This is a genomic window from Kordia sp. SMS9 (assembly GCF_003352465.1).
Taxonomy (GTDB): Bacteria; Bacteroidota; Bacteroidia; order Flavobacteriales; family Flavobacteriaceae; genus Kordia.
The window spans coordinates 1,172,743-1,288,085 of record NZ_CP031153.1; the positions used below are offsets into that span (position 1 = coordinate 1,172,743).

Consider the following 115,343-nt stretch of genomic DNA (forward strand, 5'->3'; position numbering starts at 1 on the left):
TTCCACGAGTCATCAACCGATTTCCATCACGAATGACGCGTTTTTAATCATGAAATCTGGGCATTGTTTGATGACGGAGAATTTGTCGGAACACCACCATTTTTACCGAAGTATCTTATTGTTTTTTTCGGATGAAGCTTTGTTTCAATTTCTTGAGAAGCATCAAATTACCAGCAAACGCATTGCCGCTACAACGGCCGCAAAATCGTGTGTGTATGATGATTTTATTTGTTCATTTGTAAAAAGCCTGGAAGACATTCATAAGCTTCCGCAACACGTACAACAACAACTTTTACAGGTAAAGCTAGAAGAAATATTGCTGTATTTAGTCGCAACTAAAGGCCCTGATTTTTTATTGTTTTTAATTGCTTCTAAAGACGATCAAACGAGTCATTTTATCAATGTGGTAGAAAGTAATAAACTCAACAAATTGACATTGAAAGAACTCGCATTCCTAGCAAACATGAGTGTTTCCACGTTTAAGCGTGAGTTTGAAAAGCACTTTCAACAATCGCCTATTAAATGGTTTCAACAACAACGTTTGGAACATGCTGCTTTTTTATTGAAGAACGAAGCCAAACGACCTTCCGATATTTTTGAAGCGATTGGTTACGAGAATTTGTCCAACTTCGTATACGCGTTTAAAACTAAATTTGGCGTAACTCCAAAACAGTATCAATTGCAAGATTGAACTTTTAGCACTACTTTTTGAACTGACTGATTTGTGATAATTTCTTCACCATCTATACTTTTGTATTCAAATCAAATTAGTTCAATTATGAAGAAAATACACACTTTTTTAGCATTCTTTGTGTTGATGGCTACCACAGCTTTCGCACAAAATACATTTACCTTAACCAGCAAAGATTTGGGCGGACAAGCTACGAAAGCACAAGAGTTTAGTGGTTTTGGTTGTACAGGAAACAACGAATCGCCCCAGTTATCATGGGCAAATGCGCCCAAAGGCACTAAAAGCTTTGCCATTACTATGTACGATCCAGACGCGCCAACAGGAAGTGGTTGGTGGCATTGGGTAGTTTTTGACATTCCATCAAATATCAACGAATTGGTAAGCAATGCAGGAAATATTACCATGAATCTTGCTCCTAAAGGAAGCATTCAAAGCATTACAGATTACGGTAGTGCAGGTTACGGTGGTCCATGTCCGCCAGAAGGTCACGGATGGCATCAATATATTATTACGGTGTATGCTTTAAAAACAGATTCGTTAGGATTGACAAAAGATACCAATGCGGCAGTTGTTGGGTATTATTTGTGGAACAACACAATTGCGAAAGCAAGTATGGTAGCGTACTATCAAAGAGAGAAGAAATAGGTTTATATCTAAATTACTTCAAAAGAATAAAGATTAAAAGTAGCATAAAAAAAAGACAGGATTTTATACAATCCTGTCTTCGATACCTAACTTTAATGTCTAACAATGTTCTGTGCACTCTAAAAAAGTAGCACAAATAGCTTGTGGAAGTGTTTGGTTACAAACAAGACAAAGTGTTTGTTCAGACGGACTACAAGGGTCACACTCGGTTCTATTAAATGACCTTGGTGTCTTTCCTCCAATAACTGGTTTAAGGTTTGAAACTTTACTTTTGTTTAAACTTAGGTTTTTTAACTTTCTTTTTTTCATAATGTATAGTTTTAATATTAATAAATGTTAATAAGATTTGTAACGAATAGAAATTCGCTTGTAATTGACTAGATACCTATTGCATCTTCTTCAACAATTGAACCTCAAATCATTAATTGAGGTTTTTCTATTTGGTAATTTTCAAATTGTTTTAATGTTTTCATAATGTGTATTTTTAAATTCAATCAAATCTTCAAAATAAAATCTCAAAAAGAAGAAAAACGGTTCTATTAAAAATTAAACGTGTTTGTTTTTCTATTTTCAGTGTAAGCTTGGTTATTTAGCTCATAAATACTTGTTTAGCTAATTATATTTGAGTTGCTTTGTAAGAAAGGATCTAGTTTTTAAGCTAGATTTTCAGCAAACCTCTATGTATACATCACAACAACTATTCATCTTATTTTTTGTAACTCTATTCGTGTCAAGTTTGTCAACGGCTCAGAATTTAGGGTTTAAATCATATCAGTTTGATACGGACGATGGTTTGCCGAGTTCGGAGATTTATGACTTATATGAAGATATTGAAGGAAATATTTGGCTTACTACTGATAGAGGGATTGTAAAGTACGATGGATATGATTTTAAAAGCTATGGCACCAAAGATGGCTTAGCTAATCTTGTAAATTTCAGTTTTCAACCCATGAATAATAATACTTTTTGGGTAAATGGACTCGATGGTTCATTGAGCTACTGGAATGGAAGTTTTTTTGAACCTTTTGCATTTAATGAAGAATTAAAAAGTTTAAGACCTGACCAAGAAGGTTGGTTAGACTTCATTGGGCTACACGAAAACACCTTATTTTTTCAACTTATTGCATCAGACTATTGGGAAATAACTTATCCTATATATTCAATTAATACCTGTGATGGTACAACAGCTACGCACGGTGAAGAAATTCTTGATTTTCTTAACAATACAGCACCAACAGATCAAATAATAAAGAGAAGAATTAATATTGCTAAAAACCTACAAGCAGTCAAAGATTCATTAAAAACACTTAATGTTGAATTAAGGAAAATATCTGAGGTGCATTTTCAATGGAATGCTCAAAGTAAAATCAAAAATGTAAAAAATATTACCAAAGAGATCATTGGCTTATATATTGATGAAAATAACAATGAATGGATTGCTACAAAAGCAGGTGTTTTTTATTTTAAAAATGGAGACCTATCTGCTGAACCTATTATTATTCTTGAAGGAATAGGAGTTACTGTCATCTCTAAGTCTAAAGACGGTTCTCTTTGGGTCACTTCTACAGATAATGGCCTTTTTCATATTCCAAATATTACTATCAAAAAATTTAAATCAAAAGATTGGCTAGATGGAGAAACTTTTTATAAGCTAAAAAAAGCAGACAATTACTTGGTAGTAATGAGTGAAAAAGGCAGGACTTTTTTATTAACGAAAAATCAATTAAATGCTCAGGTTGATGATAATATAATCGTTGATAATTTAACTAATGAAAAAAGAAAAATCATAAGCTCATCAGTACATAATTATAAAGGCATTTTTAACATGCTTCAAGTTGAAAATAAAACTTTTCTAGTATACAATTCTACTGGATTTAATATCAATACTGATAAAAACTATATTCCTACTCTAAAATACAAGTTTCGTACATTATCGGCAACGATAGATCGTAAAAAAAATATATGGATTGCAACTACGGAAGGTCTTTTTAAGTGGAAAAACGAATATAAAAAAACAGAACCCGCTTTAGTTCCCATTCAAGGAATTCGTGATTTTAGAGTAAATGATGTAAAAATGGATAACGATGGTATTTGGCTCGCAACACCTAAGTTTGGATTGGTATATAAGAGAGATTCTCTTGAGTATACTTTTAAGCATGAAAAATTAAGTAATAAAGTACTTCAAGCTATTTACAAGCAAAACGATTCTACCTTGTGGCTTGGCTCTAATAGAGGACTTTTAAAAGCTAAATATACGTTTAAAAATAACATTCCTATTATTGAGAAAATGGATGTATATACCATAAAAAACGGACTCATATCAAACTATATTAACGATGTTTCTTTTTGGAATGATGAAATTTGGTTAGCTACCGATAATGGTCTTTGTCATTTTAAACCGTCGCAATTGTCTGTAAGTCATACTATTCCTTCATTGCAAATTGATTTTATAGAAACAGATAAAAAGCAAGCTGTACACACAACCCAGGTTACGCTTCCTCATAATGAAAATGACGTCACTATTCATTACACAGGGATTTCACATAACAAACCCAAAAAAGGGTTTTACAGGTATAAAATAAATGATAAACCTTGGGTGGAAACCAACGAAAGAAAAGTTAGTTTTTTAGATTTAAATCATGGTGAATATGCGTTTAAAGTGCAATGTCGTAGTGATAACAGCCAGTGGAGCAACACAAAACAACTCGTTTTTACCATAGAACCACATTTTTTAGAACGTATTTGGTTTAAAATTGCTATGATATGTAGTGTCTGTATTATCATTTTCCTAGTAATAGTACGCTATAAGAAGAATTGGCAGAAAAAACTTGAAAATGAAAACAGACTTAGAAAATCTGAACTCACGACACTCAGAAATCAAATGAACCCGCATTTTATGTTCAATTCGCTTACAGCAATTCAAGGACTAATTTACAAAGGAGAAAAACTAGAAGCCAATACATACATTGGTGAATTTTCTAGACTGATGCGAAAGAGTTTAGAATACTCAAAACTTGAAAACATAGTACTTGAAGAAGAAATTCAGTTTATTGAAAATTATTTAGAACTCGAAAAAAAGCGATTTAAAGAGTTATTTGAGTATCATATTATCATTGATCCAGAATTATCTAAAAGTGCGCTACAAGTTCCACCATTGCTTATTCAGCCATTGTTAGAGAACTGTATTAAACATGGGTTTCGCGGAATGGATAAGAACAAGCTAATTGAAATATCGATTCAAAAACATGAACACATCAACGATATTTTTGAAGTAATTATAAAAGATAATGGAGTTGGGTTTGATTTGTCACAATTATCAAATTCTAGCAAATCTGTGGGATTGGGAATTGTAAAAGATCGTATTAGCCTGATTCGAGAAAATCTCAACAATAAAGAAGTTGCTTTTTACATTGACAGTGAACTCGGTAAAGGAACTACCATTCGCTTATTATTACCATTAAACACCTAACATGATAGATGTACTAGTTATAGAGGACGAAATTGAAATTCAAAATTTCATTGTAAGTTTGCTTTCTACATATTGCAAAGACTTACAAATTGTAGGAACAAGCAGTTCTGTGGCAGAAGCAACATCATTAATAAAAATCAAAAAACCAGAATTGATATTCCTAGATGTAGAACTAAAAGACGGAAAAGCTTTTGATCTTTTAAATTGTTTTGATGTCAATGATTTTGTTACCATTTTTTTAACAGGATATTCAAAATATGGAATTAATGCTGTCAAATATGGCGTCAGTGATTATCTTTTAAAACCAATTATTCTAAAAGAACTTATTGAATCTGTTGAAAAAGCAAAGGCAAAAGTGAAGGAAAAACACATGCTAAGAAAATTCTATACAGATGCTACTATTGAAGAAGTTTCTGGGAAGATTTTAGTCCAAAAAATTAATAAGTTAAAGGTTCTTTTAAATTATGCTGAAATTTTAAATTGGACAAGTGAGGAAGGTTTTACACGCGTATATCTCAATGACAATCAAAGTTTTTTGTTAAATGGAACCTTAAAATCATTTTATGACAAATTGCCTTCTTTTTTTATCAAAATACACAGATCACATGCCGTAAACCTACATTTTGTGCAATCGTATGGAATGAATAGAAATGGTTGGGTAAAACTAAATAATGGAACTATATTGCCTGTTTCCTCCAGGAATAAGCGTGCTTTTTTAGCAGCAATCAATGCTTTCTCTGATTAAGAACTCATACCAATTTACATTTAAAATGGTGTTTTGGATACGAAGTTGCTTTGGCTGTATAGGATGCTGTGTATGGTTTGCAAAGCCGTAGCTACGGAAAGTATTCGCAAAGAACTAAACTGCCAAATGAACGAGTTTATAAACATCATTTTATGTGTAAATTGGTTTGGTATCAGAACTAAAAAAGCTCCTTTTCGCAATTGAAAAGGAGCCTTTTATATATAGTTTTGAGTTGAAGTTTACTCTGCTTCTGGTTGCATTTCAAAGTCTTCCATAAATTTTGTCGTATAGTTTCCAGCTACATAATCTGGATGATCCATTAATTGTCTGTGGAATGGAATTGTTGTTTTAATGCCTTCAATCACAAACTCATCCAACGCACGTTTCATCTTATTGATAGCTTCTTCACGCGTTTGTGCTGTGGTGATCAATTTTGCAATCATAGAATCGTAGTTCGGAGGAATGGAATAGCCAGCGTATACATGCGTATCTAAACGAACTCCATGTCCGCCAGGCGCATGCAACGTAGTAATTCTTCCCGGAGAAGGTCTAAAATTATTATAAGGATCTTCTGCGTTAATTCTACATTCAATTGAGTGTAAGTTTGGCGTATAATTTTTACCTGAAATTGGCACGCCAGCCGCTACTAATATTTGTTCACGAATCAAATCGAAATCAATTACTTGTTCGGTAATTGGATGCTCTACTTGAATACGTGTATTCATTTCCATAAAGTAGAAATTTCTATGCTTATCTACTAAAAATTCTACTGTTCCAGCACCTTCATAGCTAATGAATTCAGCTGCTTTCACGGCAGCATCTCCCATACGTTGACGTAAATCGTCGGTCATAAATGGCGAAGGTACTTCTTCTGTTAATTTTTGGTGACGACGTTGCACAGAACAATCACGCTCAGACAAGTGACATGCTCTTCCTGAAGAATCGCCTACTACTTGAATTTCGATGTGTCGTGGCTCTTCAATAAGTTTTTCCATGTACATATCGTCATTTCCAAAGGCAGCTTTTGATTCTTGTCGAGCAGAATCCCAAGCATCTCTCAAGTCTTCTGGTTTCCATACAGCACGCATTCCTTTTCCACCACCACCAGCAGTTGCTTTCAGCATCACAGGATATCCTGTTTCTACCGCTAGTTTTTCACATTCTTCAAAACTTTCAATGATTCCGTCACTTCCTGGAACACATGGAACGCCTGCTGCTTTCATCGTAGCTTTTGCAGAAGCTTTGTCTCCCATTTTATCAATCATTTCGGGCGAAGCACCAATGAATTTGATATTGTGTTCTCCACAAATTTTTGAGAATTTGGCGTTTTCAGATAAGAAACCGTATCCTGGGTGAATGGCATCTGCGTTGGTAATTTCGGCAGCAGCAATAATATTTGACATTTTTAAATACGATTCGCTACTTGGCGCAGGTCCAATACAAACTGCTTCGTCGGCAAAACGTACGTGAAGGCTATCAACATCGGCTGTAGAATATATAGCAACGGTTTTGATACCCATTTCTTTACAGGTTCTAATAACTCTTAAAGCTATTTCACCTCTGTTGGCAACTAATATTTTTTTAAACATCTTTTGAAATTTTAAATTTTGAAATTAAAATCTGTAACTTTTCGAGGGGTACAAAGAGTAGTGTACGTCAAGTGTTATTTAAAATTTCTTAGGATGGATCTACTAAGAATAATGGTTGATCAAATTCTACTGGAGAAGCATCGTCTACTAAGACTTTCACTATTTTTCCTGAAACTTCTGATTCAATTTCGTTGAAAAGTTTCATCGCTTCAATCACACATAAAACACTTCCTTCAGAAATGCTGTCTCCAACCTCTACAAAGTTTGGTTTATCAGGAGAAGGTTTTCTATAGAAAGTACCAATAATTGGTGATTTTATAGTAATATATTTTGCGTCATCGCTTGCTGGTGCTGCGGGAGTTTCTGGTGCTGCAGGTGCTGCGGGTTGTGCTGGTGCAGGAGCTGCTGCGGGTTGAGGCATGCCTGCCATTGGTATTTGTTGCACTACAGTTGTCGTTTCGCCTTTTGAATCGCTACTTCCAGTTTTAATGGTGATTTTTACATCTTCCATTTCAAGTTTTACTTCACTTGCTCCAGATTTGGCTACGAATTTAATTAAGCTTTGAATTTCTTTTAAATCCATGAGATAGGTTTTAGTCGTTTCTAGTTAGAATTATATGCCCATTTAAGGTAAATTGCGCCCCACGTAAATCCACCACCAAAGGCAGCAAAGATGAGGTTATCTCCTTTTTTGAGTTGTTTTTCATAGTCATGTAAACATAATGGCAACGTTCCAGAAGTTGTATTTCCATAACGTTGAATGTTCATCATCACTTTACTTTCATCTACGCCCATACGCCTTGCAGTGGCATCAATGATACGTTTATTGGCTTGGTGAGGAACCAACCATTGTACGTCTTCATTCGTCAGATTGTTGTCTTCCATAATTTTGGCGCTCACATCTGCCATATTGGATACTGCGAATTTGAAAACAGTTTTTCCGTCTTGAAATACGGTATGTTGTTTGTTTTTTATAGTTTCTTCTGAAGCTGGCAATATGGAACCTCCAGCATCAATTTTTAAGAATTCACGACCAATACCATCACTACGAAGGTATTCGTCTTGCAATCCGAGTCCTTCTTCATTCGGTTCAAACAGTACAGCTCCGGCTCCATCACCAAAAATGATACAGGTAGCTCTGTCTGTATAATCAATAATAGAAGACATTTTATCGGCTCCTATCAATAATACTTTCTTATAACGCCCCGATTGGATATAACTTGCTGCAGTAGACATTCCGTACAAAAAGCTAGAGCATGCCGCTTGCAAATCGAACGCAAAGGCATTGGTAGCTCCAATTTTACTAGCGGTATATACTGCGGTGGAAGCTACAGGCATGTCTGGTGTTGCTGTAGCAACAATAACCATGTCTATTTCCTTTGGGTCTAAATTTTTCTTTGTAATAAGGTCTTGGGCAGCTTTGATCGCTAAATATGAAGATCCCGCTCCTTCTTCTTTCAGAATTCTGCGTTCTTTGATACCTGTTCGAGTTGTAATCCACTCATCGTTAGTATCAACCATTGTTTCAAGTATCTTGTTGGTTAATACATAATCAGGAACATACGCTCCTACAGCTGTTATTGCTGCTGTAATTTTGGTCATACCTTAACGTTGGTTTGGTTTATTTTTAACAAAAATTCATTAAAAATTAAACGAAATTACTAAAATTCTCCGATAATCACGGTAAAATATGTCGTTTTTACAATTTTAACAAAAAAAACGAGCAAACAAAAAACTCTCACGAAAGTGAGAGCTTTTATGACTAAACATGTGTGTGTTATGCTAAGTTTTCTTCTGTTGTATTATCAATCAATACTTTTCCTCTGTAATATAATTTTCCTTCGTGCCAGTGCGCTCTGTGATATAAGTGTGCTTCACCAGTAGTTGGGCACGTAGCAATTTGAGGAGCAGTAGCTTTATAGTGAGTTCTTCTCTTATCTCTTCTTGTTTTCGAGATTTTTCTCTTTGGATGTGCCATTTTCTATGTTATTTATTATCCGTTAATAGTTTTTTTAATGTATTCCAACGAGGATCAATGTCCTCTTCAGTTTCTTTTTTCTCTGTACCAGGTTGTAATTCTTCTAACTTTTCGAGTATTTCCGATTGCAATGTGCCATCTTCAATACCAGGATGAATTCGTTTTGAAGGAACCGCTAACACAATCATTTCATATATATATTGTGCAACATTGATTTCATATTCGCCATGCGGAACAATGAGAATTTCTTCGTTTTCATCGTTGTATTCATGTCCAAACTTGACAATTAAGTCTAAATTTCCATCAATTGGTTGCTCAAAAGGCTCATTGGTTACATCACAATTTACATTGACCGTACCAGAAGCCGTAAAGGTTAATTCGAGCAGGGTTGCTTTTTTGTGAAATTCCAATGTTGCGTTTACGGCAGTTTCATTGAATTCATCAAATTCAAAAAGTGCAAAGAACGTATTATCAATTTGATAATCAAACTGGTGTTTTCCTTCTTTTAATCCTATAAAAGGAATTGTAAAGTCCTTTAGTTCCATCATCTTAAACATCAGTTTCGAGCGTGCAAAGATATAAATTTTTTTGTATCAACGTAAAGTTGTCAACATTTTTTTGTTTATATCTTACTTGGCTGTTTTTTTAAAGGGTTTTCGGCAATCTCTTTGTATATATTTCTGTTTCTAAAAATCTGTATGCCAGTGAATACTGCTTCTTTGAACGAGTTGTAATCTGCTTTGTTTTTTCCTGCAATTTCGTACGCCGTTCCATGATCGGGTGAAGTGCGTATTTTATTGAGTCCTGCCGTAAAGTTTACACCTTGTCCAAAAGATAAGGTTTTAAACGGAATGAGTCCTTGATCGTGATATGCTGCTAAAACCGCATCAAAGTTTTTATAATTGCTCGACGCGAAAAAACTATCAGCTGCATACGGCCCAAACACAAGTTTGCCTTCGTTTTTTATCTTTTCTAAGGTAGGTTTTAATACTTCATCATCTTCTACTCCAATAACACCATTGTCACCAACATGCGGATTGATGCCCAATACGGCAATTTTTGGTTTCGAAATTCCAAAATCCTGTTTTAGCGTATTGTATATAATGTTTACTTTCTTTTCAATCAGTTCGGGTGTAATTGCTGCAGAAACATCTTTTACCGCCACATGATCCGTTAGCAAACCTACGCGAAGTGTATCACTCACCATCAACATCAAACTATCGCCTTCTAAGTTTTCGCCCAAATAATCGGTGTGTCCGGGAAAAGTAAATTCTTCCGATTGCACATTGTGTTTGTTAATCGGTGCAGTGACCAAAATATCAATCGTACCTTCTTTCAACGCATTGGTCGCTTCTACAAACGATTTTATAGCAAACTTCCCTACTTCTTCCGTTGATTTCCCGTATTCAATCGTAATCGGATCTTTGTAGATATTGACCACATTTATTTTTCCATGTTGTGCCTTTTCTGCATTGGGAACACCATGAAGGTTCGTATGTATGTTGAAATGCTTTTTTTGAAATGATAAAATTTTGGTAGACCCAAAGATCACTGGCGTACATAATTCCAACATCCTAATATCCTTGAAGGTTTTTAAAATTACCTCTGTTCCGATACCGTTTAAGTCACCAACTGAAATTCCAACTTTTATTTTTTCCTCTTTCTTCATTTACCTAATTCAGACTTTTATTTCTTAATTTTACATGCAAATTTAACGAAATAAATAGATGTTTACAGGGATTATTGAAGAATTAGGTGTGATTACACAGTTGGAGCGCGAAAAAGAAAACCTCCACGTGACGGTTCAGAGTAGCTTAACGAACGAATTAAAGATTGATCAAAGTGTAGCGCACAATGGTGTTTGCTTGACGGTTGTTGGTAGAAATCTCGATGAAAATACATACGTTGTCACAGCGATTCAAGAAACGTTAGAGAAAACAAATTTAGGAACTTGGAACATACATGATCGTGTGAATTTAGAGCGCGCTATGAAATTAGGCGATCGGTTAGATGGACATATTGTACAAGGTCATGTAGATCAAATTGCAACGTGTACTTCTGTTAGAGAAAGTGACGGAAGTTGGTATTACACCTTTGAATACGATCCTACACTAAACAATATTACCATTGAAAAAGGTTCTATTACAATAAATGGTACAAGTTTAACGGTTGTAAATTCAGAAAGAAATTCATTTTCGGTCGCTATAATTCCATACACATATAGCCACACTACGTTTCAATATTTGGTAGTAGGTTCTATTGTAAATTTGGAATTTGATGTTATAGGGAAATATGTTGCAAGACTTCAGGGGCTATCGAAGTAATTACTTTTTCACTTTTTTCCGTATACCATACAAAAGTCCAGCAGCAAGCACACCAATGAGTCCAGCATCAATCGGGAATCCCGGTGGTGGTGGTGGTAGTGGCGGCGGAGGTACGATTTGGGCGTGTGTTTGCGTTAAAAAAGTTAACACTAGTACAACAAAACACAACAGGGTCTTTTGGTTTAATTTTGCCATAACGGTGTAAAAGTATAAAAATATAAGGTTTGACAAAATATTTTAGGTTATATCATTGTAAAAATATCCATGAAATAACATAAAATAGCGTCGAATGCACAAATTCCTTTGATTTTATGTACGTAATTTTCTTAATCCTGGATTTTAAAAAGTACAAAAATATAAAAACCTGCCACATTTCTTCCACAGTTGCATCAAGAAATCGTGTGTTTTGCAAGCGTTTCTTCATTAATTAAGTTTTTTTTAAGAAAGTTAGCCACAAGTTATGGATAAATTTGCAGCTTAACCATCAAAATGATCCCGCCAAATGCGAAATATTATACTTTCGATTCTTGGAGTAGTACTAATTGCTGGTGCGTTGTATTTTGGAAATATGATAGCCAGTGGTAAAGAAAAAAGAAAACCTATCCCTAAAAAAGTTGTCAAAACAATCTACACAGATACGGTTCAAAACAAAGTAATTCCAATTATCATTCCTGCTAATGGAAATTTAGTGGCAAAAAGACGCGTGGAACTCTATGCCGAAGTGCAAGGAATTTTTAAAGGTGGTAGAAAATTATTTAAACCTGGGCAAAAATACCGCAGAGGCGAAACACTTATTCGTATTGATGCTGCCGAATATTTTGCCAATGTACAATCGTCCAAAAGTAATTTGTACAACTCTATTGCGGCAATTATGCCCGATTTACGATTAGATTTTCCAGAAATATATCCCAAATGGCAACAATACCTCAGTAGTTTTGATATGAATAAAACCACGCCGAAACTGCCTGAAATGACTTCTGAAAAAGAAAAATACTTTATTACTGGACGTAATATTGTAACCAATTATTACAACGTTAAAAACTTAGAACAACGTTTGACAAAATATACGATTAGCGCGCCCTTTTCAGGAATTTTAACAGAAGCCTTGGTCACAGAAGGTTCTTTGATTCGCAACGGACAAAAATTAGGCGCATATATTGATGATTCTGTTTATGAAATGGAAGTCGCGCTCAGCAAACAATATGCAACTTTGTTAAAAGTAGGTGAAAAAGTAGCGTTAAACAATTTAGATCGTACAGAAAGCTTCTCAGGAATCGTTTCCCGTGTCAACGGAAGTATTGATGCTACCACACAAACACTTACCGCATACATTGAAGTAAAAGACGACAAACTCAAAGAAGGCATGTATTTGGAAGCCAATTTGAATGCAAAAGATGAAAAAAATGCCATTGAAGTCGATCGGAATTTAGTGATGGACAACGATCAAATATTTATTGTACGCGACAGTGTGTTGGATGTTATAAAAGTAACTCCCGTGTATTTCTCAGATACTAAAGCCGTGCTAAAAGATATTCCTGACGGAACCATTATTTTGTCAAAATCTGTTCCTGGAGCCTATGCAGGAATGTTGGTGAAACCTTTGACGAAAGACAAGAAAACAGCATCTAAAAAAACAGAGTAAGTCATGAGAAAACTAATTGCTTACTTTATAAAACACAGCGTTGCCGTAAATATCGTGATTGCCTTATTTGTGGTTTTCGGAATTTATGGAGCTTTTACCTTAAATTCTTCATTTTTCCCTTTGGTAGACTCCAAAAATGTAACCATCAATGTTACGTATCCTGGTGCTTCTCCACAAGAAATTGAAGAAGGAATTGTACTCAAAATTGAAGACAATCTAAAAGGATTGAACGGTGTAGAACGTGTTACATCCACTTCTAACGAAAACAGCGGTGTCATCAATGTTGAAATTGAAAAAGGAAAAGACATTGATTTTATGCTGCTGGAAATAAAAAACGCTGTAGATCGCGTGCCTTCGTTTCCAACAGGGATGGAACCTTTGGTGGTTGCCAAGCGAGAAGCCGTGCGTGAAACAATCTCTTTTGCGGTAAGTGGCGACGGAATTCCTTTAGTAACCTTGAAACAAATAGGACGCCAAATAGAAAACGATTTGCGCGGCATTGACGGAATATCACAAATCAATATCACAGGATATCCCGATGAAGAAATAGAAATTGCCATCAACGAATCAAATTTACTAGCATACAATTTATCCTTTGCGGAAGTTTCAGACGCTATCAATCAAGCGAGTTTGATTACGACAGGAGGAACGATTAAAACAAGTGCTGAAGAATATTTAATTCGCGCCAACGCACGTTCGTATTATGCGGACGAATTGTCCAACTTGGTGGTAAAATCAGATGCTTCTGGTCGCATTATTCGCTTAAAAGATGTTGCCAGCGTCCGCGATCAGTTTTCGGAAACACCAAACGCGAACTACTTTAACGGCAATTTGTCCATCAATATCAGCATTACAAGTACCAATACCGAAGATTTAATTTCTTCAGCAGAAAAAACAAAAGAATATATTGAGGAGTTCAATCAAAAATATGAAAATGTTCAATTAGATGTTGTAGGTGACCGATCTAAAACCTTGGTGCAACGAACTGAATTGTTGACCGAAAACGCCATGATTGGAATGGCGCTTGTCCTCATCTTTTTGTCTCTATTCCTAAACACACGTTTGGCATTTTGGGTAGCGTTTGGCTTGCCTGTTGCCTTTTTGGGAATGTTCATGTTGGCAGGTTATTTTAATGTTACCATCAATGTATTGTCCCTTTTCGGGATGATTATCGTAATTGGAATTTTGGTGGATGACGGAATTGTCATTGCAGAAAACATCTATCAACAATATGAAAAAGGGAAATCGCCAGAAGAAGCCGCTATTGACGGTGTGATGGAAGTATTGCCTGCTATTATTTCGGCAATCGTCACTACCATTCTCGCCTTTAGTATCTTTCTCTTTTTAGATGGTAGAATTGGTGACTTTTTTGGAGAAGTTTCAGTCGTCGTAATGCTTACGCTCATTGTATCTTTGGTAGAAGCATTAATCATTTTACCTGCGCATTTGGCACATTCCAAAGCATTGCGCATTCAAAATAAAGAACCGAAAGGATTGTTGCCACGATTGTTTTCAAAATTGCGATACATCAACACACTTGGTGACGCTATTATGAAGTGGTTGCGTGACAAAATGTACAGTCCAACATTAAAATTTGCACTAAAACATAAATTTTTAACCTTTTCATTCTTCATTGTCTTTTTAATTCTAACACAAGCAAGTTTTCAAGGAGGAATTATCAGAGGTGCATTTTTCCCAAGAATTGCTAGTGATCGTGTCACGATTACACTGAACATGCCTAACGGAACCAATGAAAAAGTAACCGACAGCATCATTTCATTTATAGAAGAAAAAGCCAAAATGGTGACCAAAGAAATCAATGACGAATATCTCGGTGAAGATTCTGAAAAGTATTTAGTAGAAAACATCATTCGAAAAATTGGTCCTGGATCGGCGGCGGCATCTTTAGAGGTAAATTTATTACCTGGAGAAGAACGCCCAAATGAAATTACGTCTGGTTTGGTTTCCAATCGTATTGAAGAAGCTGTAGGTCCTGTAATTGGTATTGAAAGTTTGGTATATAATAATGGAGGAAACTTTGGCGGACTTCCTGTTTCTGTTTCCCTTTTAGGGAATAATATTTCGGAATTAAAAGCCGTAAAACAAGAACTCAAAGAAGTCCTTAAAAACAATATTTTATTAAAAGATGTTACCGATACGGATCCTGCGGGAATTAAAGAAATACGCCTACAACTCAATAAAAGTGCGTATGCCTTAGGTTTAAACCTACGTTCGGTGATGACACAAGTACGATCGGCATTTTTTGGCGCACAGGCACAACGTTTTCAGCGTGGACAGGATGAAATTCGAGTTTGGGTGCGTTATGACCGACCAAATCGTTCTTCCGTGAATGATTTGGACGATATGCGCATCATCACACCAACGGGACAACGTGTGCCATTAAAAGAAATTGCAAGTTACAGCATTGCCCGCGGAGAAGTTGCCATCAATCACTTGGAAGGTCGTCGTGAAATTCAAGTATCTGCCGATATTAAAGATCCCAAAAAGACCAGTTCTACAGACATTATGGCTGAACTTCAAAATGAAATCATGCCTGAAATTTTATCGCGATATCCAACAGTAACTCCATCATACGAAGGACAAAATAGAGAACGTAACAAACTATTTGATTCGTTAGGTCCTGTTGGAATTACCGTGCTGATTTTAATTTACATCGTCATTGCATTTACCTTTAGAAGCTACAGTCAGCCATTACTATTGTTACTATTAATTCCGTTGAGTTTGCCAGCCGTCGCTTGGGGACATTGGATTCATGATTTCCCTGTAAATATTTTATCCATGCTTGGGATTATTGCCTTGATCGGAATTATGGTGAACGATGGGCTCGTTCTGATTGGAAAATTCAACAACAATCTGCGGGAAGGTATGTTGTTTGATGAGGCTTTGTATGAAGCAGGGCGGGCGCGTTTTAGAGCCATCTTTTTAACTTCTCTTACAACCGTTGCAGGATTGGCGCCTTTAATTTTTGAAACGAGTAGACAGGCACAATTTTTAATTCCAATGGCAATTTCTATTGCGTATGGAATTGGGTTTGCCACTGTATTAACCTTGATTGTGTTGCCAATATTTTTATCGTTTGGAAATTATGTAAAACAACAAGGAAAATGGTTGTATTACAATAGAGACATTACCAAAGAGGAAGTAGAGCGTGTGGTGCGTGTAAAACGCCATGAAGAACAACAACTTTTAAAAAAGGAACACGCTGAAGAACTTTTAAAAGCGGAAATACCAACCACAGAAAACGAACTAAACGAAAACGAAGCAAATGTACACTAAAAGTTACCTCACTTATATTTTAGTTTTCTTCGGAATCTATATGATAAATGCACAAGAAGTACTTTCGCCAGACAAAGCGATTCAATTAACCTTGGAGCATAATTACGGTATTCAGATCGCAAATAATACGGTGAAAGTTGCCGAAAATAATACGAGTATTCTAAATTCTGGCTATTTGCCAACTGTCACTGGAAATGCAGGTGCCACGTATAATTTGGACAACACGGAAGCCGAATTTTCCAATGGAGAATCTACCGTGTTGAATGCAGCAGAAAGTTCGCGTTACAATGCTTCTGTCAACCTAAATTATACACTTTTTGATGGTTTGGGCCGATTGTACAATTACAGACGACTGAAAGAACAATATCAATTATCCGAATTGGAAGCGCGTGAAACGATTGAAAACACCTTACTTCAATTATTTTCGGTGTATTATTCGGTAGCACAACTTTCTGAAAATACAACTGCCATTCAAGAAACGTTTGAAATTTCGAAAGAACGTTTGACACGTTCGGAATATCAATTTGAATATGGTCAAAACACAAAACTAGATGTGTTGAATGCAGAAGTTGACATTAATAATGACAGCATCAACATTGTCAATACAGAACAACAACTCATCAACGCCAAGCGTGATTTGAACGTGATTTTAGGAAATAAATTGATGGAAAATTTTAATGTGGACACCAACATTATCTTTTTATTTCAGTTAGATAAAGAAGATTTATGGACAAAAACGAAAGCGAACAATGTGTCGTTGTTACAAGCAAATAAAAATATTGACATTAGCTCGTTGGATGTACAATCGAACCGATCGCAGTATTTGCCAACCGTTGGATTAACAGGAAGTTATGGTTGGAATCGAAATAACAACAATGCAGCGGCATTCGTGGCAGTTTCTACCAATACAGGACTTTCGGGCGGCATTAATTTAACCTGGAATTTGTTTGACGGTGGCGGAACAATTACACGTGTCAAAAACGCAAAGATTGCCTTGGAAAATCAGCAGTTGCAAAAAGAACAGATTATGATCGACTTGGAACGCAATTTCAACAACGCTTGGGACGATTATCAAAATAAAGTGTTGATTTTTCAATTGCAGGAAGAAAATATTAAAACGGCAGAAAATAACTTTAATCGTACCCAAGAAAAGTTCAAAATTGGACAAGTAAATTCTATTGAATTTCGACAAGCACAATTAAATTTACTCAACGCCGAACTGAGCAAAAACCAAGCAAAATACAATGCAAAATTGGCAGAATTGGTTGTACTACAATTAAGTGGAGATTTGTTGAATGTGAAGTTTTGATACTAGATTTTAGACTCGCTGTCGCTGTTAGATATTAGACCGGCTTTGCCTGTTAGACTCGTTTCTGCTTTCGCAGAAATCTCTTAGAACGCTGTCGCTTTTAGACTTTTCTTTGTTGTTTTTTGGGTTTGTCTATTTGTTTTTTGATGCGTCACTGCGAGGAGCTTGCGACGTGGCAGTCTGTTTCTAATATAAACGAAGCTTTCTTTGAAAAAATCTCACTACTCAATACTTATAGCTACTATCTCTTTCACCACGAATACATGAATTTTTTCTTTGTTGATTTAATCTGTCATTCCTAAGATGATACGTTTTGAATTGCTTTCTTCTCTAAAAAACATACACAACTAAACCAATAAACTCTCACTCACTGTTATGTGAAGTTGAATCAAGTTCAACTTGACGAAGACCTTTCATCTAAAAGGCAAAGCCGCGTCTAACTCCCAAGTTCCAACTTATACCCAACACCGTGCACATTGGTGATTTTGATGCGTTCGTCGTCTTTGAGTTTTTTACGGAGTTTGGAAATGTAGGTGTCTAAACTTCTTCCCACGATCACGCCATTGTCTTCCCATACTTTTTTGGTCAATTCGTCGCGGGTAACAACTTGATTTAAGTTAGCAGCAAAAATTTGTAATAGCTCACATTCTTTTTTGGAAAGATTGATTTCTACAGCTTGCATTACCAATTTGTTTTGTGTCGGATAAAAATAGAAGCTTCCGATTGTGGCATAATTCTCTGTCGTTTCATCGAACGCTTTTTGGTTGTCATTTTTGCTCGTTTTCTTTCGGAAGAAGAACAATTCCATCACAATGAAAATTAACAAAATGAGTCCATATAGTATAGCAGAAATCGTGAAAATGGATGCTTTTTTAGACGTGAATCGCACGTGAATCGTATAACAGTTGCTCGGTAAGTAGCGACTTGCACAGGGAATGATGGTATTTTCTTCTTGGAGACTCATTTCGTAACTGTACGCTACTTCTTCATCTGTACATTGCAATACTTCTACACGGTATTTTTCAGGCAATTTGGAGCGTTTGAAGCTTTCTGCAATGATAGAAACCATTGCATGAGGTTCAAAAGTTAACTGCTTTTGAAACGAAAGTTTGTAGGTATAGTTTTTTATTTCTCTGATCGGCAAAATTAACGACGTAGAATCTTGTTCAGACAGTAATAATTTATTGCCTACATCGCGCAACGCAATTTTTACCTTTTCTGAAAATTCTTTTTGTTGCTCATTTTGGGTTGAAAATATCCACACACTCAATGCCGCAATTACCAATATGCTATAAATATAGATTCTCTTTTTACTCATAACGACCGTAAATAACAGACAATTTCGCGACTTTTTACAACTGTTGACACTTCTTTTACACTTTTTTGACATTTTTTAATACGACTCCAAGCTAGTTTTACTTCGAAATCAAAAAATTATAGAACAGATGAAAAATTTAGTACACCTTATCGCATTGGTTTTTGTGACACAACTTTATGCGCAAGAAGTTTCAACCAGCGAAAAATTGCCAATCAACACTTCCAAAAGTGACATAAAATGGTCGTGCGATTATAGTTTTTATTTTAATGGTCATTATGGATTGGTGAATTTTGAAGAAGGTTATTTTACGAAAACTGACGGCAAAATTTCAGGCGGCAGTTTTGTAATTGACCTCAACACTATTCGCGCAACAGACATGGAAGCTGAAGGCAATGAAAGCTTGACGAAACATTTGAAAGATCCTGATTTTTTTGATGTGAAACGATTTCCAAAAGCGACTTTGGTGATTACCGATATTACCTATCATGACGCCACACATTTTGAAGCAAAAGCTGATATGACCATTAAAGGTGTTACGGAACCTGTAAAATTTCAGGCGGAACTTGATTTTGCGACTAAAACGATGACAACAAAGTTTAAAATTGATCGTACGCGTTGGGGAATTAATTATAATAGTGCAATAAAAGATAGCGCCATTTCCGACGCTGTTGGTTTTGAAGTGAAATTAAGTTTGTAATTTGTAGGTATGAAAAATAGGATATTCTTTATAGTATCGTTTTTGATCTCTTTTGTAAATTTTGCACAAGAGCTTAAACCACCTGATTTGTTAACGTCTGAAGCTTCTTGGGGAAAAGAAATTATTCAGATGCCAATACATTTTGCGCCACAAATTCCGTATAAAGGTGTAGAAGAAATCCGTTTTTCACCCGATTGGTCCAAACAAGACAAAGATGGGTATTGGTCGTATGTATTTGTGTGGGATATTGATTTAAAAACGCTATTAACTTCCCAACAACTCGAAATTGATGTGCAATACTATTTTGACGGATTGATGGCAGTTGTAAATAAAGATAAAGACAAAAAACTACCAAAAACCGTTGCGCTATTTCTAAAAAAAGAAGTCAAACCGAATTATGTTTCTTTTGTTGGAAAGCTTCAAATTTACAATTCATTTCACACCAAAGATATCATGGTACTTAACTGTACTGTAGCACAATTTTATTGTCCGAAAAAGCAAAAATCGATAGTGTTGTTTCGTTTTTCTCCGAAAGAATTGGAACACAACATTTGGAACGAATTGAATGCAGTTACACTTGCAAAGAAACCTTGTAAACACTAGTTGTTTAAACATCATCATTCACTTCAATCCAATAGCCGTTTGGATCTTGAAAGTACACTTGTTGAATGCCGTCTTTGCGAACATAGTCTTTGGTTGGCGTGCCACGCCAATCGGAATACGGAATTTCTAATGCTTTTAAAAACTTTACAAAGCCAATAAAGTCCACTGTTGCCAAGGCAAAATGAACGGCTTTATTGGTTTTTATGTCAGCATTCGGACGCGGAATTAAGTGCAACTGTTTGTTTTCTCCCATTGACAACCATCTCGTTTTAGAATCGGAAGCTGTGTTTGGAATTTCTTCAAATTGAAATACTTTTTGATAAAACGCAACAGACGCGTCCACATCTTTTACGGAAAGTGCAATATGATTGAATGAGAATGTGTGCATGTTTAGATTTTGCTGAATTTGGATGAAAATCAACGTAAATATAAAAGGAATACGTTCACTTTAAAACTTTACAGCAACCTAAATCATACAGACACTTCATGCGTTTCTAATAATTGTAAAAAACTTTGCGTGACTTCTTGACAAATTTTTACATCGTTGTGTGTGCAATTCTTCATTAAAATTGGATCAAACGTGTGAATGTGAAGTGATGTATTTTTAAATTCTTTCGCAAGTAAAACAGTTAACATTTCCAACGAAGCTTTCGCAGTTGCATACGCTGTCATTTGGTAATCTCCATAACAGAAATCACTTTTTTTCATGTTTTCAATCTGTCCCATCGCACTGGAAATATTCACAATATGCGCTTCTTCGCTTTGTAATAACAACGAATGCATGGTTTGAATGGTTTGCAATACAGAGAAATAATTTTCTTCGTACAATTCTTTGATCTCATCTATATTCAATTGCGCAACTTTCTGACCAAAACCATTCGCAATTTCAGCATTGTTGACCAATACATCCAATTTCCCGTATGCTTCTTCAATATATTTTACGAGATTTTGAATATCATTTTTATTTGTAAAATCAATGGCTACGACTTGTATATTTTCAAGTTGTTGCTGCATTAATTGTTCATACATTTTGCCTTTAGCGGCTAGAATTACGGTGTAGTCTTGTTTTTGTAAAATAGAAGCAAATTTATAGCCTAAATCGTTTCCTGCTTCTGTAACTAATGCTATTTTCTTTCGGTTCATACGGCATCTTTTTTTAATTAATTACATCACAAAGTTCCGAAGAAGTTGTATAAAGAAATAACCAATTTGTAATGCATACTGACACAAATAGCGACTATTGTGCTTGGCGGAATTTATTTGGTGTCAATCCACTAAATTTCTTGAAGAAACGCGTAAAATGTGTAGGTTCTTGAAAATTGAGTTGGTACGCAATTTCAGCAATGTCCATTGCCGTAAAAGACAACATCGTTTTGCTCTCTAAAAAAACACGTTCTTGGATGATGTCTTTGGCGGTTTTTCCCGTAATTTTTTTTACGATTGTCGTCAAATAGTTTGGAGTTACGTTGAGTTGTTCCGCATAATCACTCACGTTTTTAGAATCTACATAGAGTTTGTCTACCAATTGTTGAAACTGCTGCGTCAATATTTGACCGCGTGATAAATGACTTTCTGTAGTTTTGTAACGCTCGTAAATAGATTTACAATTATACAATACTGAAACGAGCATTCCTTCTAGCATTTTTTCTTGATACGGATGCGGGTTTTGAAACACTGAATGCATGCGCTTCATATCAAATTCTAACGAAGCTTGTTCTTCAGACGTCATTAAAAAAACGCTGTTTTCTGAAAGTTTTAAAAAAGGAAATTCTTCTGTTAGATTGGTAACCGTTGACGAAATAAATTCTTTTCTAAATTGAATGTGATATCCTTTTGTTTCTGAATCGCGAACCCAAGAAAATACTTGTCCTGGCACCACAAACCAAAGTGGTAATTGCTCTAGCGCCACTTCATTGGTGTTCAAATTTATTTTGCTGTTTCCAGTAGCACTCAGAATGCCAATTTGATAAAATCCCTGTCGGTATGGTGGCATACACTTTCTACAACTCGGATCTAGTGATTCTAACGTGAAGATATCAAACGCTGGAATATGGCTTTTATGGTCGTATCCTGTAGCTTCGTGCAAATCATTGCTAAAATTGAAAACAGGAATGTCTTTTTTTGTCATAAAGTAAAGTTAGACAATTATCACAAATGACCAAAATCTACGGAAAGATGATTTTTTAGTGCTTATTTGTTATAAAATATTCGTCGTAAGAATTGTCCAAATTAAAATACTTGCGCTTGCTAATAGTACGTTGATTAAGGTAACTTTGATTGCATTTTTCATGATATTGAGTTTTTAGTGAGTGTTAATTTGTATAGTATAAAAGTACTACCGATTACAGGTATTTGGTTAACCAAAAAAAGGGGTAAAATGACCAAAATCTAATCATAAAAAAACAGCGACACTCATTGCTGAGAAATCGCCGTTTCTGTCCAACACTAAATGATGTCGTTATGAATTTTATATTATTTTGAAGTCTCTTTTGTTTGTAAGTCTTGGTACTTTTGTTGTAATTCTTGATCAGAAATGATTTCCCATCCGCCACCTAAAGCTTTGTAAATAGCAATTAAAGACGTCATAGATTGCGTTTCGCTGATTGCCAATCGGTTTTCGGCTTGAAGCAAGGTGTTATCAGCGTTTAAATAATCAATAAAATTATCCAATCCTGCGTTGAAGCGTTGTTGCGCAAAGTTTTTTGCTGTAGCGCTCGCTTCTGAGGATTGACGCAATAGTTCTCTACGTTGCAACTCGTTGGTATAATTGCTCATCGCCGTTTTGATTTCTTCCAAGGCTTCCAAAACCGTTTTTTCATAGTTTTGTAGCGAAGCTAATGTTAAAGCATCTTCTTTGTTAATTTGTTGTTTGACGCGACCTAAATTAAATGCTGCCCAACTGATGCTTGGAAATATATTCCAGGTAAATGATTCATTGCTTCCAAAGTTGGAGAAATCTACCGCAGAAAATCCAATGCTTCCGCCAAATTGAATTTTTGGGTACAATTCCGCTACCGAAAGATTGTATTTCGCAATTTGAATCTGCAATGCTGCTTCCGCTTTGCGCACATCGGGACGACGACGTACTAACTCAGAAACATCACCTACAGAGACACTTGTTGGTAAACTTGGCAATGGTTTTTTATTGATAATTGTAGTGTCTAAATTTCCAGGAATTTCTCCGATTAATACGCTCAAACTATTTTTTAAAGCTTCAATTCGCGCGGTTAATGGCGGAATGGTCGCACGTGTATTTTCTAACTGTGCCAAGGCTCTAGAAACATCCAAATTATTGTTGATTCCTGACTTGGAAAGTCGCACGGTTAAATCATAGGTTTCTTGTTGCCCTTGTAAATTTCGTTGTGCAATGTCCAGTTGATATTGTGTGCCGCGCAGTTCCATATAATTACGTGCTACTTCTGCAAAAATCAATATATACGTAGCTTGCATGTCTGCGATGGCTACTTGTTGATTGGCATACGCGCCTTTGATTCGGTTAGAAACTCTTCCAAACAAATCGGTTTCCCAAAACGCATCAAAACTGCTATTATACGTCGTAAATGTAGGATTGCTTCCTGGCACAAAAATATTTTCCCCTAAACGTGTTCTGGTATAATTTCCATTGGCAGTTACCGTTGGGAATCGGTCAAATTTTGTACCTTTTAAGGTAGCGCGTGAAGCATACAAATTGGCAACTGCCGCGTTGATATCTAAGTTGTGTTTTCTTGATTTTTCGATTAAGCTATCCAACACAGGATCGTTGAATTTCGTCCACCATTCAATAGTGACAGCGGTGCTTTCAAAAGCTTCGTCTGCTAAGTTTTCGGTTAAATATTCTTTGTTAATGTCAACATTAGAATTGACTTCAAAATCTCGCTTTGTGATTCCACATGAAACCAAGATCAGCGAAACAATCGTAATTAGTGTTAGATTTTTCATTGTAGTATGTTTTTGTAAATTCTTTTATTTTTTTGATACTACAAATGTACTTTGCCAAACAGCTTCATGGATAACCAAAAACAAGCTAGGAATGACCAAAATGTAAGATTTGGGGAAGATTGGTTTGTTTTTTGGTATTTTATAGTGTAGGATGAAAAATGTAATTCGGTCTCGTATACCAAAATATAGGAATCTGAATTGAGTTCAGAATGACAAATTTGTTTTCCTTCCGAGGATCGAAAAGTAAACAGTTACGTTGACAAAAAATAAAAAAAGTAAACAGTTGCGTTTACTTTTTATAAAATTCACAAGACAATGTTCAAATAATTAGCAATGATTTCTTTGGACGTTTTATGATTGAGTTGGTGTTCTTCAAACATATCCAAAAATAGTTTTTTGATGTTTTCGGCTTCTGCATCGCTCATGTTTACCGGCAATGTTTTGTCTGCCAATAAAAACGGGTAGGCTTCTGTGATGCGTTTCCGCGAAAGCGTTCTTCTATAAAAATCTTCTGAAAAAATGATATAGAAACCTTCCCAATTGGGCGCAATGTCCCACTGTAATATTTGATAGGGCGAATTGAAAAAAACGGTTACTTTTAAATTTTCTGTAGAGAAATTGCCTGTTTTCGCAAAACCTTCTCCGTCCAATTTGATGGCAATGGCATAAAACTCATGTTTAAAAGGCTCCATACGTTGCTGCACCGTTTTCATATTGTCTTGAAAGTCACGAATGTCAAAATCGTTCCATTGTGGCGGTGAAATATTGATGCCTTTGCAATACGCTTCTAATGTGGAAAAATGATTCAAAGAATGTTGTTTCTATCTTATAAAAATACACAAAAAAATCCGCTTCGATTGTGAAGCGGATTTTATAGTTATGAGAAATCTGATTACGTCAACACTACATTTTCTGTATTTGTTGTTTCAACAGATATTGTTGGTTCTTGTGTTGATTTTCGCGTTGTTAATTTTCTACCTAAGTAATAGAAAACTGGCGTTAAGAAGATTCCGAAAATGGTAACTCCCAACATTCCACTAAAAACTGCAATTCCAAGAGAAACTCTCAATTCAGAACCTGCACCCGTTGCAATTGCGAGTGGCACAACTCCTAAGATAAACGCCATTGCCGTCATTAAGATTGGACGCAAACGCAGTTTTGAAGCTTCTATGACTGCCGTTTTTAAGTCTTTTCCTTGGTCTTCTAGTTGCTTGGCAAATTCTACAATTAAGATGGCATTTTTACTTGCCAAACCTACCAACACAACGAGTCCGATTTGTACCATGATGTTGTTGTCTAATCCTGCTAAGTCAATTCCGATCATCGCAGAAAGTAAGACCATCGGTACAATAAAGATGACAGCTAATGGAAGTACGAGACTTTCAAACTGTGCCGCTAAGAGTAAGAATACAAAGATAACTGCGAGTAAAAAGGCAATTGCTGCGGTGTTTCCTGTTTGTTTTTGTTGGTATGCCATTTCTGTCCATTCAAAGGAGATTCCTTGTGGCAACACTTCTGCCGCTAAGGCTTCCATTTTGTCCAACGCTTGACCTGTACTGAAACCTGGCGCAATGTCTCCCACTAAAGAAGCCGAAGGATATAAGTTGAAACGTGCAATACGATTGGGACCTGCAATGTCTTTTTGTGTACTAATGGTTCCGAGTGGCACCATTTCACCTTTGTTATTTCGTACTTTGATGCGAGAAATATCGTCTGCCGTCAATCGGTTTGGCGCATCGGCTTGTGCCGTTACTTGATAGGTTCTGCCTAAGTAATTGAATTCGTTTACAAACGCTGATCCCATGTACACTTCTAGTGATTGAAATACGTCACCAACATCAATCCCTAATTGTGCTGCTTTTACGCGATCAATGTCTAAATATACTTGTGGTGTTTGTGTGTTGAAGAACGTAAATACACTACTCAACGCTGGATCTGCATTTGCTGCGGCAGCCAAGCTATACGTTGCGTTTAGTAAAGCTTCTGAACCTAAATTTGCTTTGTCTTGTACCATCATTCTGAATCCTCCCGCATTTCCAATTCCTCGTACCGATGGTGGCGGAATTACCACGACAAACGCATCGTCTACTTGCGACATTTTTCCTCTTAATGTTCCTAACAATTCTTTGTAACCAATTCCTTTTTCGTTACGAATATCAAAATCTTCAAGTGTTACGAATATTGCTGCTGCGTTGGATGCGTTGGTAAAGGAAGCGCCGTCAAATCCTGTGAAAGATACGGCAGTTTCTACACCGTCAACTTCTAATAAAACATCTAAGGCTTCTTGTACTACTTTGTCCGTTCTGCTTAAAGAAGATCCTGGTGGTAATTGAATCGCCGTAATGAAATATTGTTGATCCATTGCTGGTACAAACCCTGAAGCGACACGGTTAAATTCAAATCCCGTAAAGGCAATTAATCCAAAATATACAAACATGACCATGGCACTTGCACGAACGAGTTTGCGAACGCTGTTTCCATAACTTTCCGAAAGCCAATCCATAAAACGATTGAAACGATCGCCAATAAATTTAAAAGGACGTAGTAAAAATGGTTTTTTCTTGTCTGGATTATGTTCCTCGTGACGCATCAATAAAGCTGCCATGGCTGGACTTAAAGTCAACGAAACAAATACGGAGATTGCCGTTGCAACCGCAATGGTTAATCCGAATTGCTTGTAAAATTGGCCTGAAATTCCGTCTAAAAATGTCGTTGGAATGAAAACGGCAATCAATACGAGTCCTATCGCGACTAACGCGCCACCAACTTCATCCATCGTTTTACGAGCGGCTTCTTTTGGTGAAAATCCTTCTTTTAAATAGCGTTCCATGTTTTCTACCACCACAATCGCATCATCCACTACAATTCCAATGGCTAATACCAATCCGAATAAAGTTAAGTTGTTGAGTGAAAACCCTAATAGTTGCATCACGGCAAACGTGCCAATTAAAGAAACTGGAATGGCTAAGATTGGAATAATTGCGGCTCTCCATGATTGTAAGAAGAGTAAAATGACAAAGATAACTAACAATACGGCTTCAAAGATCGTGTGGTATACTTCGTCTACTGATTTTTGTACAAATTCCGTTGGATTGTAGGCAATTTTATAGGCTAAATCTTCTGGGAAATTTTTTGATAATTCGACCATTTTTGCTTGAATTTCAGCAGCAGTTTCCAACGCGTTTCCGCCAGGTTGTTGAAATATTGGCATCGCAATCGCAGGATCTTTTCCTAAGTATCCTTTGGTTGCATAGTTTTGTGCGCCCAATTCGGCACGACCGACATCTTTTAATTGAACTATACGACCGTTTTCTCCCGATTTGATAATGATGTTTTCAAAATCTTCTGTGGTTACTAATTTTCCTTGTGTTTGAATGTTGATTTCAAATGCGGATTGACTTCCAGATGGTAAGGTGTTTAATGTACCACTCGCAATTTGTACGTTTTGAGAACGCAATGCGGCAACAACTTCACCAGCTGTCATGTTGAAACTGGCAACTTTATCAGGATCTAACCAAATGCGCATGGCATATTCTGCAGCACCAAATAATTGAATGTCTCCAATTCCCTTGATTCTGGCTAATTCATCTTTTAATTGGAGTGTTGCATAGTTTCCAATATAAGTTTGATCGTAGGTTTTGTTTGGTGAATACATATTGACCACTAGTAAGATGTCTGGCGCAATTTTTTTCGTGGTAATTCCCAAACGACGTACCGATTCTGGTAATCTTGGTTCGGCAATCGCTACACGGTTTTGTACTTGCACTTGCGCTCTGTCTAAATCGGTTCCGAGTTCAAAGGCAACTTGTAGTGTTACACGTCCGTCCGCAGATGATTGCGACGTCATGTAAATCATGTTTTCTACACCATTGATTTCTTTTTCTAAAGGAGAAGCAACCGTTTGTGAGAGTGTTTCCGCGTTGGCTCCTGGATAGGTAGCAACTACCTCAACAGTTGGTGGCGCTACGTCTGGAAATTGTGATACGGGAAGCGACACGTATGCTAATCCGCCGACGATGAGAATTAAAATGCTCAATACGGCTGCGAAAATGGGTCTTTTGATAAATATATGACTGAATTTCATGAGTTCTAAATGTGTTAATGTTGGACATGCGTATCCTTGTCGCCCTTTGATTTAGTGTGATAATTTACTGTAAAAGCGATCGTTAGATACCGATATATTTTTGGTTGTTATTCTGCGTTTGCGACAGTTAACAAGGATTTGTTTGTGTATTGAAGTATTGTTTCTATTGGACGTACCACAACGCCTGGACGAATTTTTTGAATGTTGTTTGTGATTAATTTGTCTTCGGCTGTTAAACCGTTTCTGATAATTCGTAATCCGTTGGTATGTAATGGACCCAACGTTACGTTTTTAGTCATTATTTTATTGTCTGCTCCTAAAACATATACATACCGTACCGATTGATTGGTTCCGATGATTTCGTCTGGAATCATGATAGCTTCGTGTTCCGCACTTCCTAGTAAACGTGCTTTTCCGAACATTCCTGGCTCTATGAAACCGTCTTTGTTGTCTAAAACAGCACGACCTTCAATGGTTCCTGTGCTTCTGTCAATTTCGTTATCTACGAAATCCATCGCACCTTCGTGTGCAAAATCATTTTCGTCTTGTAATTGTAAGAATACTGGATTTGCGGTTGATCGTGAAGATCCGCGTTCTCCGTTTCGCGCCAAGCGTGCATATTTAAGAAAATCTGCTTCGCTTCCGTTAAAGTAAAAGTGAATTGGACTCGTAGCAACTACCGTTGTGAGTAAGGTTGAGTTTGCCGATCCGCCATCAATGAGGTTTCCTTCGTTCACCATATCGCGACTTACACGTCCTGAAATTGGTGCTTTTACGTTGGTGAAGTTTAAGTTTAAACGAGCATTGTCCACAGTAGCTTGTGCTAATTGTACAGCAGCTTTTGCGCCCGCTACAGCTTGACTACGGCGATCGTATTCTTCCATAGAAACGGCACCAGAAGCTTTTAACGATTGTACTCTGTTAAAGTTGTCTTCGGCTGTTTTTAAGAGTGATTTTGATTGTGCCAACGTTGCTTTTGCTTGCGCTAAGGCAATTTTGTACGGACGTTGATCTATCGTAAATAAAACGTCTCCTTTGTTGACATGTTGTCCATCTTTGAAGCTTACTTTTTCTATGTATCCGCTGACTCTAGCGCGAACTTCTACGCGGTTACTGGCTTCAAATCGTCCTGTGTATTCGTCCCATTCGGTAATGTTATCAACTACAGGAGTTGATACTTCCACAGCTAATGCTGGTGGGATTACTTCTGTTGTTTCTGCTTTTGTGTCATCTGCTTTTGTAAAAGCGACCACTACTAATGCTAGTGAAATCAATCCTACAAATGCGAAGACTTGTAGTGTGATTTTTTTGGTGTTTAGATTGAGTGTTTTCATTGTATTATATTTTTAGTTTTTTGTGATTCTATTTTTTTGATGGTACAAATGTAGCTGGAGACGTATCGCATCTGTTAACCAAAATCACATCATAAATGACCAAAATGTAAGATTTGACCATTTTATCACTTTTTTACACTCTTTTTGATCGTTTTTAGAAATGTTTTTGATCAATTTTTAGGGAAGAAAGTTATTTTGATTGCTTGAATTTTATGTAAATCACTGAAAAACAGCCATGAATTGATTGGTTTTATTTGTGCTTGTAGCGAATTTTTTAAATGATCAAAAAGTTCGGTTTTTTCACGTTAATGATAACTAAAAAACCTTCCTGTTTCCAGAAAGGTTTTTGTCCTTTAACATTGATATCTTATCAAAAGAGGTTTGCTTGGTTTATATAATACCAATTTACCGTGAAAGGATTGAAAATACATTCCTATTTTACCGTTAGAGACACTATTCTTTCCACTTCGGTAAACCGTCTGTCAGGTATCCGGCGTTTCATACTAGTAAGTCTGTACACTTCATTTATTCTAAGCATCACTTTCGTTCCAGGACGCGATTGTCTAACTTGAGTTCCTAACGCCACATTTACCCTACTTTTACCCTTTACTGAGACTGAATTTACTTTGGTCGGTGGGCCAAGGCTTAATTGTGCTAAAACATCAATAGAGGTTATCGAATAGTTTGCTTCTTCTGGCATTAGGGCTGCAAAATTTGGATCTGGAATTATATTAACGATGATTCTAGAAGTTTTGGGAACAGGAATGCTACCGTCGGTTTTTTTACTATTAATAAATAATTCTACACTAGGTTTAGGAGGCATTATTACACTAACCGTTTCCGACCAGTTGTATGGAATGGTATCCAGTGTAGCGCTGTAGTTAATTGTATGATTTCCTGTAGTTTTTGGAATAATTTCCCAATAATTTGGCGTACTTCCGCTTTTAGGGATCACCAGAAAATTGGCATCAGTCATTATTTTAAAATCAGAAAACCCTTCTAGCGCATCAAACTGTAGTGTATTCCGGCAATTAGCATATAATACTCTTGATCCTAAGATACGAGGCGCTGTCATGATTTTTGGCGGACTTTGTATAAATATCGTATCCGCTGGCATGGTTATAGTTTTGGGTTCTTCGGTCGCTTTTTCTTTAGTAATATCAACTTTCTTTTCTTGGGTAGAATTGCACGAATAAGTCAATATGACAACTAGCAAAAACGGAAAAAGGGATTTATTTATCATTCAAGTAATTTTTTAGTACGTACGTATTTAAAATGTGTTAACAAGATACATGATAATTTTTAGTTCCTTTATCGCTTCTTCTTATTGCTTAAAAAAAGCCTCTCAATTTCTTGAAAGGCTTCTGTATATTTTGAGAATTTTACACTACGTTAAAAATCTATTACAATTCCCAAACTTGGAATTACTTGTCCAGAATCGGTTTCTATTTGTTGTAAACTTCTTGGTTGTGCAATGTTTCCACTCATATCTCTTGTCAAACCGTATTGTGGGTTTTGCGGAATGTCTTGTCCTAAAATATTTTGCGCTTCTATAAAGACGTTTAATGACAGCTTTTCAAAGTTCCACTTTTTATCAATTCGAAGGTCTAACTGACTGAATACATCTAAGTCTTCTTCGCCCAAACGATTATAATCCAACACTACTTCTGGATAGTTTGCCAACGTTGCCGCTTCATTTGTTGGCACAAACGGCGTATTTCCTGCAAAACGATAGCGTGCACTTACTTCCCAGTTTTTCTTTAATTTGTAACCTCCTGTAAAGGAAATTAAATGACGACTGTCCCAAACTGAAGGAATGAACTCATTGCGGTCAAATCCTGTAAATTCACTGTAAAAGAACGTATACGCAAAAATTCCGTAGAAATTATTAGTCAGCTTTTGCTGAAATTGCAATTCCAATCCGTAGCTTCTTCCTTGTCCAACTGTTTCCACGTCTTCACTTCCCAATACTTCAAAATCGGCTCCTTTATTTGCTAATGAAACGCCATCTAACACAGAAACTGGGTAATCGTCATATCGTTTGTAAAATCCTTCTAAAGAAATACTAGATGACGGACTGAAATAATGTTGCAATCCAATGACATAATGATCACTTACGGTGTATTCTGAATTTTGATTGATCAACATTCCCTGACTGTCTCTAAATCCTAAGATTGTATATGGTGGAAGTTTGAAATAACGCCCAACAGAACCATTTAAACGCCAGTTTTCTGCAAATTCGTACGAAGCAGACAATCGTGGTGAAAAGGTAGAAAGCAAGTTGTCTTCACTTGTAAATGAATCATCATCCATTCTAAAACCAAAAGAAACATCTAATTTATCATTAAAGAAACTCTTGGTCACATTCGCAAAGAAACCATATTTCATAAAGTCAATTTCCGTATTGAAAGCGATGTTATCGGTTAGGTTGATCGTGTTATTTTCGTAATCAGAATATTGCGCGTTGAAACCTGTCGTAAATTTCCAATCGTCGTAAAATTTGGTGAGTTGATAACGAAGTTTAGTTTCAGACTCGCGCGAATCGTTGTTGAAAAATACGCCCGTTTCATTTTCAGGATCGTCATAGCGTGTAAATTCGTTCACCAAGGTATTATTACTCAACGTCGTTTGCATGTATCCTGAACCATCTTTGAAACGTTTTTTCCATGTTACACCAAGTGCATTGGTTCGCTGATTTATAAACGGTGCTTGTTCTAGCTGTGCTTGTTGTTCCGCATCGAAATCGTCGGGTGCTTCCACCGAAAAATCATCAATAGAACCCAAACCGAGCAAACTAACCGTATTAAACGCATCAATTTCATGTGCTACTTTAAATTGATAATCCCAATAATTTGGTCGGAATGGCAAACCGATCGCTTCAAATAAAAATTGCAAATAACTACGACGTACCGAAGCCAAAATGGTGGTTTTGCTTTCTTCGTTATTTCCTTTAAAAAGTGGTCCTTCTAGCGTAAGCGCTGCTTCACTGGCACTTACACGAAAGTTTCCCGTAAAATTTCTGGCATTTCCGCTGCGCTGACTGAATTGTAAGGTTCCCGATAATGGATTGTCATATTGTGCGCCAAACGCCGAAGTAGACAATGTTACATTGTCAATAAATGATACATTAATCATTCCTACAGGTCCGCCCGCACTTCCTTGTGTACTAAAGTGATTGATGTTCGGAATTTCCATGCCATCCAAATAATACACTGTTTCGTTGGGCGCACCACCACGAATGATTAAATCGTTTCGAAATCCACCAATGGATGGTGAAACTCCTGGAAGCGTTTGCGCTACTTGTACCACATCGTTATTACTTCCTGGATACGTTGCAATTTCCACAGCAGAAAGCGATTGTGTGGAAAGCGGTGTTTCTTTTGGGCGACTAATTTTGTCGGCATTGGTAATAATTACTGCATCTAAAAATTCTTTGGATTCTTTTAGCGTGAAATTATATGCAGGTGTTCCTTTGGAGCGAACAATAATGTTATACTCTGTCTGGTTTTCAAAACCTTGATAACTTACGGTAAGATTGTATGAACCTGGCGGCACGTTGGTAATTCGGTAATTTCCGTCAAAATCGGTTTGCGCACCATAAGTGGTTCCATCAATAATAACGTTGGCTCCAGGAATTGGTGTTCCTTTTTCATCCGTGACTTTTCCTGCCACTTCTCCTACAACTTGTGCGTTGGTTGTGAAGAACGCACCGAGAGAAATTAATAAAATGATTAGCTTTTTCATAACATAAATAGTAAGTTGTTTCTGTTTTAAGCGTACTTTTGTTTAATATATTTTAATAAATGTTAAACAAAAATAAGGATAATTACTATTTTATCTTGATTTTACGTGATATAATGTGAAAAGTAAGCTGCTGAAACTTCTCAAAAAACTAGATGGCTTTCATGAAGATATTTACCATTCTGGCGAAAAAGATTTACAAAAAATTGCAAATTCACTCAACAGCGCAGAAGATCAAAATTCATAAAAAAGTCTCCCATATTTCCTATTGAGAATTTGTGAAATCGTATTTTAAAAAAGTTGCTTAGAATACTGTACTTGATAGAATACACTTTGATACTATCCCTAAAAACAGTATTTTTATTAAAAAAATTGTATAATTTCTAAAACTGTTTATTAAAAAACGTACACGCATATTATTTTACTTTGCTGATACTAATAACGTTAGCAAACTAAAATATAGCGTAATAGTCTGTAAATCTTATAGAAAAATAGGTATCTGATATTGTTATACGTTGTAAAAATTAACACGTCAGAAAGATTTTAATCTCTATGTGTGTGACAGATTATGTAGTGAATTTTTGATTTCATTCCCTCTAAAAAACAAAAATCATTCAAGGCTTTTCCCATTATAAGATATTAATTTCATGCTCGTTGCAATGATCACATACTTATGCCGAAAACATTTTTGAAATTATGTTAAACAGTCTCTATCTGTTTTTGAAGATACGCATTGTTCATCAAACACAATAAGAGCCAACCATGTATCGAATTAATATCAATATTCTATGAAAAAGTTACTACCAATTCTAATTCTTTTAAGTGCATCATTTGCATTTTCGCAAAACAATCCTACCGTAATTATTGAAGGTGAGTTTATGATGAAAACCATTCCTCTTAGGGACTTTGTAACAAGTCAGGATAAAACCTATAAGGTAAATGAAATACGAATCATAGCCAACAACTTACGGGCAAATGAAAAGTTAAATCCCGAAGGTCTTCCGTTGAACGGCGTTGACCCATTACGACAAACATCTAATGGGAATTATTCCGCTAGTTTTAATTTAGAAGAAAGTTTTGATGGAGTTTCCATTAATGAATCGGGAGGTTCTATCCCGCCAGATCCTACTGGTGCCGCTGGCCCTAATCACTATGTGAATGCGGTAAATACAGTAGTAAAGATTTTTGATAAGATGGGAAACACATTGGCAGGGCCAACACCGTTGGGTACGTTTTTAGGTTCTGGAAATAATTCAGGAGATCCTATTGTAATGTATGATCATCTTGCGGATCGCTATTTTGTAAGTCAATTTGGAGCTGCGTCAAACTCGTTGGTTATAGGAGTTTCTGATACGCCAGATCCGACAGGCGCTTATAATGTGTATGAATTTACTTTTGATTCTTTCCCTGATTACCCACACTATTCAATATGGCCAGATGGATATTACTTAACCGCTAACAAAGGAGGAACCGAAACTGTATTTGTATTGGAAAGAGATGTGATTATAAATGGTGGTCCAAATCCTCAAATTGTCGGTTTTGCATTGCCAGGAGTGGTGAATAACCCAAATACCGTTTTTAGTCCTGAGCCCGCAAACTTATTAGGAACTAATTTCCCTGCGAATGTGCCAGGATATATTGTATATCTACAAGATGACGGATGGAGTACTTCCATAGCCAATGATCATTTGAAAATATGGGAAATTGACATGGATTGGATCAATGCTGCCAACTCCACAATAACAAACCCAATAGAAGTTCCACTGAATGCTTTTGATGCTGTTTTTGCTCCTTTTGGAACAGGTGATGTTGAACAACCTGGAACGACGCAAAAAATTGATATGATTGGTGGAGTGATATCGTATGCCGCAAATTATAGAAGTTTTGGTACACATAATTCGTGGGTAATCACATTTAACGTAGATGTAGACGGAAATGACACGTCTGGTGTACGTTGGATTGAATTAAGAAATAATGCATCCGATAATTGGAGCGTTTACCAAGAAGGTACATACGCACCCGCAGACGGAAGCAGTCGCTTTATGGGATCTGCTGCCATTGATTTGCAAGGAAATATTGGATTAGGTTTCAACATTGCTAGTAGTACAATACCTGTTGGTATTTCCTATACTGGTCGTTTTAGTACAGATCCATTGGGGCAAATGACGATTGCAGAAACGAGTATTGTTAATGGTTTTGGAGTGCAAACTTTTACAAATAGATTTGGTGATTATTCACACCTTACCATGGATCCTGATGGATTTACATTTTGGCATACGGCTGAATATTTTTCGACTAATAATACTTGGCGATCGCGCGTAGCTTCTTTTAAAATATCTCCTGGTTTTGATAATGATGTAGGTATAACTGCAATTGTAAGTCCTCAAAATGGAATCTTAACAAATTCAGAAGCTGTAGAAGTCACTATTAGAAATTTTGGGAATTTAAGTCAATCCAATATTCCCGTAGAACTTAGAGTTGATGGAACATTGGTTGCTTCAGAAGTATTTACGGGTACATTGAATTCAGGCGATGCTACAAATTATATATTTTCGCAAACTATTGATTTGTCAAATGCGGGACAAACGTACACTATAGAAGCAAAAACGGCACTTTCTACGGATCAGTTTGTAACGAATGATCCGTATAGTGAAGATGTGACACATTTATTGAATACTGATGTGGGAGTTATTAGTATTAACGCACCACAAACTGGATCGAATCTTGGGAATGAGACTGTAACCGTAATTGTTAGAAACTTTGGTGCCAATCCTCAAAGTAATATCCCTGTGGAATATAATGTGAATGGAGGCGCTACTATTTCTGAAACAATCACAGCAACGATTAACCCAGAAGAGACATTGGAATATAGCTTTACACAAACTTCAGATTTTTCAAATGTGGGAGCTTACACCATTACAGCTACGACAGTTTTAAATGGTGATGAAATGCCAAGCAATGACAGTACGATTCAAGTCGTTGAAAACTTAATATGTATGTCTACAGCCGATTGTAGTTTTGGAGATGGTTTTCGACTGTTTTCTGTGGCTGAAATAAACAATACTTCTGGATGTGAAGGCTATGGTGATTTTACGAATCAAATTGCAAACTTAGAACCTGGCACTACATATCCATTGACGGTAACAACAAATTATGGCAATCAATATTTAACGGTTTGGATCGATTTTAATGATAATAATGTTTTTGAGATAAATGAAAAGGTAGTGACTGATTTTATAATTGGAGCAAATCAAAACAACGGTACATTTACTGAAACTGTTGATGTATCTATACCTGCCAATGCAAATACAGGTACACACACCATGCGAGCAAAAATAAATTGGAATAATGCAGTTCCTGATGATGCCTGTGAAAATACAGCTTATGGTGAAACGGAAGATTATACCGTAAGTGTTCAAACCTTGAGTGTTGAAGAGTTTGCATTTGGGAATAACTCTGATTTGAGCATTATAGAAAAAGGAGAAAATCAATTTGAAGCTGTATTAAATACACCTTACAATGGTGATGTGTATGCAGCCATATACAACATGAACGGACAGCAATTGAAGTTTAAGAATTTATCCAAATCAGCTCCGAATTCTTATGTGGTTGCATTGGACATGTCGCAAGCTGCTTCTGGTGTATACACGTTAAAAATTGGAGGAATTAAGACAAGCTCATATATTTCCGAGAAATTTATTGTAAAATAACGTTTAAATACAACAACGAATTGTTGGCTTGTAATGGTCTACAAATAAAAAAGCTTCTCGAGAAATTGGGGAGCTTTTGTGTTTTTCTATAGTGATTCTATATTTCGACATACAGAATAAAAACACTTAGGTTCACTTCTAATTACTGCGTAAGGTGCTTTCGTTGAAAATATATTTCCAACTCACCAATGCTCAGCATAAACTTCTCGCCACAAAATTCACTTCATAAAAAAAGCTTCTCAATTTCTCAAGAAGCTTTACGTTTTATAAAAGTGGTCCCACTTGGGCTCGAACCAAGGACCCTCTGATTATGAGTCAGATGCTCTAACCAGCTGAGCTATGGGACCGTAAAAACGGGATGCAATATTACTACTTTTTTTACTTTCGAAAAAATTTATATCGCATTAAATTCGTTCCTGACACAACTCTATCAGCGTGCCATTGGTTGATTTTGGATGTAAAAAGACCACCAATTTGTTGTCAGCACCTTTTTTGGGAGTTTCATTGAGTACAACGAAACCTTCTTCTTTTAAACGTGCCACCTCAGCATGAATGTCCGTTACATCAAAGGCAATATGATGCACACCTTCGCCTTTTTTAGCGATAAATTTTGCAATGGGACTGTCGTCTCGCGTGGCTTCTAACAACTCTATTTTGCTTTCGCCTAGCTGGAAAAAAGAAGTTTTCACACCTTCACTTTCCACTGCTTCCATTTTATAATGTTCTTTGTTGAATAATTTGGCAAATAACCGATTGGAAGCGTCAATATCTTTTACGGCGATTCCGATATGTTCTATTTTATTCACGATTTTTCTTAATTTAATCGTAAAGTTATTGCAATTCGAGAGTAATGTCAACGTTTTGTAGTGTTATTATTATATTTTTGCAGATTATGAGTGATATCGAAAGTAACAGACAGAAAAAAATAGCAAGTGTACTACAAAAAGATTTGGTAGACATTTTGCAAGGTGCAGCAAGAAGTGGCGGATTGACGAACGTTATTATTTCAGTAACAAAAGTGAACGTCACTGTGGATCTTTCCGTAGCCAAAGTATATTTGAGCATTTTTCCACATAATAAATCACAAGAATTACTAAAGGGAATTCAGTCAAACGCGTCTTTAATCAAACATGATTTAGCACAGCGTGTGCGACACCAATTGCGCAAAGTACCTAGTTTAACGTTTTATGTAGACGATTCTTTAGAATACATTGAAAACATTGAAAAATCGTTAAAAGGCGACGAAAACCCAATTGAGGATCGTGATTTATTAGATAAAAGAAAAAAGACGTAATTGAAATTCGCTTTGTACATAGCCAAGCGATATTTGCTTTCTAAAAGTTCGCAAAACGCTATCAATATTATCAACATTGTTACAAGTGTCGTAGTAGTGATTGGTGCCTTGGCTTTGTTCATTGTCCTTGCTGGATTTGCAGGATTAAAAACCTTTAGCTTGTCTTTTAGTAATGATTTTGATCCTGATATTAAGATTGAAGCTGCTATAGGAAAAACTTTTCGCGTCAACGCTTCACAACGTAATGCGCTAGAAGAAATTCCCGAAATTGTATCGTTTTCACAAGTGGTAGAAGAGCGTGTGGTATTGAGTTATAAAAACAAACATCACATCGCCAATATTAAAGGTGTTGATCGCTATTTTAAGGAAGTCAATGCGGTTGACAGTATTTTATATGTTGGAAAGTGGATCGATCCAATTCAGTATCAAGAAGCAGTAATTGGTATTGGTATTTCCAATCTTTTAGGTGTCATTGCGAATGATCCTAGTAATTTGCTCGAAATTATTGTTCCAAAGCCTGGTACAAAAAGTATTACCAGTAGCTCTAAAGCTCCGTATGAGCAAGTAAAAGTGTTCACTAGCGGAATTTATCGTATCAATGAAGATTTGGATGATAAATATGTCTTTACCAATTTAGAATTAGCACAGGAATTATTGGAATTGGAAATCAATCAAGTGACACATATTGAATTTAATATTCTTCCAGAAGCTGATGAAAGCGCAGTGAAAGCACAAATTTCCACTATTTTTAATGACGAAATTAGTACCAAAAGTCGTATCGAATTAAACGACGCATTGTACAAAATGCTAAACACTGAAAACTTAGCTATTTACCTAATTTTCACTTTAGTATTAATTCTTGCCTTATTCAACGTAGTTGGTGCCATTGTCATGATGATTTTAGACAAACGCGGCAACTTAAAAACGCTTTTCAGCATGGGAACCACCGTGAAACAAATAAAGCGTATTTTCTTTTTTCAAGGCATTATTATTACCACTTTGGGAGGATTGTTAGGCATCATTCTCGGAGTTATTGTCGTGTATTTACAATTAGAATACAAACTATTTTACATTACACCAACATTGCCTTATCCAGTAGAATTACAGTTTATGAACTGCATTACTGTATTCTTCACAATTACGATTTTAGGAATACTCGCTTCATATTTAGCAAGTAGACGAATTACCAAAGGGTTTATTGCAAATTCTTGATAGGTTTTTTAGACTTGGCTTCGCCTCTTAGTAGGTTAATATCGCTTCGCTCTTAGTATTTTAGTTATGATTTTCGATTGCCTATAGAACTTGACTAATACCTAATACCCAAAAGCTAATGCCTAGATTTTAGATGCGTTACATTTTGATTAACGAAGTGTTAGCCATTATACTTTTCAATGGTGTAGATTCCTGCCTTCGCAGGAATGAAAAAAAGAATTTTATACAAACTGATGATCCCCAAATTTCTCGTAGACTTCATCCAATACTGTAAAAACACCCGCAGAATCATCCGTAGTGACTAACCGTTGGCGATATTCTTTAAAATGTGGAATTCCTTTAAAGTAATTTGTATAATGGCGTCGGGTTTCAAACACACCTAAACGTTCGCCTTTCCAATCGATAGACATTTGCAAATGACGGCGTGCGGCTTCTACACGTTCATCCATGGTTGGTTTTGCCATGTGTGTTCCCGTTTCAAAATAATGCTTTACTTCTCTGAAAAACCAAGGATAACCAATACTTGCACGACCAATCATAGCACCATCTAAGCCAAATTCGTCACGCATTAACATCGCTTTTTCAGGAGAATTTACATCGCCATTTCCAAATACAGGAATATGCATCCGCGGATTGTTTTTTACTGCGGCAATCGGACGCCAATCCGCTTCACCCTTATACATTTGTGCACGTGTACGCCCGTGAATGGCAATAGAAGCACAACCTACATCTTGCAAGCGTTCGGCAACTTCTACAATTTTGATAGAATTTTCATCCCAACCCAAACGCGTTTTTACCGTTACGGGCAATTTGGTATGTTTTACCATGGCTTCTGTTAGTGAAACCATGAGATCAATATCTTTTAAAATTCCCGCACCAGCACCTTTACTGACAACTTTCTTTACTGGACAACCGAAGTTAATGTCAATAATATCTGGACCTGATTTTTCTACAATCTCTACAGATTTTAACATAGAATCCAGGTTGGCACCAAATATTTGAATTCCAACAGGACGTTCTTTCTCGTAAATGTCAAGTTTCATAGTGCTTTTCGCGGCATCGCGAATGAGTCCTTCCGAAGAAATAAATTCTGTATATACAACGTCAGCTCCTTGTTCTTTGCACAATGCACGAAAAGGCGGATCACTTACATCTTCCATCGGTGCTAAAAGCAATGGGAAGTCTGGCAATTCTATGTTTCCTATTTTAACCACAATTTAGTATTCTATAAAGATTTGGCAAAGATACATGAAAAATTAAAATTGTGTGGATACTAGTCCTTCAAACGTTCCTGCTCGGCAGAAGATTTGGTACGTTGATTGGTTTGCAATTTCGTGTTTCCGAAATTGTAACGGAGTCCTACACGAATGGTTTGCGTGTCGTAGTTAGAAAAGTAACGGCTATTTTGGTTTACAAATCGGGTCGTATTTGTAAATTCTTGTCCGTTTAAAATATCACTTAGTGTCAATGAAAGTGTTGCTTTTTTATTCCACAATGTCTTGCGAAGCGACAACGCTACTAGGTTGGTTCCTGAAACTTCTGAAAGTCCTTGAATGTTATCAGAAACATATAAGATGGAAAGATTTGCCGTTAAACTTTTATCTTTTAAAAATGTAAAATTATTGTCCAAAGTGGTATATAAAGACCATTTACTTTGCGTCGTTTGCACATTGTCACCTAGTGTAAAGGTATCGCTCATATTGAATACAGAGGAGACAAAAGAGACATCCCAAGTGTCTGAAACAGGAAAATAAGTGATAAAATCTAGCCCATAGTCTACATTTTTCTCAATGTTTGAAGCAAGATATTGTAAAATGTCGCTATCATTGTCTTGTAAAGTGAGTTCAAAAATTGCCGATTTGTTGTATGCATAATAGGCTTCAATAAAAAACGTATCGTTAATTTCTACACCTATTTTATACATATTTCTAATAGCAGGCTGCAATCGTGGGTTTCCTGCAGCAAAGGAAAAATCTGTAAAATTGAATCGGAACGGATTCAAATCGTCAAAGCTTGGACGTTGAATTCTTCGACTGAAATCTGCGTATACATTTACCTTTTCCGATACTTTATGACTGATATACGCCGTTGGAAACAATTCAAAATAATTTTGCGTATTCACTTGATTGGTACTTACAGAGTTTCCTCTGAGTTCTGTTTGTTCACCTCTAAAACCAACCTTTATACTCCAATCTTCCCAACTTTTCGCATAACTCACATACGCTGCATAAATAAATTCATCGTAATCAAATATGTCTGAGTTGTCCACATCAAGTGTGGAAATATCATTGATAATATTGAATTGCTGTAAATTACTTTTCGTGTCAATATTTGCTACTTTCGCTCCTGCTTCAAAGTTTGCTGTTTCACTGATGGGCAATTCATAATCTACTTGTCCACTCAAAATATTCGTGCGTTGATTGGCGTGTGTAGTAAATGCCGTAGAAAAATTAGGATTGGCAACAACCGTATAATCCGTTGCTACAGATTGATCGTTTGCCTTATCGTAATCTGTATAATGTACATTTGCCGAAAGTTGTTCGCCTTCTTTTTCAAATTTGTGTACGTAATCCAAATTCAATCCTAAGTTATGCTTGTCTTGATTGAATTTATTAATTGCCTGTAATGAAAAATCTTCGTTGGCTGCGGTTTGATCATCTATCACCGAATTGGTCTCTGTGTCTCGCTTCCAATACGGAAGATACAAGAAGCTTCCCGAAAAACGTACGGTGTTTTTTGCGTCAAATTCATAATCGACATTCAAGCTAAAATTATGTTGATTTGAGCGTTCATTTCTGTTAATGAGTGAGTTCCAAACGGACGTTGTTGTTGCATTATCCAAATAGTTAATCTCTTCATCATTATCACGATTGAGTTTGTTGTGCGTATAATTATAGTTTCCGAAAATATTGAACTTTCCACGCTTATAAAACTGATTGATTCCTCCGTTATAACGTGGAAAAACACCTTGTGTAAAGTTTCCATACACACTTCCATGATAGCCAACAATCAAGTTCTTTTCCATCACAATATTCAAAATCGTGCCACCTTGTGCATCATAGCGCGCTGGTGGATTGGTAATCACCTCAACAGATTTGATTGTTTCTGCAGGTGTTCCTTCCAACAATTGATAGATTTCACTTGACGAAAGATGTACTTTTCGATCGTTAATGTACACGGTTGGCGAGCCGTTTTTAACTGATAATGTATTGTTAATGACAATAACACCAGGTGTTCTACGCAACACTTCCCATGTGTTTTCTTCTGTAAGTGGTGTTCCTTGAATATTGAAAACCAAACGATCTATTTCTCGTTTTAATGAGGGTTTTTTATGGGTAATCGTTACGCCGTCCAACGCTTCCATATCTTTTTGAAGCACAATCGTACCTAAATTCAAGTTACTACGGACTTCCATAGTTTTGTTATAGGTTTTGTAGCCTAAAAAACTAATGTTTAATGTGTACTTGCCTGCCGTGATATTTTCGATTAAAAAAGTTCCTGTAGTTTCTGAAGAACTTCCTTTCACCACTTCGCCATCTTGAAGCAATACCGCATTGGCAAATGAGACTGCAGTTTCCGAATCGGAAGCAATCAGTTTACCTGTGACTTGATAGGTTTCTTGACCTACTGCGGTAAAAAATGTAAAAAGCACAATTAAACTTGTGATTTTTAGGTTCATGGCTATGGTTAGGTTAATTGGGCGCAAATATATTCATTTTTCTTGAACGTAGAAAAAAAGCTACATCATTAATTAAAAAAAGTTTGTATCTGTCTGTAAAACGCAGGTATTTACTTTGTAAAAAGCTATATTTGCACATTATTAGCGATGAATTAGATGAAGCACATTAGAAACTTTTGCATTATTGCACATATTGATCATGGAAAGAGTACGTTAGCGGACAGATTGTTAGATTTTACAGGATCTGTCACTGAACGAGAAAAGCAGGATCAATTATTAGATAGTATGGATTTAGAGCGTGAGCGTGGAATTACGATTAAATCGCATGCCATTCAAATGGAATATACGTATGAAGGACAAGAGTATATTTTAAATTTGATTGACACACCAGGACACGTAGATTTCTCCTATGAAGTATCACGATCTATTGCTGCGTGTGAAGGTGCTTTGCTTATTGTGGATGCTGCACAAAGCATTCAAGCACAAACTATCTCTAATTTATATTTGGCTTTAGAGAACGATCTGGAAATTATTCCGGTATTGAATAAAGTAGATTTACCAAGTGCCAATCCTGAAGAAGTAACCGATGATATTGTTGATTTATTAGGTTGCGATCCTGAAGAGGTCATTCACGCAAGTGGAAAAACAGGTTTTGGTGTCGATAATATTTTAGCAGCCGTTATTGACCGTATTCCTCCACCAAAAGGAAACCCTGACGAGCCATTACAAGCGTTGATTTTTGACTCTGTATACAATCCATTTCGCGGTGTAGAAACCTATTTTAGAGTCATGAATGGTTCTATAAAGAAAGGACAACTTATTAAGTTTGTAGCCACTGGAAACGAATACGGTGCTGATGAAGTTGGAACGTTAAAGTTGAGTCAGGTTGTAAAAAAAGAGATTAAAACTGGCGATGTTGGCTATTTAATTACTGGAATTAAAGATGCGCGCGAAGTAAAAGTCGGTGATACTATTACAGATGCTAAAACGCCAACTACCAATGCTATTGAAGGTTTTGAGGACGTAAAACCAATGGTTTTCGCAGGAATTTATCCTGTAGATACCGAAGATTATGAAGAATTGCGTAATTCGATGGAAAAACTGCAATTGAATGATGCTTCGTTGGTATTTACGCCAGAAAGTTCAGCCGCATTAGGATTTGGTTTCCGTTGTGGATTCTTAGGAATGTTGCACATGGAAATCATTCAAGAACGTTTGGAACGCGAATTCAACATGACGGTGATTACCACGGTTCCTAACGTATCGTATCATGCGTTTTCAAGAAAGAATCCTGAAGAAGTAATCATTGTCAATAATCCTTCCGATTTGCCCGATCCGTCAAGTTTAGATCGTGTGGAAGAACCGTATATTAAAGCGACGATTATCACAAAATCGGACTTTGTAGGGAATGTAATGTCCTTGTGTATTGAAAAACGCGGATTGATTACCAATCAAACGTATTTGACTACTGAGCGTGTGGAGTTGTCGTTTGACATGCCATTAGCTGAAATTGTATTTGATTTTTACGATCGATTGAAAACGGTTTCCAAAGGATATGCGTCGTTTGACTACTCGCCAATAGGAATGCGCAAGTCGAAATTGGTTCGTGTCGATATTTTATTGAATGCACAATCGGTTGATGCACTTTCTGCGTTGATTCATGCAGATAACGCGTATAACATCGGTAAAAAGATGTGTGAGAAGCTGAAAGAATTGATTCCAAGACAACAGTTTGATATTCCGGTTCAAGCTGCAATTGGTGCCAAAATTATTTCGCGTGAAACCATCAAAGCACTTCGTAAAGATGTAACGGCAAAATGTTACGGTGGTGATATCTCGCGTAAGCGTAAACTCCTTGAAAAGCAGAAAAAAGGGAAGAAGCGCATGCGCCAAGTTGGAAATGTAGAAATACCGCAACAAGCATTTATGGCAGTGTTGAAACTGAATGATTAAGTAGCATCTAAAGTTTAAAATTTTAGATCGTTTAATTTGAAACTCATACCAACACACAAGCTAAAACTATGATTCGTCATTACATTACGAGCGATAGCGAAATACTCTGTTTATAGTAGAACGTACTTCTTCTTTGAAGAAAAAGATTGACACATCATAAATTCCTCGCAAGGACGTTTCAAATTTGAAATTTTAGATAGCGCAAACTAAATCGTTTCCGTAGTTTCTACATCAAAAGGTTTTCCTAAATAGACAAGCTTCCAGGTTTTACCAACTTCTTCAAACTCTATTTCTTGAGAAGAAATAATGTCCAATTCACCGTTATCTTTTTTAATGAATAACGGCACAATGTCTTTATCGTTATGTGTCTGTTCAATAAGACTTTTATAGTGTGCAATATCTGTGATTTCAATTTCTTGTATGGAAGGATATTTGCGTGTTACTTCGGTGAGAGAGTTGTAATCATCAGTGCTTGAAAAAAGTCCTTCTGCCGGATTGTTATTTTCGTCTAACATTTCTTCTCTAGTAACCAATCGGAATGAACCATTTTCACCAAACTCAGCACCAAATTTGTCAATAGCATATTTGTTAATGCCTGAATTTCCTGTAAGTGCAATTAAATATCCAACATCATTCAATTCGATATTGTCGGTCAATGTGTTGGAATAAATATCTGTACTGATCGCTTCTAAACCAAGTTCTTTGGCTCTTTCAATATTGCTTAAATTGCTATCAATTAACACCACATGGCGTCCGTTCGTTTTAAGATAATGTCCTAACAAACGAGATACTTTGGAAGCACCCACAATCAGTATTCCTTCTGATTTTGTCAAAAACACACCTGACAATTTTGCAAATAAACGTGCTGTTGTTGCATTGAGTAACACGGTTCCGAGTACAATCATAAATACTAAAGGTGTAATATATTCTGCACCTTCTACACCTTGCTTAGCCAGCTTGCTACCAAATAACGAAGCAATACCAGCTGCTACAATTCCTCGTGGTCCAACCCAACTAATGAAGAGTTTTTCTTTCGTTTTTAATTTTGATTGTGCCGTACTCAAGAAAACGCCTATCGGTCGTATCACGAAAACCACCAACGCGAATAAGATGGCGGTTTTCCAATTGTACAGCAACAGTAAATCTTCTATATTGATATTCGCGGCAAGCAAGATAAAAAGGATGGAAATTAGCAAGACACTCAGCGATTCTTTAAAGTATAAAAGTTCTTTTATGTTTTCTAGTTTTCCATTTCCTAACACCATTCCCATCACAACAACTGCTAATAAACCAGATTCATGTGCAAAGATTTCCGATTCTACAAAAACTAATAAAACAACTGATAAAGAAACGACATTTAATAAGTAATGTGGAATCAATTTTTTATTGATCGCAAACGCCAACGCATGTGCAAACGTAAACCCGAATGTAGTTCCAAAAAGGATGATTTTTCCAAATTCAATTAGGGCAGTTTTGGTAAATCCACTATCGCCACCGACACTGATAAATTCAAACATTAAAACGGCAACCAATGCACCAATAGGATCAATTAAAATTCCTTCCCACTTTAATACCGCAGAAAGGTCTTTTTTTAGTGGAATGTTTCGAAGAATCGGCGTAATTACCGTTGGTCCAGTAACAATGATCAATCCAGAAAATAGAAACGATAAATCCCAGCTCAACTCAAATACAAAATGTGCGGCAATTCCAGCACCAAAAAAGGTGACTGCGGAACCTAGCGTGATCAATTTTGTAATGACAGGACCTACATTTTTTATTTCAGATCGTTTCAAAGTCAGTCCGCCTTCAAACAGAATGATACTAATGGCAAGCGACACAAAGTTAAAGAGACTTTCTCCGGGAAACAGTCCTTTTTGTTTGTCGTTATCCCAAATAGGTTCAATCCATTTGGTACCATCTTCCGATAAATATTCTGCAGCAATGGGGCCAACAAGCAGCCCAATTAATATTAATGGTAGAATCGCTGGAATTTTAAATTTCCACGCAAACCACTGTGCCAATATTCCTAAAATAATAATCCCAGCTAATTCGAGCATGTACGCAATTTTTTTGAAACGTAAATTTAACAATTATAATGGTAAAGTACACCCAATAAAACTCGTATCACAAAAATCTTTGCGATTATTTTATTTTTTTAAATTGATATTCTGTGTTTTGTGTACTAGTAAAACCTGTTCTTTGTTGTGTTTTATACCAATGCTACTATCATCTGCGATGTATGGAATTGGTATGAGTTCTTGTAGCTTGTAAATAAACTTGGTTTCCTAATTTCATAAACAGTACAATAGCAAATCTATAAATTATTGTTCCTTACTGTAATTGACCAAGATGCGAAGTTCATTATATGAAAAATCCGTGCCTGCAATTTCTTTGAGTTCGTTTAAGCTTTCAAACGTATTGTTTTTAATGATTTCTAATCCTTTGGTTATTTTTGCTTCGGGTAGAATTTCGGTAATGTCCAACACGCCTTCCACAACAAAATGCCCCAAATGTCCCAAAATAGTGGAAGCCGCCAACCCTCTTTTTTCGGCAATTTCTTCTACAGATAAACCTTCTTTAAAAAAGTCTAACGAAATTTCTTTGGTATTTTTCTTGGCAACTTCAATCACTACTTCTTCTTGTTTTGGTGACAAATTGTGTTTTGCCGAATATTCTTTGATGATTTCTAAGATTTCTTCACCATACTTTTCAACACGCACTTTGCCCATGCCATGTATTTTTCGGAGTTGTTTTGGTGTGGCTGGCAACATTTCGCACATTTCAAATAAGGAGTTTTGTGTAAATACTTGAAACGGCGGAATGTTTTCAGAATTGGAAACGCTCAATCTAAACAATCGTAAATCTTCAAACAATTCTTCATGCGTTGTAGAAGTGGCTATGGCGCGTTTTACGACTTTCACTTCTGAAACTTCTAAAATAGAGTTTGCGCGTACTTTTAAGTAGTTTTCTGTGGAAAAATGACCTGATAATGCCTCTAAAATTTTAGTTTTTACAGCTAATTTATCTTCTAAGTCCTTCAATTGTTTTTCAAAATCTTTGGATACGGCTTGGTTGTCTGTGGCAAATGTAAGCGTACTTAACACCGTTGTGATATTTTCCTTCGTTTTCTCTTTAAAATAGGCAATCGCTTTCTTAAAACGCGCTTGAATCGTAGCATCTTCTTCAGGGTTTTCTACAGTTGCTGACAAGGATTCCAATTGACTTTTGAAGGTGGTATTAATCTTGAGAAAAGGCACAATTCCTTTGTCTTTAATGGTTTCTAGTGGTTGCAAAATGTGTCCGCTGAGTGTATTTTTATTTTTATAATAAATATCTATCAATCGTTTTACAGGATATAAAAACGGATGATAATCAAATACTTCGCTCATTAAATTGAGTTGAAACGCTTTTTTAGACGCTTTCAAATCGGCTTCCGTAGGTTCGTTTTCTTCTAGTTGTGCTGTAAACGTATCTACCGTAGCATCACTAATAATACTCGCCGCTTTTATCGGAGTTTTTAATACAATTCCTTCCAAGGTTTTACACCGACTCAACGCTACATAGGTTTGTCCGTGCGCAAAAGAAGCTTCCGCATCAATAATCGCTTTATCAAAGGTTAATCCTTGACTTTTATGAATGGTAATTGCCCACGCCAATCGCAACGGAATTTGCGTATATGTTCCCTCAATAGTATTTGAAATTTCTTTGGTTTCCTTGTTGAGCGTATATTTTATGTTTTCCCAAGTTTCGTATGTTGCTTCAATAATATCATCTTCGGAACATTTTACAGTGACAGTATCTTCATCTAAATAAATTACGGTGCCAATTTTACCGTTGTAATAACGCTTTTCCAGAGAACTATCATTTTTAATAAACATGACTTGCGCACCTTCTTTCAACATTAAGTTTTCACTATTTGGATAGGTTTTTTCGCTAAAATTCCCTGAAATCTCTGCAATATAAGTGCGTTCTTGTGTTTCTAAATTGTCTAATTCTTTTTGATTGATAGCATCTGCACGATTGTTATGTGTGGTCAATGTAATGTAACTATCTTCTTTTGCAGGCGTAAAATCTGGCTGGTATTGTTTGTTTAGTATTTCTGCGGAAGCGGAAGACAATGTATTGGTCCGAATTTCGTTCAAAATCGCAATAAATGCTTGGTTTTGCTGTCGGTAAATATATTTTAATTCAATCGCTAAAATAGCTGCTTTTTGATACGCTATGCTGCTAAAAAAATAAGCTGTTTTGTAATAGTTTTTAAGCAATTCCCATTCGTTTGGCCGTACCACTGGCGAGAGTTGTTGCAAATCACCAATCAATAATAATTGTACGCCACCAAACGGTTTTGTGTTATTTTTATACCGACACAATACTTCATTAATTCCATCCAACACATCGGCGCGCACCATACTAATTTCATCAATAATCACAAGATCTAACGATCGTATAATATCAATTTTGGTTTTACTAAACTTGCGTTGAATTTTGGGGTTTCTTCCAGTATTTCCAGGAATGAAAGGTTCAAAAGGCAATTGAAAAAAGGAATGAATCGTGACACCTTTTGCATTGATGGCGGCAACACCTGTAGGTGCTACGACAACCAATCGTTTTAAAGAGGTCGCTTTTACTTTATGTAAAAAAGTAGTTTTACCAGTACCTGCTTTTCCTGTAAGAAATAAATTCCGATTTGTTTTTTCTATAAAATTAAATGCTAACTCTAGCTCCTTGTTCATTTCCATAAGATGTTTCTTGTCTTAAAGGTAAAAAAATAGATGATATACGGTTTTTGAGCTGTTTTCAGTTTAGTATTCATGATTCCTTATTTCGAAATCGCATTAAATATATAAGAATTTTATGGCATCAAACGTACGTTGATATATTTTTTCAAAAATTATCATTATTGTAGCTAAAGCCTTTTGATATTGTTAGAATTGGAGTTGTATTTTTCCAAATCTAAAAGCAAATATCCTAGAATCTGCCATACTTGCACTTCACTTTAATGCGACATTAATTTTTAATCTGTATTGATAAAAAAACGGTTTATTACTAAAGTGTTTCTACAGATGAATTGAATAATTTATATTGAACTGATGCTAAATCATCTTCAAAAGACACCCAGTTTTCTTAATAAAAACTTAACAATTACCTTTTTTTCCTGCGGTTTTGTTAATTTGCGAGATAAAACTTGAAACAGATATGAAGCTGTATCCCATTGAAGCTGGAAACTTTAAATTAGATGGTGGAGCCATGTTTGGCGTGGTACCAAAATCCTTATGGCAACGCACCAATCCTGCAGATGCTCATAATATGATTGATATAGCGGCGCGCTGTTTATTAATTGAAGATGGCAATCGACTCATTTTGGTGGATACTGGCATGGGCAACAAGCAAAGCGATAAATTTTACGGCTACTATTACCTTTGGGGCGATGACTCGATAGAAAAATCACTAAAAAAATACGGTTTTCATAAAGACGATATTACGGATGTATTTATGACACATCTGCACTTTGATCATTGTGGCGGAAGCATTCAATGGAATAAAGATCGTACTGGGTATGAACCTGCGTTTAAAAATGCACGTTTTTGGAGCAATGAAAATCATTGGAAATGGGCAACAGAACCCAATAGACGCGAAAAAGCATCGTTTTTAAAGGAAAATATCATTCCAATGGAAGAAAGCGGTCACCTCAACTTTATTGCACAACCAAAGGTGGATATTTTGGAAAATTCAGCATTAGGTTTTGATGTCTTTTTTGCGAATGGACACACCGACAAACAAATGATTCCCATGATTCAATACAACGGAAAAACCATTTGTTTTATGGCAGATTTGTTGGCAACCGCTGGACATTTACCAATTCCATTTGTCATGGGCTACGACACCAGACCTTTGCTTACCTTAGATGAAAAAGAAAAATTTCTTAATCTGGCGGCAGACAACAATTTTTACCTCTTTCTAGAACATGATGCACACAACGAAATCATCACCGTAAAACACACAGAAAAAGGTGTACGACTCCACGAAGTTTTTACATGTAACGAAATACTTTAAACCCACATTTATATTAAATAACTTAGAATAATGAAAATACTAAAAACCTCAATTTTTGCTGCGTCTTTGCTAATCTTAGCATCCTGTAGTACGACAGCGCCTATATTATCAACTCCTATTGCAAACATTGATGCAACGCCTTTAAAAGAGCGTACATTGACGAAAGAAGAACTCAAATCTTGGAGTCATAAAGACTTGGTAACGGATACCATTCCTGGAATGAGTATCGACAAAGCGTATGCAGAAATTCTTAAAGGAAGAAAAGGGAAAAAAGTACTTGTGGCTGTGTTGGACTCTGGAATTGATATTGATCATGAAGATTTAAATGACGTAATTTGGACCAATCCGAAAGAAAAGCCTAACAATGGAAAAGACGATGACAAAAACGGATATATAGATGATATTCACGGTTGGAACTTTTTAGGCGATTCATACAATGAAAATTTAGAAAAAACACGGATCGTAAAAAGAGGAAAAAGTCATCCCAATTTAGAAGAAGCAAAAACTGGAATTGAAGATGATTATAATGAATATTCGCAAGGAAAAATACAATTGGAACAAATTAATACGCGCGTCAAAGATGCAAATGCAGCTTTTAAAGCTTATTTTAAGAAAGATGCGTATACGATGGACGACATCAATAAGATTGAATCGCCAGATGAAACCATGTCACAACACATTTTCATCGCAAAACGTATTATGGGTAATGGACGTTTTGAAAGCTTAGATGAAGTAGAAAAAGAAATTGATGACAATATCGTTTCGTTTACCGAGCGTTTAAATTACAATTTGAATGTAGATTTTGACGGACGCTCCGTTGTCGGAGACGATCCGTATGACATTACGGATACTGATTATGGTAACGCAAACGTTAAGCATTCTGTAAAAACAGAATCGCACGGAACACATGTTGCAGGAATTATTGCTGCCGAACGTAATAACGGAATCGGAATGAATGGTGTCGCAAATAATGTTGAAATTATGGCAGTACGTATGGTACCAAATGGTGATGAGTATGACAAAGATGTTGCTTTAGGAATTCGATATGCGGTTGATAATGGCGCACAAATCATCAATTGTAGTTTTGGTAAATACTTTTCTCAAAACAACGAATGGGTTCGTGATGCCATCGCTTACGCGGGAAAAAACAATGTATTGATTGTAAAAGCTGCTGGAAACGAAAATGAAAATTTAGATATCAAATCGGTATTTCCAAACGATCAAACACCTACAGGAACTGAAATTTCAGATACGTTTTTAACCGTTGGATCACTTCAAAACAAATATGGTTCGCAAATGGTATCTGGTTTTTCTAATTACGGACAAAACAATGTAGATGTTTTTGCACCAGGATCAAGCATTTATTCAACATTTCCAGAGAATGAATACAAGTCTATCGGAGGAACTTCTATGGCAGCTCCAGGTGTTTCTGGAATTGCTGCATTGATCATGTCTCAATATCCGAAATTGACGGCTGCACAAGTAAAGAAAATCATCATGCAATCTGGATTACCTATCAATAGAGATGTGGTTGTAGATCAAAAGAAAAACGCAATGCCATTTTCTCAAGGATCTAAGTCAGGAAAAATAGCAAACGCATACAACGCACTTATTTTAGCAGATAAAGTAAGTAGAGGAAAAGTTCAGTTGTAATCGTTCACAAAAAAAATCTAAACCAAAATAGATGAAAATTTTCAATAAACTAAACATCCTTCTCGTCTTAGCGTTTATTGCTTGCAGGCCACAACAAGCAGCTATTGGCGGAAGCAAAAGTACCTCAGTATCCGCTACATATTGGCAACAAAAAGTCAACTACGAAATGGAAATTGACATGAATGTGGATACCTATCAATACACTGGAACACAAAAATTAGTCTACACGAATAACTCACCTGATGTGTTGGATAAAGTGTATTATCATTTATACTTTAATGCGTTTCAGCCAGGAAGTGAAATGGACGTACGTTCCAGAACTATTGCCGATCCTGATAGAAGAGTAGGCGATCGTATTAGCAAGCTTTCAGATTCAGAGATTGGCTTTTTACGTGTAAATTCATTAACACAAGATGGAAAAAGCCTTTCGTATACTACAGAAGGTACTATTTTAGAAGTCACCTTGGCAAAACCTATTCAACCAGGCGCTTCTACCACTTTTAATATGAATTTTAAAGGACAAGTTCCTGTACAAATTCGTCGTTCTGGTAGAAACAGTAGTGAAGGTGTAGCATTGTCTATGACGCAATGGTATCCAAAAATGGCAGAATATGACTTTGAAGGTTGGCATACACCTCCATATATTGGGAGAGAATTTCATGGTGTTTGGGGCGATTTTGATGTAAAAATTACCATAGATAAAACCTATATTTTAGGTGGAACTGGCTACTTGCAAAATCCAAATGAAATCGGCTACGGCTATGAAACAGGAACTGTAGAAAGACCTGCTGGAGACAAACTGACTTGGCATTTTAAAGCACCAAATGTGCACGATTTTACCTGGGCTGCTGATCCTGAGTATGTACATGACACGTATGAAGGTGCCAATGGCGTAAAACTTCACTTTTTGTACAAAAATGATCCTGCAATTAAAGACAACTGGAAAGAATTACAGGTAAAAACAGCAGAAATGTTGGTGTATTTTAATAGATATGTAGGACAATATCCGTACAAACAATATTCTGTAATTCAAGGAGGCGATGGTGGAATGGAATATGCAATGTGTACGCTAATTACAGGAAAAAGAAGTCTTAACAGTCTTATAGGTGTAACGGCGCACGAGTTGGCACACACATGGTTTCAATTCTTATTGGCAACCAACGAATCGAAGCACGAATGGATGGATGAAGGATTTACAACCTATATTTCTAACCGTTGCATGAATCATATTATGGACCGAAATCAAGAGAATCCGTACAAAGGTTCGTACAGTTCGTATTTTCGTTTGGTAAAATCAGGAAAGCAACAACCGTTGACGACACATGCTGATCGTTACGAATACAACGGAGCGTATGGCGCTTCTGCATATAGCAAAGGCGCTATTTTCTTAGCACAATTGGAATATGTAATTGGAAAGAAAAATGTTGAAAAAACGTTGAATAAATACTTTGATGATTTCAAATTCAAGCATCCTACACCAAACGATATTAAAAGAACGGCTGAAAAAGTTTCAGGAATTCATTTAGATTGGTATTTGACAGATTGGGCTAAAACCACCAATACGATTGATTATGGCGTAAAAGAAATCAGTGGAAACAAGGTTGTTTTAGAACGTATTGGATTGATGCCAATGCCGATAGATATTACGGTAACGTATGCGGATGGTTCTAGTGAAGAATTTTACATTCCATTGCGCATGATGCGCGGTGAAAAACCAACTTCAGCGACTCAAAAAGCAGATTGGGCTTGGGCATATCCAACCTATACTTTAGAAACTAGTAAAACAGTACAAAGTGTTGAAATTGATCCATCACAATTGATGGCAGATATCAACAGGGACAATAATGTTGCGCAACAGTAGAAAGTAGCCGCAACTTTTCATAAAAAAGAGGCTGACTTAAAGGTCACGATTTCGTCAAACCGAACTTGATTCGGTTTATCATAACAGCTAAAAATCAGCTCAATGAGATTCTGGATCACGTCCAGAATGACGGCTTTTAAAACTTTTAAGACAGCCTCTTTTTATTGGAGTATATTTTTTTAATTTTTCTGTCGGAGTGCGTTTTCGAGCAGTACAATTTTGCTTTCTAAATCGTGCAATCTGTCATATACATCTACGGGTTCTGGCATTTGTTTGGACGCAAACATCGTTACATACCAAACTTCCATGATTTCTTCTGCATTGATGGTGTATGTTGGATAATTTCCATCTTTATTGTCAGACTTTAAAATAAGCTTTCCGCGTTCTTCTATTCTGTTGATAACGCGTTTCAGCACAATTCCGTCATTACGACTTACTATCACATATACGCGACCATCTTTTATATCTTGCAAATCTTCTACGTATTTTCCAAATACCAAATCGCCATCAAAAAACGTTCGAACCATAGAGTTTCCTTGCACTTCAAAGCAGCGATACGTTCCATTAGTTAGGTGCGGCATGCTAAACGAAGGCAAGGTTTCAATATAATCGGCATCGCCGTAACCATCTAAATATCCTGCGCGTGCTTTTATGGGCACATACACAACATTTTCTTCTCCTTCTTGATTTACAGCTACTACTTGTGGAATTCCAGCATATGTTTGAAGTTCGGGTTTGCTCGATTTAAACATTTGTGAACTTTTACCAAATAAATAATCTGGATTGATATCAAACTCATTGATGATACTCGTTAGCAAATCGTAGCCTGGTTTGGTTCTTTTTCTTGATCCGTCGGATTGTGGCCTACCATTCGTAATACTGTCTATCGTTGTGCTAGTGACACCTATTCGCTTGGAAAAAGAATTATTATTCAGTCGAAAATGATCAATGATCTGCTTTATTTTTTCATGTATTCCTTCCATATAACGCTCCATAATTTAAACATTTTACAAAATATTTCTGCTTTATGTTTTAAATAATCTGTAATTTGTTTATATTTGTACTGTAATTTGTTGCTAATATACGAATTTTTATTGAAAATCAAACATTTGTGAGGATAATTGTCGGTTTTATTCTTCATAAATACATAAAAAGCGATACAATATAGACTGACGGTTACGTATTTGAATGTTAAAATTCGCATACGATTTAAAAAAAGTAGAATAGATAGAACACCATATAATAGAATACCATGAAAAGAAGTAAAGAACTATTAGACAGAAGAAAAAAATTCATTCACAACTACGTAGAAGACAATTCTGCAAAACAAATGAAAGTGATTATCAACGAATTGGTTGACAAACTGTTCATTTCAGAAAAGACGATATACAACATTTTAAAGCAATAATTCAGCTAGTCACTCAATATGCATTAAAAGATGTATGTCTGGAAAACTCCTTTCTTGCCAGAGGAGTTTTTCTTCTCAACAGCATAAACGCATCCTGCAGTGAATATTGTTATTGTACTATGAAAAAAAGTTCTTAGGGTTAATTATCATTCTTCATAGTTGCAATACGTATTCAAAAAATCCCTTCTTCGTGAAGGGATTTTTTATAGCATATTGTAAAAAGCACACATTCAAACAAAAAACAGAAAAATATATATTATTAGTGTAATATGTTTGTTTTATATTGTAATATGTTTTATATTTGTACTCGCTTTTCTAATGAATAGTACATCATTTTGTACGATTCGTATATTATAATACACTGTTGAGAAGAATCTTAATAGCATGCAAAACCTTATTCTGGTTAAGAACATATATAAAAAAGACGTTGCATCATATCTAAGTTTTTACTCTCAAATTAAATTCCAACATTTTCATGAATATATAAACCTGCACTGACAATTTCAGTCGCAAAAGGCAATTTTTTGCTCTTTTTTAAGCGATACAAGCAAGCTATTTGTCAGACAATAAAAAAAAGTTAAAACTATGAGCTTGATTCAAAAAGCGTTATCACAATATGGAGTCACCGAAGTTGATGGTAAAGCTGATAATCCCCAAATTATACAATATTTTGAAGTTTTAGGATTCGACACTAATAAGTTACACGATGAAACTGCTTGGTGCAGTGCATTTGTAAATTGGGTTTCTAAAACCGAAAAGTATTCATACAGTGGAAAATTAAATGCTAGGAGTTGGTTGAATGTAGGTGAATCTACAGCAGCACCCAAACAAGGAGACGTAGTCGTTTTGTGGCGCGAATCTCCTAGTAGTTGGAAAGGACATGTCGGTTTTTTTGTAAAACAAACCAAGCGATATGTATACATTTTAGGAGGCAACCAAAATAATAAAGTTTCTATTAAAGCCTATCCTAAAAACAGAGTTTTAGATTATAGAAAACTATCAAAATATGGAGAAGATTAAACCATATTTCTTTTGGTTATTTGCCTTATTGGCGCCTATTGTTTCTGTAATGTTAACCGTTGGTTTTTTAATCAGTGTCAATTTTATTATCGAAACATACGCAGCTATTAAGAAAAATATTCCTATTAAGAAGGAACGCATTGGAAATACAATTTCCAAGTTTTTTATCTATAATTTGGTTGTTATGTCTGCCTTTTTATTGGAAAAATATATTGTAAATGAAATTCCGTTTATGCGCATTATTGCTGGATTTATTGCAATTGCTGAAATTAAATCCATCCTAGAGAATTTTAATAGCATCTACGGAATCAATCCGTTTAAAGCTTTGGTCAGATTAATTAAAAAAAAGTCTATTGATACTTTAGAAGAAACTATTGATGCACTTGTAAATCATAAAGATCAAGATCAAGAAATTCAAAAAAAATAGAAACACTTCAAGAGCCTTTGTCTTCCATACAAAGGCTCTTATTAACTTGTATCCACATGAAAAAAATACAATTATCTACAGATCGAATATTACTGATTGTAACGTTGTTATTACTTTGGTATATTCATTTAGTAAACGCTTGTGAGAGTGAAACAGATATACAATTAAAACCCAACTTAACAATTGTAAACGAAGAATCATCTTCAATAAAAACATATCATTCCAACGTAAAAAGAAGAAGGTTTTATAAAAAGTAAAGCTGTATGTTTTATATGGAAACGATGAATAGAATAATTACAATGATTAACACCAACATTAAAAATTCAAAAATAAAGGGTTTTCTTTTTAACTTTTCAATGGCATTGAGTGTCTCTTCAGATTCTTTCTCTTTCAAACATTCATTCACGTGTTCTACAAAAGGCAAATCTTTTTCGTGAAAAAAATATTCTGTAAATTTTGAATCGGGAATTTCCCTTTTTACAAAATCTACCTGTTGCCTTTCCAACGCATTATCAAAAAAGATTTCGGCTTCTTTATTGGTAAATAGTTTAAAATATCGCTCTAATTTTACTTTACTCATTTGTGGTCTGTGTTGAATAAAGATAGTAAATACAATCTTATTTTCTATTTTTACCGCGATTCAATACGTTTTCATGAAGTATCGTTTTCCAAAAGAAGAAAAATTAAAAAGCAAAAAATGCATAGAACTTCTGTTTAGTGAAGGAAATTCCGTGTCTAAATTTCCTTTGAGACTGATTTATATTGCGGCCACTTTGCCAAAAGATGTCCCAATTCAAGCCGGCGTTTCTGTAACGAAAAGACGTTTTAAAAAAGCAGTAACGCGCAATCGCATTAAAAGATTGATGCGAGAAGCCTATCGTTTGCACAAAAATGAGGTTTTTAACAGAATATCAACATCCTATGCTTTTATGTTTTTGTATATTGGAAAACAAGAACCAACTTTTGAAGAAATAGAAAAATCAATGATTCGCTTATTGGAAAAATTTAGTGAAAAAATTGATGCTACAAACACACTTGAAAACGAGTGATACAAAAGCTATCTTGCTAATTATTAATGAAGTAAAAAGATGAAGAAATTATTTAAAAAAAGAGTACTAATTCCTGTATTGGCAATTACTTTTTTATTGGGAGCTGTAAGTTTTAAAAGTGATTTTTTTGAAATCGCAAAGCAAATTGAAATATTCACCACCATGTTTAAGCAATTAAATATGAACTATGTGGATGAAACAAATCCTGCAGAATTGATGGATGATGCCATCAAAGAAATGCTAAATGACTTAGATCCGTATACCAAATTTTACAACGAGCAAGATGTAGAAGCAGCTAAAATTAGAAATGCTGGCGAATATTCAGGTATTGGCGCTTCTGTCCGTAGACAAAAAAATAAAATCACTATTGTAGAGCCGTACAAAGACTATCCGGCAGATAAAGCGGGACTGAAAGCCGGTGATGAAATTGTACAAATTGGAGACATCGTGATTGCGAATTTTAAGGAAAACACAGGCGAATTGTTAAAAGGTGCTGCCAATAGTAAAGTAAAAATCGTCTACAAACGTCAAGGAAAAGAATATACTACAGAGTTAATACGAACTAAAATTGAAGTAGATGCGGTTCCGTTTTATAAGATGATTGATGACAAAACTGGATATATTGTATTGGCTAAATTCAACAAAAAAGCAAGCGCTCAAACGAAAGATGCACTCGAACGATTAAAAGAAGATGGTGCAGAACGTATTATCCTTGATTTGCGTGGAAATCCTGGTGGATTGTTGCGTGAGTCTATCGCAATTGTGAATTTATTTGTGCCTAAGGGCGAAGTGATCGTCACTACAAAATCGAAAGTAAAGAAATACAACAGAACCTATAAAACCAAAAAGAACCCTGTAGATATGGAAATTCCGTTGGTTGTATTGGTAAACGGAAAGAGTGCTTCTGCCAGCGAAATTGTTTCAGGAGCCTTACAAGATTTGGACAGAGCTGTCGTAATTGGCGCGCGTAGTTTTGGAAAAGGATTGGTACAACAACCTAAAAAATTGACGTACGGAACACAATTAAAAGTAACCATTTCAAGATATTTTACACCTTCTGGACGTTGTATTCAAGCATTGGATTACTGGAATAGAGACGAAAACGGAAATGCCGTACGAACAGGTGAAGAGGATTACAATGCGTTTAAAACAAAAAAAGGAAGAACTGTGTATGATGGCGGCGGAATCAATCCAGATATTGAAATTGCCTCTCAAAAAACTAGTGACTTTACACGATCTTTGATGAGAAATTATTCCATTTTTGATTATGCTACTAAATTTTACAATCAAAATTCGTTGGCTTCCATTAATGATTTTTCTACAGAAACTATTAATTACAAAGCATTCAAACAAAATGTCGCCGCTGACGGATTGGGTTTCTATGAAACAAATACGGAAAAAGAATTGAAAAAAATTATGAGTACCAAAGAAGCTTCAGAATTTGGTAACAATGTTTCTAAAGAATACAACGACTTATTAGCTTCTATCAAACAAAGCAAATTAGACGCGTTAGACACCTATAAATCACAAATACAAGTAGAACTTGAAAACGAAATTTTAAAGCGTTATTTCTACCGTGAAGGCTTATATCAGTATCAATTAACACATGATGAAGCCATTAAAAAAGCGACTGAGCTATTGGCAAATAAAAGTGAATACGATCGTATTTTAAACTAAGAACTATCGGATCATAGAAATATGAGGAATACCATCTTCTAAGTATTCCTCTCCTATTTGTGTAAAGCCATGTGAATTGTAAAACTTTCGCAGATACGTTTGTGCAGAAATTTTGATGGCTTCTGTATGATAGTGTTCTTTAATACCTTCAATAGAAGCTTTGATGATTTCGTGTCCATATCCAAATGCACGTGCTTTTTCAGAGACCACTACTCTACCGATACTTGCTTTTTCAAAATAATCGCCTGCATTGAACAAGCGCGTGTAAGCTACAATTTTTCCATCGGAATCTTTGCCAATTACGTGCAGCGCTTTTCTATCCTTTCCGTCAATATCTTGATATACACAATCTTGTTCCACTACAAAAACTTCGCTTCGGAGTTGTAGTACATCATACAATTCGTCAATAGTAAAGGCATCGAACGGTTTTACAGTTATGGTTAACATAAATTTTGGAGATCAATATATAAATTAACTACACGCAATTTTCTCCACTCTACGCAAATGTCTTCCACCTTCAAATTCAGTGTCTAAAAACGTATCAACCATGGCAATTGCTTGTTGTAATGAAGTAAAACGCGCAGGAATACTCAAAATATTGGCGTCGTTGTGTTGCCTGGCAAGTGCTACAATCTCTTTGGTCCAACAAAGTGCCGCACGTACCTTTTGGTGCTTGTTTGCCGTCATAGCAGCGCCGTTTCCGCTTCCACAGATGATAATTCCAAACGGAACTTTTTCGGTTTCCACATCCGTAGCAACTGGATGTATAAAATCAGGATAATCGACACTAGCATCAGCGTTGGTTCCGTAGTTTTGAATCGCGTAGCCTTTTGCTTCCAAATGCGCTACAATAGCGTTTTTATAATCGGTTCCAGCATGATCGTTTCCGATGGCAATAGTTTTCATGTTTTTTCGTGTTGTGTTTGTTGAAAACAAAGGTATGAATCGACTTTTGAACAACCGAAAAAAGTCAGTGTTAATTTAATTTTACAATTCGTTAATTTTGAGAGGATTATAAGTTAACATGAATTGTTGATATCTAGTGGTGAGAAACTGAGAAGAAAATTTTGTGGCTTCAAAATATTTTACAATACAAACAAATTTTAAAGCTTCACAACTTATTTAGCACTTCTTTTTAGAAAACTTTTCAAAAACCGTTCTCTTGATTGTTAACAATTTTTCAACGAACTTTTATCAAAAATACCCTGTGTATAACGGTTGTTAATAGCTGTTGATAACCTAGCTAATAATTCTTAAAATAAACAAGTTAGCCTTTTCATAAACTGTTGATCAAATTCAATAACAAACAATTGCAACAAAAAGCCTTAAAAGTTTTGCTACCTATTCACACGCTATAATAACCATCATTATTTTTTTTAAATTTATAAAAGAAAGAAATATTACTATTATATATGTTCATAACATTTAAATTGAATTTCTCTTTTTAAAACTTAAATTGTGTCTGTTATTTTAAAATTTTGTGTGTTTGGAAGTGATCGCTTTCGCGGGAAAAAAAGAAGAAAAATTATATGCTAGCTAAAACTTCATTGTTAAAACGATCAAAATTGCTACTTCGAGTGAAACTTCTCAGAAAGAAAAAATACGAGCGGAATAAAAAAGCTTTGTAATTATGAAGTAAAAAAGAAAGTCTAGAAAAAATCTAACATCTTGATTCTATATTCTTGAATCCAATCTACACAATCCTCAAATGCGATTGCTTGCCGTAAAAATCGTCTAAAATTTGTTTGGTAAGGGCAACATCGTTTTTATGGACTTTCAACGAAATACCACCAATTGCGTTCGAATAGAAAGGAAATACACTCAACATCATATCATTTTCAAATACATAGTTAATGCCTTTATGATCTAACACAATACGCAAAATAGCATATTCATAATGATATGTAAACGTAGCGACCGTTACAAAATGAGTCATAAATTAAAAAAATAAAATTGTAATCATTTAAAAATAAGAAAACTAGTTCAAATAATACGCATCAATCGCTGCATTTTTTATAGAATCTTGCGGAACTTCTACAGCTCTAATATCATCACGAAAGTCGTTTTTAGTTTTCAAAGAAGAATTAATATAACTACCAAACGAGAGCACTCCGGTAACGAAGATGGTAACAAATAGTAAGATGACTTTATATACTCTTTTCATGACTTTTTACATCAAAATCGGTTTGATACTTGTTCTATAGACGAAACAAAAACAAAAATGTTACAGTTTTTTTAAGATTTTTTTAACTTTTCAATACAAAAATCGACTTTTTGTTTAACTTTTAAATACTAATTTCAATATTTTTTTGAAGAAAAAAGTACCAATGTACGTTTAAAATGGCTAATAATAGTTTCAAAATTTCGTTAGTTTCGAAACAACAAACGGCAATACATTCGGTAAAACTTCCGCAGTAAATCCGCCCATTCCAAGCAATTCTCCATCTGCTTGAACGTATACATTTTCTTGAAAAGTATCAATACGAACGGAAGAAGTTTTAAACGTTTCTACTTCAGAATGATTCACAATAGCACCGTTAAACAAACCAAGCACATTTTTTAACAAATTCCACAATGTAAAATTTTTTGCTACAGACACATCAAACAGTCCATCTACAGGATCTACATCTTTTGTTAATTGCATGCCACCACCAGAATATTGACAAATTCCAACAATCGTCAACAAGGATGTACTGGTGATTTCTTTCTCTTTACTTCTAATTGAAAATTTAGAAGATTTATAACGAATCAATCCCAAAACGGTAGATACCAAAAAAGAAATGGCGCCTAAAAATTTCAACTTTTCATTGCGTTTCACCACATATCCATCAAAACCCAATCCAGCAACATTATTAAAATACACCGTTGTTGCTTCACTCAGCAATGACAGCTTTCCAATATCTTGAAAAATAGTATGTTCTTCTTTAATAATTTGGACTGCTTTGGCAATATTCTTCGAAATTTGATGTGTTTTTACCCAATCATTTCCAGTACCTAACGGAATCACGGCGAGTTTTATTTCTGTACGTGAAACCTTTTGTTGCTGCATCAAACCATTGACAATATGATGCAAGGTTCCATCGCCACCAACGCTGACAAACTTTCGATAGCCAGCTGCTAAGGCTTTTAGCACAAGCTCATATTCGTGCTGAGGTTTTGTAGTGAATTCAAATGTATACGGAAGATTGTTCGCTTCAAAAGCTGCGGTAATTTGTGTCCATTTTCGCTTCCGGGAGAAGCTTCCCGAAGTCGGATTCACAATCAAAAACCATATATTTTTACGCATACATAACATCAATTTAATGTGTTGCAAAATACGAATTGTAAAATATTTATATCTTTGCAACAGAATTATTACTGCTTCTCTCCTATTTTTATGTTTTATAATGAAACTGTTAATTTCCTAGAAACATAATTTTCCTGACATAATAAATTTGTACTTTTCATGAAAAAGTAACACAAAGTAAATTGCGTACAGCAACCTTTGAAAAAAGAAAATCTCGATGATCGAGTAAAAGAATAAAAAAGTAGTTTCGGTATGCTTTTTTAAAGAATCAAATAATAATAATAACACATACCGAAAACATACACGAAATCGTGTAAAACAGAATGATATAATGACAAGAAAGAAAAAAAAGAAATCGCATAAAATTCCAAATCTTACGGATGCGATCCTTCAAATATTTAAAAAATCTTCCAACAAAGTATATAATTACAAACAAATAGCTGCTATGCTGAATATAACAGATACCAGCGGAAGAAATCAAATCATAAAAACACTCAACAAACTCAAAGCAAAACAAAAAATTGAGGAAATTGATCGTGGAAAATACCGTGTTGTTGGTTCTACAGAATACTATACCGGAATCATAGACATGACTTCGCGCGGACAAGGTTATGTAATTTGCGATGAATTTGAAGAAGATATTTTTGTTCCAAATCACAAAATAAATCGAGCACTCGATGGTGATGAGGTAGAAGTTTATGTGTACAAACGCAGACGAAACAATCGTCCTGAAGGTGAAATTACCAACATTGTAAAACGTGCCAAAACCGAATTTGTTGGTGTGTTGCAAATGCAAAAAAACTTTGCGTTTGTGGTGGTTTCCAATCAAAAAATGTATACAGACATCTTTGTTCCAAAAAATAAAATAAACAATGCAGCAGATGGCGACAAAGTCATTGTTGAAATTGAAGACTGGCCAGCACGCGCCGATTCTCCTTTCGGGATTGTAAAACAAGTACTTGGAAAACCTGGCGAACACAATACAGAAATTCACTCGATTCTAGCTGAATACGGATTGCCGTACGAATTTCCAGAACATGTAGAACGCTCTGCAAACAAACTAGACACTTCTATACAAACCGATGAAATCAAAAAACGTCGCGACATGCGTAAAGTGTTGACATTTACGATTGACCCTAAAAATGCGAAAGATTTTGATGATGCGTTATCGTTTCAAATATTAGAAAATGGAAACTACGAAATCGGAATTCACATTGCTGATGTTTCACACTACGTACAACCAGGAACTGTGTTGGATGATGAAGCATACGAACGTGCAACTTCGGTGTATTTAGTAGATCGTGTAGTACCAATGTTACCAGAAATACTCTCCAATGGCGCATGTTCCTTACGACCAAATGAAGAAAAATATACCTTTTCTGCCGTCTTTGAACTCACTAACAAAGCGGAAGTAAAAAATCAATGGTTTGGACGTACAGTTACGTATTCTGACAAACGATTTGCGTACGAAGAAGCACAAGTCATCATTGAAACCAAAGGCAACGAAATTCCTGCGGATATTTCCCTTACGGGAGAAGCGTACAAAGTATCTCCTGAAATTGTAGAAGCAACTTTAAAACTAGACGAACTTGCCAAAATCATGCGTGGAAAACGCATGCGACAAGGTGCTATTTCGTTTGACAAAGTAGAAGTTCGTTTCAACTTAGATGAAGATAACAATCCAGAAGGTGTGTATTTCAAAACGCAAAAAGATGCCAACAAACTCATTGAAGAATTCATGTTGTTAGCCAACAGAAGTGTGGCGGCATTCATTGGAAAACAAGAACCGGAAAAAACATTCATCTATCGTATTCACGATGAACCTGATGTAGAAAAACTGGCAAATCTGCAAACGATCATTTCACGATTTGGCTATGCATTGAATCTAAAATCGAGAAAAACGACAACCAATTCCTTAAATCAACTCTTGGAAGATGTCAAAGGAAAAGGCGAACAAAATATGGTAGATACACTTGCAATTCGAAGCATGAGTAAAGCAAAATATACCACCAAAAACATTGGGCATTACGGGTTGGCGTTCGATTACTATTCGCACTTTACCTCGCCAATTCGTCGGTATCCTGATGTGATGGTGCATCGTTTATTGCAATACTATTTAGATGGCGGAAAATCGGCAAATGCAGAAGAATATGAAGAAAAATGTGAACATTCGTCCAACATGGAAGGTTTGGCTGCCAGTGCGGAACGTGATTCTGTGAAGTATATGCAAATCAAGTTTATGCAAGACCACAAAGACGAAGAATTCTTAGGCGTAATTTCAGGTGTGACGGAATGGGGAATTTACGTAGAAATCATTGCCAATAAATGTGAAGGTATGGTTCGCATTCGTGAAATCAAGGATGATTATTACACTTTTGATGAAAAGCAATATGCCTTGGTTGGTGAAATCACCAAAAATATGTATCAACTCGGTGATGAAGTTGTGGTAAAAGTCAAAAACACCGATTTAGTCAAGCGTCATTTAGATTTCGACCTTATCGGAAAACGTGTTGAGGTAGAAGCTTAAAATAATGTACTAATACCAAATCTACTGTAAAATAAGTATGAATTGCATTTTACAGTAGATTTGGTATAATTTTGTAATTTGAAAATATATTAGTTCATTGAGGCACTCGAAATGAACTTTTTTATACTGTAACATATTTCAAAAAGAAATACTAACGTATCAAACAATCATAAATCTAAAATCCATATGATCTTTACTACTACAGACAATTTTCAAAACCGAGAAATCATCGAATACTTAGGCTTAGTTTCTGGCATGACATATAGTGTAAACTACTCTTACAAAGGCATGTCGTTCAAAGACATGTTCAACATGAAAAAATACTATGCACAAGTAGAAGAAGCGATCGAAGAAGTGAAAGAAAAAACATTTCAAAAATTACAAGACAACGCTTCAAAACTCAATGCTGATGGCGTTGTTGGGATTCATGTAGATATGGAAATCAGTGCTGGAGGAGCAGTTATGGTTAGCATTACTGGAACTGCGGTGAAACTGAAATAAAAAAAGCTCGATTCCTAAAAACCGAGCTTCAACATATTCAAACTTTAGGAATACTAATACTCTTCATCCAAACATAAACAAGCAACTTCGCAAGCTAATGGACCAAAACTTGTAGTAGGTCCAGCACCGCAATAAAGGCCTGGAATAAAGGAATAAAAACTTCCTGTTCCACCTGTAACCTCATCGTGATTCAATTCAGAAACCTTTTGTTTGTTTAATTTTAGCGATTTTAAGTTCTTTTTTTTCATAATTATAGTTTTGAAGTTTTCATTGTAAAACTACTAAATGTAAACAGATAAAAATTACGGTAAAACCGTAAATAGCAGTCATTTAAACGAAGTTAAATCAAAGAAATTTCTTATAAAAAATACATCTTTTTAAAAAAATTAAATAAAAACTGTAACAATATGTTTTTTAAATACTCTTTACAAACAAACACTAAAACCAAAGGTTATGAAACATATATTCACATGTATTTTTTGTGTACTCGCATACGCAGTTACAGCGCAAACGCCCATTGAAAAACAAGTAGGCGATTTTGACGAAGTAAAAGTATTTGATTTGATAGAAATCAACTTAATCAAATCAGAAGAAAGTAAAGTAGTCATTACGGGTGCCGATACCGAAGATGTTGAAATTGTAAACAAACGCGGAAAACTAAAAATACGCATGAAATTTGATCGTATTTTTGACGGATCGCAAACGTTTGTAGAAGTATATTACAAAGATGTAGACATCATCGACGCCAATGAAGGTGCTATCATTGTAGCAAACGAAACCATGACACAACCCTATTTGAAATTAAAAGCGCAAGAAGGCGGCAGAATCATTGCCAATTTAGAAGTAGATAATTTAGATTCAAGAGCAGTTACAGGCGGTATCATAGAAACATCTGGAAAAGTAAAACACCAAGAAATTGTACTAAACACAGGTGGAATTTACGAAGGTAAAAAATTACTAACAGAACAAACCAAAGTCAAAGTGAGTGCTGGTGGCGAAGCGTATGTTTCTGCCTCTGTACTTGCAGATGCTAGAGTAAGAGCTGGTGGATACATTGAAATTCACGGTGATCCAGAAACCGTCAAAAAAAATAAAGTTTTCGGTGGAAAAATAAAAGTAAAATAACACACATATTATATATTCATCAATCAATTTTGAAAACGTCTAAACTGCCATTTAGACGTTTTTTTAGTGAAACCCATCATTGAAAAGCAACGCGCATTCAATGATGTTGGTTGAACTAATACCGCTGTAGAGCGGTATCTTATACAATGAATCTATTGGATTAATTTGATTTCTGCTTTAACTACGAAACGAATCAAAACGTGCACAATTATTTATTAAACCAATACTACAGAATACGTAGAAAAATAAAATGACCAGTCATTTTATTTTATACATGAATTGATATAAATTGTACACTAAATTAAAACTGATACTATGAAAAAATTACATACATTTTTTGCACTGCTGCTGTGTTTAGGATTTTCGTCAATACTCACGGCTCAAGAAGAAAAAATAACACCGCCAGCACAAGGAAAAGCGGTTATTTATCTCGTAAGAACTAGTTCGGCAGGATCGATCATCAATTTCAAATACTTTGATGGAGAAACATACCTTGGAAAATTCAATGGAAGAAAAGTATTCAGATACGAGTGCGATCCAGGAAAACATATCTTTTGGGCACGATCTGAAAATGTAGATTATGTAGAAGCTGAATTAAAAGCAGATGCCATATATCTATTGGAAGTAAAAGCTAGCTTTGGTTTTGTCAAAGCAGCCGTAAAATTTAATACGGTCGATTATTCCGATAAAAGACAAATGAAACGCATTTTCAGAATATTCAAAAAGAAAGAACTTATTGATTTGAATACACACGAACTTGTAGATGAATCTGAAAAAATATATGAGGATAAAACAAAAGAAGCAGACAAAAAAATCAAAAACGGTTTAGAAAAAATTGCCAAAAAGAAACAAAAGGGAAGAAAAGTCAAAAAAATAACACCAGAAATGGTATATAAAAAGCAGTAATTGCATCTCTTTTACTACTTTTGTTTTATGGTTGACGGATTACAATACGCAGTTTTATATGGATTATTCTTATCCTTTGTAGCTATTGGACCTATATTTTTTTTACTATTAGAAATAAGCATTACCAAAGGCTTTCGCAGTGCATTGGTATTCGATTTGGGCGCTATCTTTGCCGATATTGTCTTCATTTTTTTTGCATATTATAGTACCTCAGGTCTTATAGAAAAGATAAAAGACGATCCCAATCTAATCATTTTTGGCGGATTGATTCTCTGTGCATACGGAGTCATTTCCTATATAAAAACTTCCAAATCGTTTCGAAAAATAGTGCGAGAACACTACAGTGTAGACACGCGCAAAAATCTTTTTGGACTGTTCATCAAAGGATTCTTTCTAAACTTTATCAACTTTGGTGTACTAGCGGGCTGGATTGTTGCCATCGCAACCGCAAGCAAAATTACAGGCGATACCAAATACGGTTTGTTCATCTTTATTAGTACCATTTTGATCACGTTATTGGTGATGGACATTTCAAAAATTATGTTGGCAAAAAAACTAAAAAGTAAAATGACACCACGTTTTATCTTCAAAGCAAAAAAATGGGTGAGCATCATTATCATTGTTTTTGGAATCATTATGATTATGAAAGGCGGTTACGCCAGAATTACGTAAGAAACTAAAAAAGTAACAATATAAAAAAACCTCCTGATTATCAGAAGGTTTCTTTTTTTGGAGGCGTCGAGCGGATTCGAACCGCTGTACAAGGTTTTGCAGACCTCTGCCTAGCCACTCGGCCACGACGCCATATTTGAATGCAAATTTAACTAAATTTACATTCTATGCAACAAAAAACGAGGATTAAATAATAGTTTTATGAGCGTGTAGAAGTCATTTCAATCGTAACCATTTGAACATTACCACCAATTGGCGGATTTATTTTTGAAACCTCCACAGTTGCTTCATTTGCAATAGCAATTTCTTCAAAAATACGATTCAAAATACGTTTGGCAACATGTTCTAAAAGCTTAGAAGGAATCGTCATTTCTTCCTTTACAATTCTATTAATATGCACGTAATCAACGGTATCTTCCAATTGATCACTTTTTGCAGAAACTTGTAAATCTGCTTTTACAGCCACATCTACTCTATAATCACTTCCTATTTTGCTTTCTTCTTCCAAACATCCATGAAAGGCATACGCCTTAATGTTGGTAACACGAATAATTCCCATAAATAATGCTTCTTGATACCGCTAAAATACTGCATAAATGTCAAAATATCAACTTACAAACCTGCTAAAAAAAATTACGGTTTATCTTGTAAATTGTATCTAAAAAATACATGAACAAACTGATTTTGACGAAAACTTCAAAAAGCCAAATGCACGCATTATGTATTCATTATAATAGCTTCATAATGAATACAGTATTATTAAAATTTAAGCAAAAAAACAACCAAATTCATTTACTGATTGTTAAAGAATTAGCACATATTCCTTTACAAAGTTAAAAATGTTAATTTGTAAAGAAATCAAACACATTGCTAATAGCACTTGTTTTTGTTTTATAAAACTCAGTGTACGAACAACGATCACAGGTTACAGAAGTGTATTTCTGATTCTGTATATCAAATATTTTAGAAAAAGTTCCGCCAGTAGCTCGTAATTGTCCCACAGTATAGGTTCTGTTATTACATTTTGGACATTTGTAGTTAGGATGTTGCATAAATTTTTGTTGAGATGAATATTAAGTTTTATATCAAGTTAGTGTAAGATTGATTAGTATCGTTACAAGCAAACAAATTATTTCTCTTTTTGATCAGAATACTTTTCAGTAAAATATCCCAAAAGGTTTTTTCTTAGATATTCGCTTGAATTGCTTAATTTTGTCGCTCTATTTTAATACGTATTTGAACAAAAAAGAATGTCTGAAGAAGCAAAATCACTCAATTTTATTGAGCATATCATCGAAGAAGATTTGGCAAATGGAATGTCAAAAAATACCTTGCGTTTTCGATTTCCTCCAGAACCAAATGGGTACTTACACATTGGACATACCAAAGCGATTGGTATCAGTTTTGGTTTGGGCGAAAAATACAATGCACCAGTAAATCTTCGTTTCGACGATACCAATCCTGCCAAAGAAGAACAAGAATATGTAGACGCCATCAAGCGCGATATTGCTTGGTTGGGTTACCAATGGGCAAACGAATGTTACTCTTCAGATTACTTTCAACAATTATACGATTGGGCAATAGAACTCATTAAAGACGGAAAAGCCTATGTAGATTCGCAATCGTCGGAAGCTATGGCGGAACAAAAAGGAACGCCTACGGAAGTAGGAACCAACAGTCCGTACAGAGACCGAAGTGTAGCAGAAAACTTAGACTTGTTTCAACGCATGAAAAATGGCGAATTTGAAGCAGGAACACACGTATTACGTGCCAAAATTGACATGGAAGATCCAAACATGCTCATGCGTGATCCGTTGATGTACAGAATATTATATGCACATCATCACAGAACTGGCGACGATTGGTGTATATACCCAATGTACGATTGGACACACGGAGAAAGTGATTACATTGAGCAAATTTCACACTCGTTATGTTCCTTAGAGTTTAAACCACACAGAAAGCTCTACAACTGGTTCAAAGAGCATGTGTACGATTATAGCAAAGACGAATATCCATTGCAACCAAAACAACGCGAATTTGCACGTTTAAACCTAAGTTATACCATTATGAGTAAGCGTAAATTGCTCAAATTGGTAGAAGAAAACATTGTTTCTGGTTGGGACGATCCGCGCATGCCAACCATTTCTGGGTTGCGCAGAAGAGGTTACACGCCAGCAGCAATCAAAAAATTTGTAGAAACAGTTGGTGTTGCCAAACGTGAAAATGTCATTGATGTTTCACTATTGGAATTTTGCATTCGCGAAGATCTAAACAAAACTGCCAATCGTGTGATGGCGGTCTTAAATCCTGTCAAACTTGTCATTACAAACTATCCAGAAGGAAAAGTAGCATGGTTAGAAGCTGAAAACAATCCAGAAGACGCTGCTGCGGGAAGTCATAAAGTGCCTTTTTCAAGAGAATTATACATTGAACGCGAAGATTTTAAAGAAGAAGCAAGTAGCAAATTCTTTAGATTGACACTTGGAAAAGAAGTGCGACTCAAAAATGCGTACATCATCAAAGGAGAAAATGTAGTGAAAGATGCGGATGGAAACATCACAGAAATTCACTGTACGTATGACGTAGACAGTTTAAGCGGAAGCGGAACAGAAGCAAGTGTTCGCAAAGTAAAAGGAACGCTTCATTGGGTTTCTATTGCACATGCAATGCAAGCTGAGGTGCGTGTATACGATCGTTTATTCTCGGATGAAGCGCCTGATAGTCACAAAGACAAAGACTTTATGGAATTTGTCAATCCGAATTCATTACATATTGTGAATGCCTTTGTAGAACCCTATTTAAAAGAAGCAACCATAGGTGATCGTTTTCAATTTCAACGTTTGGGATATTTTTCTGTAGATGAAGATACGACGGCTGAAAAGCTCATTTTCAATAAAACGGTTGGTTTGCGTGATACGTGGGCGAAACAAAAAAAGGTTGCTGAGCAAGGTAGAAGCAAACCGCAACAAAATCAACCAAAAGCACAAAAAAATCAGCACCAACGCCCACCAATTGAAGAAATCAAACAATTAGGTAAAAAATATACCAATCTTCCAGAAGAAAAGCAGCAAATTGCCAAAGAGAAGATTCAAACCCTAGCACAAAATGTTGCCTATGAAGACTTAGAACCGTTATTTGCAACGGCAGCTAAAAAAGCAGGAACACGTATTGCTGCGATGCTAACGTTAGGTGTTTTACTGAAAAATGGTCAAGAACGCAACGCGACTATTGATGAATTCATTGAAAAAGCATTGCAAGACAAAAATGAATTGTTAGTAACGGAAGCACAGCAACTGTAACAAAACAAACGAGATATATTACCTATAAAAGACTGTACATAAAAAAGTACGGTCTTTTTTAGTAAAAATAACGACGAATAGCTACTAAAAATAGCACATCTCTCCTATTTCTCTTTTAAAAATAATCACAAAAAATCTTTGGAATGTGATATTCAAAAAGCGACACTTTTTAGCGTGCTTTTCTATTCCTTTTGGAATATATACTTCGCACACGAAAAATCAGTAAAATCAAGAGTTATTTTGAATTTGATGGAAAAAGAAAGCCATTGAAAAATCAAAAACAGCTAAATATTCAGAGAAAATAATAGCAAATCACTAGAAAATAACAGTGCTAAAAACCTAAAAAAGACCTACATAAAGCTACGATATCGTTATAAATCTTAACAATTTTTTGCTAACTAATCATTATATTAGCGAGCTAAATATATTTTTAATAAAAAAAGCCATCATTAAATCAACGTTAATGATTATGAAAATGCATTTAGACCCTAACAAAAACTTAATTAAAATTGTCATGAAAAAAATTACTCTAGCGAAGCGCTTTGCAGGCTCTTTCATTCCCTTGTTAGTGGCATTACTTTTATTAAACACTACCTTTTTAACTGCACAGAATACTGTGTATTTTCAAGATGAAGTGATTACAATGCCAAACAATATTTCAACATTTACCTGGAATTCAATGCCAGAATCTGCCAAACTTGATGGTGGATATTTTGCTTGGGTTCGTTTCAGTGAAACACCCGTACAAGCAATACAAAATGATTTTGCACAAAGAAATCTAAGACTTATTGAATACTATCCGGATAAAACATACTTAGTACACGTTCCTGAAAATACGGAAGTATCGTATCTGCAAGAAGCAGGAATCATTTCTGTTATTCCCGTAGATAACAATGTCAAAAAATCATCACAAATAAAATTAAACAACATTGACGATCATGCGATGGAAGGAAACAGCATGGTAGTTATGTTAGAATATCACGATTTTATTGACAAAAGCTATATAAAAAGAACGCTTTCCAACATCAACGCTGTAATTATTAAAGAAGATTACAGCAGTAGTAACTATCTTCAAGTAGCAATTCCTACAAGTCAAGTGGATGCGGTAGTATCAAAACCTTTTGTAAAGTGGATTGAATTAATTCCACCACCAGCAATCTTAGAAGACGTTAGAGGTAGAAGCATACACAGATCTTCAAACTTAGATTCGCAAACACCAACTGGTAGAAACTATACCGGAGAAGGCGTAGGTTTATTAGTGCGTGATGACGGAGTTGTTGGGCCACATATCGATTTTCAAGGAAGATTGAACACGGTAACCACAGCAAACACTGGAACACATGGTGACGGTGTGTCTGGAATTATGACAGGAGCCGGAAACTTAAACCCTAGTTTTAGAGGAATGGCAGCAGGAAGTGATGTATATGTGACGACAATTGCAGTTTCCTTTTTAGATGGTCCTACGGTGGATTTATTTAATGATGGAACAGTACAAATTTCAAACAACTCATACGGAACCACTTGTAATGGTGGCTATACATCTGCAGCAAGAACAGTAGACACGCAAATAAGTACCATTCCATCTGCATTGCATGTATTTTCAGCTGGAAATTCTGGAGGTTCTAACTGCGGTTATGGAGCAGGCGCAGGCTGGGGAAATATTACAGGAGGCGCGAAACAAGGAAAAAATGGAATTGCCGTAGCAAACACGTTCTTCAATGGAAGCTTAGCAAATTCAAGTAGTCGTGGACCAGCATATGACGGACGTATCAAACCAGATATTGCAGCACATGGACAAGAACAAGTTTCTACGACAGGAAACAACGGATACCAAACATTTGGAGGAACTTCTGGAGCAGCACCAGGAATTGCAGGTGTAGCAGCGCAACTATACGAAGCATATGCATTGTTAAACGGCGGAAATTTACCCGATTCTGGATTGATCAAAGCAGCGATGTTAAATACAGCGAACGATTACGGAAATACAGGACCTGACTACAGATTTGGTTGGGGAATGGTAAATGCATTAAGAGCAGCAATGTTAATTGAAGATGGACGTTACTTAGATGCAACGGTAACGCAAGGAAACAGTAACAATCACTCCATTACAGTACCAGCAAATACAAGAGAAGTTCGTTTTATGGTATACTGGGACGATGTTCCAGCAGCAGCAGGCGCAACATCAGCTTTGGTAAATGACCTAGATTTATTAGTGACAGATCCTAACAGTACTACATACCAACCTTGGATTTTAGATTCCTCACCAATTGCATCTTTCTTAAACTTTCCAGCGGCACCAGGAACGGATCGTTTGAATAATATGGAACAAGTAGCGATTACCAATCCAACAGCAGGAACGTATACTATTAACGTTAATGGATTAAATGTTCCTTTTGGACCACAAAAATATCACGTAGTATATGAAATCATTACAGACGGAATTACACTTACGTATCCAATAGGAGGAGAAAAGTTAACCTCAGGTGCTTCGACTGTAATTCACTGGGATTTTAATAATTTGGCAAACTCTACCACAGTACTTGAATTTTCTGGAGACAATGGAGCTAGTTGGTCAAGCATTGTGAGTTTAGCTTCTTCAGCCAGAAACTTTACATGGTCTATTCCGAGTAATTTAACTTCAGGAGAATGTATGATTCGTGTTACAAACGGTAGCTTTAGTAGTCAATCACCAGTAGCTTTCTCTGTGGCGCCACAAGCAACAGGAGTTGCTATTTCTCAAATATGTCCCGACGGTGTTACTCTATCTTGGAACGCAGTTTCAGGTGCAAGTTCATACGATATTTACCTCTTAGGAGAAAAGTATATGGAAGTAGCTGCCAATACTACAGCCACTAGCATGACAGTTCCTGTACCAAATCCTTTAGATCCAGTTTGGGTAGCAGTGAGCGCTAAAGGCGGAAACGGCTGGGAATCGTTACGAACGAATGCTATAAATGTGAATGGTGGAGGATTATTCAATTGTCCATTAGCGCAAGATTTAGCGGTGACGACTATCAATAACATAGAAGATGATTTTAACATACTTTGTAATACAGCGCCAATTATTATTTCGGCAGCTTTACAAAATGATGGAACGGATGCACAATCAAACTTTACAGTATCGTATCAAATAGGTTCGGGAACTGTAGTGCAAGAAACCTTTACAAATACGTTGGCTTCTGGAGCAAATACAGTGTATAACTTTACCACACCTGCTACAGTGACCGCAAATGGAGATACAACGCTTCGTGTGTGGACTTCCTTGACAGGAGATCAATTCCTCATTAATGACGAGCAAACGCTAGACTTCAGAGCACTTGTTTCTGGAACGACCATTGATTTCTTAGAAGACTTGAACGCTTCTACAGCATTGCCACAAGATTGGACAATTACAAATCCAGATTCGCAAACGACTTGGCAAATTAGTCAAAATATTGTTGGAGCAGACGGAAACCCTTCCAACGCCTTTTTCATTGATGGATATAATTATAACAATGCAGGAGGTGCGCTGGATACGTTTACAACAGAGTATTTCAATACAATAGTTAATCCAGACGCAACGTTACTATTCAATATTTCAAAAGCACAATACGGTCCTGGTTTTAGTGATGGTTTACGTGTGGAAGTTTCTACAGATTGTGGCGTATCTTTTACAGAAGTGTACTTTAAAGATGGCGGCAATTTAGCCACGGTTCCAAACACAACAAACCTTTGGGAACCAACAGATGCTTCACACTGGAGAGAAGAAATTGTAGACTTAACTCCGTATGTTGGAAACAATATTCTCTTACGATTTGTAAATATCAACGATTTTAGTAACAGTACTTTTATTGATGATATCAGAGTTGAAACTACCTTATCTTTAGGAGAAAACACATTGGAGAAAGCAATTACAATGTATCCAAACCCTGCAACAAACAATGTAGATATTGCCATCAATACTACGATTGGAAATACGTATGAAATTGAATTGCTCAACAGCATTGGACAAACAATCACCAAAATTAATGAAACACGTTTTAGTGCCAGCGCACAACAAAAATTAGATGTGTCTGGATTTGATACTGGATTGTACTTTGTAAAAATCAAAGTGGGCGATCAAGTAGTAACGAAAAAATTGATTGTAAACTAGAAACGCATCACCCATCCAACCATGTATACAAGAAGTCCTGAGAATTCATATTCTCGGGATTTTTTTTGTGATAACACAGAAGATAGATTTTCCTTATCTATTTTTAAATAACTATATAGAAATTTTATAAAAAACAACCTTTTCAGAAGCGTTTTTACAAGCTAAAAACACATTTAAAACCACTTTGTTTGTTTGGTGAAAAACCACGCTAAAAACCACTTTAAAATGATAAATAGGGAAGTTGAGACTGACTTTGCGTAAATCTTCTCTAAGCATCCAAAATTTGCTGTAAAACTTCCTTCTTCAGTCGAACGCTGATCGGAATGGTATGATCGCCGATTACAATTTGATTTCCTGTAATTTCTGAAACATGTGTTTTAGAAATCAAATACGATTTATGTGTTTGTACAAAAATAGAATCAGGCAAATGGTCTCGCAATTGTTTTAAGGTTGAATGTGTAACGATCGTTTCATCAGTAGTCACAATTTTGACATAATTCTGCATCGCTTCCACAAATAAAATTTCGTTGAGGTGAATTTTTTTGAGCGATTTGTCACTTTTTACAAAAAACACCTGTTCGTCTTCGGTTGTTTTGGTCAAACGATAGACTTTATTTACGGCTTGCAAAAAACGTTCAAACGAAATAGGTTTCACCAAATAATCAATTACTTCATACGAAAAACTCTCCAATGCATATTGCGGATACGCCGTTGTCATAATGACGGGTGGGGAAGAAGCTAAACTTTTCAGCCAATCCAATCCGGAAACTATCGGCATATTAATGTCCAAAAAAATTAAATCTACACTTTGTTGATGTAAAATTTCATTCGCTTGAAGCGCATTTTTACACACACCAACTACATTCAAAAAAGAAATAGCATCGCAATAGGCTTGCAAGCCTTTTCGTGCTAACGGTTCATCGTCAATTAATATGCAGTTTAGTATGTTCATGAAAGATCAATTATTAAATCAACGTTATAAAAATCCTTTTCGTCAGTAATTTTCAAGTCATGTTTTTCTGGATATAAAAGCGCCAATCGTCGGTGTACATTTTGCAAACCAACACCGCCAAAACTTTGTTGTTGTAGCGTTTGATCGGTAGAATTTTGTACGGACAACTGTACTTTTTGTTGCGCTTCTTCAATAGTAATCACAATCGTATTTTTTTTGGCTTCATCATGATGACTGATATGTTTGAAAGCATTTTCAATAAAAGGTGTGAGCAATAATGGCGCAATTTTCAATGAAGTATTTTCAAAATCAATCGTATATGTTACTGAAATATCATCACCTTTCCGGATGCTTTCCAAGCGAATGTATTGCGATACATAATCGAGTTCTTTTTCCAAATCAATCAACGCTTCACTACTTTCATACAATTGATAGCGCAACAAGCCTGAAAACTGTAACAAAGTATCTTTTGCCAACGCATTATTATTGCCAATCAAATGATACACACTGTTAATGCCGTTGAACAAAAAGTGTGGATTTAACTGTGCTTTTAAATATTTTAATTCCGTTTGATGTGTCTCTTTCAATAACTCTTGTTTGGCGCGTTCTGACTTGCGATATTCAAACAAAAAGCGATACAAAAACCCGAAAACGGAATACAAAACGTGAAAAAATGCATTTTGAACAAACACCGAAAAAATGACAAGAGGTAAAGAAACAGCAGAATCGAGCAAATTATAGTGAATGGCAACTCGCGTATCTAAGTAACTTTCCACGAAAGTGATGCCTACCAAAAATAGCAACGAATAAGTCCAAAATTTCACCTTTTTATGTTTGATAAAAAACGCAGGAACGAGCCAAAAAACTTGAATATAGCACAAAAACGCATTAAAAAACATGCCGTAATTATATACAATTGCTAATGAGCCAGAATCATTATCAAAGCCCATCCAAGTTAAATTTCCTGTGGTGATGTACACATAATTCAACACCCAAAAAAGAAGATGCGCTAAGACTAGTATGTACAGTTTTGTTTTGGACATGATTTTATATTGAAATACCATAAAACGTCATGCTGAACTTGATTCAGCGTCTGACTACAAAAGCGATATCAAAGTAAAACATAAATTATCAATATTTGGACCTTGCGGACTAAAGGCTGAAACATTGGACAGGAGCAAAGCGGCCTTTTTGTTTTTCTTATCAACAATCATACACGATAAATAGCCGCCAGTGCCACCATTGTGAAACAACACGGTTTTTCCTTCTTTGGTTACAATATGCCAGCCCAAACCCATTTGAACCATTTTATTAATATCAATCGTAGCTTGTTGCGGCACATTATAAATTGTATCATCTTCAAAGTTTTTACGGATAAATTTCTCCATATCAACTACATTCGATTTCATTCCACCAGCACCAACCAAGGCGTCTGTAAAATCCCAATTAGACGTTTCGGTGCCGTCAGGTTGCAACCCTTTTACCAACTGTGAAGCATCTATTTTTGATAAAAGCGTTGTAGTGTGACTCATTCCTAAAGGTTTTAAAATCGTTTCTTGCAGCAAATCTTCATAGGTTTTCTTAGTTTTTTCTGTGAGAACATATCCTAACAATCCAGCACCTAAATTGGAATAGGCACTCACTTTTCCAGGTTCATTGTCGAGTGTAAATTCACTTTTTAAATATTCGTGCAACATTTCAACGGTGTAGTCTTTATACGGATTCGCCATGTTTTTTTCCAACAGTGGAAAGATATTTTGTGGCAATCTTGGCAAACCTGAAGTATGATTGGAAAGCATTTGTAGCGTAATTTCTGTTGCCTTTTCAGGGGAATTTTCCATTGAAAACGGTAACACATTAACCAATTTGTCATTCAGTTGAAGGTTTCCTGCATGAATTTGATGCGAAAGTAGGAGCGAGGTAAACACTTTCGTATTAGAGCCAATTTCAAAAATAGCGTCTTTATTATCTATATGTTGAAGGGAATCGTTTTGGCGAATAATTCCGATATACTTGGTGGTTTCGCCATCAATCAGCGCAATAGAAAGCTGTGTATTATTCGGAAAAAGTGCTGCATTTTCGCCAATCACTTTGGCGATTTCGGCAGACATGTTGCTTGTATCAATCGCGTTGACGGCTTTTTCTTGCGAAAACACCGAAAGGAAAATAATGCAAAAATAAAGGAGTGTTCGTTTCATGATGATTGTTTTTTAATACTTCAAAATAAGCACATTAAACGAACACTATGCAATTCGTTTGACGAACGTATACAAGTTTTTGATGAACGTCAGTGAAACTCAACTTTGAAAAGCCCATCGGGCATATTTAAAGTTGTAAGTTGAACGGATCTTATTAAATGAATTTTCAATTGTTATGAGATGCTGAATCAAGCTCAGAATGACGCCTTCAAACAAACTTTTACTCCTTAATATCTTTCATTTCCATTGTATTCTCCGGAATTTTCATAGCAGTTTTAAAATCTGGAAAATATGCAATAATAGCGCCTGAATCTTTCATTTCTTTCGCTTCTACAAACGTCCATCTTTTAGCAGTTTCATTATAAAAGCCTAGCATATAACTCGTAGAAACAATGCGCTTGTCTTTCATTTTCATGACATTGTAGTTTTCTACATAACAACGATGTTCGCCTTGTTCTTTTACCACATCAGATACTGATTTTGTTTCGGCAATTTCATATACAAAACCTTCGTCATTCATTTGTTTAAAAGTAGATTCTAAATATTTTTCCATGACTTCCGCTCCACCAGCCGCATTCAAAATATTGGGATGTGTATACGTAAGTAAGGTTTTAAAATCTTGTTTCAAAGTTGCATTACAAGCCGCTTGTGCGTCTCTCATAGCCGTTGCTTTGAGTGCTTTCATATCCTGTGAAAAAACCTGTGTAGCACAAAATACAAATAGGAGGAACGTGATTTTTTTCATAATAATACGTTGTTTGTTAAGGTTAAAGATACACATAAAAAAAAACCCGAAACGTTCAATTTCGGGTTTTTGAAAAGTACTACGAATTATAGCTCATCTTTTTTGTTATTTTTTGTCTTTTTCATCGCTTCACCAATTTGATTACTTGCCGTAAAACTAGCCACCATATCGTTTAACATATTGCTTCCTGCTTGTGGTGAGTTTGGTAGTAAAATCAAATTACTGTTGGTTTCCTGTCCAATAGCTTGTAGCGTATCGTAATGCTGTGTTACTACGATTAAGGCAGAAGCTTCCTGCGAATTGATACCTACTTTGTTCAATACTTCAACAGATTCTTCCAAACCGCGCGCAATTTCACGACGCTGATCGGCAATACCTTGTCCTTGCAAACGCTTGCTTTCTGCTTCTGCTTTTGCTTTTTCAACGATTAAAATACGTTGTGCATCACCTTCGTACTGCGCTGCTGTTTTTTCTCTATCAGCCGCATTAATTCGGTTCATGGCAGCTTTTACTTGCGCATCCGGATCAATATCGGTAACTAAGGTTTTAATGATGTCATATCCGTATTCCATCATGGCATCGTTCAATTCTGCTTTTACGGCAATGGCAATGTCATCTTTCTTTACAAAGACATCATCCAATTTCATTTTTGGCACTTCGGCACGTACAACGTCAAAAACATACGAGGTAATTTGATCGTGCGGATAATCCAACTTATAAAAAGCGTCGTACACTTTGTCTCTAATCACTTTGTATTGAACAGAAACTTTTAAACGCACAAAAACGTCGTCTAAAGTTTTGGTTTCAATAATAACGTCTAATTGCTGAATTTTTAAACTTAATTTTCCTGCAATTCTATCCATCAGCGGAATTTTTAACTGTAATCCTGACTGACGAATGCTTTGAAAACGACCAAAACGCTCAATAATAGCAGCGGTTTGTTGTTTTACAATAAAAAAGGTTCCTAATAGGATAATAATGGCAAGTACTCCTGCAACAACATAGTATGGGCTTATTGGCATAATCTGTAATGTTTAAAATGTTAGTATATAAAAATAATCGTTTTTGCGTAAAAAAAGATACATTTGCGAACTTTAAAATTTTAAGTTTCCCCAAATGCAAAAACCTACGTACTTTACATTAGTAGCAATTACACTACTTTTTGTTACAAATTCGTTCGCTCAAGGTCGCTATGACAACTATAATCGCTTAGGAATATCCGCCGGAATTCATCAATTTGACATTCGTACCAACGATTTAGTCACTACAAAATCAACGGGTTTTCAAGCAGGTTTATCCACGCGCGGAACGGTTGCTCGACATTTTGACATGATCTATTTTTTACATCTTAATTTTCACGAATTCAATGTTATGGGAAGGCAAACGTTGCTCTCTGAAAATGTGGAAATTCCCTTTAACCTGTTGGCTGCCAAAGTAGGAGTGTTGGGAAGTTATAAAATCATCGAGAAACATTTGAGTGTAGAATTTGGTCCAGCCTTACAACTTTCAGATAAATTTGAAATTGATAGCGAGTTTGAAGACTTTATTTTACAAGGATACGACACATTTACCGCAAAAGAAGCACGCCAAACATCGCAATTCAATTTGATGGGCGTTATTGGAGTTTCGGCAGGATTTCAATCGTTTAAAATCTCTTTGCAATACGAATATGGATTTTCCAACGTTTTAAGTAAACTCACAGTTGACAATAACAAACTCAAAGGAAACATAGAACAGTTGAGTGTTTTAGCCACCTTCTATTTGTAAGTAACACGAAAAAAGAGCGCCGATAAACGCTCTTTTTTTAATTTTATATTTTCTCAAAACAGTATTTAAAAAACGTCATGCTGAACTTGATTCAGTATCACACATTATATATTAGTTTTCAATAACTATAATTTCAATTCTTCGATTCTGTTGTCTTCCATTTTTAGTTTTGTTTGATGCTAAAGGTCTAGTTTCTCCGTAACCTTTGGCAACCAATTTTGAAGCTTCACAACCTTGCTGAATTAAAAGTTTTTTAATTTTCTCCGCTCTTTTTTGTGATAATGCGAAGTTTAAATCTTTGTCTCCAACCGAATCCGTATGACCAGAAATTTCAACAGTATATTCATCAGAAATCTTTTTGATGATTTTACTAATGGCTAAAATTTCTGAGGTATAATTTTCAATCAGTTCATCGGTACCACTTTTGAAAATTAATTTTTCTGTATGTACTGTAAAAGGACCAAAATCATCCGAAATTATTTCTAGAGTATTTCCCGTTACGACTACATTTTGATTCGTTTTACACGAAATGAAAAAAATAAAAATGATGAATAGAACTTTTTTCATTCTACAACATCTCAATCACCTTCTCAATACGCTTAATGGTTTCTTGTTTTCCAATCATAAACATAATGGTAAACAAATCAGGTCCGCTCAATGCGCCTGCCAACGCAAAACGCAATGGTTGCATTACTTTTCCAAAACCAATTTCGTTGCTGGTAATCCAACCTTTGATGTTGGTTTGCAAACTTTCTACGGTATAATCGTCGGTAGATTCGATAATTGCTATCAATTTCTTTAAAATGTCTTCGGTGCCTTCTTTTAAAGATTTTTTACGTGCTTTTTCGTTGTATTCGGTTGGTGCTACAAAGAAAAAGTGACTTGCATCCCACAATTCTTTGACAAAAGAAACACGTTCTTTCATTTGTGCCACGACCATTTCTATGTAATTGATATCAATATCTTTCAATTCTTCACGTTCTTTTTGAAACGCAACTGCCAAACTTTCGTTAGATTTCAACTGCATGTATTGCTGGTTGAACCACTTCATTTTGTCAATATCAAAACGTGCACCTGCTTTGTTGATGCGTTCCAAATCAAACTCCTCAATAAGATCGTTCAAGCTAAAGATTTCCTGTTCCGTTCCTGGATTCCATCCTAAAAAAGCTAAGAAATTGATCAATGCATCTTCAAAGTATCCATCTTCACGAAAACCATCAAATGTTTCCTCCGTTTTTGGATCATTCCACTCTAGTGGAAACACAGGAAAGCCAAATTTGGCGCCATCGCGTTTTCCTAATTTTCCTTTTCCTGTAGGTTTTAAAATCAATGGTAAATGTGCAAAAACAGGTGCTTCCCATTCAAACGAACGATATAATAAATAGTGCAATGCTAACGAAGGCAACCATTCTTCTCCACGAATTACGTGTGTAATTTCCATTAAATGATCGTCTACAATATTTGCCAAGTGATAGGTTGGCATTCCGTCGCTTTTGTACAATATTTTATCATCTAAAATGTTGGTATCAATTTCTACATCACCACGAACAATGTCTTTTAAATGTAAGATTTCATCTTGTGGCGATTTGTAACGAATTACATACGGTTCGTCAGCAGCTAATTTTGCCTGTACTTCTTCCGCCGAAAGCGATAAAGAATTCGTCAATTTTAAACGATTGTGCCAGTTATAAATAAAGGTTTTTCCTTTGGTTTCATGCTCTTTTCTGTGTCCATCTAATGCTTCAGAAGTGTCAAACGCGTAATACGCATGTCCTTTTTCAATCAATTGATCCGCGTATTGTTTGTACAAATGCTTGCGCTCACTTTGTCGGTACGGACCAAATCCGCCATCTTTTCCAACACCTTCATCAAACGGAATTCCACACCATTCTAAAGCTTCTACGATATATGCTTCTGCACCTTCTACAAATCGGCTTTGATCAGTGTCTTCAATACGCAACACAAAATCTCCACCATGTTTTTTAGCGAATAAATAATTAAATAAGGCAGTTCTAACGCCTCCAATATGTAGCGGTCCTGTGGGACTTGGTGCAAAACGAACACGAACTTTTTTAGTCATAGATTTTAAGTAAAATGGTTATAAAGTACAAAGGTACTAGGAAAAGTGAAACCCTCAAAGTTTTCGTTTGGAGGGTTTTGATTTATTGATAGCTTGCACAAGGAAGTTTGCTTGTTTACTTTTATTTGGCAATAGCAACCATTTCAGCAGGAATACGCTTGTTCATTACTTTGAACCATAACGGTGGAATGAGTGCCATGACCAAAGACGTTGGATAGCCAAAAGGCATTTGCGGACTTTTCTCATGACAGTCTAAGAGTTGGTATTTTTTGGAAGCTTTGTAATGGTGATCGCTGTGTCGTGTGAGTTCATACAGTACAATACGCCCAATAACGTGATTGGAATTCCAAGAGTGGATTTCGCGCACACGTTCGTAACGCCCAGAAGCTAATTTTTTTCGGAGCAATCCGTAATGTTCTATGTAATTGATGGTTTCTAAGAGTAAAAAACTTACCACTGCGCTTGCCACTGCAAACATAAACGCCAAACTTCCTAAGAAAAAGAAAATACTCGCCAAGAAGCCTATCTGCAGCAGCGTAAACCACAACATGTTATTTTTAAATGAAAAGAATGAAAAATTTCCACGTTTGCGTAAGTTTTGTTGAATTTTCCAGGCGTTGATATATTGTCGCACTGTTGAGGTAATCCAAAACGAATATACCACTTGATTGTAGCGTGCCGTTGCCGGATCTTCTTTCGTAGCGGCGTGCAAATGATGTCCAAAATTGTGCTCTACAAAGAAGTGCATGTACATCGAAGGCAAGAGTAATATTTTTGCCATAATTTGTTCATACTGCGTTTTTCGGTGACCCAATTCATGCGCCACATTGATACCATTAGAACCTAAAACGATTCCTGTAGAAAAAATCAATCCGATGAATTCGTAGGTTGCATACATTCCTGTAGAAACATTGTAAAGTGTAATGATTAATAATCCAAAAACGACCGGAATATTCAAATACAGCAACCAATCAAAAACAGGATTTATAGACTTTTCTTCGACTTCTGCTTCCGATAAATTTTCTGTGTTTTGTGAAAAAATCAATTCCATCAACGGAATCACTCCAAAAGCATATATTGGCGTTAAAAATGTATAATATCCTTTTAAATACAGCGCAATTGCAGCAACTAATGGTGTAGAAAATGCTGCTAAATATTTTAAGTCCCTCATAAATCAAATGCTAAATTCAAAAGCATTTAAAAATAGTACTTTTTTTTGAAATGAAGTTTTGAATTAAAGTCGCTTATACAAACCAATACTTAATGCCGCTTGTTTTGGAACATTATTTCCAGAAAATGCGCCGCCAAAGGTTAAAATTCCACCGAAAGATTCGTTAATTTCTCCAATAGCTTTCAAGCCAAATGCACCATATTCTTGATTATTTACATACAAAGCAGTGCCTATATTACGGAACGGTAAATTTACATCACCATCGTTAAAAGAGCTGACAATATCTACAAAACCAATCAGCCAAATTTTTGAATGTACTTTGGTGCCAATTTCGCCACCAATTTTAAAATTATTGCTATAATCGTTGGTTCTCAAATCAATTCCTGTAAAAGCTTGCACATAAAACTTGTCAAAACTTCGACCAAAATTTACAGTAGGCGTGAAGGTCCAAGCGTCAAATCCTGTTCGAATTCCCGAAGACGCTTCAAACGATCCTGTATTGGCTTCTACATTTAACTGTCCAGAAATAATCCACTTTTTATTATAAAATTGATGTCTCAAACCCACCGAAACATTTCCAAAAGCAGTTTTTGAATCTTCAGTAATAAAAGAACTTCCATTGACGACATCGCCTGTGCTAATTAATTTGATAGGAAGATTTACAAGCAACGTTGTTTTGTTCGATATTCCATATTCTCCATACAATTGTAGTGTATTGTCGGTAATTTCGCGCTCAGTTTGATAATTAGGATCGCCAAAAACTTCGTCATAATTTGAAATCGTAGTAAACGAAAGTTGTGTATAAAATGTTCCTTTTTCTTGCGTCCAAGGACTCTGTGCGAACAAAATTTGGGCAGATAAAATGGTGATAATTGTATATAAATTTTTCATAATTGGCATGTTTATGAATGCTTAGTAGTAAGTTTTTTAAAAATCTTACAGAATGTTTAACAAGTTCTACATACTATTAATTGGCTAAATATGTTATTTTTATCAGTTATATGATGAATGCTTACGAACACATACAAAAGAAACTAAGTCAGTTTGTGACGAAATATTACACAAACGAACTTATCAAAGGAACGATTTTATTTTTTAGCATCGGACTTTTATATTTTATCATTACCTTATTGGTGGAACATTTTCTATGGCTTTCCACAGGCGCACGAACGGCGTTATTTTGGATTTTTATCGTGGTAGAGGTATCGCTTTTCGCGAAGTTTATTGTGCTACCATTGACAAAGTTGTTTAAGCTACAGAAAGGTATTAGTTTCAAAGATGCATCTACGATTATCGGGAATCATTTCCCAGAAGTGAACGACAAACTATTGAACGTCTTGCAATTGTCTGAAACGTCACAGGAATCTGAATTGCTATTGGCAAGCATCGAACAAAAATCAGAAGAACTACAACCGATTCCATTTCAAGTAGCGATTAATTTTAAGAAGAATATCAAATACGCAAAGTATGCTATTTTGCCTTTGGCAATTGTACTTTTTGTGTGGATTTCTGGGAACAGTTCGTTATTTAGCAAAAGCTACGAACGTGTTGTCAATTACCAAACGGCATACGAACCGCCAGCGCCTTTTCAGTTTTTAGTGGTGAATGATAGTTTACAAGCTATTGAAAATCAATCGTACAAATTGCAAGTACAAACCTTGGGTGATATCATTCCAGAAGAAGTACAAATACAATTGGGAGACGAAACCTATTTTCTGCAAAACAAAGGTATCGGAACATTCGAATATACGTTTTCGCAACCAAAAGAAGCAACAACCTTCACGCTAACGGCAAACGAAGTTACTTCCAAACCATATACATTAAACGTGGTAAAAGTTCCTTCATTAGTTAACTTTCAAATGGTGTTGGATTATCCTGCGTATACCAAACGAAAAGATGAAGTATTAAAAAGCACAGGAAATGCAACGATTCCTGAGGGGACAAAAGTAACTTGGGAAGCAAAGGCAAAACAAACCGAAAAATTGGAGTTAATTTCCAAAGACAGTACGTATGTATTTGGAAGAGCAGGAGATACCTTTGAATTGGAACGAAAAATATATCAAAATATTGATTATCAGATAAGTACAAGCAATTCAGCGCTTCAAAACTATGAAAATTTAGGTTTTGGTTTGAATGTCATTAAAGATGCGTATCCGAAACTCGATTTGCAATCAAAACGCGATTCTATTGACGGAAGAACAATGTACTTTTTAGGGCAAGTTTCAGATGATTACGGATTGAAGCGTTTGCGATTGGTGTACTATCCAGCAGAAAATGCTAAGGACAAAACGTCGGATAACATTCCAATCAGTTCGTCAAATATTGACCAATTTCAATACACATTTCCAGGAAATTTAGAATTGACAAAAGGCGTCAATTATGAATTCTATTTTGAGTTGACAGATAACGACGGAATTCGTGGAGGAAAGAATGTAAAAAGTGAAATCTTCAACTATCGAAAACTCACCGATACGGAGTTGCAAACAAAACAGTTGCAACAGCAAAACGAAACGATCAAAGATTTAGACAAATCTCTAGAAAAGCTTCAAAAGCAACAAGACGAGCTCAAAAAGATCACTCAAAATCAAAAAGAAAAAAGTGAGCTGAATTTCAACGATCGTAAAAAGCTGGAAAAATTCTTGCAGCGACAAGATCAAAGCGATCAAATGATGAAGAAATTCTCAGAACAATTAGAGCAAAACTTAGAAGATTTTCAAAAGGAAGAAACGCAAGATGACGAAGACAAAGAGTTGTTGAAAGAACGTTTGGAACGTCAGCAAAAAGAATTGGAGAAGAATGAAAAGTTGATGGAAGAGCTGAAAAAATTAGCCGATAAAATCAGCGAAGAAGAATTGCAAGAAAAACTCGAAGAACTCGGAAAACAACAACAAAATAATAAAAAGAATCTGGAGCAAATTCTGGAATTGACAAAGCGTTATTATGTAACCAAAAAAGCAGAAAAGATTCAAAAAGAACTCCAAGAATTAGCGAAAGAGCAAGAAGAATTGTCTAAAAAATCAGGTGACGAAAATACCAAAGAAAAGCAAGATGATCTGAATAAGAAATTTGACGATTTGCAAAAGCAGATGGACGAATTGGACAAAGAAAACAACAAGCTCAAAAAACCGCTAGACTTAGAACGAAGCAAAGACGATGAAGAAGACATCAAAGAAGAACAGGAAGGCGCTTCTGAAGATTTAGAAAAAAGTGAAGAGTCGGAAAGTGAACAACAAAAAGGAGACAAGCAAAAAAGTGCGAAATCAAAGCAGAAAAAAGCGGCTCAAAAAATGCAGCGCATGAGCAAAAGTATGCAAACGTCTATGCAAATGAGCGGGCAACAAAGTATCCAAGAAGATGCCGAAATGCTGCGTCAAATTCTAGATAATTTACTTTTATTCTCTTTCGATGAAGAAACGTTAATGAAAGGTTTTGAATTAATTGACAATTCAAATGCGGGATATGCTTCTAAATTGAAACGTCAAAAAGAACTGCGAAAAATGTTTGAACATGTGGACGATAGTTTATTTGCATTGTCGTTACGTCAGCCAACCATTTCTGAAAAAATTAATGGTGAAATCACAGAGATTTACTATAATATTGACAAATCTTTAGAACAATTAGCGGAGAATAATGTCTACAGAGGTGTTGCTTCTCAACAATACGCGTTGACGTCTACAAACAAGTTAGCTGACTTCCTTAGTGGCGCTTTAGACAACATGAATCAAAGCATGGGAAAAGGTCAAGGTCAAGGAAATCAAGGCATGGGACAGAGTGGACAAAACCAAGGTCAAGGAAAAGGATTTCAATTGCCTGATATCATTCAATCGCAAGAAGACATCAACAAACAGATGAAAGATGGCATGAAGCAAGAAGGTCAAGGAAAAGATGGCAAAGATGGCAAAGAAGGTGGCAAGGAAAAAGGTGACAAAGGCAAAGGAAACAAAGATGGAGAAGATGGTGAAAACGGTCAAAATGGTGGTGGATCGGGTAGTGGAAGTGAAGACCAATCAGGAAAACTATACGACATTTTTAAGCAACAACAACAGTTGCGCAATCAATTAGAACAGCAATTAAAAGATAAATACGGAGACAAAATTGAAGATCCACAAGCGCGCGAATTGCTCAAACAAATGGAGCAAGTAGAAACGGAATTGTTAGAAAGAGGCTTCAATGATGAAACCATGAAAAAGATGATTGAATTGAAATATCAGCTTCAAAAACTAGACAAAGCTGCCTTTGAACAAGAGAAAGAAACCAAGCGAGAATCTACTTCAAATCGCAAAGATTTCAACAATACTACCAATGAAAAAATGCCCGATGTGCGACAGTATTTCAATCAAATTGAGATATTAAACAGACAAGTATTACCTTTGCGGAATAATTACAAAAAGAAAGTACAAGAGTATTTCAAAAAGAAGGATGATTAGTTTTCATTACGAAACGGATTTTGAGCTTTCAACTGAAGCGAAAATAGAACAATGGATTAGCAATGTAATCGCGTCTGAAGACAAACGAGAAGGTGACATCAATTACATATTTTGTGATGATGCGTATCTGCATAAATTGAATGTAGAATTTCTAAATCACGATACGTTAACGGACATTATTAGCTTTGACAATTCTGTTGGAAGTGAGTTGCACGGTGACATATTTATATCTGTAGAACGTGTTGCTGACAATGCCAAAGATTTCAAGGTTTTGTTTGAAGAAGAATTGCGTCGCGTGATGGTTCATGGAGTATTGCACTATTGTGGATACAAAGACAAAACAGACGCCGATCAAGAAAAAATGACCGAAAAAGAAAACGAAAAACTTCAAATGTTCCACGTGGAACACTCATAAATAACTTGTACATAATTGCTAAAGTAAAACAGAATTTCAATCGTTAGGATATGTTTAATACGGAATATGATGTGATTGTTGTAGGCGCAGGACACGCAGGCTCAGAAGCTGCTGCTGCTGCTGCAAACATGGGAAGCAAAACCTTGTTGGTGACGATGAACTTGCAAAACATAGCGCAGATGTCTTGTAATCCCGCTATGGGCGGAATTGCCAAAGGACAAATTGTGCGCGAAATTGATGCGCTTGGAGGTTATAGCGGAATTGTTACGGACAATTCGGCTATTCAATTTAAAATGCTGAACAAGTCCAAAGGACCAGCAATGTGGTCGCCAAGAGCACAAAGCGATCGCATGCGTTTTGCCGAAGAATGGCGTTTGATGTTAGAGCAAACCAATAACCTAGATTTCTATCAAGAAATGGTGCGTGGTTTGATCATTGAAGGAGGAAAAATAAAAGGCGTAAAAACCTCTTTAGGACTAGAAATAAGATCCAAAACAGTTGTCTTAACCAATGGAACATTTCTCAACGGATTGATTCATATTGGTGATAAAAATTTTGGTGGCGGAAGAGCAGGAGAGAGAGCCGCAACTGGAATTACAGAAGAATTGGTAGCACTTGGTTTTGAATCAGGACGAATGAAAACTGGAACACCGCCACGAGTAGATGGAAGATCGTTAGATTATTCAAAAATGATCATTCAGCCAGGTGATGAAGTTCCAGATAAATTCTCGTATTTAAAAGCAACCAAACCATTAGAAACGCAACGTGACTGTCACATGACGTACACATCTCCAGAAGTACATGATTTACTGCGAGAAGGTTTTGATAGATCGCCCATGTTTAATGGAAGAATTAAGTCGATTGGACCACGTTATTGTCCTTCGATTGAAGATAAAATTAATCGTTTTGCTGATAAAGATCGTCATCAATTATTTGTAGAACCTGAAGGCTGGAATACAGTTGAAGTATATGTAAACGGTTTCTCAACGTCGCTTCCAGAAGATGTACAATACAACGCATTAAAATCAGTCGTAGGTTTTGAAAACGTAAAGTTTTTTAGACCTGGATATGCCATTGAATACGATTACTTTCCACCAACACAATTGAAGCATACACTAGAAACCAAACTTGTAGAAGGTTTGTTTTTTGCGGGACAAATTAATGGAACAACAGGTTATGAAGAAGCGGCTTCGCAAGGAATCATGGCAGGAATAAATGCAGCACTTCAAGTGCAGGAAAAGGAAGAATTTATTCTAAAAAGAAACGAAGCATACATCGGAGTTTTAATTGATGATTTGATCACAAAAGGAACGGAAGAGCCGTATAGAATGTTTACGTCTCGCGCTGAATATAGAACGTTGTTGCGTCAAGATAATGCAGATTTTCGTTTAACACCTGTCGGACACAAATTAGGTTTGGCAAGTGAAGAACGTTTGCGAGCGATGGAAACCAAGAAAACAAATTCGGATGCATTTATTCAATTCTTTAAAGACACCAGTGTAAAACCTGAGGAAATCAATCCTGTATTGGAAGCTAAGAATTCATCGAAAGTGAAACAACAGGATAAGATGTTTAAAATATTTGCGCGTCCAAATATTAGTATGGACGACATGCGAAATGTGGCTGCCGTGGAAGAGTTTATTCAAGAACATGCGCTTGGAAAAGATGTATTAGAACAGACGGAAGTTCAAGTCAAATATGCGGGTTATATCAACAAGGAAAAAAGCAACGCAGACAAGTTGAACAACTTAGAACGTGTAAAAATTCCATCAGATTTTGTGTATGATGGCTTGACGAATTTGTCGATGGAGGCACGACAAAAGCTATCTAAAATTCGTCCTGTAAACTTATCGCAGGCTTCACGAATTAGTGGAGTTTCTCCAAGTGATATCAGTGTGATGTTGGTGTATTTGAACAGATAAAAACTTAGATTGTTCCACGTGGAACATTTTCTTATGGAAGTAAAATCACTAGAACATACGCCAATACAAACCATTTTAGAAACGTTGAATTATGCATTTTCGGATTACTTAATTCCCATCAATTTTACCGAAGCGTATGTCAATGAACGTTGGACAGCTTCTGGCGTAGATTACCGTTTGTCGTTTGGTGTATTTGATCAAGGAAAGTTAGTCGGTTTCATTATTCATGCGATTAATAAGTATGATGGAATTAAAGTTGCGTACAATGCTTCTACAGGAATCATTCCGACACATCGAAGAAAAGGTTTGTTGACACAGTTGTATGCAAAGGCGATTTCTGCACTACAGGAAAACGGAATTCAAAAAAGCACGCTGGAATGTATTACTAAAAATGAACGTGCTATTTTGGCGTATCAAAAAGTAGGTTTCAAAATTGATCGACAGTATCATTTATATACCTTCGATTGGAAGAAAACTGAAATTAAATCTGAGTTTGAAATTAAAACGAACGATAACTTTTCTTTTGACGATTTCAAAGAATTACAAAACTATATTCCTTCTATTGAAAATCAAGATCATTTTTTAGAAAAGTATAAAAGTAGTTTGCATGCGATTTCTGTTTTTGACGAAAGTAAAATTGTTGCGTATTTACTCTTTCATAAAACGTCCAAAAGAATTCATCGTTTAGGAGCAAAGGGTAACAATTGGAAAACATACGGAAGTATTTTGTTTACAGGATTACCAACAGGAAATTATAATATCATAAATGTAGCTACAGAAAATAAAAACATACACAGTTTTTTTAAAACAATGAAGTTTGATAATTATATTGATCAATATGATATGAGTTATGATTTCGACTTCGTTCAATCATAAGATTCTGAAAACTGATAAAACAGGTATATTAAAAAATTAATAATGTTCCACGTGGAACAATTTAATAAAAATTTAGAAGCAACTAAAAATGGAGAACATTACAGTAAAAGATCATTCTGTTTCTGGTGAAGATTTTCAATTGGTTTTTGATGAAGTTTTAGAAATGTACAAAACCGAACCACAACCAAGCTTGGAAACCTTGTCTTCCTATTACGAAAGCGAAGATTATATTTCACATACGGATGCCAAGCGTAATTTGTTCGAAAAAATATATCATTGGGTTCGTTCATACATGCTTTCTAAAAAAATGATCATTGTAGAAAAGTACACCAAAAGTAATACTAAAAAAGTATTAGACATTGGTTGTGGCACAGGCGACTTTTTAGCAATGTCTCAAAAATACAAATGGGAAATTGCAGGCGTTGAACCTGACGCACAAGCTAGAAAAATTGCCGCACAAAAAACCGAAACAGAAATTCACACGAACGATTGGCTTTCACAAATTCCCGATCATAGTTTTGATGCAATTACAATGTGGCATGTGTTGGAACATGTTCCAAACTTGGACGAACAAATTGCAACACTAAAAAGAATCATTAAACCTAACGGAAGTCTTTTTATAGCAGTTCCAAATTTTAAAAGTCACGATGCACATCATTACAAAGAATTTTGGGCAGCGTTTGATGTGCCACGACACTTGTGGCATTTCTCACAAAAATCTATCAAATTACTTTTTGCAAAAGAAAACATGAAAGTAGTAAAAATCTTACCAATGAAATTTGATGCGTATTATGTGAGTTTACTTTCTGAAAAACACAAAACAGGTAACATGAATCCGATCAAAGGATTTTACAGAGGATTTGTGTCAAACTTCAAAGCCATATCATCTTCCGAGTATTCTTCGCTCATTTACGTCATAAAAAACAAGTAACAACACATTTTAAGCTGTTTTAAGACTATTATTTAGCAAAACACATACAAACTGCTGTCGATTTTTTAAAACGATCTTAAAAACGGGTATAAAAAGGTGAATTTTAATAAATGATACTTATAATATGATTTAAAACCATAAATTATTCTTATGTCATCGTTTTTCGTTAAAAATCATGCAACCATCACAATTTGTTATGTAAACTTTATTTCTATTTTTGCGGAACGAAAATGACATAAAACAAAAAAACTTGGTTTGCTCATTTTTCAAAAAACCTTGAAACTAATAAAAAACGATACAAATGAAAAAAGGAATTGTTTTAGTACTTGCCGTGTTGGCATTCTATGCTTGTGAAAAACCTGCAAAAATTGGATTTGTAGACAATTCAACGCTCATCAATGATTACGAAGAGAAAAAAGAGTTGGAAGCGCTGATGAAAGTAAAGATTGAAAATTTTGAAAAGCGAAACGACAGTATTGGACGTTCTTTTCAGATGGAAGTTCAAGATGCACAAATTAAAGCTGCAAAAATGTCTCAAAAGAAGCAAGAAGAATTGATGGGACAATTGCAAAACAAACAAACCATGTTGCAACGCCAATTTCAAATGGATGAAAACGCTATCAAACAGGAGAGTCAAACCAAAAATGATTCGATTATCAATAAAATAAAGCGTTTTATTGAGAAGTATGGTGAAAAAAACGGCTACGACTTTATCATGGGAAAAAATGAATTCACTGGGAATTTATACTATGGAAAGGAAACATACGATTTAACGAAGACGATGCTGGAAGAGTTGAATAAGCAATACGCAGCAGAAAAGAAATAATAAAAATAACGCACACAAGATGTACTAAAAAGGCTTTCGAAAGAAGGTCTTTTTTGGTTTTGAATAGAAGTTTAGACTGCGTTGCTTTTAGATCATTAGAATTGAGTATTGAGAGTTTTGAAACGTCATAGCGAACAAAGTGAAGCTGTCTGTTACTTTAGAAACAGATTGCCACGTTGTAAACTCCTTGTATGCTGAGTGAGTTGAAGTAAGCAAGGACGTTTCAAACAAATTGACAAATACACACTACACACTCCGATTCCTAAGTCAGCGTGAGTTCCAACTCGTGCTAAAATCAAACCTTCCGAATCATTTCCAAAAAATCCGCTCGCTTATTTCGTGAAACAGGCAACTTATGATTGTCTTGTAATACCACATATCCTTCGTTTAAATACTTTAAAATATAATTGATATTGATCAAGTGCGATTTGTGAATGAGGTAAAAATCTTGATGTTGTAGCAATTTAAAAAAGTGTCCAATACTGTACGAACTCACAATGGGTTTGCTGTGTAGAAAATAAATTTTAGTATACCCATCGGTTCCTTGACAGTGAATAATGTCTTCAATCTTTACAAACTCCAACCCTTCTTGAGAAGGAATCACAATTTTCTTTTGTTGAAAGGACTGAATGCCCAAATTTTCAATCAACTGTGTGTTTTTTTGCAACGCCGTTTTATCGGCAATATTCTGCGTGGCAACAGAAACGGCTTGTATTAAATCGTGGCTATCAATTGGTTTTACAATATAGCCAATAGCACAATGTTTAATAGCTTCAATGCCGTAATTATCAAAAGCGGTTACAAAAATAACTTCAAAACTAGGCTGTGCAATTGCTTGTAATACTTCAAAACCATTCATACCTGGCATGGCAATGTCTAGAAACACCAATTGTGGTTTCAAATTGGTAATCAATTCCACAGCTTCTTCAGAATCTTGGGTTTCGCCAATAATCTGTACGTTGGGACACAAGCGTTCGAGTTTATTCTTTAAAATCGCTAAGGATTTAAATTCGTCGTCAATCAAAATAGCAGTTACAGTCATAATTAATTTGGTAATTTAAAAATTAGGGTGACAATCGTTCCTTGTTGATCACTAATATCAGAACGATCTTTCATGGTATATTCCACGTGCCAATTATCAATTTGCTCTAGCAATTTTAGACGTTCGTCCAATACTTGAGAAGAATGTGATTGTTGGTTTTTAATCGTATTTTTAGCTAATTTTTTAGAATTTTTAATACCGATGCCATCATCTTTCACCACTACACAAAAACGATCTTCAGAAAGTTGTGAAAATGTAATTGTGACTTTTCCAGGAGATTTCTTATGAAAAACACCATGATTTACGGCATTTTCTACAATAGGTTGCAACACCATGGATGGAATAAACGCTTCTGTATCAACTGTTTCGTCACAGATAATTTCATAAGATAATTTCTCTTCAAAACGAAGTTTTTCTAAAGCTAAATAATTGGAAATCAATTCAATTTCTTCTTCAATGGTAATGAGTTGCTTGCGGGAATACTCAAAAAACTGACGCACTAACTTTGAAAAACGTGTCAAATAATTCTCTGAAAGTTCAATATTATTCAGTTGAATGTAATACTGAATCGCGTTCAATGAATTATGCACAAAATGTGGATTCATCTGTGATCGCAAGGCATTCAATTCAAGTTCAACCATTTTCTTCTCGTAACTATTGATAGACATTGTTTTTTCTGTGAGAATTTTATTTTTACGCGTATTAAACACATAAAACAGGAACACAACTCCTACGGCAATCAGCAAAAAAGCGCCAGATAGCAAAAAAAATATTTCTTCTGAAAACGCGTCCTTTATTTTTTCTTCTTCTCCAAACATAAAAAGCTTTTAAAAATGCAACCATATAAAACGGCATTCAATACTGTGATGACAATCGCATAAAAATTTCCACCATAATCTAGGTAACTGTGAAATATCAACAACGGAATCAATCCGATATAAAAAGAAAACAATCCTGTGACAATCCAGAATTTTTGTGAGGAAGCAAACGAAGTAATCGTATTGGTGTTGAGCAATTCTACAAAATAGCTAATGGTCAACGTTAAAATGCAAAAAGCACCTGCAATGATTGGATTTAGATATAAATAATAAAATAGATCTTTATCGAAAAGATCATACACAAAAAACACTAAAAAAATACTTAATAAAAGCGGAATTAAAAATTTGCGCTTACGTATGATTTTGTGAAACCAGAAGAAGTAAAACAAAAAAGATACTAAAGTGAAAATATTGTATACAATATCATTCAAACCATCTGCAAAATAACCATAACATAGTCCTACAATTTCATGTATCACTACATAAATTAAGAACCACAAAAAATAACGCTCTGTTGTTTTTTTATACGCTTGCCAATACCAAATAGCCGCTGTCAAAGCCGCTATTTGGAAGCATAAAAAGAAGCTGTTTACTAATAGATTCATCGTTGTCAATTAGTGTATTACATTATGTACAGGACATTCCAAAGGAGAGTCGTAATTTTTTGGCGGTCTGCGCGAGCCTCCATAATTTAAAGCAGGGATTTCGTATATATTTTCATAGTCATTTACATCATCGGTAGCACCTTTTCGAGTGGCTACAAAAAATACGGTGGTATAATAGATGCCTGGTTCATCATTGATAGATTTCATATCACCTTTAACCTTATCTTCTTTTTGGTTATAATCTTCTATGTATTTTGCACCTATGTATACGCGAAACCCTAATTCTTCTTCATTTACATTTTCTTCTCTAGCTTTTCCTCTTAGAAAAGCCAAGGCATCTACCATTTGTTTGTTTGTAAATGAAATCTCTCGATTGTCATATTCGGGATTCTGATCAAAACCTTTATTTATGACATAATTCTCCTCCATAGTTTGGGCGTCTATAGTGCATAGTGCTGTTTTTGGTAACACTGTAAGATTCACTTTATCATCATCGCAGCAACTGCTTATCATCAAAAGTAAGAATAAAATTGTTAAATATTTTGTATTTATTTTCATAATCGTAGTATTGTGTTCCGCCTGCGCAAACAAGCGGAACGTTTTTTAAACTGTTAATTAACTCTTTATTACGGTAATAGGAAAGCGTGTTTTTCCTGTATTATCCTGATTAATTTCTATCTGATCAATGCAATAGTCTACCAAAATCTCATAGTCTTGTGGTGTTGCATTTTCAGTTAGTAAGTGTAGTTCTTGGCTTGCACAAGTACATCCGCATAAATCTCCAAAATGTATCAAACGACTTGGAATCAACTGAATGGTATTATTTACTTGTGAAACAATCGTTGCGTTTTCTTTTCCTAGCGTACGGATAGGCGTATGTACGTTAGTACTTTGTGATACAACTGCATTGCCATTACCTACAACTGTTCCGCTTTGTCCTTTAGGAACAATGCTAATATTTGTAATTGTCAATCCTCTAAAGCGTAAATTTCCATACGGATTGCACGCTGTGATATACACGACTTCTTGATCGCGACTCTCCAGTTGATCTCTTTTTCCATCGCCCCAATGCAAGTAGAAGCAAGGCTCTAACGTTGGCAAATCGAGCATAGAACAGGTTTCTTCAGAATACGGCGTTTTACATCTACGCGAATTGTTTTCTTTTCCTTTAATCAAGAACGATTTACCAAGTGCTTGCTCTTTCAAAACTTTTTGTTCTTCACCAATAGCTGCTGCACAAACGGAGCAATGACAATCATCTACACATTCGCAATCGTGGGTACAGTCGTGACATTCTTTTGCAAACAATTCGCTAATTGGGAATCTGAAAATCAAAAACTCATCATGATTAAATCCTTGAAAGGGCGCGCCTGCCGATGAATCTTTTCCAGAGTCGTACCAAATAAAATGTGCCGATTTGTCAATTTTTGGATAGGCTCTAAAAGGTCTATTTCCGTTGGAAACTCCTTTTGTTACTGCTTTCCATTTTTTGCAATGTGCCTTTTTCAATTCGGTATTCACCAATTGTGCAGAAGGTCGTGTTTGTGGTGTGCTAAAATTAATTCCTGTTGGAAACACTTCCCATTTTGCATGTGTTCCAGAAAAAACGGTATTTGCTCCGTGCAATTCTGCTAGCAAACCATTTAATCCGCCATTATCACTCCAACACACAAAATATATAAATTGATCACAGCTTGCTTTGGCTTCAAACTGTACAGCGTCTAATGTACTGCTGTCTGCTATTTTGTTTGTCAATTCTTTACAATTACCAATATATACATCGGCATAATTATCACAGGAATAAATTCCTTTTATCAACCGTGTCTGCTGACAATTTTCTTTATTTTTCATAAATATATATTTTAAAATTTCCTACTCTATTTCTAAAAAAGGCTTTTCGGTTTCCGCCTTTTGAGGTGGTTTCATTACGTAATTGATGAGCACAAAGATGAACGTGTCATTGCCAATTGCATAGAGTAGTTTTATAAAACGTGGAGTTGATTCGATGATCGGTTGGCTTGATTTCATAATACTGTATTAAAAAACCTACAAAAATTAGCTATGCCGCTACGAGAACGTTAATTTTGTGTAAAAACAATAGTAGCGACGTAACTTTTCACCAACTGAATCGTTTCTTTGAATGACAAACCACCAAATTTAATTCTAACTACCTATGAAAAACAGCTTCGTCTGTCTCTGTTTCCTTATGTCTACATTTCTCTTTGCACAAGAAAAATTCAGCGTAAGCGGAACCATCAAAGACCAAAAAAACGGTGAAACACTCTTTGGAGCCACCGTCTATCTCAAAGGAACCACAAATGGAACCGTCACTAACGAATATGGTTTTTATTCCATAACAGCATCTGAAGGAACATATACCTTGGTGGTTTCGTTTTTAGGCTATGAAAATGTCACCAAAGAAATTACGCTCAATGCAGATCAAACGCTCAATTTTGAAATCGCAGAAGCATCCACTTCGTTAGATACGGTGGTCATAGAAGCGGAAGAATCAGAACGTGTCAGCATTCGAAAACCGCAAATGAGTGTCTCCAAACTCAACGCGGCAACCATCAAACAAATGCCCGTGGTTTTGGGAGAAGTAGACGTCATCAAATCCATTCAGTTGTTGCCAGGAGTGACCAATAGTGGAGAAGGAACTGCCGGATTCAACGTGCGTGGTGGTGCAGCCGATCAAAACTTAGTCTTGCTCGATGAAGCCATCATTTACAATACCTCACACTTTTTTGGGTTTTTCTCGGTGTTTAATGCAGATGCGATCAAAGATATCAAACTGTACAAAGGAGACATTCCCGCGAAATTTGGCGGACGAATTTCTTCGGTGTTAGACGTACGTCAGAAAGATGGAAACAGTAAAAATTTAGAAGTAAATGGCGGTGTCGGAATCATTTCGAGCCGTTTGGCGGTTGAAGGTCCGATGTTTAACAAAAAAGGATCTTTTTTAGTAGCGGGAAGAAGCTCGTATGCACATCTATTCATGCCATTAATTGAAGAAATTGCCGATGATAAAATTTCGTTCTACGATTTGAATTTGAAAACCAATTACGAAATCAACGAAAACAACCGAATCTATCTATCTGGATACTTTGGAAGAGACATTTTTGACATTTCACAATTCATCAAAAACCGCTATGGAAATTCGTCAGCAAACTTACGTTGGAATCATGTATTCAATGAAAAACTCTTCTCAAACCTATCACTAATCTATAGCAAATACGATTATGAAGTCATTCTCGATTTCATCAAACTCGATTGGGTTTCCGACATTACAAACTTCAACCTAAAATACGATTTACGTTACTACGCCAACAACAAATTAAAACTCGATTTTGGAGTTAGCGGAATTACCTATGATTTCAATCCTGGAGAAGTGCGTCCGTCAGAACCAGGTTCGTCCATCAACTTTCGAAAACTAGATCAAAAAAGAGCTTTTGAAGGCGCCGCATACATCAGCGCAGAACACGAATTGACAGACAAATTAACCGCACAATATGGAATGCGTTTTAGTGTATTCAGTCGTTTGGGCGGACAAGCCATTTCAAACTACGCCAACAATCAACCAGTCGTGTATAATGAAGAAATTGGTATTTACGAAGAAGGCGAGGAAATCAGTACTACGGAGTATTCAAAAAGTGAAAGTATTAAAACCTTTGCCAATGTTGAACCGCGTTTAGGACTGTCTTATCAATTAAATGACAATTCTTCTGTAAAGGCAAGTTACACACGCTCGGTGCAATACGTACACTTACTTTCCAACACGATTTCGGTAACGCCGTTAGATGTTTGGACACCAAGTGGCGAATACATTGATCCGCAAAAATCCAATCAATATGCCGTTGGATATTACCGAAATTTCAAAGACAAAAAATATTCGCTCGAAGTGGAAGCGTATTACAAAAACGTTGACAACCGCATTGATTATATCGACGGTTCCGATTTGATCGGAAATAACACTATTGAAACAGAAATCTTAAATGGAGAAGCACGCGCGTATGGTTTGGAGCTTTTATTCCGAAAAGACAAAGGAAAATTCAAAGGTTGGTTTGCCTATACACTTTCCAAGTCGGAGCAACGTGCGTTGGGCGGAAATGCGGGCGGACCAGGAATTAACCGCGGAGATTGGTACAATACACCTTTCGACAGAACGCATGATATTTCCATCACGGGAAGTTATGATTTCAATGAAAAATGGCGATTCAGCGCTAACTTTGCTTACCAAACTGGTCGTCCCGTAACCTTTCCAAACGGACAATACGAGTATGAAGGGTTGTCCATTGCCAGTTTCGATCAGCGAAATGCCAATCGTTTGCCAGATTACCATCGCTTAGACCTTTCTGCAACTTTTACACCAACTAAAAATAAAAACAGGCGTTGGCAAAGCGAATGGGTTTTTGGGTTGTATAACGCTTACGCGAGAAGAAACGCTGCTTCGGTATCATTCACGCAAGATTTTAACACAGGAATTAACGAAGCACGTAGACTTTCTATTTTCGGAAGTGTCATTCCATCTATTACGTACAATTTTAAATTTTAAGATCATGAAAAAATACATACAACTCACATTTTTATTTGTTCTCTTGATTGCTTTTAGTTCATGTGACGATCCTATTGATGTAGATTTGGAAGAAGCGCCACCGCGTTTGGTGATTGAAGCTTCTCTCGATTGGGAACAAGGAACAGCGGGAAACAACCAAACGGTAAAATTAAGCACGTCTACGCCGTTTTTTGATACTAATATTGACACGAGTGTAACTGGCGCAAGTATAAAGGTGACCAATGATGATACAGGTGCTGAATTCATTTTTACAGATCAAAATGATGGAAACTATACCACGAATAATTTTGTGCCAATTTTAAACAATTCATATACGTTGGAAGTGATTTATAATGGAGAAGTGTACAACGCTACGGAAACCATGACGCCAATTACAGGCATCAACGAAGTATTTCAGTCCTTAGAAGGCGGATTTGACGAAGAGTTGCTCGATGTAAATATCACCTACAATGATCCACAAGAAATGGGCGATTTTTATATGATTCGCTTGCAGGAAGTGGGCGATTTGTTTCCGATCATTGAAACGCGTTCGGACGAATTTACCAACGGAAATGTACAAGACGAATTCTTTGAAAAAGATGACGATGACGACAATCCCGACAATCAATTTGATCCAGGAGATGAAGTAAACATCAAACTTTTCGGAATTTCGGAACGCTACTACAATTACATAACTTTACTCGTAGAACAATATGATTCTTCAGGAAACCCATTTGCAACCACACCTGCGGAAATTCGTGGAAACTGTATCAATTTGACGAATGCTGATAACTATGCGTTTGGCTATTTCAGAGTCACACAATTTGATCAAGTAGATTATACGTTTCAGTAGAAAACTTTTTTACAGGCTTTGATTTTAGTTAAAAATCGCTTAGATTTATCAAACAAATCTTACAAATTTGTAGTTTCATCTTTGTAAAGATTTTGAAGTCCCAATCATCAACCTAACAATAAAAAAATGAAAAAAGTATTCCTACTAGCTCTAATCTGTTTGTGTACAGTACAAGTAATGAACGCCCAAAACTATGACGTTCCACCAAATCCGGAACAAGGAAAATGCTATGAAAGGTGTTTTGATTACAACAAAGAATTTGAATGGAAAGAAATAGACTGTTCAAAAATAAAAGAACAAAATACAAAACTTACGGAAGCGCAACTCTCCAAAATAGAAACGGAAAAGCAAAAAATGCAGCAGTATCAAAAAAAGCTAAAAGCATTAGGCTACAAAGTTGAGGTAACTGGAATTGCAGATAATCAAACAATTATTGCGCATCATAAGTATTTAAAATCACAAAAAAAATAGCGAAGGAATACGAGAAAATTCACTTCAAAAAAGACACAAAAAAACCTCGGTAATAAAGCATTACCGAGGGAAGAAAAACTAGTAAATAGGTTTTGAGATGTATTTTCTTTTTCCCGAATTTCGTGAGACAACTACCGAAATAGTTGCTTTTCTTTTTCATAACATTCGTTTCCCATCCTAAATTTTTTATATTCAGTTAAAAAAAAGGGCAACAAAGACTTTAGCCTCGATCTCAATAGCTTTGCTGCCACTTATTTTCAACTAATAAAAAACCGACTTAATTGAACTTAATATTTTTATGAACGTATAGAAATGTTAAATTTCTAAGTATTTGTTATCTTTAATGTGCTTAATTTGATGATAAAACAAGTAACTTTTAAAATACCCTACCAATATTTTAAAAAAAATTAAAAATAAATTTCCGTAGTTTTGAAAACTGAACGTACCTAACCCAGAATTCATGACTTCGGAAGACAAATCCGTTTGCGAATCAAAACACTACGAAAGCATCTTTAATACACATGCCGAAACACTTCGGAATTTTGTGTATTACAAATGTGGAAGTGAACAGCAAGCAGAAGATATTGTGCAAGAAGCCTTCATTAAACTATGGAAAAACTGTGCGAAAATAGTATTCACAAAAGCCAAATCGTATTTGTTTACGGTAGCAAATAATATGTTTTTAAACGAAGTTGCACATCAAAAAGTCGTTTTAAAATACAAACAGCAAACGAAAAGCAAGGTTTCTAACGAAACACCAGAATTTATACTAAGACAAAAAGAATTTCAAAAAAAATTACAACACACGCTCGCAAAATTGCCAGACGGACAACGCGAAGTCTTTTTATTGAACAGAATTGACAAAAAAACCTATGCCGAAATTGCCGAAATATTAGGACTTTCTGTAAAAGCTATAGAAAAGCGAATGCACAAAGCCTTGGTAACCTTGCGAAAAGAAATAGGAAATGTGTAAAAAAAAGTAGGGTATTTTATAAAGAAACTGTTTAATAAGCGAATCAAACACAAATGATGGAAGAAAAATATGATGATACGTTTCTAGCAAGATGGCTTGCCAACGATCTCACAGATGATGAAAAACTACGGTTTGAAAATTCTGCTGAGTATCAGGACTATCTTGATATCATAGAAAGTGTTGACCTACTAGAAGCACCTTCTTTTGATAAGAAAGCTACATGGAAATCGATTCAACAAACACAACAAACACCAGCACCCAAAGTGCGCAAACTTCAAAAGTCTTGGATGTATGCGGCTGCGGCAATTGTGCTCTTATTTGTTGGATTCTCTTATTTCAACGCTACTGCAAATGCAACTTTCGAAACCAGTTTTGGTGAACAACTAATGATCGTTTTGCCAGATGGATCTGAAGCAACTCTAAATGCAAAATCAATACTATCGTTCAACGAAAGTTCTTGGAGTAATGACAGAACAGTTTCATTACAAGGAGAAGCATATTTTAAAGTAAAAAAAGGAGAAAAATTCACAGTTGCCACAACTTCGGGAACGGTTGAGGTATTGGGAACAGAATTTAATGTGCATGTACATGATGGTATTTTTGAAGTAAAATGTCATGAAGGAAAAGTAAAAGTGACTTCCAAAACACAAGAAATAAAAACTTTAACACAAGGAAATGCATTTTCTTCCATCTATGGAAATCGTGCTTCTTGGGACTTCAATATTGACAATCCTACGTGGAGAGACGGTGAAAGCAATTTCAGAGAAATGCCGATAAAACACGTCATTCAAGCTCTTCAAAATCAATACAACATACAATTTGACTTCGAAAACGTAGACACTACACAACGTTTTACAGGAACTTTTTCACACAAAAATTTAAAACTTGCATTGCGAACTGTTTTTGATCCTATGGAAATTTCATATACTTTTAAGGACGAAAAATCAGTTATACTTACAGAAGCGAAATAATCCCTTTCTTTTCAAACGAAAATGAAATAAAAAAATCGCACAAAGAAGTTTTACCGTTACGTTTATGAGAAATACCTTTAGTGTTCTCTTATTGTTCCTTACGTGTTCATTGTTTGCCCAAAACAATGGAACGTTTTCTTTTGAAAAGGAACCACTGACCAATGTATTGACTGCGGTAGAAAAAGTATATGATGTAAAATTTTCATACAAAGCTACACTTGCCAAAAACAAAACCATCACTTTACAGGTAAAAGATGCGACACTCAACACAGTCATTCAACGTTTGCAAAAGCAAGTTCCCATTGTTTTTGAAAAAGTAAACGATCGCTATTACATCATACGAAGTCAAACTCAAGAAGGAAAAATTCGTATTTGCGGCGTTTTAGTAGATGCGCAAAGCGAAAAACCCATCGCAGAAGCTTCTGTGGTAAATATCTCCCAAAAAAAAGGAACAGTTACCAACGCCAATGGTAAGTTTGAATTGTTCTTGGCAATTCCATCAGATACGATTGAAATTCGTTTTTTAGGCTACAAAACACAACGAATTACAGCGCAAGACTTACAAAAAACACCATGTGAAACCATTCTGTTTGAAGCCGATCAGTACGATTTAGGCACAGTTTTACTTAGCAACTATCTCACATCAGGAATTAACAAAAACACCAATGGTGCCATATCGCTATCACCTTCAAAATTAGGCATACTTCCAGGACTTACAGAACCTGATGTATTGCAAAGCATTCAACTATTGCCAGGCATTCAAAGTCCGAACGAAACTGCCTCAGGATTATTTATCCGTGGTGGAACGCCCGATCAAAATCTCATTTTGTGGGATGGTATTAAAATGTATCATTCTGGTCACTTTTTTGGGTTGATATCTGCGTTTAACCCGTATGTTATCGAAGAAGTTTCAGTCTATAAAAGCGGAACAGAAACACGCTATGGCGATCGTATTTCAGGCGTAATTGACATTCAAACAGATACCAAAGTTCCCGAAAAACTATCGGGAGGTTTTGGGTTCAATATGACACATGGAGACGCGTATTTAAAAGTGCCCATTTCTAAAAATTTTGGCGTTACGGTTTCGGCGCGTAGAGCGTTTACAGACATCTTAGAAACGTTTACATATAACAACTTTTCCGATCGTGTTTTTCAGAACACTAAAATTACCGAAAGCACCGAAATCATAGAAAATGTATTCTCAGAAACGGAAAACAACTTTTTCTTTACCGATTACACGATCAAATTGATTGGAAAACTTTCGGACAAAGACGAAATTATGATTAGTAATTTGCGTACGAAAAACGAACTGGATTTTATGTCGCGAATTGAACTTTTTGAAGAAACATCACGCGATCAATTGAGCATTCAAAATTTAGGGTTTAGCGGATTTTGGAAACGACAATGGAACCAAAATTTTTCGCATACGTTTGATATATATTATTCCCGATTCGATTTTGACTATTTAGGAACTTTTACAGGAAATATTGTAGAAGTTACCGAAGAAGACCAAAAAAGCAATCGAATCAAAGACGTTGGCTTTTCATACAATACCGATTGGATATTGAATGAAAAAAGCAGTATTCAATCTGGTTATCAATTCTCTTCCAATCATGCTACGTTTGGCTTTTCGGGCTTTACAGAAACTACGGAAAGTATTTCAATTTATGATGTTGGAGAAGAAAGTATCAACAATTCACACGCAGTATTTGCATCGTACAAATACAACGATAAAAATGAATTTATTGTCAATGCAGGTTTGCGCATGAACTATTTTAGTACCACGGAAACCTCTTATTTTGAACCAAGATTGTACGTAGAAAAAAAGCTAAACAATGCGTTTAGTGTCAATTTTTCGGGTGAAGTAAAACACCAAGCGGTCAGTCAAATATTAGAATTCAATACCTTAAACTTCGGATTGGAAAATCAAGTATGGGCAATTGCCAATGGAGATGAATTTCCCGTATTAAAAAGCAGACAGATTTCTACAGGTGTTGTCTTTAACAAAAAGGGTTGGCGTGTCGATTTGGATGGTTATTACAAAAACATCACAGGATTAACTTCGTTCAACAGAAGCTTTGGGAATACGAGTGTTTTGGAAACCTTTACCGAAGGAAATAGCATCATTTACGGCGTTGATGTATTGATTGAAAAACAGTTCAACAATTACAAAACGTGGATGGGATATTCGTACACAGACAATGATTTTGAATTCTCGCGAATCAACAACGGCGTCACCTTTCCTGGCAATTATGACATTCGCCATTACTTTCGTTGGGCGCATTCGTATACGGTTAATAATTTTGAATTTTCTTTAGGTTGGAATTACCGCACAGGAACGCCATACACGCCCGTAACATCGGAAACGCAACCCAATGGAGACTTATTCGTGTTTATTGGAGATACGAACAGCACGCGCATTCCAGACTATCATCGTTTGGATTTTTCAGGAACGTACACATTCAACTTTGACAAAAAGAACAACTGGAAAGGTAAAATAGGCTTTTCACTGTTAAATATTTACGATCGTCAAAACTTGCTAGAACGCTATTATGAAATACGCCCGTTTCTAAATCAAAATAACGATGTGCAATTTCGCCTAGAAACCGTTGATAAATTCTCGTTAGGCATGACGCCTAATTTATTATTTAGAGTGGATTTTTAGAGAAGAACGATTTCTTGCTTTGAGAAAAAATCTTTTTTCAAAACAGTCTGCGTCAAGCTGAACTTGATTCAGCATCCCATAATCGTGCGTTTCCTTCGTAAGAATTTGCTAGTTTCAAACAAGATCAATCTCTTTTGATTTAATCATAATACATCAAAAATAAAACCGTCACTTTGAGTGTGCGGAATTCAATTCAGTATTTTATCGAGAAGTACTATGAAAACAATGTTTAGCTACAAAGGCACATCTTTTCGGTGAAGTAGTCGTGTCAACTTAATAGACAAATCGGTCAAAACGATTTTAGCATTTCCGTTGCGCTCTATGTGGTAAATGGCGTCTTGCAATTCCTTAGAAATATCTAAAATATTATTTCCATGCACAAAAGGAGCAAATTTTTCTAAGAAAAACCCTTTGGTGTGCGATTCAAAAAATACCAAATCGGTTGCGGTGTAATTGTGCAGTAAAGCTTGTCTAAAAAGATTCAAACAAAAGCCTAAAAACTTCTTCTGTGTTTCACGCCCAGTTTTGGCAACTTCTTCGCTCCAAGCTATCAAATCGCGAATCGCCGTTTTATTTCCTTTGGCTTTAAAAGCAGAACGAACCCACGTCACAAACCAAGTTTCAAACATCAAATCTTCCGAATCTTGATACACCAAATCGACAGCTTTGTTATAATTTCCATTGGCTTGATGCGCAATTTTAGTAGCTTCGGTTTCCGAAACATCTAACTTTTTAATGAGTGCTTCTTTAATAGCTTGTTCGCCCAAAGGCGGAAAATGTAAAATTTGACAGCGCGATAAAATGGTGTTGATAATTTGCTCTTCATCTTCAGCAATTAAGATAAAAAGTGTCTTGTTTGGAGGTTCTTCTATCAACTTTAGCAACTTATTCGCCGCCGCCGTATTCATGCGTTCCGCCATCCAAATAATCATCACTTTATAACCACCTTCATACGATTTTAGCGTCAGCGATTTTACAATATCGAGCGCTTCATCCACGCCAATCTGACCTTGCTTGTTATCAATGCCGAGCATTTTGTACCAATCAAACAAATTTCCGTATGCTTGCTCTCTAATAAACTGTCGCCATTCTTCCAAAAAATGCTTGGATACTGGATGACTTTTCACTTTGTGATTTCCCGCCACAGGAAACGCAAAATGCAAATCGGGATGCGAAAGATGCTCCAACTTTAAATTACACGCATCGTTTCCGCCTGAATTTTCACCGTCTACATTACTACACAACACATACTGCGCATAGGCAATTGCCATAGGAAGTGTGCCACAACCTTCGGGACCGACAAAAAGCTGCGCATGCGGAATGCGTCCACGATCGGCACTTAGCGTGAGATGTTTCTTGATATGTGTAAGTCCTAAAATATCTTGGAAAAGCATGTGGCAAATATAGGAGTAACCTTTGAATTTTTCAGTAAAATCTTAAAAACTCAAAAATACTCAAGAATGAAGGCTAAATATGTAGAAAATGAGGTTACTTTTTCAAGAGTTCTTTATGGCGAATTGCTTCCTCCACATCTACAGTTATGTATTTGTGACTATTAAAAAAGGCTTTTCCTGAAGTTAGCTTAATCGTTACAACAATGCTTCCGTCTTTCTTTTCATCAACAGAAGTTACGGTAACTTCTTCACCTTTAACACTTTCGTAATTAGCAATGCCTCCTTTTTTTGCAATGAAGTTCGCTTTTGGAAAATTGATATGCTTATAATTATTATTATGCGCTTTACCTATTACAAAAATATCGCCGACCTTAACATCAGCACTTTGCGCAAACATAACACTTGAGAAAAAACTAAAAATAACAGCAACTAAAAGATATTTTTTCATGATAATAAATTCAAAATTTAGAGATCCTTCAAAATAACAAAAAATTGCGGAATCATAAATAAAAACACCTTAATTTTTTTAATTTACCAATAAGAACGACGTTTTTTGAGAATACTGTTTTGGTTCGGCACTAAATCATGATAATGATCTGTCATATAAAAAGTTAAAAACGAGGCTAAATGGTGTTTGTCTATGTGACTTTTTGAATGATTTACATAATAATTACGACAAACTCAATATCTTTACAATAACTCAATCGAAAACAACCCACATGGCGGACAAAGCGCTTCTTTTTATTCCTGACATTTCCGGATTTACCGAATTTGTACAACATACGGCCATACAACACAGTCGTCATATTATTTCAGAAATATTAGAGTTATTGATTGATAACAATATTACAGGGTTACAATTGGCAGAAATAGAAGGCGATGCGCTATTTTTTTATCGAATTGGCGATGTGAATATTCAGCAAGTCCGAGAACAAGTCAAACGAATGTACGTGGCGTTTCATACGTACTTAAAACGCTATGAATACGAAAAAATTTGCCAATGCGGTGCCTGTTCATCGGTATACAACTTATCATTGAAATTTATTGTGCATTATGGCGATATCGAATTTATTTCTGTAAAAGCGACCAACAAACCGTATGGAAGTAATGTGATCAAAGTGCATCGCTTGCTCAAAAATGAAGTGCCAATTTCAGAATATGCGTTATTCACGGAAGCTGTAGATGCAAAAACGGTGCAAACATCAGAAAGTCAATTGCAAACCCACTACGATTTTGGCGATGTTACGTATGCGTACGAATCGCTGTCTGACTACAAAAAGGAACTTCCCGACATTTTGCCAATTCCAGACAATGTACCAAAACACCATCTGTACAGTGAAGAAGCTACCATCAATATGCCCATTTTAGAACTCTATGAAATCATCAGTAATTTTGACTATCGTTTGTTGTGGGCAAAAGGAATTAACAAAGTCGAATATGAAAAAAATCGTGTCAATCGAGTAGGAGACAAGCACAAATGTTTAATTGACAAAAAAGCAATCAATCCGAAAACTGTCACCAAAAAAAGCGAAAAAAATCAGTTGGTGTATGGCGAATCTACAACGGAAGTTCCATTCACCAAAAAATTGAATGTGTATTACGTTCTAACACCCGAAAATGATCAAAAAACACGACTTCGCATTGAAGTATTTGTCGATTTTAAGCCGTTTGGTGTCTTACTAAAACGTTTGATGAAAAAAAACTTCAAAAAAGTCATTCCCAAAAATATAAAAGAACTTATATTGCTTGCTAAATCAGGATTTAACACACAAGAATTTAACGCTTAAAAACCAAAACCGTGAAAACGCTAAACGATTTTAATTTTAAAGATAAAAAAGCATTAATCCGAGTAGATTTTAATGTACCACTCAACGATCAATTTGAAGTCACAGACGATACACGTATTCGTGCTGCAAAACCAACCATCATCAAAATATTGGAAGATGGTGGAAGCTGCGTACTCATGTCGCACTTAGGAAGACCAAAAGGATTTCAAGAAGAATTTTCATTGCGTCACATTGTAGAAGTCGTTTCTCAAATCATTGGCGTACAAGTAAAATTTGCAGGCAACTGTATTGGTGAAGAAGCTACAAAAGCGGTCGCAGGATTGGATAATGGCGAAGTATTACTCTTAGAAAATTTACGTTTTCACGAAGAAGAAAAAGCAGGCGATGAAGCGTTTGCGGCGCAATTGGCAAAGCATGGAGATATCTATGTAAATGATGCTTTTGGAACGGCACACAGAGCGCATGCATCTACCGCAGTAATCGCACAAAACTTTGCAGACAAAAAATGTTTTGGATTGTTATTAGCACAAGAAATTGAAAGCATTGCCAAAGTGATGGAAACAGGTGAAAAACCTGTAACAGCAGTTTTAGGAGGTGCGAAAGTATCGTCGAAAATTACGATAATAGACAATATTTTAGACAAAATAGATCACTTAATTATCGGTGGCGGAATGACCTTTACGTTTATCAAAGCGCAAGGCGGAAGCATTGGAAACTCGCTCGTGGAAGATGACAAACTAGAATTGGCAAAAGAAATTATGAAAGAAGCAGAAGCAAAAAATGTAACCATTCACTTACCAGTAGATTCTATAATTGCAGATGCGTTTGCGAATGATGCCACAACCAAAGTAGTGGACGTCACTAAAATTCCAGACGACTGGATGGGCTTAGATGCCGGACCTGCAACACGTGAAAAATTTGCGGAGGTCATTGCGCAATCCAAAACCATTCTTTGGAACGGACCGTTAGGTGTTTTTGAAATGCCAAACTTTGCCAAAGGAACCATAGCGTTGGGTGATGCCATTGCCGAAGCAACCAAAAACGGAGCGTTCTCTTTAGTTGGTGGTGGCGATTCGGTTGCTGCCGTAAAACAATTTGGTTTTGCAACCAAAGTAAGCTACGTAAGTACAGGTGGCGGCGCAATGTTAGAAAGCTTGGAAGGAAAAACATTGCCAGGTATTGCTGCAATTTTAGAGTAATATATTCTTTCGAAAAACACATAAAAAGACTGTGTAAAAAGTTTACAGAAACGTCATTCCGAGCTTGACTCGGAATCTCATCAAACTCATTTCAAAATATGATAAGAATTTGATGGAATTTGACAAAAGTTAAATTTTCTACACAGTCTTTTTTCTTTCTCATACAGTTCTTAAAATGCTGTGAATTCATTGTTAAAAACGTTAAAAAAAACTATTCTTTAGGTGTTGAATTCTATTTTCGACACAAATACACTTCATGAAAAAAACCATCCTATTTTTAGTTTGTTCGCTGTTCATCATTAATGCAAATGCGCAATCTGTTGATGAACAAACGAAAATCAAAGAATTTGGACTCATTTGGGGATTCTTAAAATACCATCATCCCATACATTCGGCAGGAAAAACAGATATTGATGCCGAATTTTTACATCACTTTCAACAATTAAAAAACATTCAAGAAAGAAGCGCATTAAATACTTTTTTTTTCGATTGGATTCGCAGTTACGGTGAGGTTTCTGATAAAATTAAAACACCAAGTGAAGATTACAATTTCACAAAAAATCTAAACCTCGATTGGATGCAAAATGAAGCGTTCAGTACAGAACTTCGACAGCTACTTTCTACAGTACGTTCAAACACAAAAAACTATAAAGGACATTATGCACAACTTGAAAAACTCACGCGTTTTGTCAGTTTCAATAAGGAAAAAAAACTGAAAAATTTTTCACCCGAAAACAAAGCACATCGAATGTTGACACTATTTCGATTTTGGAATGTGATCAATTATTACGATGTAAACAAATACTTAGCTAAGGAAAATTGGAACACTGTGTTAGAAAATGCGATAACTCCATTTATAAATGCGTATGATGCCAAAACGTATGACAAGGCAAAAACAGAACTCATATCGAAGCTCAACGACGCGCATGCGTTTTACATTGGAGAAGCGTATGGTTTGCCAAAATTCAAATACAAAACTCCTTTTCAAACAAAATATATAAATGATACCTTGGTTGTGACAAAATTATGGAACAAAGAACTCTGTCAAAAAAACGGTATAGAATTAGGCGGAATGATCACCAAAATAGAAGACAAAACGGTTAAAGAATATATCAAAGAAAATTTCAAAACCATCTATAATTACGCAAACGAAAACACCTTGATGTACAGAGCAGAAAGAGTTGCGTTATATCAAGAAAATAGGGAAGAAGTCAACATCAGTTACACAAAACCGAATGGTACAGAAAGCGCATCAAAAACCATTCAGTTGTTTGATAGAATGAACGTAGATGCTGAAAAAGAAAGCCTCAAAAAATCACCATATTACGGACAAAAATTCTATGAAATCACGCCTACAACGGCATATATCAATTTAGGATTTTTAGAAAAAAAAGATTTGAATAAAATCTTGAAAAAGGCAAGCAACTACAAAGCGGTTATTTTTGACTTGCGCATGTATCCGAAATATGTAGACTTGCCAAAATTGACCAAATGGTTATATCCAAACAGAAGCAAATTCATAAAAGTACTCTTTCCGACAAAAGTGCCTGGTTTGGGCGAATACGATGCAGAAGCTCCATTAAACTTTGTTTCAGACCCTTTTTCGGGCGGAAGAAAAAACAAAAATTACTACAAAGGAAAAGTCTTTCTGTTAGTAAATGCTTCTACCGTAAGTCAAGCGGAATACATTTCCATGGCCATTCAAAACAGTCCAAACTGTACTACGATTGGTGAAGAAACTATGGGTGCTGTGATGAACATTACGAGCATTCCAATGCCTGAAGGTCAAGAAGTGAACTTTACAAGCGTAGGCGCTTTCTATCCTGACGGAACAGGAGTTCAAAACAAAGGACTACAACTAGATTATAAAATTACACAAAGGGCTTCGCAACCTGAAAGAGATATGATGGTGGAAAAAGTGTTGGAGTTATTAGAGTGAAAATTCTATAAAGACAAACTGTATATAAAGTCTAATTCCTGTAGTGAGCCCTTTTTCACAAGCCGTAATTTCAAAATTTGAAGAAAAAACACGAATTTAGCAGCAATTTCGTTTCCATACATACAATTATGTTAAAAACGACAAAACGCATACACATACATGAAATACTTAGTTAGCATTCTATTTTTATTGTGCGCTTTTGCGGGAATGGCTCAAGAAGCTAAAGAAAAGCCAGTAATAAAAAAACCTGCATTCAAAATCATAAAAGACACCATCATTCTTGACGGGAAAAAAACCGTAATGACAGATACGATTTATCTGGATATACAAAACGAAATCAAACGTTCCGCAGATGAGATACTTCCACAATTAGACAGTGTACAAACAGCACTAAACGATAAAGATTCACTCAACAAAGTCAATGAAAGTTATAAGCTGCTAGACAACGAAATGGCAGCCAAAATAGACAGTCTATGGCTTCGCGAACTTGGCGGTTCGGAATTATTTGATACCATTCACAAAGAAATCTCTGAACTAAAATACGAACCTGTTGTCTATCAAGAATTGCCAACAGATACACTCAAAGCACGCTTGGCGCGATTGAACGCAAAAACGCCGTTCAATATTGAATACAATCCATCACTAGAAAGTGTCATTCGCCGATTTTTAAAACGACGCAAAAAATCTATGGAACGCTTGATGAAAATCAGTCAGTACTACTTTCCAATATTTGAGCAGGAATTGGACAACTACAACATTCCACTCGAAGTAAAATACTTAGCCATTGTTGAATCTGCTTTAAATCCAAGAGCACGTTCTCGCGTGGGCGCAACAGGTTTATGGCAATTTATGTATCAAACAGGAAAACAATACGATTTGAATGTAAGTTCGTATGTAGACGAACGCAGCGA

96 protein-coding genes, 2 tRNA genes and 1 pseudogene (2 of these 99 only partly in view) are annotated in these 115,343 nt (G+C 35.7%); 49 read left to right on the forward strand and 50 right to left on the reverse strand.

Going from position 1 to position 115,343, the window contains the following annotated elements; translation table 11 throughout:
• From KORDIASMS9_RS05125 to KORDIASMS9_RS05140, 5 genes and pseudogenes are all read left to right on the forward strand, one after another.
• On the forward strand, positions 1-691 hold the 3' portion of the coding sequence (locus tag KORDIASMS9_RS05125) for an AraC family transcriptional regulator (protein ID WP_114901811.1). The gene continues 152 nt to the left of window position 1, outside the view; 691 of the gene's 843 nt are visible here — the last part of the coding sequence; its start codon lies off the left edge, out of view; the stop codon is at positions 689-691.
• Positions 692-778: 87 nt separating this feature from the next.
• Positions 779-1,336: a YbhB/YbcL family Raf kinase inhibitor-like protein gene (locus KORDIASMS9_RS05130; RefSeq protein WP_114901812.1), complete on the forward strand. Its 558-nt coding sequence runs from the start codon at positions 779-781 to the stop codon at positions 1,334-1,336.
• A 679-nt stretch (positions 1,337-2,015) separates the two neighbouring features.
• Positions 2,016-2,189: pseudogene (locus KORDIASMS9_RS24000) on the forward strand (two-component regulator propeller domain-containing protein); the annotation flags it as partial.
• 96 nt (positions 2,190-2,285) lie between these two features.
• Positions 2,286-4,805, forward strand: a complete 2,520-nt coding sequence (locus KORDIASMS9_RS05135) for a histidine kinase (protein ID WP_240321134.1) — start codon at positions 2,286-2,288, stop codon at positions 4,803-4,805.
• Between the two features lies 1 nt (position 4,806).
• The gene (locus KORDIASMS9_RS05140) at positions 4,807-5,550 is read left to right on the forward strand and encodes a LytTR family DNA-binding domain-containing protein (RefSeq protein WP_114901814.1); all 744 of its coding nucleotides are present in this window, start codon (positions 4,807-4,809) and stop codon (positions 5,548-5,550) included.
• Between the two features lie 239 nt (positions 5,551-5,789).
• Here the strand turns inward: KORDIASMS9_RS05140 and accC are convergent, their stop codons facing one another.
• The 6 genes from accC to pdxA form a co-directional block, all read right to left on the reverse strand.
• Positions 5,790-7,139 carry an acetyl-CoA carboxylase biotin carboxylase subunit gene (gene accC, locus KORDIASMS9_RS05145; RefSeq protein ID WP_114901815.1) on the reverse strand — a complete coding sequence of 450 codons (1,350 nt, stop codon included), beginning with the start codon at positions 7,137-7,139 and terminating at the stop codon, positions 5,790-5,792.
• Positions 7,140-7,227: 88 nt separating this feature from the next.
• The gene (accB, locus tag KORDIASMS9_RS05150) at positions 7,228-7,722 is read right to left on the reverse strand and encodes an acetyl-CoA carboxylase biotin carboxyl carrier protein (RefSeq protein ID WP_114901816.1); all 495 of its coding nucleotides are present in this window, start codon (positions 7,720-7,722) and stop codon (positions 7,228-7,230) included.
• Positions 7,723-7,742: 20 nt separating this feature from the next.
• On the reverse strand, positions 7,743-8,741 hold the full coding sequence (locus tag KORDIASMS9_RS05155; protein ID WP_114901817.1) for a beta-ketoacyl-ACP synthase III: 999 nt from the start codon (positions 8,739-8,741) through the stop codon (positions 7,743-7,745).
• 175 nt (positions 8,742-8,916) lie between these two features.
• Entirely contained in the window at positions 8,917-9,117 is a 201-nt protein-coding gene (gene rpmF / locus KORDIASMS9_RS05160) for a 50S ribosomal protein L32 (protein WP_108115474.1), read from the reverse strand.
• Positions 9,118-9,125: 8 nt separating this feature from the next.
• Positions 9,126-9,665 carry a DUF177 domain-containing protein gene (locus tag KORDIASMS9_RS05165; RefSeq protein ID WP_205318033.1) on the reverse strand — a complete coding sequence of 180 codons (540 nt, stop codon included), beginning with the start codon at positions 9,663-9,665 and terminating at the stop codon, positions 9,126-9,128.
• A 74-nt stretch (positions 9,666-9,739) separates the two neighbouring features.
• Positions 9,740-10,786, reverse strand: coding sequence for a 4-hydroxythreonine-4-phosphate dehydrogenase PdxA (pdxA, locus tag KORDIASMS9_RS05170; RefSeq protein WP_114901819.1), 1,047 nt, complete (start codon positions 10,784-10,786; stop codon positions 9,740-9,742).
• A gap of 58 nt (positions 10,787-10,844) precedes the next feature.
• Between pdxA and KORDIASMS9_RS05175 the strand changes: the two genes are divergently transcribed.
• From KORDIASMS9_RS05175 to KORDIASMS9_RS05195, 4 genes are all read left to right on the forward strand, one after another.
• Positions 10,845-11,441, forward strand: a complete 597-nt coding sequence (locus tag KORDIASMS9_RS05175) for a riboflavin synthase (protein WP_114901820.1) — start codon at positions 10,845-10,847, stop codon at positions 11,439-11,441.
• A 502-nt stretch (positions 11,442-11,943) separates the two neighbouring features.
• On the forward strand, positions 11,944-13,083 hold the full coding sequence (locus KORDIASMS9_RS05185) for an efflux RND transporter periplasmic adaptor subunit (RefSeq protein ID WP_114901822.1): 1,140 nt from the start codon (positions 11,944-11,946) through the stop codon (positions 13,081-13,083).
• 3 nt (positions 13,084-13,086) lie between these two features.
• Positions 13,087-16,380 (forward strand): efflux RND transporter permease subunit, encoded by a 3,294-nt coding sequence (locus tag KORDIASMS9_RS05190; protein ID WP_114901823.1) that lies wholly within the window; start codon positions 13,087-13,089, stop codon positions 16,378-16,380.
• Positions 16,370-17,689: a TolC family protein gene (locus tag KORDIASMS9_RS05195; RefSeq protein WP_114901824.1), complete on the forward strand. Its 1,320-nt coding sequence runs from the start codon at positions 16,370-16,372 to the stop codon at positions 17,687-17,689. Before KORDIASMS9_RS05190 ends, KORDIASMS9_RS05195 begins: the two co-directional genes overlap by 11 nt.
• Before the next feature lie 436 nt (positions 17,690-18,125).
• Here the strand turns inward: KORDIASMS9_RS05195 and KORDIASMS9_RS05200 are convergent, their stop codons facing one another.
• Positions 18,126-19,007 (reverse strand): winged helix-turn-helix domain-containing protein, encoded by an 882-nt coding sequence (locus KORDIASMS9_RS05200; RefSeq protein WP_240321135.1) that lies wholly within the window; start codon positions 19,005-19,007, stop codon positions 18,126-18,128.
• A gap of 127 nt (positions 19,008-19,134) precedes the next feature.
• On the opposite strand from KORDIASMS9_RS05200, the gene KORDIASMS9_RS05205 reads away from it, so the two are divergent.
• Entirely contained in the window at positions 19,135-19,704 is a 570-nt protein-coding gene (locus KORDIASMS9_RS05205) for a YceI family protein (protein ID WP_114901825.1), read from the forward strand.
• A gap of 9 nt (positions 19,705-19,713) precedes the next feature.
• Entirely contained in the window at positions 19,714-20,307 is a 594-nt protein-coding gene (locus KORDIASMS9_RS05210) for a hypothetical protein (protein WP_114901826.1), read from the forward strand.
• Positions 20,308-20,311: 4 nt separating this feature from the next.
• Here the strand turns inward: KORDIASMS9_RS05210 and KORDIASMS9_RS05215 are convergent, their stop codons facing one another.
• The 9 genes from KORDIASMS9_RS05215 to KORDIASMS9_RS05255 all read right to left on the reverse strand — a co-directional run bounded on the left by KORDIASMS9_RS05215 (position 20,312) and on the right by KORDIASMS9_RS05255 (position 33,408).
• Positions 20,312-20,695, reverse strand: coding sequence for a VOC family protein (locus KORDIASMS9_RS05215; protein WP_114901827.1), 384 nt, complete (start codon positions 20,693-20,695; stop codon positions 20,312-20,314).
• 83 nt (positions 20,696-20,778) lie between these two features.
• On the reverse strand, positions 20,779-21,450 hold the full coding sequence (locus tag KORDIASMS9_RS05220; RefSeq protein WP_114901828.1) for an SDR family NAD(P)-dependent oxidoreductase: 672 nt from the start codon (positions 21,448-21,450) through the stop codon (positions 20,779-20,781).
• Between the two features lie 94 nt (positions 21,451-21,544).
• The gene (locus tag KORDIASMS9_RS05225; protein WP_114901829.1) at positions 21,545-22,435 is read right to left on the reverse strand and encodes an AraC family transcriptional regulator; all 891 of its coding nucleotides are present in this window, start codon (positions 22,433-22,435) and stop codon (positions 21,545-21,547) included.
• Between the two features lie 344 nt (positions 22,436-22,779).
• The gene (locus KORDIASMS9_RS05230) at positions 22,780-24,246 is read right to left on the reverse strand and encodes an efflux transporter outer membrane subunit (RefSeq protein ID WP_114901830.1); all 1,467 of its coding nucleotides are present in this window, start codon (positions 24,244-24,246) and stop codon (positions 22,780-22,782) included.
• Between the two features lie 305 nt (positions 24,247-24,551).
• Positions 24,552-25,055, reverse strand: a complete 504-nt coding sequence (locus KORDIASMS9_RS05235) for a hypothetical protein (protein ID WP_114901831.1) — start codon at positions 25,053-25,055, stop codon at positions 24,552-24,554.
• An 83-nt stretch (positions 25,056-25,138) separates the two neighbouring features.
• Positions 25,139-28,330 carry an efflux RND transporter permease subunit gene (locus KORDIASMS9_RS05240; protein WP_114901832.1) on the reverse strand — a complete coding sequence of 1,064 codons (3,192 nt, stop codon included), beginning with the start codon at positions 28,328-28,330 and terminating at the stop codon, positions 25,139-25,141.
• 107 nt (positions 28,331-28,437) lie between these two features.
• The gene (locus KORDIASMS9_RS05245; protein ID WP_114901833.1) at positions 28,438-29,664 is read right to left on the reverse strand and encodes an efflux RND transporter periplasmic adaptor subunit; all 1,227 of its coding nucleotides are present in this window, start codon (positions 29,662-29,664) and stop codon (positions 28,438-28,440) included.
• A gap of 433 nt (positions 29,665-30,097) precedes the next feature.
• A complete protein-coding gene (locus KORDIASMS9_RS05250) occupies positions 30,098-30,907 on the reverse strand; it encodes a hypothetical protein (RefSeq protein ID WP_114901834.1) in 810 nt (269 codons plus the stop codon).
• A 149-nt stretch (positions 30,908-31,056) separates the two neighbouring features.
• Positions 31,057-33,408, reverse strand: a complete 2,352-nt coding sequence (locus KORDIASMS9_RS05255; protein WP_114901835.1) for a TonB-dependent receptor — start codon at positions 33,406-33,408, stop codon at positions 31,057-31,059.
• A gap of 115 nt (positions 33,409-33,523) precedes the next feature.
• Here KORDIASMS9_RS05255 and KORDIASMS9_RS23920 point away from each other — a divergent pair, with 115 nt between their 5' ends.
• Both KORDIASMS9_RS23920 and KORDIASMS9_RS05260 read left to right on the forward strand, forming a co-directional pair.
• Positions 33,524-33,652, forward strand: a complete 129-nt coding sequence (locus KORDIASMS9_RS23920; protein WP_256387005.1) for a hypothetical protein — start codon at positions 33,524-33,526, stop codon at positions 33,650-33,652.
• 541 nt (positions 33,653-34,193) lie between these two features.
• On the forward strand, positions 34,194-37,115 hold the full coding sequence (locus KORDIASMS9_RS05260; RefSeq protein ID WP_114901836.1) for a GEVED domain-containing protein: 2,922 nt from the start codon (positions 34,194-34,196) through the stop codon (positions 37,113-37,115).
• Between the two features lie 273 nt (positions 37,116-37,388).
• On the opposite strand, the gene KORDIASMS9_RS05265 is transcribed toward KORDIASMS9_RS05260, so the two are convergent.
• Both KORDIASMS9_RS05265 and mce read right to left on the reverse strand, forming a co-directional pair.
• A tRNA-Ile gene (locus tag KORDIASMS9_RS05265) sits at positions 37,389-37,462 on the reverse strand.
• A gap of 57 nt (positions 37,463-37,519) precedes the next feature.
• Positions 37,520-37,921, reverse strand: a complete 402-nt coding sequence (gene mce, locus KORDIASMS9_RS05270) for a methylmalonyl-CoA epimerase (protein ID WP_114901837.1) — start codon at positions 37,919-37,921, stop codon at positions 37,520-37,522.
• A 95-nt stretch (positions 37,922-38,016) separates the two neighbouring features.
• Between mce and rbfA the strand changes: the two genes are divergently transcribed.
• Together rbfA and KORDIASMS9_RS05280 are read left to right on the forward strand one after the other, a co-directional pair.
• On the forward strand, positions 38,017-38,409 hold the full coding sequence (gene rbfA, locus KORDIASMS9_RS05275; protein WP_162820137.1) for a 30S ribosome-binding factor RbfA: 393 nt from the start codon (positions 38,017-38,019) through the stop codon (positions 38,407-38,409).
• A complete protein-coding gene (locus KORDIASMS9_RS05280) occupies positions 38,410-39,621 on the forward strand; it encodes an ABC transporter permease (RefSeq protein ID WP_114901839.1) in 1,212 nt (403 codons plus the stop codon). It abuts the gene before it with no gap.
• 221 nt (positions 39,622-39,842) lie between these two features.
• On the opposite strand, the gene dusB is transcribed toward KORDIASMS9_RS05280, so the two are convergent.
• The gene (dusB, locus tag KORDIASMS9_RS05285; protein WP_114901840.1) at positions 39,843-40,835 is read right to left on the reverse strand and encodes a tRNA dihydrouridine synthase DusB; all 993 of its coding nucleotides are present in this window, start codon (positions 40,833-40,835) and stop codon (positions 39,843-39,845) included.
• A gap of 59 nt (positions 40,836-40,894) precedes the next feature.
• Positions 40,895-43,300 (reverse strand): outer membrane beta-barrel family protein, encoded by a 2,406-nt coding sequence (locus tag KORDIASMS9_RS05290; RefSeq protein ID WP_114901841.1) that lies wholly within the window; start codon positions 43,298-43,300, stop codon positions 40,895-40,897.
• Positions 43,301-43,456: 156 nt separating this feature from the next.
• Here KORDIASMS9_RS05290 and lepA point away from each other — a divergent pair, with 156 nt between their 5' ends.
• Positions 43,457-45,253 (forward strand): translation elongation factor 4, encoded by a 1,797-nt coding sequence (gene lepA / locus KORDIASMS9_RS05295; protein ID WP_114901842.1) that lies wholly within the window; start codon positions 43,457-43,459, stop codon positions 45,251-45,253.
• Positions 45,254-45,459: 206 nt separating this feature from the next.
• Here the strand turns inward: lepA and KORDIASMS9_RS05300 are convergent, their stop codons facing one another.
• Together KORDIASMS9_RS05300 and KORDIASMS9_RS05305 are read right to left on the reverse strand one after the other, a co-directional pair.
• A complete protein-coding gene (locus KORDIASMS9_RS05300; RefSeq protein WP_114905154.1) occupies positions 45,460-47,310 on the reverse strand; it encodes a sodium:proton antiporter in 1,851 nt (616 codons plus the stop codon).
• A gap of 264 nt (positions 47,311-47,574) precedes the next feature.
• A complete protein-coding gene (locus KORDIASMS9_RS05305; RefSeq protein ID WP_371412754.1) occupies positions 47,575-49,986 on the reverse strand; it encodes an HRDC domain-containing protein in 2,412 nt (803 codons plus the stop codon).
• A 463-nt stretch (positions 49,987-50,449) separates the two neighbouring features.
• Between KORDIASMS9_RS05305 and KORDIASMS9_RS05310 the strand changes: the two genes are divergently transcribed.
• From KORDIASMS9_RS05310 to KORDIASMS9_RS05320, 3 genes are read left to right on the forward strand one after another with little or no spacing between them, the layout of a single operon-like run.
• Positions 50,450-51,307: an MBL fold metallo-hydrolase gene (locus KORDIASMS9_RS05310; protein ID WP_114901844.1), complete on the forward strand. Its 858-nt coding sequence runs from the start codon at positions 50,450-50,452 to the stop codon at positions 51,305-51,307.
• 30 nt (positions 51,308-51,337) lie between these two features.
• Positions 51,338-52,960, forward strand: coding sequence for a S8 family peptidase (locus KORDIASMS9_RS05315; RefSeq protein WP_114901845.1), 1,623 nt, complete (start codon positions 51,338-51,340; stop codon positions 52,958-52,960).
• Between the two features lie 31 nt (positions 52,961-52,991).
• Positions 52,992-54,821 (forward strand): M1 family metallopeptidase, encoded by a 1,830-nt coding sequence (locus tag KORDIASMS9_RS05320; RefSeq protein ID WP_114901846.1) that lies wholly within the window; start codon positions 52,992-52,994, stop codon positions 54,819-54,821.
• 179 nt (positions 54,822-55,000) lie between these two features.
• Here the strand turns inward: KORDIASMS9_RS05320 and KORDIASMS9_RS05325 are convergent, their stop codons facing one another.
• On the reverse strand, positions 55,001-55,816 hold the full coding sequence (locus tag KORDIASMS9_RS05325; protein ID WP_240321137.1) for a S24 family peptidase: 816 nt from the start codon (positions 55,814-55,816) through the stop codon (positions 55,001-55,003).
• A gap of 257 nt (positions 55,817-56,073) precedes the next feature.
• Here KORDIASMS9_RS05325 and KORDIASMS9_RS23095 point away from each other — a divergent pair, with 257 nt between their 5' ends.
• The 4 genes from KORDIASMS9_RS23095 (at position 56,074) to KORDIASMS9_RS23100 (ending at position 57,933) form a co-directional block, all read left to right on the forward strand.
• On the forward strand, positions 56,074-56,229 hold the full coding sequence (locus KORDIASMS9_RS23095) for a hypothetical protein (protein WP_162819768.1): 156 nt from the start codon (positions 56,074-56,076) through the stop codon (positions 56,227-56,229).
• 585 nt (positions 56,230-56,814) lie between these two features.
• Entirely contained in the window at positions 56,815-57,249 is a 435-nt protein-coding gene (locus KORDIASMS9_RS05335) for a TIGR02594 family protein (protein ID WP_114901849.1), read from the forward strand.
• Positions 57,236-57,676, forward strand: coding sequence for a phage holin family protein (locus tag KORDIASMS9_RS05340; RefSeq protein ID WP_114901850.1), 441 nt, complete (start codon positions 57,236-57,238; stop codon positions 57,674-57,676). Before KORDIASMS9_RS05335 ends, KORDIASMS9_RS05340 begins: the two co-directional genes overlap by 14 nt.
• A gap of 56 nt (positions 57,677-57,732) precedes the next feature.
• On the forward strand, positions 57,733-57,933 hold the full coding sequence (locus tag KORDIASMS9_RS23100) for a hypothetical protein (protein ID WP_162819769.1): 201 nt from the start codon (positions 57,733-57,735) through the stop codon (positions 57,931-57,933).
• 11 nt (positions 57,934-57,944) lie between these two features.
• On the opposite strand, the gene KORDIASMS9_RS05345 is transcribed toward KORDIASMS9_RS23100, so the two are convergent.
• Positions 57,945-58,256, reverse strand: coding sequence for a hypothetical protein (locus tag KORDIASMS9_RS05345; RefSeq protein ID WP_114901851.1), 312 nt, complete (start codon positions 58,254-58,256; stop codon positions 57,945-57,947).
• Between the two features lie 73 nt (positions 58,257-58,329).
• On the opposite strand from KORDIASMS9_RS05345, the gene rnpA reads away from it, so the two are divergent.
• Positions 58,330-58,725, forward strand: a complete 396-nt coding sequence (gene rnpA, locus KORDIASMS9_RS05350; protein WP_114901852.1) for a ribonuclease P protein component — start codon at positions 58,330-58,332, stop codon at positions 58,723-58,725.
• Between the two features lie 39 nt (positions 58,726-58,764).
• Positions 58,765-60,402 carry a S41 family peptidase gene (locus KORDIASMS9_RS05355; RefSeq protein WP_114901853.1) on the forward strand — a complete coding sequence of 546 codons (1,638 nt, stop codon included), beginning with the start codon at positions 58,765-58,767 and terminating at the stop codon, positions 60,400-60,402.
• A gap of 3 nt (positions 60,403-60,405) precedes the next feature.
• Here the strand turns inward: KORDIASMS9_RS05355 and KORDIASMS9_RS05360 are convergent, their stop codons facing one another.
• The 5 genes from KORDIASMS9_RS05360 to KORDIASMS9_RS05380 form a co-directional block, all read right to left on the reverse strand.
• On the reverse strand, positions 60,406-60,849 hold the full coding sequence (locus KORDIASMS9_RS05360) for a GNAT family N-acetyltransferase (protein ID WP_114901854.1): 444 nt from the start codon (positions 60,847-60,849) through the stop codon (positions 60,406-60,408).
• A 24-nt stretch (positions 60,850-60,873) separates the two neighbouring features.
• On the reverse strand, positions 60,874-61,308 hold the full coding sequence (rpiB, locus tag KORDIASMS9_RS05365; RefSeq protein ID WP_114905155.1) for a ribose 5-phosphate isomerase B: 435 nt from the start codon (positions 61,306-61,308) through the stop codon (positions 60,874-60,876).
• 787 nt (positions 61,309-62,095) lie between these two features.
• Positions 62,096-62,338: a DUF2007 domain-containing protein gene (locus tag KORDIASMS9_RS05370; protein ID WP_114901855.1), complete on the reverse strand. Its 243-nt coding sequence runs from the start codon at positions 62,336-62,338 to the stop codon at positions 62,096-62,098.
• 42 nt (positions 62,339-62,380) lie between these two features.
• A complete protein-coding gene (locus tag KORDIASMS9_RS05375) occupies positions 62,381-62,566 on the reverse strand; it encodes a hypothetical protein (RefSeq protein WP_114901856.1) in 186 nt (61 codons plus the stop codon).
• Between the two features lie 192 nt (positions 62,567-62,758).
• Positions 62,759-63,688, reverse strand: a complete 930-nt coding sequence (locus KORDIASMS9_RS05380; protein WP_162819770.1) for a diacylglycerol kinase family protein — start codon at positions 63,686-63,688, stop codon at positions 62,759-62,761.
• 331 nt (positions 63,689-64,019) lie between these two features.
• Between KORDIASMS9_RS05380 and rnr the strand changes: the two genes are divergently transcribed.
• Complete coding sequence (gene rnr, locus KORDIASMS9_RS05385) at positions 64,020-66,215, forward strand: ribonuclease R (RefSeq protein ID WP_114901858.1); 2,196 nt, start codon at positions 64,020-64,022, stop codon at positions 66,213-66,215.
• A gap of 186 nt (positions 66,216-66,401) precedes the next feature.
• Positions 66,402-66,716, forward strand: coding sequence for a YbjQ family protein (locus KORDIASMS9_RS05390; RefSeq protein WP_114901859.1), 315 nt, complete (start codon positions 66,402-66,404; stop codon positions 66,714-66,716).
• A 53-nt stretch (positions 66,717-66,769) separates the two neighbouring features.
• Here the strand turns inward: KORDIASMS9_RS05390 and KORDIASMS9_RS05395 are convergent, their stop codons facing one another.
• Positions 66,770-66,964 (reverse strand): hypothetical protein, encoded by a 195-nt coding sequence (locus KORDIASMS9_RS05395; protein ID WP_114901860.1) that lies wholly within the window; start codon positions 66,962-66,964, stop codon positions 66,770-66,772.
• A 205-nt stretch (positions 66,965-67,169) separates the two neighbouring features.
• Between KORDIASMS9_RS05395 and KORDIASMS9_RS05400 the strand changes: the two genes are divergently transcribed.
• The 3 genes from KORDIASMS9_RS05400 to KORDIASMS9_RS05410 all read left to right on the forward strand — a co-directional run bounded on the left by KORDIASMS9_RS05400 (position 67,170) and on the right by KORDIASMS9_RS05410 (position 69,419).
• Positions 67,170-67,841: a head GIN domain-containing protein gene (locus tag KORDIASMS9_RS05400; RefSeq protein WP_114901861.1), complete on the forward strand. Its 672-nt coding sequence runs from the start codon at positions 67,170-67,172 to the stop codon at positions 67,839-67,841.
• A gap of 315 nt (positions 67,842-68,156) precedes the next feature.
• Positions 68,157-68,747 carry a hypothetical protein gene (locus KORDIASMS9_RS05405; protein WP_114901862.1) on the forward strand — a complete coding sequence of 197 codons (591 nt, stop codon included), beginning with the start codon at positions 68,157-68,159 and terminating at the stop codon, positions 68,745-68,747.
• 27 nt (positions 68,748-68,774) lie between these two features.
• A complete protein-coding gene (locus KORDIASMS9_RS05410) occupies positions 68,775-69,419 on the forward strand; it encodes a LysE family translocator (protein ID WP_114901863.1) in 645 nt (214 codons plus the stop codon).
• A gap of 58 nt (positions 69,420-69,477) precedes the next feature.
• Here the strand turns inward: KORDIASMS9_RS05410 and KORDIASMS9_RS05415 are convergent.
• From KORDIASMS9_RS05415 to KORDIASMS9_RS05425, 3 genes are all read right to left on the reverse strand, one after another.
• Positions 69,478-69,551: transfer RNA gene (locus tag KORDIASMS9_RS05415), tRNA-Cys, on the reverse strand.
• Between the two features lie 67 nt (positions 69,552-69,618).
• Positions 69,619-69,978: a dihydroneopterin aldolase gene (gene folB, locus KORDIASMS9_RS05420; protein ID WP_114901864.1), complete on the reverse strand. Its 360-nt coding sequence runs from the start codon at positions 69,976-69,978 to the stop codon at positions 69,619-69,621.
• 283 nt (positions 69,979-70,261) lie between these two features.
• A complete protein-coding gene (locus tag KORDIASMS9_RS05425; protein WP_114901865.1) occupies positions 70,262-70,471 on the reverse strand; it encodes a zinc ribbon domain-containing protein in 210 nt (69 codons plus the stop codon).
• Positions 70,472-70,669: 198 nt separating this feature from the next.
• On the opposite strand from KORDIASMS9_RS05425, the gene KORDIASMS9_RS05430 reads away from it, so the two are divergent.
• On the forward strand, positions 70,670-72,721 hold the full coding sequence (locus KORDIASMS9_RS05430; RefSeq protein WP_114901866.1) for a glutamine--tRNA ligase/YqeY domain fusion protein: 2,052 nt from the start codon (positions 70,670-70,672) through the stop codon (positions 72,719-72,721).
• Between the two features lie 514 nt (positions 72,722-73,235).
• Complete coding sequence (locus KORDIASMS9_RS05435) at positions 73,236-76,853, forward strand: S8 family serine peptidase (RefSeq protein ID WP_114905156.1); 3,618 nt, start codon at positions 73,236-73,238, stop codon at positions 76,851-76,853.
• A gap of 268 nt (positions 76,854-77,121) precedes the next feature.
• Here the strand turns inward: KORDIASMS9_RS05435 and KORDIASMS9_RS05440 are convergent, their stop codons facing one another.
• The 5 genes from KORDIASMS9_RS05440 to KORDIASMS9_RS05460 form a co-directional block, all read right to left on the reverse strand.
• Positions 77,122-77,805: a LytTR family DNA-binding domain-containing protein gene (locus KORDIASMS9_RS05440; protein ID WP_114901867.1), complete on the reverse strand. Its 684-nt coding sequence runs from the start codon at positions 77,803-77,805 to the stop codon at positions 77,122-77,124.
• The gene (locus tag KORDIASMS9_RS05445) at positions 77,802-78,848 is read right to left on the reverse strand and encodes a sensor histidine kinase (protein WP_162819771.1); all 1,047 of its coding nucleotides are present in this window, start codon (positions 78,846-78,848) and stop codon (positions 77,802-77,804) included. Before KORDIASMS9_RS05445 ends, KORDIASMS9_RS05440 begins: the two co-directional genes overlap by 4 nt.
• A gap of 54 nt (positions 78,849-78,902) precedes the next feature.
• Complete coding sequence (locus KORDIASMS9_RS05450) at positions 78,903-80,003, reverse strand: serine hydrolase (RefSeq protein WP_114901869.1); 1,101 nt, start codon at positions 80,001-80,003, stop codon at positions 78,903-78,905.
• A 220-nt stretch (positions 80,004-80,223) separates the two neighbouring features.
• On the reverse strand, positions 80,224-80,748 hold the full coding sequence (locus tag KORDIASMS9_RS05455) for a hypothetical protein (protein ID WP_114901870.1): 525 nt from the start codon (positions 80,746-80,748) through the stop codon (positions 80,224-80,226).
• A gap of 86 nt (positions 80,749-80,834) precedes the next feature.
• Positions 80,835-81,770 (reverse strand): SPFH domain-containing protein, encoded by a 936-nt coding sequence (locus KORDIASMS9_RS05460; RefSeq protein WP_114901871.1) that lies wholly within the window; start codon positions 81,768-81,770, stop codon positions 80,835-80,837.
• Between the two features lie 94 nt (positions 81,771-81,864).
• On the opposite strand from KORDIASMS9_RS05460, the gene KORDIASMS9_RS05465 reads away from it, so the two are divergent.
• On the forward strand, positions 81,865-82,515 hold the full coding sequence (locus KORDIASMS9_RS05465; protein WP_114901872.1) for an outer membrane beta-barrel protein: 651 nt from the start codon (positions 81,865-81,867) through the stop codon (positions 82,513-82,515).
• Between the two features lie 111 nt (positions 82,516-82,626).
• Here the strand turns inward: KORDIASMS9_RS05465 and KORDIASMS9_RS05470 are convergent, their stop codons facing one another.
• From KORDIASMS9_RS05470 to KORDIASMS9_RS05485, 4 genes are all read right to left on the reverse strand, one after another.
• On the reverse strand, positions 82,627-83,082 hold the full coding sequence (locus KORDIASMS9_RS05470; protein WP_114901873.1) for an OmpA family protein: 456 nt from the start codon (positions 83,080-83,082) through the stop codon (positions 82,627-82,629).
• 1 nt (position 83,083) lies between these two features.
• Positions 83,084-84,595 (reverse strand): glutamate--tRNA ligase, encoded by a 1,512-nt coding sequence (gene gltX / locus KORDIASMS9_RS05475; protein ID WP_114901874.1) that lies wholly within the window; start codon positions 84,593-84,595, stop codon positions 83,084-83,086.
• 121 nt (positions 84,596-84,716) lie between these two features.
• Entirely contained in the window at positions 84,717-85,766 is a 1,050-nt protein-coding gene (locus KORDIASMS9_RS05480; RefSeq protein WP_114901875.1) for an alkane 1-monooxygenase, read from the reverse strand.
• 63 nt (positions 85,767-85,829) lie between these two features.
• Entirely contained in the window at positions 85,830-86,657 is an 828-nt protein-coding gene (locus tag KORDIASMS9_RS05485) for a transporter (RefSeq protein ID WP_114905157.1), read from the reverse strand.
• A gap of 80 nt (positions 86,658-86,737) precedes the next feature.
• Here KORDIASMS9_RS05485 and KORDIASMS9_RS05490 point away from each other — a divergent pair, with 80 nt between their 5' ends.
• The 6 genes from KORDIASMS9_RS05490 (at position 86,738) to KORDIASMS9_RS05515 (ending at position 95,163) form a co-directional block, all read left to right on the forward strand.
• Positions 86,738-90,193 carry a DUF4175 family protein gene (locus KORDIASMS9_RS05490; RefSeq protein WP_371412755.1) on the forward strand — a complete coding sequence of 1,152 codons (3,456 nt, stop codon included), beginning with the start codon at positions 86,738-86,740 and terminating at the stop codon, positions 90,191-90,193.
• Positions 90,186-90,608: an rRNA maturation RNase YbeY gene (ybeY, locus tag KORDIASMS9_RS05495; protein ID WP_114901877.1), complete on the forward strand. Its 423-nt coding sequence runs from the start codon at positions 90,186-90,188 to the stop codon at positions 90,606-90,608. The genes KORDIASMS9_RS05490 and ybeY overlap by 8 nt, the downstream gene beginning before the upstream one ends.
• 50 nt (positions 90,609-90,658) lie before the next feature.
• On the forward strand, positions 90,659-92,530 hold the full coding sequence (gene mnmG / locus KORDIASMS9_RS05500; RefSeq protein ID WP_114901878.1) for a tRNA uridine-5-carboxymethylaminomethyl(34) synthesis enzyme MnmG: 1,872 nt from the start codon (positions 90,659-90,661) through the stop codon (positions 92,528-92,530).
• A gap of 18 nt (positions 92,531-92,548) precedes the next feature.
• Positions 92,549-93,406 carry a GNAT family N-acetyltransferase gene (locus KORDIASMS9_RS05505; protein WP_162819772.1) on the forward strand — a complete coding sequence of 286 codons (858 nt, stop codon included), beginning with the start codon at positions 92,549-92,551 and terminating at the stop codon, positions 93,404-93,406.
• 88 nt (positions 93,407-93,494) lie between these two features.
• Positions 93,495-94,337: a bifunctional 2-polyprenyl-6-hydroxyphenol methylase/3-demethylubiquinol 3-O-methyltransferase UbiG gene (locus tag KORDIASMS9_RS05510; protein WP_114901880.1), complete on the forward strand. Its 843-nt coding sequence runs from the start codon at positions 93,495-93,497 to the stop codon at positions 94,335-94,337.
• Between the two features lie 301 nt (positions 94,338-94,638).
• Positions 94,639-95,163, forward strand: coding sequence for an OmpH family outer membrane protein (locus KORDIASMS9_RS05515; protein ID WP_114901881.1), 525 nt, complete (start codon positions 94,639-94,641; stop codon positions 95,161-95,163).
• A gap of 295 nt (positions 95,164-95,458) precedes the next feature.
• Here the strand turns inward: KORDIASMS9_RS05515 and KORDIASMS9_RS05520 are convergent, their stop codons facing one another.
• The 6 genes from KORDIASMS9_RS05520 to KORDIASMS9_RS23105 all read right to left on the reverse strand — a co-directional run bounded on the left by KORDIASMS9_RS05520 (position 95,459) and on the right by KORDIASMS9_RS23105 (position 99,656).
• The gene (locus KORDIASMS9_RS05520; protein ID WP_114901882.1) at positions 95,459-96,205 is read right to left on the reverse strand and encodes a LytTR family DNA-binding domain-containing protein; all 747 of its coding nucleotides are present in this window, start codon (positions 96,203-96,205) and stop codon (positions 95,459-95,461) included.
• A gap of 2 nt (positions 96,206-96,207) precedes the next feature.
• Complete coding sequence (locus KORDIASMS9_RS05525; protein ID WP_114901883.1) at positions 96,208-97,023, reverse strand: sensor histidine kinase; 816 nt, start codon at positions 97,021-97,023, stop codon at positions 96,208-96,210.
• Positions 96,999-97,628, reverse strand: a complete 630-nt coding sequence (locus KORDIASMS9_RS05530; protein ID WP_162819773.1) for a hypothetical protein — start codon at positions 97,626-97,628, stop codon at positions 96,999-97,001. Before KORDIASMS9_RS05530 ends, KORDIASMS9_RS05525 begins: the two co-directional genes overlap by 25 nt.
• 9 nt (positions 97,629-97,637) lie before the next feature.
• A complete protein-coding gene (locus KORDIASMS9_RS05535) occupies positions 97,638-98,057 on the reverse strand; it encodes a hypothetical protein (RefSeq protein ID WP_162819774.1) in 420 nt (139 codons plus the stop codon).
• Positions 98,058-98,243: 186 nt separating this feature from the next.
• Positions 98,244-99,479, reverse strand: coding sequence for a hypothetical protein (locus tag KORDIASMS9_RS05540; RefSeq protein WP_114901886.1), 1,236 nt, complete (start codon positions 99,477-99,479; stop codon positions 98,244-98,246).
• A gap of 21 nt (positions 99,480-99,500) precedes the next feature.
• Entirely contained in the window at positions 99,501-99,656 is a 156-nt protein-coding gene (locus KORDIASMS9_RS23105) for a hypothetical protein (protein WP_162819775.1), read from the reverse strand.
• Positions 99,657-99,834: 178 nt separating this feature from the next.
• On the opposite strand from KORDIASMS9_RS23105, the gene KORDIASMS9_RS05545 reads away from it, so the two are divergent.
• From KORDIASMS9_RS05545 to KORDIASMS9_RS05570, 6 genes are all read left to right on the forward strand, one after another.
• Complete coding sequence (locus KORDIASMS9_RS05545) at positions 99,835-102,180, forward strand: TonB-dependent receptor (protein ID WP_240321141.1); 2,346 nt, start codon at positions 99,835-99,837, stop codon at positions 102,178-102,180.
• A gap of 4 nt (positions 102,181-102,184) precedes the next feature.
• Positions 102,185-103,033, forward strand: coding sequence for a DUF4249 family protein (locus tag KORDIASMS9_RS05550; protein ID WP_114901888.1), 849 nt, complete (start codon positions 102,185-102,187; stop codon positions 103,031-103,033).
• Between the two features lie 126 nt (positions 103,034-103,159).
• The gene (locus KORDIASMS9_RS05555) at positions 103,160-103,504 is read left to right on the forward strand and encodes a hypothetical protein (RefSeq protein ID WP_162819776.1); all 345 of its coding nucleotides are present in this window, start codon (positions 103,160-103,162) and stop codon (positions 103,502-103,504) included.
• Between the two features lie 460 nt (positions 103,505-103,964).
• On the forward strand, positions 103,965-104,477 hold the full coding sequence (locus KORDIASMS9_RS05560; RefSeq protein WP_114901890.1) for an RNA polymerase sigma factor: 513 nt from the start codon (positions 103,965-103,967) through the stop codon (positions 104,475-104,477).
• A gap of 53 nt (positions 104,478-104,530) precedes the next feature.
• On the forward strand, positions 104,531-105,448 hold the full coding sequence (locus KORDIASMS9_RS05565) for a FecR family protein (protein ID WP_114901891.1): 918 nt from the start codon (positions 104,531-104,533) through the stop codon (positions 105,446-105,448).
• A 64-nt stretch (positions 105,449-105,512) separates the two neighbouring features.
• Complete coding sequence (locus tag KORDIASMS9_RS05570; RefSeq protein ID WP_114901892.1) at positions 105,513-108,113, forward strand: carboxypeptidase-like regulatory domain-containing protein; 2,601 nt, start codon at positions 105,513-105,515, stop codon at positions 108,111-108,113.
• Between the two features lie 233 nt (positions 108,114-108,346).
• On the opposite strand, the gene KORDIASMS9_RS05575 is transcribed toward KORDIASMS9_RS05570, so the two are convergent.
• Complete coding sequence (locus tag KORDIASMS9_RS05575; RefSeq protein WP_114901893.1) at positions 108,347-109,507, reverse strand: ATP-binding protein; 1,161 nt, start codon at positions 109,505-109,507, stop codon at positions 108,347-108,349.
• 94 nt (positions 109,508-109,601) lie between these two features.
• A complete protein-coding gene (locus tag KORDIASMS9_RS05580; protein ID WP_114901894.1) occupies positions 109,602-109,955 on the reverse strand; it encodes a dihydroorotase in 354 nt (117 codons plus the stop codon).
• Between the two features lie 271 nt (positions 109,956-110,226).
• Here KORDIASMS9_RS05580 and KORDIASMS9_RS05585 point away from each other — a divergent pair, with 271 nt between their 5' ends.
• From KORDIASMS9_RS05585 to KORDIASMS9_RS05600, 4 genes are all read left to right on the forward strand, one after another.
• A complete protein-coding gene (locus KORDIASMS9_RS05585) occupies positions 110,227-111,294 on the forward strand; it encodes a DUF2652 domain-containing protein (RefSeq protein ID WP_114901895.1) in 1,068 nt (355 codons plus the stop codon).
• An 11-nt stretch (positions 111,295-111,305) separates the two neighbouring features.
• Positions 111,306-112,493, forward strand: coding sequence for a phosphoglycerate kinase (gene pgk / locus KORDIASMS9_RS05590; RefSeq protein ID WP_114901896.1), 1,188 nt, complete (start codon positions 111,306-111,308; stop codon positions 112,491-112,493).
• Positions 112,494-112,749: 256 nt separating this feature from the next.
• Positions 112,750-114,432, forward strand: coding sequence for a S41 family peptidase (locus tag KORDIASMS9_RS05595; RefSeq protein WP_114901897.1), 1,683 nt, complete (start codon positions 112,750-112,752; stop codon positions 114,430-114,432).
• 159 nt (positions 114,433-114,591) lie between these two features.
• Positions 114,592-115,343, forward strand: the 5' portion of a protein-coding gene (locus KORDIASMS9_RS05600) for a LysM peptidoglycan-binding domain-containing protein (protein ID WP_114901898.1). It continues 892 nt past the right edge of the window; 752 of the gene's 1,644 nt are visible here — the first part of the coding sequence; it begins with the start codon at positions 114,592-114,594; its stop codon lies beyond the right edge, outside the window.

Coding starts and splice junctions, on each gene's coding strand:
- KORDIASMS9_RS05240 (WP_114901832.1), bottom strand. CDS start 28,330: ATGAAATTCAGTCATATATTTATCAAAAGACCCATTTTCGCAGCCGTA.
- rnr (WP_114901858.1), top strand. CDS start 64,020: ATGACAAGAAAGAAAAAAAAGAAATCGCATAAAATTCCAAATCTTACG.
- KORDIASMS9_RS05470 (WP_114901873.1), bottom strand. CDS start 83,082: ATGAAAAAAGTTCTATTCATCATTTTTATTTTTTTCATTTCGTGTAAA.
- KORDIASMS9_RS05290 (WP_114901841.1), bottom strand. CDS start 43,300: ATGAACCTAAAAATCACAAGTTTAATTGTGCTTTTTACATTTTTTACC.
- KORDIASMS9_RS05425 (WP_114901865.1), bottom strand. CDS start 70,471: ATGCAACATCCTAACTACAAATGTCCAAAATGTAATAACAGAACCTAT.
- KORDIASMS9_RS05570 (WP_114901892.1), top strand. CDS start 105,513: ATGAGAAATACCTTTAGTGTTCTCTTATTGTTCCTTACGTGTTCATTG.
- KORDIASMS9_RS05535 (WP_162819774.1), bottom strand. CDS start 98,057: ATGGAGGAGAATTATGTCATAAATAAAGGTTTTGATCAGAATCCCGAA.
- KORDIASMS9_RS05390 (WP_114901859.1), top strand. CDS start 66,402: ATGATCTTTACTACTACAGACAATTTTCAAAACCGAGAAATCATCGAA.
- KORDIASMS9_RS05520 (WP_114901882.1), bottom strand. CDS start 96,205: ATGACTGTAACTGCTATTTTGATTGACGACGAATTTAAATCCTTAGCG.
- KORDIASMS9_RS23100 (WP_162819769.1), top strand. CDS start 57,733: ATGAAAAAAATACAATTATCTACAGATCGAATATTACTGATTGTAACG.
- KORDIASMS9_RS05220 (WP_114901828.1), bottom strand. CDS start 21,450: ATGAACCGAAAGAAAATAGCATTAGTTACAGAAGCAGGAAACGATTTA.
- mnmG (WP_114901878.1), top strand. CDS start 90,659: ATGTTTAATACGGAATATGATGTGATTGTTGTAGGCGCAGGACACGCA.
- KORDIASMS9_RS05185 (WP_114901822.1), top strand. CDS start 11,944: ATGCGAAATATTATACTTTCGATTCTTGGAGTAGTACTAATTGCTGGT.
- rpmF (WP_108115474.1), bottom strand. CDS start 9,117: ATGGCACATCCAAAGAGAAAAATCTCGAAAACAAGAAGAGATAAGAGA.
- KORDIASMS9_RS05380 (WP_162819770.1), bottom strand. CDS start 63,688: ATGCGTAAAAATATATGGTTTTTGATTGTGAATCCGACTTCGGGAAGC.
- lepA (WP_114901842.1), top strand. CDS start 43,457: ATGAAGCACATTAGAAACTTTTGCATTATTGCACATATTGATCATGGA.
- KORDIASMS9_RS05200 (WP_240321135.1), bottom strand. CDS start 19,007: ATGAGTAAAAAGAGAATCTATATTTATAGCATATTGGTAATTGCGGCA.
- KORDIASMS9_RS05510 (WP_114901880.1), top strand. CDS start 93,495: ATGGAGAACATTACAGTAAAAGATCATTCTGTTTCTGGTGAAGATTTT.
- KORDIASMS9_RS05485 (WP_114905157.1), bottom strand. CDS start 86,657: ATGAAAAATTTATATACAATTATCACCATTTTATCTGCCCAAATTTTG.
- KORDIASMS9_RS23095 (WP_162819768.1), top strand. CDS start 56,074: ATGAAAAGAAGTAAAGAACTATTAGACAGAAGAAAAAAATTCATTCAC.
- accB (WP_114901816.1), bottom strand. CDS start 7,722: ATGGATTTAAAAGAAATTCAAAGCTTAATTAAATTCGTAGCCAAATCT.
- KORDIASMS9_RS05455 (WP_114901870.1), bottom strand. CDS start 80,748: ATGAAAAAAATCACGTTCCTCCTATTTGTATTTTGTGCTACACAGGTT.
- KORDIASMS9_RS05300 (WP_114905154.1), bottom strand. CDS start 47,310: ATGCTCGAATTAGCTGGGATTATTATTTTAGGAATATTGGCACAGTGG.
- KORDIASMS9_RS05355 (WP_114901853.1), top strand. CDS start 58,765: ATGAAGAAATTATTTAAAAAAAGAGTACTAATTCCTGTATTGGCAATT.
- KORDIASMS9_RS05460 (WP_114901871.1), bottom strand. CDS start 81,770: ATGCCAATAAGCCCATACTATGTTGTTGCAGGAGTACTTGCCATTATT.
- KORDIASMS9_RS05435 (WP_114905156.1), top strand. CDS start 73,236: ATGAAAAAAATTACTCTAGCGAAGCGCTTTGCAGGCTCTTTCATTCCC.
- KORDIASMS9_RS05370 (WP_114901855.1), bottom strand. CDS start 62,338: ATGACTCATTTTGTAACGGTCGCTACGTTTACATATCATTATGAATAT.
- rnpA (WP_114901852.1), top strand. CDS start 58,330: ATGAAGTATCGTTTTCCAAAAGAAGAAAAATTAAAAAGCAAAAAATGC.
- KORDIASMS9_RS05205 (WP_114901825.1), top strand. CDS start 19,135: ATGAAAAATTTAGTACACCTTATCGCATTGGTTTTTGTGACACAACTT.
- KORDIASMS9_RS05310 (WP_114901844.1), top strand. CDS start 50,450: ATGAAGCTGTATCCCATTGAAGCTGGAAACTTTAAATTAGATGGTGGA.
- KORDIASMS9_RS05165 (WP_205318033.1), bottom strand. CDS start 9,665: ATGATGGAACTAAAGGACTTTACAATTCCTTTTATAGGATTAAAAGAA.
- KORDIASMS9_RS05540 (WP_114901886.1), bottom strand. CDS start 99,479: ATGAAAAATAAAGAAAATTGTCAGCAGACACGGTTGATAAAAGGAATT.
- KORDIASMS9_RS05515 (WP_114901881.1), top strand. CDS start 94,639: ATGAAAAAAGGAATTGTTTTAGTACTTGCCGTGTTGGCATTCTATGCT.
- KORDIASMS9_RS05580 (WP_114901894.1), bottom strand. CDS start 109,955: ATGAAAAAATATCTTTTAGTTGCTGTTATTTTTAGTTTTTTCTCAAGT.
- KORDIASMS9_RS05450 (WP_114901869.1), bottom strand. CDS start 80,003: ATGAAACGAACACTCCTTTATTTTTGCATTATTTTCCTTTCGGTGTTT.
- KORDIASMS9_RS05530 (WP_162819773.1), bottom strand. CDS start 97,628: ATGAATCTATTAGTAAACAGCTTCTTTTTATGCTTCCAAATAGCGGCT.
- KORDIASMS9_RS05400 (WP_114901861.1), top strand. CDS start 67,170: ATGAAACATATATTCACATGTATTTTTTGTGTACTCGCATACGCAGTT.
- KORDIASMS9_RS05585 (WP_114901895.1), top strand. CDS start 110,227: ATGGCGGACAAAGCGCTTCTTTTTATTCCTGACATTTCCGGATTTACC.
- KORDIASMS9_RS05375 (WP_114901856.1), bottom strand. CDS start 62,566: ATGAAAAGAGTATATAAAGTCATCTTACTATTTGTTACCATCTTCGTT.
- KORDIASMS9_RS05360 (WP_114901854.1), bottom strand. CDS start 60,849: ATGTTAACCATAACTGTAAAACCGTTCGATGCCTTTACTATTGACGAA.
- folB (WP_114901864.1), bottom strand. CDS start 69,978: ATGGGAATTATTCGTGTTACCAACATTAAGGCGTATGCCTTTCATGGA.
- KORDIASMS9_RS05255 (WP_114901835.1), bottom strand. CDS start 33,408: ATGAAAAAGCTAATCATTTTATTAATTTCTCTCGGTGCGTTCTTCACA.
- KORDIASMS9_RS05405 (WP_114901862.1), top strand. CDS start 68,157: ATGAAAAAATTACATACATTTTTTGCACTGCTGCTGTGTTTAGGATTT.
- KORDIASMS9_RS05225 (WP_114901829.1), bottom strand. CDS start 22,435: ATGACAAAAAAAGACATTCCTGTTTTCAATTTTAGCAATGATTTGCAC.
- KORDIASMS9_RS05250 (WP_114901834.1), bottom strand. CDS start 30,907: ATGATAAATAAATCCCTTTTTCCGTTTTTGCTAGTTGTCATATTGACT.
- rpiB (WP_114905155.1), bottom strand. CDS start 61,308: ATGAAAACTATTGCCATCGGAAACGATCATGCTGGAACCGATTATAAA.
- KORDIASMS9_RS05430 (WP_114901866.1), top strand. CDS start 70,670: ATGTCTGAAGAAGCAAAATCACTCAATTTTATTGAGCATATCATCGAA.
- KORDIASMS9_RS05325 (WP_240321137.1), bottom strand. CDS start 55,816: ATGGAGCGTTATATGGAAGGAATACATGAAAAAATAAAGCAGATCATT.
- KORDIASMS9_RS05335 (WP_114901849.1), top strand. CDS start 56,815: ATGAGCTTGATTCAAAAAGCGTTATCACAATATGGAGTCACCGAAGTT.
- KORDIASMS9_RS05215 (WP_114901827.1), bottom strand. CDS start 20,695: ATGCACACATTCTCATTCAATCATATTGCACTTTCCGTAAAAGATGTG.
- KORDIASMS9_RS23105 (WP_162819775.1), bottom strand. CDS start 99,656: ATGAAATCAAGCCAACCGATCATCGAATCAACTCCACGTTTTATAAAA.
- KORDIASMS9_RS05565 (WP_114901891.1), top strand. CDS start 104,531: ATGATGGAAGAAAAATATGATGATACGTTTCTAGCAAGATGGCTTGCC.
- KORDIASMS9_RS05245 (WP_114901833.1), bottom strand. CDS start 29,664: ATGAAAACACTCAATCTAAACACCAAAAAAATCACACTACAAGTCTTC.
- KORDIASMS9_RS05480 (WP_114901875.1), bottom strand. CDS start 85,766: ATGAGGGACTTAAAATATTTAGCAGCATTTTCTACACCATTAGTTGCT.
- KORDIASMS9_RS05155 (WP_114901817.1), bottom strand. CDS start 8,741: ATGACCAAAATTACAGCAGCAATAACAGCTGTAGGAGCGTATGTTCCT.
- KORDIASMS9_RS05305 (WP_371412754.1), bottom strand. CDS start 49,986: ATGAACAAGGAGCTAGAGTTAGCATTTAATTTTATAGAAAAAACAAAT.
- KORDIASMS9_RS05130 (WP_114901812.1), top strand. CDS start 779: ATGAAGAAAATACACACTTTTTTAGCATTCTTTGTGTTGATGGCTACC.
- KORDIASMS9_RS05445 (WP_162819771.1), bottom strand. CDS start 78,848: ATGTCCAAAACAAAACTGTACATACTAGTCTTAGCGCATCTTCTTTTT.
- KORDIASMS9_RS05340 (WP_114901850.1), top strand. CDS start 57,236: ATGGAGAAGATTAAACCATATTTCTTTTGGTTATTTGCCTTATTGGCG.
- KORDIASMS9_RS05595 (WP_114901897.1), top strand. CDS start 112,750: ATGAAAAAAACCATCCTATTTTTAGTTTGTTCGCTGTTCATCATTAAT.
- KORDIASMS9_RS05190 (WP_114901823.1), top strand. CDS start 13,087: ATGAGAAAACTAATTGCTTACTTTATAAAACACAGCGTTGCCGTAAAT.
- KORDIASMS9_RS05550 (WP_114901888.1), top strand. CDS start 102,185: ATGAAAAAATACATACAACTCACATTTTTATTTGTTCTCTTGATTGCT.
- KORDIASMS9_RS05315 (WP_114901845.1), top strand. CDS start 51,338: ATGAAAATACTAAAAACCTCAATTTTTGCTGCGTCTTTGCTAATCTTA.
- KORDIASMS9_RS05575 (WP_114901893.1), bottom strand. CDS start 109,507: ATGCTTTTCCAAGATATTTTAGGACTTACACATATCAAGAAACATCTC.
- KORDIASMS9_RS05230 (WP_114901830.1), bottom strand. CDS start 24,246: ATGAAAAATCTAACACTAATTACGATTGTTTCGCTGATCTTGGTTTCA.
- KORDIASMS9_RS05195 (WP_114901824.1), top strand. CDS start 16,370: ATGTACACTAAAAGTTACCTCACTTATATTTTAGTTTTCTTCGGAATC.
- pdxA (WP_114901819.1), bottom strand. CDS start 10,786: ATGAAGAAAGAGGAAAAAATAAAAGTTGGAATTTCAGTTGGTGACTTA.
- KORDIASMS9_RS05560 (WP_114901890.1), top strand. CDS start 103,965: ATGACTTCGGAAGACAAATCCGTTTGCGAATCAAAACACTACGAAAGC.
- KORDIASMS9_RS05555 (WP_162819776.1), top strand. CDS start 103,160: ATGAAAAAAGTATTCCTACTAGCTCTAATCTGTTTGTGTACAGTACAA.
- KORDIASMS9_RS05210 (WP_114901826.1), top strand. CDS start 19,714: ATGAAAAATAGGATATTCTTTATAGTATCGTTTTTGATCTCTTTTGTA.
- KORDIASMS9_RS05345 (WP_114901851.1), bottom strand. CDS start 58,256: ATGAGTAAAGTAAAATTAGAGCGATATTTTAAACTATTTACCAATAAA.
- KORDIASMS9_RS05440 (WP_114901867.1), bottom strand. CDS start 77,805: ATGAACATACTAAACTGCATATTAATTGACGATGAACCGTTAGCACGA.
- ybeY (WP_114901877.1), top strand. CDS start 90,186: ATGATTAGTTTTCATTACGAAACGGATTTTGAGCTTTCAACTGAAGCG.
- KORDIASMS9_RS05320 (WP_114901846.1), top strand. CDS start 52,992: ATGAAAATTTTCAATAAACTAAACATCCTTCTCGTCTTAGCGTTTATT.
- KORDIASMS9_RS05135 (WP_240321134.1), top strand. CDS start 2,286: ATGAATAATAATACTTTTTGGGTAAATGGACTCGATGGTTCATTGAGC.
- gltX (WP_114901874.1), bottom strand. CDS start 84,595: ATGACTAAAAAAGTTCGTGTTCGTTTTGCACCAAGTCCCACAGGACCG.
- KORDIASMS9_RS05140 (WP_114901814.1), top strand. CDS start 4,807: ATGATAGATGTACTAGTTATAGAGGACGAAATTGAAATTCAAAATTTC.
- KORDIASMS9_RS05260 (WP_114901836.1), top strand. CDS start 34,194: ATGAAAAAGTTACTACCAATTCTAATTCTTTTAAGTGCATCATTTGCA.
- KORDIASMS9_RS05175 (WP_114901820.1), top strand. CDS start 10,845: ATGTTTACAGGGATTATTGAAGAATTAGGTGTGATTACACAGTTGGAG.
- KORDIASMS9_RS05395 (WP_114901860.1), bottom strand. CDS start 66,964: ATGAAAAAAAAGAACTTAAAATCGCTAAAATTAAACAAACAAAAGGTT.
- KORDIASMS9_RS05410 (WP_114901863.1), top strand. CDS start 68,775: ATGGTTGACGGATTACAATACGCAGTTTTATATGGATTATTCTTATCC.
- KORDIASMS9_RS05545 (WP_240321141.1), top strand. CDS start 99,835: ATGTCTACATTTCTCTTTGCACAAGAAAAATTCAGCGTAAGCGGAACC.
- KORDIASMS9_RS05525 (WP_114901883.1), bottom strand. CDS start 97,023: ATGTTTGGAGAAGAAGAAAAAATAAAGGACGCGTTTTCAGAAGAAATA.
- KORDIASMS9_RS05465 (WP_114901872.1), top strand. CDS start 81,865: ATGCAAAAACCTACGTACTTTACATTAGTAGCAATTACACTACTTTTT.
- accC (WP_114901815.1), bottom strand. CDS start 7,139: ATGTTTAAAAAAATATTAGTTGCCAACAGAGGTGAAATAGCTTTAAGA.